Origin of the sequence: Paenibacillus xylanexedens, from assembly GCF_017874615.1 — a bacterium.
Taxonomy (GTDB): domain Bacteria; phylum Bacillota; class Bacilli; order Paenibacillales; family Paenibacillaceae; genus Paenibacillus; species Paenibacillus xylanexedens.
Map to the genome: position 1 here is coordinate 1 of NZ_JAGIKV010000013.1, position 115,343 is coordinate 115,343.

A 115,343-nucleotide genomic window follows, 5' to 3' on the forward strand; every position below is an offset into this window, starting at 1 on the left:
ACTTCCATTTTACCAAGGAAAGGCTTCTTTTTGTTTTACAATTTGGAAAACAGGTCTGTCCCTAGCCATTTTTATGACTTATGGGACAGCCCCTTTGTCATATACTCGTTTCCCGCATCCGCAGGATAGAGTTCTTACTTTGCAATCACAGTAACTGGTTACAGTACAATGTTGCTTGTTAAGTTGTTTAGCTACAATGCTAATTTATAATGTTAACGTAGAAACGTACATAAGAAAACTTCATGTTTGGCGGTTTATTTACGCAAATTACGATCGCTTGTCAGCCTGTTTTGCTGATTCATTACACGGCCTTCGTCCTGAACAGTTGAATCAGGGGGTGATAGCCCTCCTGCTCCATTCTCTAAGAATGCCCTTAAGTGATCTTCCCTTGTATTATCCTGTTCCAGTCTCCTGAGCGTATCTTTCACATGGTTGTCCATTGATTGATCATCCTCCTTGGTGACGGGATACTTATCATTACCCGCGTCCTGGAAGAATAAACACTTTTTCTGAAGAATTTAATTTCAGTTTTTATTTTCCGCCAAAATAAACGCCAGGTCGACGGTCTTCAAATACGGGAATCCTTCCGCGAACCTCATCTACCAGAGATGGACGAATAATTCCGGTCACGATCTCTTCCCCTTCGCCACCTTCAGCCACAATCTCACCCCAAGGATCAATGATGAGGGAATGTCCGAAAAATTCAGTCTCTCCCCCTTTACCCACACGGTTACAGGCGATCACATACATCTGATTCTCAATCGCTCGTGCGGTAAGCAACGTACGCCAGTGGTGCAAACGAGGGTTCGGCCATTCGGCGGGTACAATCAATGCCTTGGCACCATTCAAAGCAAGGGTGCGGGCAAGTTCCGGAAACCGGATGTCATAACAGATCGAAGCACCCGCTGTAAGACCGTTCTGCAATTCAAAAATTTCAGGTTCTGCACCTGGCTGTAAATATTTCTCCTCATCCATTAGACGAAACAAATGTAATTTATCGTATCGTGTTACCTGTTTTCCTTCACGATCATAAGCGTACATTGTATTGTATATTTGACCATCCCGTTTCTCGGCAATTGAACCGCCAACGATGGAAATTTGATGTTTTTGAGCAAAAGCAGACAGCCATTCCCGAGATTTCTGGCCATCCAGGTCAGCGAGTTCATGAATTTGAGTCAAAGCGTATCCGGTATTCCACATCTCAGGTAACACAGCCAGCCCCAGATCCGGATATTGTTCTACCGCCCGCTCAAGCAACGTCTGCATATGTTTATGATTGGCCTCAGGGTCTCCGAGTTGAATATCGCCCTGAATCAGGGCTACACGCATTTCTCCCTGTTGTTTTTCTGTCATGACAAGCACTCCTCTGAACCGTAATACCTGCTATCATAGCTTGATCCTCTTGAGGACTGCAAGCCTGTTTTTATTATGAACTTTCACACAACAACTCAGGGAGCAGGGTCAACAATCGATCACTCGTGAGCGCATCACCCACATTCCAGATTGACTCCTCCACAGGGTATACCCGACCACTCTGCACAGCCGGAAGGGCCCGCCAACTGGGACTTTTCATCAGCATCTCTGTAGCCTGTCTTGCCACAACTTCATCAGGCAGCATAACAAACACATGATCTCCCGCGTACTGACGTACCGCTTCAGCCGAAATTTCCTTATAGGCTCTGCCTGCCGCAAGTGCTTCCTTCACTTTGGTAACTGGACTGAATCCCATTGGATGATATAACATAGGCGCCAGACCGATATTGCCCATAACAAATAATCGTGCACCCCGATGGTATGTAAATACGGATGCCGTTTCCCCCTCTTCAATCATAGTATGGATCTTCGCCCACATCTGCTCAGCACGCTCCGCATAGGAGGTTAGCCATTGTTCAGCCTGCGGTTGTCTGCCAAACCAGCTGCCCAATCTGCGCATTCGTTCTTCCAACGTGGCATGTGAATTGTAAGCAAGCGTCGGTGCAATCCGGTGAAGTTGTTCATACTGCTGTTCATTGCTGCTATCAAAAATAATCAAATCCGGCTTCATGATAACAGCGGCTTCCACATTAACCGGAGCGACCGCGTCATATGTCCGATCTTCCAGCAACTGAATACCCAGCATTAGCAGATCCCCAGCGGAATCTCCGTAATACATAATTCGCTCCGGATTTACTGGAATATTCACATCATGACCCAACCAATCTTGTACTAACGTCTGCTGCTGAATCGATCTGTCATATTGACGAGGAGATAATCCCGTCATTTGGCGAAAACGCCTGCTGAAATAATACTCATCCTTAAACCCCACGCGACTCGCTATATCCCGAAGTGGTTCATCTGATTTGCGAAGCCAGTCCTTGGCATGTTTGATGCGTACATGATTCACATAATCGAGCGGCTTGTGACCCGTGAGTTGTCTGAAAAGGGTCGTATATTGTACAGGTCTGATCTCCGCAAGTCGTGCCAGTTTCTGGACAGTGATTTCTTCAGCATAATGATCGTCCACATATTGAATCGTACTGTGTAGCCTTGCTTCCATACTCTGTTCCGTCTTTGGAGAAGTGTACCGGGTAATGATCATCTCCATCCATTTTTGGAACTGTGCATTCAGATGACTGTATTCGGCATCTGTTTTATAATTCCGAATGACATACATCTGCTCCAGCAACCCACTTAACGGAGCATAGGGATAACCATTCAATTGGTTTCTGTGCTCAAATACAGGGCGGGTAAAGAGCTCGGGATCACCCGTCAACACATGAATAACATCAAAAGCCATTATGATATATTTCAATTCCGAGTTATTACGATGTTCAATCTGGTACCCCTCTCCCGGAGAAAGCGGATAAACACATCCCGTAGTAAACGGAAACTGCTCATGCCCTATATATAAACGCCCATCCCCTTCTTCGCAGATCAGGAAGGCATGTTTCTCGCAAGCAACTTCCAGCATCACCTGTTCAGGTGGTTCAATTCGACGTACCAGATGATCCAGCCGAAACATGAATGCTGAAAAGAACAACGCTCCCCCATCGGCATCCAAAGCCTGCATGTCGGTTCACCTCGTTTTACTAAAATGAGAATAATTATCAATCATTCTGTATGGTCTGATTATAAGCGAGCGATTGTTAATAATCCAGATATGAGTTTATTCAGCAAAAAAGAGCGTTCAACGAAATGTTGAAGGCCCCTTTCACTTTTTTATAACTGCATTACTCAAAGGTGTTACTGGTGCCTTATTGGCTCATCACCATTATTGAATCATCTGTTTTGGCAGCTCCTGTAACAGCCACTCCCTGGAAAGGGCATCACTAGAAGCTTTTACGATATTAAAACGATATACTTTTCCTTCTTTCACCGCAGGCAGGTTCTTCCAGATTGTACTATCCAGCAATTCCTTAGTGGATTGTTTCGCATCGTCGGTCACGGGATCCAAAATAAATATCCGATCACCGGCAAATTCAGATAATTTTTCAGTCGAAATCTCTACAAATCCCATGTCTTCATCCAATACTTTCTGGATTTCCGCGGTTGGCTTCAGCCCATCTTTTCCGTATAACAATTGTGGCAATCCTGCACCCGCCATGACAAACAAACGATTCCCGGGATACATGGTGAATACCGAAGCCGTCTCCCCTTCTTTTAATCCGTTCTCATGAAGTTGCGTCCACATCTCTTCCGTCGCTTTTTGATGAGCCGTAATCCAGTCCTCCGCTTCTTGCTTCTTATTCAACAAATCGCCAAGGATACGCATGCGATCTTCTATTAAACCAAACGAATCAAATGTAACTGTGGGTGCAACCTTTGCGATCTGATCATATTGAGCTTCATCACTGTTCGAGAAAATGATTAGATCGGGATTCAGGTCTAACGCCTTTTCCACACTGATCGGAAATCCTACATCTTCTGACTGAGCAACCTGATCATCAAATACGGTTCCCTCTTGACGAAGTATGCCGACAGGAACAACACCAAGCGCGAGCAGATCCCCTGTAACTTCTCCATGATAGATAACTCGCTTCGGATTTACAGGAATCTCAACTTCATGGCCAGTCCAGTCTTTGAATATCCGGGTCTCGCCCTCATTCGTTTCTTCCTTTGTAGTTTGGGTCTCTGTCGTTTCTGTGGCTGCTTTGGAATCTTCTGCGCCAGCAGCAGGTGTTATAGCCTGATTTCCACAAGCCAACAGCAAAATGGATAACCATGTGATCGTTAATAATACTCCCGTATTTCGTATGCCCTTTTTCATTTCTATTTCTCCCCCTGTATCATGTGCGTTGTGTAAGAAATTAATGATATTGATTATCATTATCGGATATTATCATAAAACATGGCTTCTCTCAGCTCAATGGACAAAACTAAATGAGTACTTTCAATTTTGTACAATACTCCGCTCTTTGCTCCTATGTACTGTATATTCAAGTGGATTTCCCTCTATACAGCTCGGGATTGACGTGATAAATTAATGAGAACTATTTGCCATTATTAATAACCGGAGTGATGAATATAATGACCCAATCAGACCATACATCTGCTCGTTCAGCTTTTAAGATACCGACTTCTGATGTGATGACACAGCTGCCAACGCAATTTTTTGCTACCCTTGTTCAAAATGTAAATCGTGAAATCGCAAGTGGACATGACGTGATTAATCTGGGTCAGGGGAACCCGGATACACCTACACCACCTCATATTGTGAAAACACTGCAAGAGTCGGCTGAGAATCCCCTCTACCACAAATACTCCCCTTTTAGAGGGCACTCTTTCCTGAAGGAAGCTGTCGCCAAACGTTATAAGGAAGATTACAATGTTGATCTGGACCCCGAGACTGAAGTAGCCATTCTGTTCGGAGGCAAAACCGGATTGGTTCAGTTACCTCAGATCCTGCTTAACCCCGGCGACACCGTTCTCGTTCCAGATCCGGGCTACCCGGATTACTGGTCTGGTGTTGCACTCGCCAAAGCAAACATGTCATTTATGCCTTTGCTCGAGTCCAATGCATTCCTGCCGGATTATGAAGCTATTACAGCCGAAGATCGGGAGAAAGCCAAGCTGATGTTCCTGAACTATCCCAACAACCCAACGTCAGCAACGGCACCCCTTTCGTTCTACGAAGATACGGTTGAATTTGCCATTCAAAATCAAATCGTAGTAGCCAGCGACTTTGCTTACGGTGCTATTGGATTTGACGGACATCGTCCCGTAAGTTTCCTGCAAGCCCCTGGTGCCAAAGAAGTGGGCATTGAGTTCTATACGTTATCCAAAACGTACAATATGGCTGGATGGCGTGTTGGATTCGCGCTTGGCAATGCGGAGATTGTCTCTAAAATCAATCTGCTTCAGGATCATATCTATGTCAGTCTCTTCGGTGGGATTCAGGCTGCCGCAACGGAAGCACTTACTGGCTCTCAGGAATGTGTTACTTCGCTGGTTTCACGTTACGAATCGCGTCGCAATGCATTTTATGACTCTCTTTCCTCGATTGGTTGGCAAGCTTCGAAACCAGCGGGTTCATTCTTCAGCTGGTTACCTGTACCTGCCGGTTATACCTCCGCTTCATTTGCAGACTTGTTACTGCGAGAAGCCAAGGTAGCCGTAGCCCCAGGTATTGGATTTGGTTCGCATGGCGAAGGCTATGTGCGCGCGGGACTGTTAAGTGATGAAAACCGATTACGCGAAGCTGTCGAGCGGATTGGCAAGCTGAATTTATTCAAGTAATTTACAGGACCATAACCCCTTTGCATATGCCAAGTTTCCATGGTATGTTATAAGAAATATTGAACGAAACGTGATGACGGGACCAGTAAGAGAATATCAGTCGCGCCCAGAGAGTAAATTCCACCCTGCTGAAAGAATTTACCGCGGCTCTTCTCTGAAACCTACCCCTGAGCGGCCTGTTACGTGCAGGACAGTGCCTTCTGTTACAGGGCATGAAGCCGGATGATCTAATCATCAATAAAGGTGGTACCGCGGAAGTAACGAACTTTCGTCCTTTTTAACTAAAGGGCGGGAGTTTTTTTTGTACCCGCAAAAGCCTGCTCCAGAAGCACTTATTAATCATGTTTAAGGAAGTGAAACTATGACTTCACGTATTGTAGTTAAGATTGGAAGCAGCTCGCTTACAACGGAAGAAGGCGGTCTGGATCGCAGTTCGATCACTTTTTTTGCCGGAGAAATTGCAGCATTGGCTGATCAGGGCCATGAAGTACTTCTGGTCACCTCAGGAGCGGTAGCGGCCGGATTCCGGGAGATCGGTTACCCTCAGCGCCCCAAACTGCTACATGAGAAACAAGCCGCAGCGGCCGTTGGGCAGGCATTATTGATGCAGGCATATCAACAGGCTTTTGCAGCGCACCGCGTTACTACGGCGCAAATTTTGTTAACTCGTACAGACTTTCACAGTCGTAAACGCATGGGTAATGCAGGCATGACTGTGGAGGAACTGCTCAAACAGCGAGTGATTCCGATTTTTAATGAGAATGATACGGTGTCGGTGGACGAATTGAAGTTTGGTGATAACGATCTGTTGTCCGCATTGGTTGCAAACCTGGTGAAGGCACAGCATCTGATCATTCTTACCGATACCAACGGCCTGTACACCGCAGATCCGCGCAAAGATCCTTCTGCCGTGCGTTACGACCGTATCCCCGAAATCACGGCGGAGATCTATGCTTTTGCCGGTGGTTCAGGTTCAACGGTTGGCACAGGCGGAATGCGATCCAAAGTTGATGCAGCCAAGGTTGCTACACGTGGAGGCGTACCGGTATTTGTGGGAAGTGTGAAAGAACCCGGAGATATGCAGAAGGCAGTTGATGGCACGGGTAAAGGAACTTACTTTGAGACACGACTCGCTTCGCTATCCCGTAAAAAGCAGTGGCTTGGCTTCATGTCTACTCCGCTGGGAACCGTCGTTGTGGATGATGGCGCTGAAGAGGCCCTCGTCCATGGGGGCCACAGTCTTCTACCTGTAGGGGTCAAGCGGGTACTGGGGACGTTCCACGCCGGAGACGTCGTAGAGGTCATTGGCATGGACGAAACCTTGCTCGGTCGCGGTATTGTCAATTATGATGATGACCAGCTTCGACTCATTGCCGGACTTCCCAGTGGCGAAGTGATGAAACAACTCGCTAGCCTCCACAGACTTGAGGTTATTCATAGAGACGAATGGATTACGTTAAAATAAACAAGAAGCTATATAGTGGTTGGAATACTCAACTTTATATATAAGAGGAGGAATTACGATGAGTGAAGTCAGAGAAAAAGCCAGCAAAGCTCAAACCACGGTTCCACAGCTGAACCGATTGAATACAGAACAGAAAAATACGGCCCTGCGTGTCATGGCAGATGCTTTGATTAAGGAAACGGATTCCATCATTACGGCAAACGCCGAAGATCTGGAACGCGGCAGAGAACAAGGTACGCCGGAATCCATGCTGGATCGACTCGCACTTAATAAGGAGCGGATTGCTGGCATTGCTGAAGGGTTACGTCAGATTGCAGATCTGCCTGATCCAGTCGGCGAAGTGTTAGAGACATTCACCCGTCCAAACGGATTACATGTTGAAAAATTAAGAGTGCCGATTGGCCTGATTGGCATCATCTACGAAGCTCGTCCTAATGTAACTGTAGACGCAGCCGGATTATGTCTCAAAACAGGTAATGCAGTGCTTCTGCGCGGCGGCTCCTCTGCCCTGTCCTCCAATCGTAAAATTGTGGAGGTGCTGCATCAGGCACTCACAACGACAGACATGCCTGCTGATGCTTTGCAACTGGTTGAAGATGCAGATCGTGCTTCCGTAGACGAGATGCTCAAGTTGAACGGACTGCTAGACGTCATCATTCCACGCGGCGGGGCTTCCCTCATTCGTAATGTGGTTGCCAACGCAACGGTACCTGTCATCGAAACTGGGGCGGGCATCTGCCATACCTATGTGGATGAATCAGCTGATCCAGTTATGGCAGCCGAAATTGCCATCAATGCCAAGGCACAACGTCCATCCGTATGTAACTCCATGGAAACGTTGCTGCTGCATGCCGCATATGCGGAAGAGCATCTGCCTGCACTTGCCGAGCAATTCCGTGAGGCCAGTGTGGTCTTGAAAGGCTGCGACACGGTACGCCGCCTTGTTCCTTCTGCCCTTGAGGCAACCGAGGAAGACTATGCGACCGAGTACAACGACTATATTTTAAATATCCGGGTGGTCGAGAACCTGGACGAAGCGATGCAGCACATCGCACATTACGGAACCAAACATTCCGAGTGTATCGTAACCCGGGATACAGCCCATGCTGAGCGCTTCATGCATGATGTGGATGCAGCAGCCGTCTATCACAATGCGTCCACACGTTTCACCGACGGATTTGAATTTGGCTATGGAGCCGAAATCGGAATCAGTACCCAGAAACTGCATGCACGTGGACCGATGGGACTGCCAGCACTCACGTCAACCAAATATCGGATTACAGGCAATGGACAGATTCGTCAATAATATCCCAGCACCAGTTATATAGGAGGAACGATAAATATGAGTCAAGAGCAACAGACGTTACTACAACAGAAGATTACTTTCCACGGGGCAGGCGCGATGGCTGAAGCCATCGTGCGCGGACTGATCTCCCGCCTAGTCGTTCGTCCTCAGGATATTACGATGCTGAACCGCAGCAACCAGAAGCGTCAGGAGGAGCTCAGCACCCGTTATGCAGTACATACCGGAACGGCTTCACAATCTCTGGATCATCTTGCCTCCACTCCGGTCATTGTACTCTGTATGAAACCCAAAGATGCTGCCGCAGCGCTGCGCGAACTTGGGCCGCTGTTATCACCTGATCAACTGATCGTGTCTGTCATCGCCGGATTATCAATCCGCACGATGCAGTCCTTGCTTGGTCGTAAACAACCGATCGCCAGAACCATGCCGAACACATCCAGTACTATTGGACTCGGTGCAACCGGGCTTGCCTTCTCTGTGGAGATTACGGATGAGCAGCGCAGTACGGTGATGACCATGTTTGAAGCGGTTGGTATCGTGACCATCGTGCCTGAAGATAAACTTGAAGTGCTCACAGGGATTTCCGGAAGCGGCCCTGCTTATGTATACTATTTAATGGAGGCCATGATTGCCGCAGGTATTCGTGGTGGTTTATCCAGCCAGCAATCTCGTGATCTCACTGTTCAGACGGTGCTTGGTGCATCACGAATGGTACAACAAACCGGTTTGGAACCGATGAAGCTTCGTAGTGATGTGACATCCCCGGGAGGGGCAACTCAGGCAGCACTGAAAACGCTGGACGAAGGAGATTTCTTTGAAAATGTAATCGCAGCAGTCAACCGCTGTGCAGAGCGCTCACGGGAGATGGGAGCTGCTTTGGAAGGGGATTTAAAATGAATAACATGTGCACAGCCACATATCGTCTGCATGATGATCATGCAGACTTTCGCAAGAAGGCTCAGTCTATCGCGATCGGCATGACCGTTGGTAGCTGGACGGAGTTGCCGCAAGCCCAGCGTGAAGCCATGCAGAAACATCTGGGTGAAGTCATCAGCGTAGAAGTACATGAAGCTGAAGGCATGGCTGCGGGTGAGCGTTACGCCGATATTACCATCGGATATCCTGATATTAACTTCAGCCGTGATATCCCCGCCCTGCTTGTGACGGTCTTTGGCAAAATCTCAATGGATGGCCGGATCAAATTAACAAAGCTTGGTTTCTCGGATGGCTTCCTCAGTGCATTCCCGGGACCCAAGTTTGGACTGAATGGTGTTCGTGATCTGCTTGGTGTACATGATCGTCCACTGTTAATGAGTATCTTTAAGTCAGTTATCGGACTGGATGCAGATGAACTGCGTGAACAATTTATTCGTCAAGCCCTTGGGGGCGTTGATCTGATCAAGGACGATGAGATTCTGTTTGAGAACAAATTGACACCTATCGAAAAAAGAGTCGAGGTCTGCATGAAAGCTGCCGAACAGGCACGCCAAGAGACAGGCAAGAAACTTCTATATGCAACTAATCTTACAGGACCTACATCTCGTCTGAAGCAACAAGCTGAACGTGCTATTGGTGCAGGAGCCAATGCCCTGCTATTCAACGTATTGTCTTACGGATATGATGTGCTGCATGAACTCAGCAGTGATCCTGACATCAATGTGCCAATTATGGCTCACCCTGCTCTTGCAGGTGCACTGTATCCTTCACCACATTACGGCATGTCGGCTTCGGTTGTACTTGGCCAGTTGATGCGTCTTGCGGGTGCCGATCTGGTGCTCTTCCCTTCTCCTTATGGTTCGGTTACGATGCCGAAAGAAGAAAATATGGCGATCACGGAGCAATTACTGACAGCTGATCTGCCAGTACGAACCAGTATGCCAGTGCCTTCAGCCGGTATCCATCCAGGCCTTGTACCGCTCATTTTGCGCGACTTTGGCACAGATGTCATCGTTAATGCTGGTGGCGGTATTCATGGACATCTGATGGGCACTGAAGCAGGCGGACGTGCATTCCTGCAAGCCATTGAGGCAGCCCAGCGTTCCATTCCATTGGCAGAATATGCAATCGAACATCCAGAGCTGAAAAGCGCATTGGACCTGTGGGGTGGCGAACGATGAGAAGTGATAAGAAAACAGTTATTTTCTGTGACTTTGACGGTACAATTACGCTCTCGGACAACATCGTAGCGATCATGAAACATTTCAAGCCTGAGGGCATTGAAGCGATTATGAAAGATACGATTGAGCAGAAAATCTCGCTGCGTGAAGGTGTTGGAGCCATGTTCGCTCTATTGCCTGCATCGCAGAAAGATGAAATTGTGGAATTTGTGCTTGGACAAGCGGGGATCCGTGAAGGATTCAGCGAGTTTCTTGACTACGTTCGCAGCGAAGGGATCGAATTCAATGTGACCAGTGGCGGTATGGACTTTTTTATCGAACCATTACTCGAACCATTCCATATCCCTCAAGATCATGTCTATTGCAACGGTGCTGACTTCTCGGGCGAAACCATTCGGATTGAATGGCAGCATCCCTGCCAGCCTCCTTGTAAGAGCGGCTGCGGCATGTGTAAAACAACCGTGATTCGTACCTTCCCGGAAGATCAATACAATCGAATCCTCATTGGAGACAGTTTGACAGATTTTGAGGGTGCAAAGATTGCTGATCTCGTCTACTCTCGCTCCATTTTAACGGACAAATGTATTGAGCTGGGTGTAGACCATGTGCCATTCGTCACCTTTTACGATATCATCGAAGATATGAAACAGAAGCAAACACAAGGAGTGCTGTAAACGATGGGCTTTGAAAAAATTACATTGGAACACAAACGTCAGGTCCTTGAAGAACTGGCTGATATTAAAGCGTTGTTCGCCAGTCGTAACTGGTTCCCCGGAACAAGCGGCAATCTGTCGATGCGTGTAGGAGACTTTGACCCGGAGCAATTTTATTTTGCGGTTACCGCCTCAGGCAAAGACAAATCTCTTCGCACACCGGAAGACTTCCTTTTTGTGGACAAGCACGGCAAAGCAATTGAAACAACAGCGTTGAAACCAAGTGCCGAAACGTTGATTCACTGCGAAATCTATCGTTTGACGGGATGTGGCGCTGTATTCCACGTGCATACTGTGTTTAACAACCTGATCAGTGAATTCTTTGGAGCAGATGGACACGTACCGATTCAAGGAATCGAATTGATCAAGGCTTTCAACATTTGGGAAGAAAATGCGGAGATTCGTGTACCCGTCCTGCCAAACTTTGCGGACATTCCATCTATCGCTGAATTGGTGCCAGGTGTACTTGATGCCAACGTACCAGGGATCTTGCTTCGGAACCACGGCATATATGCGTGGGGTAAGGATGCTTTTGAAGCGAAACGTCATCTGGAAGCGTTCGAGTTCCTGTTCGAAGTGATGTACCGTCAACTTCTGCTGAAGGGCGCTACGAAATAGCAATCATTTATTCGAAATCAAAGCTGCAAAACCAAAAACACGCCAAGGCTGATATACATAGCCCTTGGCGTGTTTTTCTGTTATGGGATAACAGCGATTGAAAGGTTGCTCTGTCATCGTAGTGTCAGTGTAAATAATCTTTAGGTCACTCTACAGTCGATCATCCCGATCCTTGAATAAAAAGAGACTGTCTGCTCCCTCATCATTTCGATGAGCAGCACTTTGGATACCCGCTCCACGCTGCTTGCCGAACAGCAGCTTCAAGCCGCCAAAAATGAGCAGCAAGGATACAATGACAGTGTTTAAATAGGAACGTATCTCATACGTCATAAATGCATTAGGGAAGAGCTCATTCAGCTGTGGAATGACAAGACGGATCGTCAGGTAATATAGACCCAGCGCGGCAATCCCGAATCCAATCAGACGCTGATGGCGGGCCCAGTCCTTGAAGATTGGTTGATCAACCAATGGTTCGCGTCCATAACGACTGGAGCACTGGAGCCCGTCAAAGAAGCTGTAGAACCAGATCAACGGAATCATGAACAGAAACACCGATAAGTGAAGCAGGTCTAGAACATAGATGCTGCCCAGGAACAGGAACATCAATTGCATGCCTCTTTTTTGCAATCCGAGATAGAGATGACCCGCACCTGGAAAAGCAGATAGCAGCGTTGCAAGCACTTTGCTACGTCGTCCGGCTACTCTGCCCATCTCCAATTCCTCGAATAATGTCCGATCCTGCAACACCTCACCAGCCTGCTTACGGTGGACATGCTGCACCGCATCAAACATGCAATATACCCAAATTACGGGCAGTATGAGTAGGAACATTAAAAATACGGATTCATTGGTGATCGAAGCCACGAAGACCATCATGGCAAATGAACCAAAGAACGCCATCAGAAACGACAATCCGCGATGTAACAATCCCAGATGAAGATGTCCCAATCCCGGAACAAATGAGAGCAAAATGGTGAAGAACCGTTCACCCTCACTGCCTTTTCGGTACATGGGTTGACCATAGGGTCCCTCAGGATGGCCATATTCACCACCTGGATGTTGATGTGGCTCCTCCTGCTCCATCTGTCCGAGATGCCCTTCCTGACCAGCGTATGCTTCCTTGTAAGCGGGGCCTTGATGGAGACCACCGTAATGTGCCCCATAACCTTGGTAATGAGCATCATGCAGTGAAGGGGCACGGAGCAGAACGATAATCATATCCAGCATGCTGACACACCAGAAGAATATGGCCCCCAAAGCCCCGAAAATCATCAATTCCCTCTCACTTACCAACATGGCCAGCATGAATGAGCCAACAGCTGTTCCAAAGAATAGCAATGGATAGATTACGGCTCTTGCGGCTCGACCCCAATACATAAAACCAAGACCGGGTATCAGGTTTAATAGAAATGCGAGTAATTTGTTACGATCTGAGTGCACAGTCGTCATCCTTTCTTTTCAGGCAATGCGAAACTATTTATGGTTTAGGCTTGAAGTTATCCAGCCATGAAGTGGCTGCCTCCGTCCATTTCTCGGTAAAAGACCCTCTGTGGTCGCCATCCTGGAACTTGTGATATGGTGCTACCTTGTCAAAAAGTCCAGACGAGAGGAAGATCAATGTCAAACAGGCCGCTACCGCGTAATGGAACACTTTATGATCAAGCCAGCGCCGGTTTCGTCCAGCACGGGATTTGCGTTGTACCTTGGGTGATTGAATGCCCTCAATCCGATGCATGACTGAATCCGCAAACCCTGTTGGGTCATGTAGCGGAGGCAGTTCTCCATGGATACCAAGCGCTTCCAGATAGATGTCCATCGCATCCGGATCTTCCATCAGAAGCTGTTCCATTTGGTTCGCTTGAGTTTCACTCATATGGCCTTCAATATAATTAGTCCATTGCGCAGCGGTATACTTCTCCTGTTTACTCACGCCATTCATCCTCCTTCCAATGTTTTCGAATCCACTGCCGTGCACGATACAAGCGGGATTCCACAGTCTTCACAGCCACCTGTGCATCACTGGCAATCTGCTCATAATTTTTTTCGCTTAGATAATACGCAGTGATAATGTCACGATGCTGAGCAGGCAACTGATTAATTCGTTCGCGAAGTTTATCCTGACGCTCTTCACGAACGAGACGGGTAAGAACGTCTTCATCCCGTCCGGGTATATTGATTATTTTTTCTTCTCCACCCAGATCCTCAGCAGTTCGTCTGCCCAGCTTGCGTTTGGCATCAATCGCTTTGTGAAAGGCAATTCGGGTTAACCACGTTTTGAAACCTTCAGAACGGTAGTCGGGGAGAGACTTATACATCTGTATGAACGCCTCCTGAGCTGCATCCTGTGCTTCCTGATCGTTCCTGAGTACGGAATAGGCCACATGGTATACATGCTGGCTATACTTATCAATCAGAGTACGCATCTGGGATGTATCTCCTTGACGGATTTGTTCGATTACGCGCGCTTCATCAATAACTCTCCCCTCCTCTCCAATACAATAGACGACAGCTTGTGCGTTAACCCCTGCGTGATCTATCAAATTTTTGTAAAACAAAATGAAATCATTGCCTGAAAGGTTGATGTTGCTGATCACTCATCCAATCTTTAATCCAAAAAAAACAGGCACAGAATGACTTCTGGCCTGTTTCTTGTCCCTGCCTACGCTGGAATTAACGTCCACCATTACGAAACCGCTGCGTGTACGCCTTCGCGTCTTGAACGGTCTTGACACGATTGCGACTCCACTCAAGCAGAATTCGATCGATATACCGGAAATGTACTTTGCCTGCAAAAACCGCTTCCTTCAGAGCCATTAGAATCAGTTCCTCTTGATAACGGTCCTGATCCAACCAGCTGGATATCGTCTCGCACTCCATTGGAGAGAGCGGACGTCCAAATTCTTTTTCAAAGATGGAGAACATGTTCCGTTCTTCCTCTTCTTTTTGAACACTGTTCGAATCTTGACGTGCTGTATTGCTACTCTGCTGCTCCGCACGGAATGCGGCTACTTCTTCAGCAGTGCACGCTGCAAGCTTGGCATATAATCCATGTAAATCATATCGCTCGTACTGGATGTCCCGTTCTTCGTCACGGTGCTCGTCAATAGAAATATACCCATCCCTCATCAGACGTTGCAACATTCTAGCAATGCCTTCAGGTGCAAGTCCCATGCGCGCCGCAAGCTCTTCAAGCGTGGGAAACTCATTGAACTCTGCCTGACGGAACCCTAGCAGTTGAATCAGCAGAAGCACTTCTGCATCTGATAGGCCAAGCTGGTGATAAAAACGTAACAAGGCATACGGCAGATGGGCTGTACCCGAAGTCATGCCATAAGCTGCTCCATCCAACCAAGCTTTGGATGTGGTGTCTTCCATAGACGCTCCTCGGTTAAGCATTAAGGGTACAGACGATAGAGCATACGTGGGAATGCGATTGTTTCACGTACATGATCCAATCCACAGATCCATGCTACCGTCCGCTCCAATCCCAGACCGAAACCGGAGTGAGGAACCGATCCGTATTTACGCAAATCCAGATACCATTGGTAAGCTTCATCTGATAGATTGTGCTCCTCAAAACGTTGTTGCATCAATTCCGGATCATCGATACGCTGCGAACCGCCAATAATCTCTCCGTAGCCTTCTGGTGCGATCATATCCGCACAGAGAACAACTTCAGGACGATTCGGATCTGGTTTCATATAGAATGCCTTGATTCCTGCAGGGTAATGCGTGATAAAGACGGGTGTATTGTACTTCTCAGCAATTGCTGTTTCGTGCGGTGCACCAAAATCTTCTCCCCAAGGAATATCGAAGCCTTGTCCATGCAGGAATTCAATCGCTTCATCATACGTAATACGTGGGAATGGAGCTACGATGCCTTCGAGTTTGGATACGTCACGACCGATAGATTCCAGTTCTGCACGGCAGTTTTTCACTACGGACTGAACGACATGAGCGATAAATTTCTCTTGCACGCGCAGACTTTCCTCGTGATCTACAAATGCCATTTCCGGCTCAATCATCCAGAACTCAATCAAGTGACGACGTGTTTTGGACTTTTCTGCGCGGAATGTTGGACCAAATGAATATACTTTGCCCAGCGCCATAGCTGCGGCTTCCATATACAATTGACCACTTTGTGTCAGATAAGCATCTTCATCAAAGTATTTGATGTGGAACAGGTTCGTTGTTCCTTCCGCAGACGATGGTGTCAAAATCGGAGGATCAACTTGTGTGAATCCGTTACCATCAAAGAACTGCTGAACAGCGCGAATAATCTCTGCACGAATCACCATAACAGCACGTTGCTTCATGGAACGAAGCCACAGATGACGATGGTCCATCAAGAAATCAACACCATGCTCTTTAGGCGTAATTGGATAGTTTTCAGTCAGGTGAATGATCTCAACCCCTGTAACAGTCATCTCGTAACCGGACGCACTGCGAGGTTCTTCACGAATAATACCTGTAACATACAAAGAGCTTTCTTGTGTCAGGCTCTTGGCATTGTTCCAGATCTCTTCACTAACTTCACTTTTCACAACAACCCCTTGGATATATCCGGTTCCATCACGCAACTGTAAAAACTGAATTTTACCGCTGGAACGTTTGTTGTTAATCCAGGCACCGATTGTTACGGTTTCGCCCACATGCTCGTTCACATTACGAATTACACAATTCGTATTCATGCCCATATCTCCCCTTGGTTCCTGAATTTGAAAATGCAGCGGGCAGGCTTATGCCTGTCCTCTGCACTTCCTTGTCATTCTATATTTACTTTACAGTTAGATTACTGAGAATTCAATACGATTCGGTGTGTATCACGTGCAATTACCAATTCTTCGTTAGTTGGCACAACGAGAACTTCCACTTTGGAATTCGCTGTTGTGATCCGGCGTGGTTCGCCAGAACGAATGGCATTCAACGCTTCATCCAGTTCAACACCCAGATAAGTGAGCTGCTCACATACTTTTTGACGAAGTACAACGGAATTCTCACCTACACCAGCCGTAAAGACGATCACATCTACACCGTTCATTGCAGCTGCATATGAGCCGATGTATTTACGCAGACGGTATTCGTACATTTCAAAAGCAAGCGTGGAGTTGGCATCGCCATTCTCCATACCTTCCGTAATCTCACGCATGTCACTGCTGATTCCGGAGATCGCAAGCAATCCACTGTGTTTGTTCAACATGGAGTTCACTTCGCTTACGCTCAGTTCTTCCTTGTTCATTACATAAGGTACGATGGCTGGGTCAAGGTCACCAGAACGCGTTCCCATCATCAGTCCCTCAAGCGGAGTCATACCCATCGATGTATCAACGGATACGCCACCTTGAACTGCTGTTACACTACCGCCGTTACCCACGTGACAAGTGATGATTTTCAGATCCTCCACTGGACGATCCAGATATTCAGCAGCAGCCTTGCTTACGAAATCATGGGAAGTACCATGTGCGCCGTAGCGACGTACTTTATATTTTTTGTAAAGTACACGCGGAATAGCATACAGGTAAGCTTTTTCAGGCATCGTCTGATGGAACGCTGTATCAAAGACCATAACTTGTGGCACACCAGGCATATTTAATTCAGCCGCACGAATACCCATCATTGCTGCAGGGTTATGAAGTGGAGCCAAGTCGAACAAACGACGAATTTCAGCTTTGGCAGCATCATCTACCAATGCAGATTCTTTAAATGCTTCACCACCGTGAACAACGCGGTGTCCAACAGCTTGAATTTCACTTACAGAATCCAGTACACCATTTTCTTTGTGAGTCAAAATATCAATGACTTTACGGATCGCTGTTGTATGCTCCAGAATCTCACTAACTTCTGTAACATCCTCACGGCCTGTCGGTTTGTGTGTCAGAATGGAGGAATCCATTCCGATCCGTTCTACCAAACCTTTAGCCAGTACAGATTCGTCAGTCATATTATACAGTTGATATTTGAGCGAGGAACTCCCCGCATTAATTACGAGTACTTTCACAGTCGGTCACCATCCTTGTCGTACTTGAAGAATCCTTCGCCTGTTTTGGCACCCAGGTGTCCTGCACGCACCATTTTCTTCAGGACTGTAGAAGGACGATATTTCAATTCTCCGAATTCACGGAACATTCTTTCGAGTGCAGCTTCAACAGAATCCAATCCGAAACGGTCAGCCATTTCGAGTGGTCCATGTTGGAAGTTGTATCCGATACGCATTGCATCATCGATATCTTCAGCAGATGCAACACCTTCTTGCAATACATGCAACGCTTCGTTAATCAGCAGGCAGATCAGACGGGAAGTTACGAATCCAGGGGATTCATAAATCATGACTCCTTTTTTGTCCGCTACTTCTTCAACAAAACGTCTGGTCTCTTCGAATGTTGTATCCGAAGTTTTCAGTCCACGAATAATCTCTACAAGATCAACCCGGGATACCGGGTGAATAAAGTGCATACCAATAACACGCTCTGGGTATTTGGTCGAGCTTGCAAGCTCGGTCAAACTCAGCGTGGATGTATTACTTGCCAGAATGACATTGCTTGGGCAAACTTGGTCCAGTTGGCTGAATACTGCTTTTTTCGCATCCAGATCTTCTGAAATTGTCTCAATGACCATGTCGCAAGTTCCAAGTTCAGCTAAATGAGCTACCTTGGTAATACGGGAAAGAATCAATTTCTTCTCCGCTTTTGTAATCGCCCATTTCTCCAGTTGTTTATCCAGATTGGTTTCGATCATGTCATATGCATGATCCAGCTTTTGTGTTGTATGCTCCACGAGAAGCACATCAAGTCCTTTGGCTGCGAGCATCTGGGAAATACCTTGTCCCATCGTTCCGCCGCCGACAACTCCTATTTTTTTGAAAAACATGGTTCTGCTCCATCCTTTCGGTTCTCTATTTCTCTATTGTACCCTGTTCGCCGAAAATTACAAATTTCGACCCAACATATAATAATATCTTAGCACGAGTGAAATGTAAAAAAAAATAACCAGCATAAATAAATTATGCTGGTAGAAGGGCACTGTCACGAAATTGACAACGAAATTGTTCGCCAGACAAAACTTCCTCACGAATCAAGATGTCGAGTGAATTGTCGAAAATTGTCCGTTGCTCTTCAAGCAACTGCTTTGTCTGTTCCATCAGTTCTTGCAGAATTAATTTATTCTCTCGCATCAGTTCCTCGGTTGTGACCATATCCATGTTCACAATCCCAAGTGAAGTCAACCCCGAAGCCATCATCGTCTGCACAACATTGGTTGCCTGATCGAAGTCATTGCGTGACCCTGTGGAACGTCCACCGTAGTACATTTCCTCCGCAGCTGCTCCTCCGAGTGCAATCATAATCTGCTCTTCCAGGAAGCGCTTCGTATAGAGGAACTGTTCCTGTTGCGGGTTATGACGTACATATCCCAGCGCCTGACCACGCGGACTAAGTGCCACCTGACTAACACTGCCTGGACGAACGAGTTCTGCCATAATGGCATGTCCCAATTCATGAATGGCGACCCTTTTCTTCTCTTCCACACTGGACTCACGGTCTGTCTTCTCACCCATCATGACTTTATCAATAGCCAGGGACAGATGCCGCTGTTCGATGTTTAACAGCCCGTCTCGCATGGCGTATATTGCTGCTTCGTTCATCACACTTTCGAGCTGTGCACCGGAGAAACCATACGATTCTTCAGCTGTCTTCTCCAGATTAACTTCCTTCATCAGAGGTTTATTCACCCCATGCAATTCCAGAATATGCTTTCTGCCCTTCTTGTCAGGCAAGTCCACTTGAATGTGGCGGTCAAAACGTCCCGGTCGCGTCAGGGCGCTATCCAGCATCTCTTTACGGTTTGTTGCAGCGATAACAAGGATTCTCGGCGTATCAGAAGAATAGATTCCATCCATCTCCGTCAGGAGCTGATTCAGAGTTTGATCATACTCACGCTGTTGACCACCCTCACGTTTCCCCCCGATGACATCGATTTCATCGATAAAGATAATAGCGTTTTCCTTATTTTCCTTGGTGGCACGGGTTCTCGCGTCCTTGAACAAATCCCGAATTCTGCTGGCACCCACACCAACATACATTTCCACGAACTCACTACCCGATGCTGCTACAAAAATAGAATCGGTGTAATGGGCAGCAGCCTTGGCCATCAACGTTTTCCCTGTCCCTGGAGGGCCCGTCAGCAAAATCCCTTTTAACGGGCGAATCCCGAACTTCCGGATTTCTTCATGTTTGATGAGAAAGTCAAGCGCTTCACGCAATTCCTGCTTCGCACTGTCCTGTCCGCCAATTTCTTCAAAAGTAAGCTTGGAAGGTCCTTTTTTCTTCCGTTTACGTTCCTGTGCAGCGCCTACTGTAATCCCACCACGCATTTGCATCATGAACAGCAAAGCTCCGACAAGCACCGCTGCAATCAGAATTGGAACAATATTAACACCAGTAAAAGCAAGGAAAATAATCAATACGGGAAAAAATCCGATGGCAACTTCTTTTGTCCACTTAGGCATTAGGCCACACTCCTATCTGACCGGGCACACGCGGCAGAATAATAAACTTGCTGGCATCTCCGTCTCTGAGACTGACATATACATTGTTGTCATCCATCGCTGTATTTACCTTAATTCCATTCGTCGCCATCTTTGACAACGTTGGTGTAATCTCGGTATATTGCTTGTTCTCCATCGCCTGAGCTACGGTAAACATCGCATCCCCCCACCAACTCTCCAGTGCTTCACTGGAATGATCCACAACATCCAACTTTAGTGATCGTGTTCCAATCAGGGTCTGTCCTTCTTTGTGAATATATTGTACCAGTCTGCCCAAATCAACATCAGGTTGCAGATCCAGTTTCAATTGTACGTCATTGCGGTTAATAGTTAATTGAACGTCATTGACTCCATCGTACTGGGTAACCATCTTTTCAATCGGATTCTGCACAGCCACCTGACGATATACAAACCAACCTCCAAACAACACAACGGCTGAAATGACGGCAGTTAAAGCAATAGGCAATACTTTTAGCTTCAAGTGAATTACCCCTCCCAGATTTTGGCCCAACCTACTGGCTTATTGGTATATACGAATATGTGCACATTGACTCCTGCGATAATTTCGACAGGTTTATTTGTTTTTGAATGTAACTTTGAGTACATATCTGAGTATATCACATCGTATATACAATTTCGAAGGCGAAAATATGAATAAATTATTAATTTTAACTATTTAAATCAAATATGTTTACAGACAACACAAAGAACCGGTTCAGTCGGATATCCGTCTGCCGGTTCTTTCATTTCTTTAATTCTCTAGCTATGTCGCTCTATTTGTTCTAGCTGTTCGGGAGTGTGTAGACCAGGTCCACCTGTTCTCCATTGCTAAAACGATAAAAGCGATAGTGGTTATGCGTACCGTCTTTATAATACACTTGCCACACATATATTCCATTCACAACTCCGGGCATGATTCGCTTAATCTCGCCGGCAGGAACTTCAGAACTGAAGCGATTGCGTATCTGCGCTTCGGACATGCCATTCTGCAGCAGCTCACTGTGTACAGCGTTTGCACCCGTAGCAGGTTGATTGTTTGCGTCGAACTTAACCCAGACCATAACATCCTGGTTATCCTTGTTTTTGCCGGTCAGGGTCCAGTAGATGTTGTCAGAGCCTTCTTTGTCTCCCCAGATGTACTTACGCAATTCATCATAGGATGTAATGCCCAGTTGCTCCTGTGCTGCTTGTATGGCGAGCGCTTCTTCCTTGCGCTGGTCCTGCGTGACATGGACGTAATAACGCTGAAGTCCAAACAGAATCAGAACCAGTGCAAGCAGCGAAATCCATATCCACTTCTTTTTTTTCTTCAAAAGCCGAACTTCCTTTCCCTATGATGCTGTCCTGCAATTATCGAGCAAGCAGACCATCAAATGCCAATTGAGACTCACGCAAAATGCGCTCTTCATCCAGCGTCAGACATTCGCCATGTTTCACCACTTGTTTCCCATCCACCCATACGTGCTCAACATCTTTGGCAGAAGCCGAGTAGATTGTATGTGAGATCAGGTCTGTATGTGGATAGAAATGTGCCTGTTCAATGTCCAAGGCGATAAAGTCAGCCTTCATGCCGACCTGGAGTGCTCCGGTATTGTTCAAGAAGATGGATTTGGCACCGTATGACGTTCCAAGTAATAACGCTTCGCCTGCTGGCACTGCCGTTGGGTCACCAGATACACCTTTGTGGATCAATGCAGCCAGTCTCATTTCCTCGAACATATCCAGGTTGTTGTTGCTTGCCGGTCCGTCTGTTCCGAGTGACACGGTAACTCCTGCTTTCAGCAACGCAGGTACCCGCGCAACACCGGAAGCGAGTTTCAGGTTACTTCCCGGGTTATGGGATACAGCTACATCATGACGGGCCAGAATCTCAATCTCTTCGTCATTCAGATGCACCGCATGTGCAACCAGGGATGGACGGGAGAAAAAGCCCAGTTTCTCCAGATGTGCCACAGGACGCAGTCCATAATCAGCCACGTTCTGCTCGACTTCACGAAGCGTTTCAGACATATGTGTATGGAGAGGAAGGTTCAGGTCATTCGCGACCTGTACAAGCTTCTCTATGTAGTCAGGAGGACATGTATATGGGGCGTGTGGCGAGATTACGGTTGTAATTCTGCCATCTGCCTGTCCATTCCACTCACGCGCAAACGCAGCCGACTCCTCCAGCTTCCGCAATTGTTCTTCTTCCGAGCACAGCCCGATTACACCACGTGCCAGTGCTGCTCTAACGCCGGATTGCTCCACAACTTTGGCAACTTGATCCATGTGATCGTACATGTCCAGGAACGCTGTAGTTCCGCCTTTCAACATTTCAAGCACCGATAACGAAGTTCCCCAATATACATCTTCTGAAGTCATTTTCGCTTCCATCGGCCACATTTTTTCCTGCAACCATACTTGCAATGCAAGATCGTCTCCGTGCCCTCTGAGCAACGACATCGCTGCATGACCATGCGTATTGATCAGACCCGGCAGGAAGAACAGTCCTTTTCCATCCACTTTGGTACTATTTTTGTCTCCATCCGGCAATGTCTCACCAATATGCACAATCTTGTCATCCTCAACAACCATGTATCCTTGGACAACGTTCCATGTTGTGCCGCCTTCATTAACGGCAAATTTGCCGTTGTGAATTACCCATCTATTTGTTGTCATCTTCCTCGTCGTCCTTTCCAGTCTCCAAGTAATAGGCCAAACTAAGCAGATCCGTTGTAAAGTCAGCATGGTGAATGCGGATATGCGGCGGTGTTTTTAGAATGGTTGGTGCAAAATTAAGGATCGCTTCAATTCCTGATTCAATAAGCTGATCGGCTACATTTTGGGCTTCCGTATCCGGAACCGTGATAATGCCGATGCGAATGTTTTCCATTTTAACCGCTTCCGTCAATTCATCCATTGGTTTTACCGTCAAACTGTTGATTTGACTACCAATCTTCGGTCCATATGCATCAAATACAGCAACAATCTTCATGTTGTCTTTCAGATATGCGTTGTAGTTGGACAAGGCCTGTCCGAGGTTACCCGCGCCTACCAGAGCTACATTAATTTGCTGATCAATTTTGAGAATGTGACGAATTTTCTCGATCAAATAGGATACATCATACCCGATCCCTTTACGACCAAAATCACCGAAGTAAGCCAGGTCTTTACGAATTTGTGCCGGATTCAGATCCAGCCTCTGTCCAAGCTCTTGAGAAGAAACAGTAGCCACCTCACGCTGATGCAACTCGTTCAAATAACGCAAGTAAACAGGCAGACGTCTTACCACTGCTTCCGAAATTTTATCCGATTTCATTCTTGCTCCCCCTTACCAAGGCCACGATAAAATAATAGATGAAAAGATGAGCATTCTGTATAAAACTCAAAGATAAACGTGACATTTTATACAGAATGCTCCTTGTAATTTAGGTTATAAGTTCTTACGTGCAACTGCTTTAATCGGATACGGAAATATCTAATAAAGTTTAACGCCAAACGATAGTGTCATGCAATGATATAACGAACAAAACAACCATTATTTTTGTTCATTAGCAGGTTTTTCCAACCACTCGGTAATTCGTGGAACCATTTGTTCCGTGAGCATATGCTCCATTTTGGGACCAGGTAATGAATATAAAAAGAATTTACCATAATACGCTTCAATCACCCGTGTATCATAAACAATGACAATTCCTCTGTCCTTCGCGGTACGCACCAATCGGCCAAATCCCTGCTTGAAACGAATGACCGCTTGTGGCACGGACAGTTTCATGAACGGATTTTTCTTTTGTTCCTGAAGCAACTCACTCTTGGCTTCCACCAACGGATGATTCGGTGGCTGGAAAGGCAGTCGCACAATAGCGAGACAGGTTAGCGCCTCTCCCGGGATATCTACACCCTCCCAGAAGCTGCTTGTGCCCAGAAGTACCGTTGCTTTGGCATCTTGGAACCTGCGAGTCAACTTGGAGCGGCTCCCACTGTCCACACCTTGCCCCAGCAACGCGATGTCGTTACCAGACAGAGCTTCTTTCAGCGGATCATAGACCTGTCGCAACATCTTGTATGAAGTAAACAGAACCATCATGCGTCCACGCGTGGCAATTGCCGTCTCTGCGAGTGATTGCACCAGCATATTAACAAAGTGCGCATCACCCACACTTCCCTTCACACTCGGGAAATCACGCGGAATCACCAGAAGTGCCTGATCGCGATAGTTGAAAGGTGATGGCAACATCGACGTTAACAGCCGATTATTCTCAGAGGCTTCCTGTAAGCCAAGCTGCTCAATCATGAACTGGAATGACTTATCTACCGAGAGCGTAGCCGATGTAAGCACAACACTTTTCTTTTTGTCAAAAAATAAATCCTTAAGTTGGGCACTGACATCTACAGGTACGGCATACAGCTGGAGAGATTTGCTGCGGAACTGGCCGCTGGCTTCCATCCAGTACACCGTTTTGGCATCATCCATTCGCATGAAGAAACGTAGATTCTCCTTCAATGTGGTCAGATCTTTCAGCAATCCTGTAATGTCCGTGATCAGACTATCCGATTGATAATCATCCTGATCTTCTTTCACCTCAAGCAGCAATTTGTCCCCTTTGCGAACCAAATCGCCCAGAGTCACATAGATCTGGTTCTCCAGATCCTGCAGCTCCTGCCATTTTGCAGGTTTCTGAGATGCTTTTAGACGCAGTGAAAATTGCCCCGTCTCTCCCGGTGAAGCATCACTTCGTTCAGGCAACAGACCGAACAAGGCATCGCTCATACGATCCCACAGCTCCTTAACTTCAAGAGCGAGCGGGAACATCTGATCCACCATGGAGCCCCATTGCACCGAATTTTCATGCCCGGATAACTGCGAACGAAGCATAGGCAGCTGACCATTACGACTGTCTTTAAACAGGCGGGTCAGTGTGTGAACCAAGGTGAAATATTTCATATGCATTCCAAGATGTTTACCAGCGACATCCTCCAGATGATGGGCCTCATCGATCACAAGACTCTCATAAGCTGGCAGCAGCTGATGCGCGGCTTTTACATCCGTAAATAATTTGGAGTGATTGGTGATTACGATATCAGACAACCCGGCCTCATGTTTGGCACGATGGTAGAAACATTTACGGAACCATGGACAGGATCTTCCCAGACATGACTCGGATTCGCTCTGTACCGTCTCCCAGAAGTCCCCTCCGCGTCCGCTAAGGTTAAGTTCCTCATCATCTCCGGTTTCGGTCTGCGTGAGCCAGACGATCATCTGAGCCGCTGTGAAATAATCCTCTTTGGGTGTGGCGAATTCACGTTTATTGATTTTGTGTTCAAATTTGCGCAGGCACAGGTAATGTCCACGTCCTTTGAATACAGCAGCCTTAAACGGGAATGGAACCACTTGAGTCAGCATCGGAATGTCCCGCTCTCTCAATTGCTCCTGCAGGTTGATCGTATGCGTGCTGACCATAACTTTCTGTTCTTGCTTCACACTTTCGTAAATAGCAGGTAACAGATAACCCAGAGATTTACCAGTGCCTGTTCCTGCTTCAATCAAGAGATGTTTCTCTTCATCCAGGGCTTGCCTTACACTGCTGAACATCTGAGTCTGCGCTTCACGCTCTTCGTAATGATCCAGCGTATCCTTCAGGTTCTCTCGAACCTGGTCCATAAACTGTTCGAAGCTTACACCATCGAGGGGGTTAGCCTCCCGCTCATCGCGTGGTGCACCTATATCGGTCCAATCACTTATATTAAGAGCAAGCTGACGATAATAGGTATGTCCGTCCAGATCCTGAATCGGCTCTGCTTCCTTCTCACCGCGCATTCCGTCCAAGAACCAGCCCAAGTCACTGTCTTCTGGTGCAAACAGGTCACTGAGGCGCTGAATCGTTATGAGCGGTAATTCCTTTAACTCATCCAGACACTTGAGCAGCACATAGGCTGTCGCCAGTGCATCACTGTCTGCCTGGTGAGGGCGATCATGTTGAAATCCAAATTCAGAAGACACATAACCGAGTTGATAAGAACCTAATGATGGGAATGTAATCTTCAGAAAATCAATCGTGTCCAGAATGCGGCCAGTGAACGGCAAATAACCGCAACGGTCAAGAGCATTCTGCAAAAAGTGGAAATCAAAAGCGACGTTGTGTCCGACAAGCACCACATCATTAAGCAGCGGAACCATCTCCATCATCATCTCTTCGAGTGAAGGAGCGTCCGCTACATCTTCATCGGTAATACCCGTCAACCCCGAAATAAACGGGGGAATCGGTACACCAGGGTTCACATAAGAACTATATATTTGAGTTATGCTGTAGTCATGATCTATGATGGCAAGTCCGGCCTGTATAATCTCACCGTCGGACTGCGTGCCGGTTGTTTCGAAATCCAATACGGCAAATTTCATTGCAATGTACGGTCCCTTCCATTCCAGTCTATGTTACAGCATAGCAAAAAAAAGGGGATTTGAAAATTAACTGACAAAAAAGCGGTGTCCCCGCCGCTATGCCAAAGGAGGGAACACCGTTTTTTGTCGCCGAATTCCCGCTTAATGAAGGGTCGTCAGCTGATTAGCATATTGCAATTTTCCCCTGTTCAACCTGCAAGCTTCCATGTTGTACAGTGGTTCGGTCAATGTTGGGTCATACTGAAGGGCCTGTGCAAAGAGTGAACATGCAGCTTCGGGATTCGCAAGCTTGACTTGAATACAGCCCAGGGCGTTACATACAAGCCCTTTTAAGCGAGGTGAACCCTTAAGGTACATGATCTGCTGCAAATGTGTCCCGGCTTCCGCCATTTGTTCCAGATTCAGATACGCGAGCGCCAGGTAAAAACGAGTCAATGCACTCTCCGGATGGTCGGTCACAACCCGGGAGAACTGCATGATCGCCTGCGGATACATCTGTAATTTGAAATAGCCCTGACCTCGACTGAAACATTCTAGATGGAGTTCAGGCAGAGCGGTAACAGCTTCCTGTTCCGGTTCAAGGGAAGCAGGCTTATCCATCTCCCGCTCCCTCACCTGGCTCATCTTTTCTTCAAACATCAGCCATTCATCCAGCATTCCGTCACTCATCCGCTTAAGCAAGTTCCACTTTTGCAGCAATTCTTGTTTGTTCAGGCCTTCAGCGGAAGGATAGCTCTTGATAATTCCATCTAACATGTCGTTCATTTCTGCGAAAACATGCTGGAACATCGATGCATCCCCACCCTTGAAAAAATGGATTAGTGCAGTGACCTGTACTCATTTTTTGCTTCAAGGGCCGATTTCATTCTCCTTACCAGTCGATTACATAATTGTTGCGTGGACTTCCTGTTTCATCGTTTGTACAGGTTTATTCTGTCCATCTACAAATACAACGGTTGGTTTGTGAGTATTTGCCTCTTCTTGCGACATCATGGCGTAAGAAATGATAATGACGTTATCTCCAGGCTGCACCAGACGTGCAGCTGCGCCATTAAGACATATGACCCCACTTCCGCGTGGTCCTGGAATCACATAAGTTTCCAGACGTGCACCATTGTTGTTGTTCACAATTTGCACTTTTTCGTTTTCCATCAAGTCGGATGTTTCCATCAAGTCTTCATCTATGGTAATGCTACCCACATAGTTCAAGTTGGCTTCCGTTACCGTAGCCCGGTGAATTTTGGATTTCATCAGTGTTCTAAACATGGGACAGTACCTCCGATTTTTGCAACCTTATATTGTCAATCAATCTTGTTTTTCCGAATTTTACCGCAAGTGCAATGAGCAGATCGTCACGGCCTTGAACTTCCTCCTGATCTGCGAGCGGCTCCAGACTTGGAAAAGCCTGAATCTCGGCGTAGTCGATAACGGCAAGCGGTGAGGTTGCAATCTGCTCGCGCAGAATACGACGGATATCTGCGGCTGTAGTAGCTGCACCTGTATCTGCGGCTTCCTGAGCTGCACGTAGTGCCTTCGACAGAACCAACGCCTGTGTACGCTGTTCTGGGTTAAGGTAGACGTTACGTGAACTGAGGGCAAGCCCATCCTCTTCGCGAACAATCGGACAGGGTACAATTTCTACAGGCATATTCAAATCATTCACCATCTGTTGAATGACCGCAACCTGCTGAGCGTCTTTCATTCCAAAAAATGCACGCTGTGGCTGTACGATGTTAAACAGTTTGGAGACTACGGTCGTTACCCCGTCAAAATGCCCCGGACGGGAAGCGCCACATAAGCGCTCCGTCAGTTTTGAGACAGATACCGTCGTTTGCGTTGCCTGTGGATACATCTCTTCAACAGAGGGAATAAATACGATATCCACTCCTTGTGAGCGTGCTGTTTCCACATCTCTGGCTTCATCCCGCGGATAGCTGTCAAAATCTTCATTAGGGCCAAATTGAATCGGATTAACAAATATGCTTAATACCACGATATCGCTCTGTTGTCTGCCTGCCTGCATCAAACTTGCATGACCTTGATGAAGATAACCCATTGTTGGTACCAGACCTACAACAGACGCACTGGACCGAATCGCTTGACGCTTCAAGTTTAGTTCCTGTCTTAACTCTGCGATTGTCCGTAATACTTTCATGAGTTACTCCCCACCTTTTCCTTGCGTTGTCCGCCGTACAGTTGATCCAGAACACCATCCGCCGCATTGAATACATGCTCTTCGGCCGGGAACGAACGATCTTTCACTTCTTTCACGTAAGCTTCGATGCTGGTTCTGATTAATGTACCCACATCTCCATAGGTTTTGACAAATCGTTTGGGCGTATACGGAGAGGCGTATTGAACCACATCGTGGAATACCAGTACCTGACCATCACAGCCTCGTCCTGCTCCAATTCCGATGGTAGGGATGGACAGTTCCTCCGAGATCGCCCGTGCAACTTCTTCCGTAACCAGTTCAAGCACAATGCCAAACGCACCTGCAGCTTCCAAGGCTTTGGCTTCGTCCATCAGACGTTTCGCATCCGCTGCATCCTTGCCCTGAATGCGGTAACCACCAATCTGATTAACCGATTGAGGTGTCAGTCCGATATGTCCAAGAACAGGCACGCCTGCTTGCACGACTGCTCTGACGGTGTCCGCTATCTCGACTCCGCCTTCCATTTTAACCGCATGGGCATGCCCCTCTTGCATCAGTCGACGTACACCTTTAAGCGTCTCATCCACGCTGCCATGATACGTCATAAAAGGCATATCAGCCACAATAAATGTCTTCTCAGCACCGCGCACTACGGAACGTGTGTGGTATACCATGTCGTCGATGGTCACCGGAAGCGTCGAATTATAACCCAGTACTACATTGCCGAGTGAATCACCAACCAGGATCAGATCAATACCTGCTTCCTCTGCTAGGAGCGCTGTTGGATAATCGTAAGCCGTGATCATGGTAAGCGGCACACCATCCTGCTTATATTTTTTCATTTTCACAATATTCAACGCTTGTTTGTTCGCCATTTTTTTTCATGGCTCCTTTCTTCTTTTCAAATAAACGCAACAAAAAAACCTTTTAGTTTTCCACTAAAAAGTCCCGAAAAGTCAAAAAAGAGTCACTTGCGATCGTCCCTTCTGTCTCGGTCCTCTTCGGCTCAGAGCAGAATCCAACAACTCACTTAAACGTATTTCATTCTTGCACTGCGGTCTGCTTATATAAAACACATCAAAGCAGAACAAAGGTTACTGTTACGGGAGTGCAATTCGGTCTGCATTAGCCGATATCGCCTCACGAACACAGTATACCAAAGTTCTGCTCAAACTTCACGTCTTATGTTCATTTTACCAGTGAAAATTCGACAAATTGTTTATGATTTCCAGGAAATCTCACCAGAGATGATTAGTGTGTGTTCTCCATCCCGCTTCTCCACGACAAGTGCTCCAGAAGGGTCAAGACCGATGGCCTTCCCTTCAATGACGCCATGAGGATTCGTCACTGTAATCTCTCGATTCATCGATACGGACAGGGCCTCCCATAGGGCTGAGATCACGCCAAATCCTTCTTTTTGATACAAAAAATACAACTGTTCAAGCTCCGTCAAAATGGCAGCCGTTAGTTTGGTACGATCAACGGATTGACCCGTCTCCATCTTGAGCGAAGTAGCGATTGTGGTCAGATCTTCCGGATAATCCTCGGGATCAAAGTTCACGTCAACACCTATACCTGCAATACAGTATCTGACTTCATGATCTTCCACCGTGGATTCAAGTAATATGCCACATACCTTGCGTCCGTCAATCAACACATCATTTGGCCATTTGATGCCTGCATCAGCTCCTGAACAAGCTCGAACGGCACGACATACAGCCACTCCTGTTAATAAAGTTAGCTGCGGCGTATGCTGAAGTGGTAGATCAGGGCGCAACAGGACACTCATCCAGATTCCTTTACCCGGGGGAGAGAACCACTGTCGACCGAAACGTCCTCTTCCTCCTGTTTGTTCTTCCGCAATGACCACAGCACCTTCTGCCTGCCCTTGCTCAGCTAGCTTGAGAACATCCCCTTGCGTAGACAGCGTCGAAGCCAAAAAAACAGCCTTACGGCCAAATACGGTTGTATCCAGGGCCAATTGGAGGCCAGTAGCGTCAATGCTATCCGGCTTCGTTACCAGACGGTATCCTTTGCGGGATACAGCTTCAAACTCATAACCCATGTCTCGCAACTTGTTCACATGTTTCCACACAGCGGTCCGACTGATGGACAGATTACGGCTGATCTCTTCACCCGATACGAATCGTCCTTCTGCATTTAATAACATATGTAACAGATCTTCATGTTTGGTCATCTTGAACCACCCGCTTCACTTCGGCACTTAGTGCTTCATGCTGATTCTCTATCGTTCCAATGGCTGTTTCTCGTAACAAATGTTTCATCAGTTGACCCAGCCAAGGCCCGCCTTTGCGCTGCACCATTTGTAACACTTGTTCCCCTGTGATATCCAGCTCTTTCAAGTCATGCACAGGGATCGATTGACTCCATTCGGCTGCAAGCTCTTGAACCAAAACGACCTGCGTTTCTGCCTGTTCGGACTGATTCCGCCATCCTGCTGGCAGTGTAGACTGTATTCGAAGCCAATCATCCGCTGCCTGAACGCCACAAGCCAAAACAGTAACGATCCAATCGGAACGGAGACTGACCGTATCCTTCGGCTCCTGAACGGAAGTATGAATCAACTGTTCCAGCTGGAGGACCCCTGTTATACGAGAACGATGTTCATTGGAAAATGTCCACTGACGTAATAATACATCTGCTTCATCCTTGCTATAACCGCCAGCAATCAGAATGAGTGACCAACGGAGCAACACATGTTCACCTGACAATTGTTCCAGATTGGATAACAACGTCTTGTTAAAACGCACCGAGCTAACCGGCGCTTTGATATGCGCAAGGGCATCACTTCTGTATAACAGCTCCAACCCTCTTAAAGGATGCGGTCCCGACATCATTTTTACCATCTCGGTGCGTACCCGTTCCATCGCTATATGTTGAAGCAGGTCTTTCTGCCTTACAAGACCTTTCCACGTGTTATGGGCAATTTTGAAATCAAATACGGAAGCAAACCGGACACAGCGGAGCATCCGCAGTGCATCTTCACCAAATCGTTCCATCGCAGAACCCACACATCTGACTCGCTCTTCCTTGATATCTGCCTGTCCACCGAATGGGTCAACGATTGTCCCAGTGACGTCCATAGCCAGAGCGTTCATCGTGAAGTCACGCCGCTGTAAGTCTTCCTTAATATCCTGAACAAATTGAACCGCAGCAGGTCTGCGATTATCCTGATATTCGGATTCTGTTCGAAATGTGGTCACTTCAAAGTAATAACCGCCTGAACGAACGGTAACCGTACCGTGTTGTAAACCTGTAGGAATACAATCGTCAAACAGTTCCATGACTTGCTCAGGAGAAGCAGATGTCGTGATATCCATATCGTCCACAACACGTTCCAGCAATTCGTCACGAACGCAACCACCTACCCAATATGCCTTGTAGCCATGTTTGTTTAATGTTGTGAGTACATTCTCACTTTGCATTGCCATTTCACGATCTACCTGTGTCCATTGAACCACCACATATCACCTCTTCTCTTGCCTGTTGTGGTATGCACAGTATGATTTCGTCTAAGAAATGATTAACCGCAAACCGGCTTCAGATTCGGAACTTCCCTTCCCAACACCCGGTAATATATCTGTTCATATTCATGCCGAATAGCATCATTGCAAAAGTCGTGATGCGCGCGCTGAAGACATGCTTCCCTGAACTCAGCAGCCAAACGATCGTCCGTCAATAAACGGATGGTGTTCTCGGCCATGGATTGTGTATCCCCGATCGCGGATAAATACCCCGTCTTACCATGTAAGACCAGTTCCGGAATTCCTCCGGCCCGTGAACCGATTGTGGGTACACCACAAGCCATTGCTTCGAGCGCCACAAGTCCGAAACTTTCCTTCTCCGATGGAAGCATCAACACGTCCGCCATGGAAATGACCTGAGCAATGTCATCCTGTTTGCCAAGGAAATGAACTTTATCATTTAACCCGAGATCATTAATTTTCCATTGCATCTTCGGCAAATCAGGTCCTTCACCAACAAATAACAGTTTGGCAGGAACCTGCTCCTGTACCTGACGGAAGACCTCTACCACATCCTGAGTTCTCTTCACCGGTCGGAAATTGGAGATGTGCATTAATATTTTTTCGTCGGGCGCAGCAAAGTCTCTTCGCAGACTGGCAGCGTCCCGTGGATAATATATTCGTTTGTCAATAAAATTATAGGTTAGATCGATTGGACGCTGAATATCCAGCAATTCGACCGTTTCTCGAATCAAATCTTGTGATACGGCAGTAACCGCGTCACTTTCATTAATGGCTAGACGGATCAGATCCTTCAGAGATTCATCCTGAGCCAGAACCGTAATATCCGTTCCATGTAACGTGGTAACCACTTTAAGGCCGTCCCCTACCATTTGTTTGGCAAGAAAGGCACATACTGCGTGTGGCACGGCATAATGAACATGCAGCAGATCCAGTTGCTGTGACTTAGCCACCTGAGCCATCTTTGTTGCCAGGGACAGGTCATACGGAGGGTAACGGAAAACATAATAATCATTTACTTCAACTTCGTGATAAAAAATATTCTTCTGGAACGTACCCAGTCTGAACGGGATACTGTTGGCAATAAAATGAACCTGATGCCCCTGTTCGGCAAGTAATTTGCCCAGTTCCGTTGCGACAACGCCAGACCCGCCGAGGGACGGATAACAGGTGATGCCGATTTTTAGCTTTTTATCCATCCTGTGGACGCTCCTTTGATCTCCCGCTTCATGCAGGTTGATATAATTCAATGGAATAATGAAACCCTTCGTTTCATTAAACGTAAAATGTGAAATCGTTTATTGGGCACCCGAGCCAAATTGATGAACCACGTAAGGTGTAATTGTAGCAAAACCTTCTGCAAACGGGATGAGACTGCGTTGTCCGAGCAAGGAATCACGGGCTCTTACACGTTCAATATACCCTTGATTCAATGGCGTCGAGACCGCTCCGTCTCCCAGTTCGAATTGGGAACGATAAGAGAGCAATGATGTTTCTTTTTGCTCATAGTGTTCCGTAATATCAACAATCAAATCCGTAGGCCCGATGTCATTAATAAAGTAAAAATAAAGTTCCTTCACCTGCACGGCAGGCATGTCCGGCATGTAGTTGCGAAGCTTGGCGTTAAATACAGCCTCCTGCACAAGCTTACTGCAATTGACATGATCCGGATGACGATCTTCCCAATACGGAGCAAACACCATCCGAGGGGCATGACGCCGTATCTCAGCCGTCACCGCCTGTACATGTTCAGGCGTAAGATATAAGCCACGATCAGGAAGCCCCAGATTCGTTCGACACGAAAGACCGAGGACGCGGGAGGCTTGCTCCGCTTCCTCGGTTCTGCGCTCTACTGTTCCGTTGGAAGACATCTCAGCACGAGTCAGATCACACACGCCTACTTTCAAGCCGGCAGCGGTATGCTTGGCAATCGTTCCACCCATACCAATCTCCGCATCGTCTGCATGTGCTCCAAAGATGAGAATATCCAGACTCATTCGGAATCACCCGAATTCAATCCAGCCTCCGGCTTGTACTTATGTACCAGCTCTCTCCAGGCAAAATCGCCACGATCCAGAGCTTTAACCAGAATCTCAGCAGTTGCGATATTGGTGGCAAGTGGAATTCCCTGCACATCACAAAGACGCAGCAACGCATTAATATCCGGCTCGTGAGGTTGTGCCATCAGTGGATCGCGCAAGAAAATAATCAGATCCATCTCATTTTGCGCAACCAAAGCTCCAATCTGCTGATCTCCGCCCAGTGGGCCTGATTCGAATCGATGAATCTTCAGCGACGTTCCTTCCATAATACGAAGGCCTGTTGTTCCTGTAGAATATAATTGATGGTCCGTAAAAACAGGCTCATATGCCGTCACGAAGTTAACCATCTCTTCTTTTTTACGATCATGGGCGATAAATGCTATTTTCAACATGACAATCTCCTTTAGTCGATAAAGTGGTCAAATCCGTAGATCATTCCTGTATACTCCATAACCTTTTGCACACCAATCTTAACACCAGGCATATAACCTGCGCGCTCGTAGGAGTCATGCCGAATTTTGAGTGACTGTCCATAGTCTCCGAAAACAACTTCCTGCTGCGCGAATACACCAGGCAATCGTACACTGTGAATTCGGAAGCCATTGTAATACCCGCCTCGTGATCCTTCAATCGTTTCTTCCTCATTCGGATTACCTTGACGAAGTTCTTCCCGATTGGCAGCAATCAGTTCCGCTGTTTTGATCGCAGTTCCTGAAGGAGCATCCAGCTTCTGATCTCCGTGATATTCGATGATCTCCACATTTGGCATATGTTTGGCAGCCTGTGCTGCGAATCGCATCATCAGAATGGCACCAATCGAGAAGTTAGGGGCAATAAGCCCTCCAATTCCTTTATCCTGGCACTGCTTGTCCAACTGTTCGATCTGCTCCGGCGTGAAGCCGGTAACACCCATGACAGGTCTGACTCCATGACGGATCGCGATCTCGGTATGTGTAAAAGCATATTGCGGCACTGTAAAATCAACCATAACCTGAGGTTTTGTTTCGGCAAAAGCCATCTCGATATCATCAGTCACCAGCACCCCACACTCTGGCAAACCAACAAGGGTTCCTGCATCCGTGCCTGCTCCGGAGCGGTTGACAGCCGCTGCAAGCTCCAATTCCGGGTCCTGAAGTACCAATTTCACAACTTCACGGCCCATACGACCAGCCGCTCCGATCACGGCAACTCTGATTACTTCACTCATATTGACTGCATCTCCTCGCTATGTTGGATCATATCGTTGAATCCATTTCAACTCAAAAGAAATCTTTCCAAAATGAATTCTTATTGAATGGATTTCATACGTTGCTTGATTTCCTGTAACATCTGATGCAGTTGCCCATTCTGCGGGTCCAGCAAAATTGCCTCACGCAGCGCCTGAATTGCATAGTCAAATTCATTCAAATCACTGTAAGCCAGCGCAAGCATAACATGAGCTTCCACTGACAGCGGATCAAGTTTGACCGCTTCTTGCAGAAGCGTAGACGCTTCCACATAGCGCTCCTGTGTTGCAACACCCGCCTGCTCCAACAGCAACTTCGCTCTGGAGGTCAATTCTTTTGCTTCCAACGTCTGCAGATGCAAAATATACTCTTCTGTTCCTGGCGACAATTCAACTGACTTGCGCGCATATTCAAGCGCTGGAACCAGATGTTTGCTGCGGGCGTGTGTAATGGAACAGCGATAATATAACTCCGCATGTTTTGGATGAGCGTGAATGGCTGACTCGAACCAACGAATCGCCTGCTCAAAATCATTTTGCAATATACAGCGGTAAGCCTGCTGCATATATTCTTCCGGTTTCATCATTAAGCTGCCCCTCCCCGATCGGGTGATGGTACAGCATATGTAATCTACGCCTAATCGGTGTTTTTGGGAGTCCACCGATTGGCATCGCGGGTGTTAAATTTATGCATGACTTTATCGTGCGCCTCAGCCAGATCAATTCCCAGTGAGTTCGCAAAACAAATCGTGATAAATAAAATATCTCCAAGCTCAAGTTCAATGGAATTGGCTGCTTCGGAAGATTTCTTCGGCTTATCGCCGAATTCATGATTCACTTCCCTGGCGAGCTCCCCAACCTCTTCAGACATCCGGGCCAACATGGCCAGAGGACTGAAATACCCCTCCTTGAACTGGGAGATATACTGATCAACCTCACGCTGCATTTCTGCGATGCTTTTCTCCATGAGAACGGATTCTCCTTTGAAATGATGTCGTATTTGTTCCTAATAATATCAGTTATTTAGATTCACTTCCACCATCATCAGCGACAAATCATTTTTAAAGAATCAATAAACAGGTATACTAGATGGGAATGATTGCTTCTTCATTCTAATTTATCTACAGCGAGGGATCTTATGAGCACTGCCAAAACCTGGATACAAGTTAAACTGGTTCTTCCCATCGTGCTGGGTACAGCCTTATATGCCTTTGGGCTCCTCTATTTCATTATCCCCAACCAGCTTATGGAAGGTGGCCTCACCGGGGTTACGGTGCTGATCAATTACGCTTTTGGCATCTCACCTTCACTTACAACCTTGATTCTGAATGTTCCCCTCTTTCTGATTGGGCTCAAAATTTTGGGCGGCAGACAGATGATCTATACGGGTATCGGAATCGGGGCATTGACCGTTTTTCTATGGTTGTTTGAGAAGTTGATTCATCTGGGATGGATTGAACCTTTACATACCGAGAATGACCTCCTGCTCGCAGCCCTGTATGCGGGTGTTACCCTTGGAGCCGGCCTTGGCATTGTATTCCGTTGGGGTGGAACGACGGGCGGTTCAGACATCATTGCCCGTATTCTCAACCGCAAGTATGGATGGAGTATGGGGCGAGTATTACTGGGCATCGACTTCGTCATTATCGGGCTCTCTCTCATCTACATCCCTAAAGAAAAAATTCTGTATACACTCGTAGCGGTATTTATCGCCTCCAAAGTCATCGACTTTATTCAGGAAGGTGCATATTCTGCCCGGGCATTCATGATCATTAGTGACCATGCACCCGAGATTGCGGATCAGATCACACGGGATATGGATCGTGGCGTTACTCTCATTCCAGCCATTGGCGCGTACTCTAAACAGGCCAAACACATGGCCTACTGCGTGATCTCCAGGCAAGAGTTCAGGCGACTGCAGACCATTGTACGTTCCATTGACCCGAGAGCTTTTGTCATCATCAGCGATGTTCACGATGTACATGGCGAAGGTTTCAAAGAAAGCTGATATAACACAGAAACTACAAGAAAACCTCTTTTTACATGAAGAGCCGTTAGCGTGGCTATTCATGCGGAAAGAGGTTTTTTTATATACCACCTATAGACCAGGATCAAGTTCATATCCGATTAGCGCCGAAAAGGAAAAATCCCCTGCTGCTGCGCACGATATTTACGATATCCGGCGTAACTTAACGTTGCCACAATGACCGAACTAATGAGCAGCCCGGCTGCCCTGCGATCAGGACCCTGTACAAACGGTACAAAGGCACTCTCGTCCTTCTCGCGACCAAATAACTGGTTCACCAGTTCCTCACCATGGCCCACCATGCTCTTTAATTGAGCCAGATCTGGCTGCTTTGCATTGGTAAGCCCTTTGGTATGAGATAACCAAGCGTCCATCTGAGCAATTTCATACGGTTCACGGCGAATCAGTGCGGCAGGACGAATCGTCTCATAATGCTCCTCCAGAACGGTGTAGCGGTTTGCCAGTACGGCCGCAGTTTGCCCTTGATTTGTAGCAGCGGATAAAGCGTCCAGATCGTTTTTCACGATTTTATAATACTGAAGCCATAAAGGCTTGGTTGGATTCGCGAGACTATCTGCTGCAAGTCTGAGCTTGGCTGAGGACTGCTGAAGGGAAGCATCGTCATTTTTCACCTTCACAACGGCTTGTTTCACTTCGACTATGGTTTCGGACAAGGCGTGAATGCCCTCGACTGTTGTTTGTCCCTCAAAGGAGATATGCTCCAGACTTTTACTGATACGCAGAATGCTTCCGCGCACTTCTTCAATATTATTCTCGAGCGCCTGACGATACAATATAGCTGCTTCCTCATTAAGCTGTGCAATTGAATTGTTTGTGGACACTTGCTGATCTGAAATCGAATTCAATGCTTCACTTTGTGCGGATACACGATATGCTAAGTTCGTCCAAAGCAGCAGAGCCATGAACGATACCACCAATAAGCCAGTTTTGATCCCAAACGTTCTCTTCATGGACATCCCTCCCACCACCAATGTATGGCGTGGGACAGATCGTTAGAACAAGCAGAGGACGATTCCGTATCCTACTAGACTTATGACACTTCATTTAGAAAACGATACCTAAACCTGTTACATTATTTCCGCTTTTTTGAATGGAATAGTTTATACTTTGACCATCGTAAAATTCGATTCTGAGCTTAATTTGCCCATTCGGAACCGAGGCGTTAAAAGCATCTTTCAGAAGGCTGAATGTTCCTTCATTGTAGTCGGCTGTAAACTCACCGCCAAACATCATATATGGAAACCAGGAATTGCTGCCTAATCGGTTGCCAGATAAATCGAAGAGGGAGGCACGTCTTACGTAGGTCCCGTTATATTGGACCGGAATGACGATTCCCTCTGTTATCGTGCCTGCTGCCATTTCAAACACAGGCGTTGAATATTTGATGATAAGCTGATGCCAGTCTGCGCCTTTCGAGAATACAAAAACCAAATCAGCAATGGTGCCGTTTGAAGCCTGATTGAATTTCTCGTTTATAAATTCTTTAGAGATCGTAACTGTTGAGGTTGCTGTATCGAATGAATAATATTTTTTGGGGACTCCTTCAATGTGCTTAAAGCTGTTTCCATTCAGAGTAAGTGGAATTTGGATATCGTTTGCAGCTTGCTGATGAACATAGATTTCATTTAGACCTGTGGAATAGGAAGAACGCTGTTTCATATTAGCCGCTTGAATGGTGGTTCCATATTCATCATGCCAATCAAAAGGTGGAACTCGCCAGAACGCTCCTGGCCATATCATTGAGCTAACTCCGTATTGGGATGCCTTGTAGTTCAGATATTCAAGATATTTCCGTTTTTCACCTGACTGCATTTTCGCCGCGCCATCATCAGGGGATAACCAGCCATATTCACCAATGACAACTCCAATCCCCTTGGAAATTAAGGCATGATTTAATGTGTTAAACATCTGGTCTATATTGCTTCTTGGCGTATCTTGAACTCCATCGTAAAGCTTTTCATCAAAGCCCGTTCTACCCAAGTTGCCGCTGAAGACCCAGTCACTATAAAAATGCACTGTGGCGATCAGGTTCGGATCGTTCAGCCCCGCGATAAAATGATAGGCTGCGTCAGCTCTATCCATATCTGCGCTTGTAGAATACGTTGGAATAACAATCATTCTTGTTGCATTATTTCCACCAGAGCTGCGGATAACATCATATGCAGCCCGATTAATCATATCCAATTTATCCTGTTTGGTGATGGTTCCGGTATCATTTTCAAAATAAGGTTCATTCATTGTCTCAAACATGACCCGCTCAGGTTCATTCTTAAAATGATTAGCAAGCTGCGTCCAGAGATCTACATATCTTTTATATTCCTCTGACGCCCTATTTCCATCCCAATTGGAAAGCCATGTCCAGGAATCGTGATGAAGGTTAATCATTACATAAAGGTCTGCATCAACTGCCCAATCAACCACTTGCTTATATTTGGCCAACCATTCGGAATGAATTAAATAGTGTCCATCTGCACCTAGTGTATACCTTGTATAGGCAGTCATTGGAATCCGAATACTATCAAAGCCTTTTGCTTTGGCTGATAATATCAATTCTTGGGTTACTATTGGCTGCCCCCAGGAGGTTTCGTCAGACAGGGAGAGATCATCGGTTCTAAAACTGTCATAGGTATTGAATACGTTCCAGCCTTTGCCCATTTTCTGCACATATGCCTGAGATGGAGTTTGTGGAGCGGCATTGGCTTGAGAATTCCCCTCATCAACTTGATATGAAATGGATAGCGCTATCAAAAATACAGTTAATAGTTTTACTATTCTTGTTCTTTTCATCATACATGTCACCTTCCCTTTCCGAATTATCTTACAAAGCCGATCATTCATCACCTCTTTCAATATTAAGTAATTATGTTAAATAATTTCAAAATTCAGTTTCAATTTTATTATAAGGTGCAGAATGGAGATATCCTTAATTTTCAAGCCATGAAATAGCACAATATGGAAACATTTTGGACACAAAAAAAGCCACTAAAATAGCGACTTTTCATGAGACATGTTATTCTCTCTCCAAAGTATGAGGTCAGGTACGTTTTGCCTGTCTTAAGGCCAGCCACGCGCACAGAATGCTCACCAGTGTAAGTCCGAATGTGAAATTACGCACACCATCTACATGATCATAGAGGGAAGCGGGTAACCAAGGGTAAATATCATATGTATAATCCATCGTATCGTTCAACAGCGTCCAGAGACCTGCAACGACAAGGGCAGCCCAGCGGAAGCCGAAAAAGCGTACATAAATAAGAGCTTCAATGGCCATCGCACTATGCGAAGCAATCAGCATCCAGTCTTGCCAGTGCTGTGTACCACCTTGCATCCAGCCAGCGAAAATAATGGATACGGCCCACACGCCATATTTCACAGATGTGACCACGGCAAGCGCCTGAATCACATGTCCGATCCGTTTGATGATGATGGACCGTGGTGGGTACAAGACCCATAACAACGCTAAAGTAAAAAACAAACTCGCTGTTGGACTATCTGGCACAAATACGATCTGCCACATCGGCTGCTCAACCAGCGTCAATTTCATTTGCTCTCCGTACCAGATGTATCCGTATACCGTTCCTACCGCATTACACCAAAATAATAGCCACAGGAAATAACGATTGGTTAGAAATTCTCTACTCCAGAAATACGATAAAGCCACATTCCCTGCCCCTTCCTTCATCAATATTGTGCACGATACAGTGCTGTCCAAAAAACACTTCAAAAAAACCTGACCGCATAAACGATCAGGTTTCATTGGTTATTTTGATTTTACTGTTCTGCTTTCTGTTTCGCAAGCCATTCGGTCAGATGAGTAATCTCTTCATCCGTAACACCTTGAGCAATAGCATTATTATACTGAGGCTGCATTGCATTGTAGCCTTCTTTGATAATGGTCAGAATCTCTTCCTGGCTGTGCTTGTCACCCACACCCCGAAGTGAAGGTCCGCTTGCACCCTTCATATCAGCCGCATGGCAGCCAATACATCCAGCCTTTTTGTACGTTTCCATTGCAGGATCATCCTGTTCCACGATCGCAACTTCTTCTTGCTGTCCAGGTGCATTGGAAACGGGTGGGAGCCCCTGTTCACGCCTCTCCAGCGCTTCTTCTTCACGTTGAATATGTTCAGGTTTCTGTCCACTTGCTTCCAACTCATGCTCGTAGTGCGTCCATGCTACATTTGTCAGGTAGAATACAGAAATGACCGACAAAATCATCAGTGATGAAGCAATTGGGCGTTTATAGAAACGCCGCTCCTTGCCTGTATCCAGGAATGGTGCCAGCAGCAAAGCTCCAAAAGCGACTCCGCTGACCCCCAGTACCCCGAGCAGAACGTAATCGCCCGATGCGTATGGATACTTCAAGTACTGATACAGAAAAAGGAAGTACCAGTCCGGCATAGGAATTACGGATGCGCTCGGATTGGCCGGATAGCCTAAAGGTGCAGGTTCTGAGATCGTGAGAACCAGAATCCCCACCAATACAACGACACCAACCATCCATTCTTTCAGCAGGAAGTTGGGGATAAAGGCTTCTGATTTGCCGGGATACGCCGTGTAATCAGGAGGGGTAATGAAACCCGCCCCTTTACGGACCCGTGAATCACCGACAAAGATAACCTTTTCCTCATCATCCTTCTTATGTCCGTGAGCCATTGCGATTCCTCCCTTCTCAGTTTATAGTGGTCCCGAAATGCCCTGTCTGCGGATCATGATAAAGTGTCCGACCAGAAGCACCAGAAGCACAGCGGGGAGGAAGAATACGTGCAGGGCAAAGAATCGGGTTAGTGTCTGTGCACCAACAATCGTACCGCCTTGCAGGAATTCTTTAATAATCGGTCCCAGCCAAGGAACCGTATTGGCAATCTCCAGTGTTACTTTTGTTGCAAAATAGGCTTTGTTATCCCATGGCAACAAGTACCCTGTCAGCCCCAGGCCCAACATGACGAAAAAGATCAGCATGCCGACAACCCAGTTCATTTCACGCGGTGCCTTGTAAGAGCCTGTAAAGAACACACGCATCGTATGTAAGAACATCATTACGATAACCAGACTGGCTCCCCAGTGGTGCATGCCGCGAACAATTTGGCCGAAGGCTACTTTGGTCTGCAGGTACTCCACACTTGCGTAGGCATTGATAATATCAGGTACATAATACATGGTCAGGAACATGCCTGACAGAATCTGAATAACAGTAATAAAGAACGTCAATCCACCAAAGCAGTACACGAATGCGGAAAAGTGATGAGCCGGATTTACATGCTCTGGAACTTCATGATCCGCAACGTCCCGCCAGATTGGCGTGATGTCAAGACGCTCGTCAATCCAGTCATAGACATTTTTAAACATCTGCGTTCACGCCTCCTAATTCACTCGGGTGTTCGGAACAATGTCGCCCAGATATACCCAACCCTGCTCTTCCTTGACTACATACTCATCCAGCGGTTTGGGGGCTACGGCAAGATTCTTCCCTTCCTTGTCATAGTGCGCGCCATGGCAGGGGCAATGATACTCGTCAGGGTATTGCTTGTCACTATTCCAGCCTACTGTACATCCCAGATGTTTACAGATAGGTGAGAGTGCATAAATTTTACCCTGCTCGTCTTTGCGAATCCACGCCACTAACGATGCATTACTCAGATACCAACCATCCTGTTGTTTAAGTTCAAAGGTGAATTCTTGAGGCTCATTCGTAATTTTGCTGATTTCAGCTACTTTGACAGAGGTGCCTTCTCCCTTATGTTGCAAAATCGGGTCCACCGCAAAACGGACCATAGGAAGGATTGCACCGGCGGCCATGTAGGCTGTAGCTCCACCAAGCGTGTACGTCAAAAACTGCCTGCGTGACATCTCCATGCGGCTTGGCAATTTCAATGAAGCTTCGTGGTGGTCATGCTCACTGCTCATACTGTCTCCAACCCCCTTTTTCAGCCAACTCTCTCAAACGTTTTCATTTTCATAAATTCCACGACTTACTAGAACATACATAATCATATAGTAGCCCTAGAACACCGTCAAGAATTTGTCACACATTTTTAAGGTTCAATTGTAAGCGTTATTAAAAAATTGTTGTAAAATTGTCACATTTGTCGCTAAAAACTATTTTTTCCACAACTCTCGTATCTTTTCCCCTACAAATCTCGCAATCCCTTCTTCTCCGACCTCATGAGTTAAGACGGACCGACTCAAAACCAGATCAGCAGCTGGAATTTCCATGCCATCCAAATGACCATCCGATGACATAATAACCACATATTTGAATCCTGAGGATTTAAGCTGTGCGGACAAGGAATTTAATGTCATTGACAATTCCGAATTAGCATAATGAAAAGCTGGATAAGTCATGATTCTCCCTTTGAAAGGAATTTCGACCATATCCAGAAAATCTCTCAGCCGCTCCAACGCCTCGGTAGCTTCAACTGGCGACTGCTCACCGCTAAGAGCTGTGTATGGAATAAGGCATGTATCCAGATAGAGTTGCAGTTCAGCCCAGCTGTCTTGAGTCATCTCACTGAATTTCAATTCCCTATATCCCCTCTCTATCCATTTTATTCCCATATTATATATGACTATATCTTATAAATCCAGACATTCATTTTGGAATTACACATATCAAAAAAAGGAAACACGCATCTGCGCATTCCCTTTTATCTCAGAAAGGAACTATTTTGCTAATCAGTTTATGGTCCTCAGTTCATCCGTCAGACTCCGGAAAGCTACTTCGTCTCCGGTAGCTAACGCTTTATCGATTTCCAAATAGAGCTTCTCGCTGCGCTGTTTGCGAAGCGCTTCGTCCCAAACCATCTCAGCTGCCAGCCCCAACATGACTTCATACGTAACTTTCATTTTATCCAATAGGATGCACCTCCAAAACGGATTTAAGAGCTCCTATATTCTTTTCCTTTGGTAACATAACCCAGTGAAGTTCTGGACATCCGCTCCAGATCGGCATCAGTCAGCTCACGTATCACTTTGGCAGGTGTCCCCAAAGCAAGAGTATAGGGCGGAATTTTACTATTCTCAGTAACAACAGAACCGGCTCCAATCAGCGTATATTCGCCAATATCGGCTCCATTCAGCAGAATGGCTCCCATGCCGATTAATGATCCTGTTCCAATACAACAACCATGAATGATCGCTGTATGTCCTACTGAGACATCATCTCCCACAATCAAAGGTTGATCAGTATTGACATGCCCGACAACGTTATCTTGAATATTACAGCGCTTTCCAATGATAATAGGAGCCAAATCAGCCCGCAGGACTGCATTGAACCAGACGGAAGACTCTTCTCCCATTCTCAAATCACCGATCAGTTTTGCACCTTCAGCCATATATACCGAAGGGTGTAACTGAGGTTGTAGACCTTTGTATGGAATTATCATTATTATCACTCCTTAATTTGGGAGTGATTTTAGCAACTTGTCCTTCACTTGTCAAACATAATAGGCGTAATGTCTCCTGAGATGGAGCGACAGGATGCAGCAAGACGTGTGCCCCAGGCTGTCATTTGTATAGTCCTGCCTTCCTCATGTTCCCCAATACGGACCATGCCAAGATGCAACATCATTTTAATAATTCTGTTATCATAGATGGCCTCGGCTGTATCATAGTAAAACGGCTGAATGAACGGCCCGATCTTACGAAACAGCGACTCGGCGGTTGACCATTCTTGGGCACATTCGCCTGTCCAATACACAATAGAGGACAGATTGGGAATAGCACCTTTATACAATCTTAACCAAAACCTAAATAGCTGTATCATTTCGGCTGTTTTCTCAGCCCCCAGCTTATCTTCTCCAGCTGGTGATAACTTCAGCGTGCCTTGCTCCTCACGAACCAGCCGATGGTGAAATGTATAGTCGTATAGAAGTGCGAAACGATCCGGGTAATCCTTGAAGGAGCGGCCATATCCGAATCTCCATCCACCTTTGCCCACCAATTCCTCACTAATGTGCAGATGCTCCATAATTTGCTGTTGAGAGCGACGGTACATCATGCCTTCAGCGTTAAGAGCAATTTCGTGCTGCTGGACATACTGCAGGAACAACTTGAGATCATCCGCTAAGAGATGATACTCATCCCGATACATGGGTGGTTCCGTTGTTTGGGTGATCCCTGCTCGCAGATGTGTGGATAACACATCCCTGAATCTTAATTTCAGATCCTGGGGTACCTGATACAAATACCTGGTCTGCTGCGTTGTCCCATTGAACAACCATCCACTCTTATTGAAGCGAACGATGAGATCACGTGGACTGGCGCCAGCCTCACTCTCCTTTTTGTCCATCGATTGACGGGCTATGGCAATGAGTTCTTCCATACCATAATACTGGCGAGGATCAAACAACAAGTTGTTCAAAAAGCGCTGATCTGCTTGATTCAGTTGACGTACCTGCTGCTCAAAAAAGGGTCTGCTGCCCAATGTAGTGAGAATACTCTGGATGAGTTCATGTTTGGAATTGGGCTTGCATTCACATTGGTAATAGTCTGCTATTCGATTAAGCTGGCCAATATCGGCAAAAGTAAGCATATCCGCTAGATTCATGGGTCCATCGCCTCGCCCGTTAACTACTTCGACTACTGATTCGAAGCCTGAAATAGTTTGGTTTTGTAAACATCGTTGACGGAATTCCCATAATCTAAACCTCTTTTTGGAAATCTTTTATGTTTTAAACCATACTATGCCGCGAGTTGGTCAATCAGAAGAAAAATGAGAGGTTTGAAATCATATACAGTCTTTATTTCCCCATAAAACGCAAAAAAAACAACCCAAGTTGGATTACTCAGGTTGTTTCGCTGTGTCCAAAGACAGATGTCGTGTGCAATTATACAACAGCGGACTCCAGTCATCACGTTCCTTTTCCAGGATCGTCAGTGACAGGTTTCCAATCCGTTCTGTATACCGATCTTTAAACAAAGCTGTTAACAGGTTGGCTAAGAAAGCTCCGTGAGTGACAATGAGTACGTTTTGGTCCGGATAGGCAGACCATAGATCTTCCAGAAACGCCAGTGCACGAATCTGGATATCCGCTATCTGCTCCTGTCCCAAGTCCAATGTCTCCCAGGCTTGGCCCCAACGGGCAACCCGTTCTTCTGAAGTCAGACCTTCAATCTGACCAAAAGCCCTTTCTTTCAACCGTGCGTCCGGCTCAAGCAAAGGTACATTCAACAGCTTGGAGATAATCTCCCCTGTTTCCTGTGCCCGCGATAATCCACTTGTGATGATATAGTCCCATTGGTATTCTTCCGTCAGCAGACGTCTTCCCAGGCGCTGTGCCTGTTCACGACCTTCTCCATTCAGAGGAATATCCGTCTGGCCCTGTATACGGCCCGCCGCATTCCAGTCTGTAAGACCGTGACGAATAAGCCCGATTCGCACTTACATCCCTCATTTCTCCACACGGCGAACGAAAGGTTATTACCTATGCACTCGCACCTTGTTTGCGTTTATTCGTTGTTCGATGCATACGTCCTAGAGAAAATAACGCCATTCCTATTGCAAGTAAAGAGAGGGCCATCCAATACTGCGGATAAGCAGGTCCCATGCTCACAACAAAAGGTTCTATAATACTTCCTCTGTCCGCTCCAGTCATGTTGTACTGATACATTCCAGAGGACGATGGTCCGCTTCCGGCAACCCCTGTCTCCAGGATACCCGTAGTAACAACTTTGGTTTGCTCAGATTCTGATACGTCTGGCTTAAACATTGCCATATACAGAAAGCTGCATAAAAAAATAGCCAGGAACGCGGCAATCCACAAAGACATATGCTTGCGGATCACAGCAGAGAAACGATTAACCTTTACCTCTTCCGGCAGTAACCATGGAGACTCCGCGTAGATCCGGTCCATAACGTTACGGTTCACTCTCTCTGCTTGTTGTTCTGTCACTGGAACCGGAATGCTGTGCAGCAAGATCTGAGCTTCTTCCCAGACCTCAAACTGCTCGGAGCACTCTTCACAACCAGCGAGATGAGCATGAAATGCAATCCGCTGAGGATGAGTTTCCGGCAAGTCCCAGACCAGTGCAAACAGTTCCTGGGCTTCATTGCAATTCATCGGTTCTTCATCCCTTCATATGGCTCGTACACCGGTTCGAAGAAATAAGGTTCCAATTGAGTTTTTACGCTTGATCTTGCTCTGAATAATAGCGATTTCACAGAACTGACGCTCTGCCCAAGAATATTCGCAATCTCTTGGTAGTCTAGTTGATCATACTCACGGAGTATAATCGCAGAACGCTGCTTCTCCGGTAAATTGTTAATCGCATCCCTAACCAGCATCACCCGCTCGCTGCGTAGTACAGCATACTCCGGTGTATTCTCCGAAGGAGCAACGGGTACAATCCCGCTCTCTTCAAGTGGGATATTTCCGCTGCGCTGTTTGCGAAGCTCACTCAGTACCGTATTTCTCGCAATGGTGTATAACCAGGTTGAGAATGAGGCATCTACCTCACGGAAAGAGTTCAGACTGCGGAACGCCTTATAGAAAGTCTCAGAACAGAGATCTTCCGCAAGCAGCTCCATATTGGAACTTTTCAACATATGATATACGAAAGCCAGTATTTTACGCTGATAACGACTCATCAGCTCGGAATATAACTCCAGGTTACCTTCCTTGATCTCTCGAATCAACTGGGAATCCGTCATTTGAGTGCGACCCCTCCTCGCCCATCCATGTGCTTCTCCCCGTTCGACTCTATCCATGTATTACCGAACAGGCACAAAAAAGTTGCGGTTCTCACCGCATATAAAAAGCGTTCAGCGCCATAGCTGGCCTTCCCGCCAAATTCCCCTATGTAATGGCAATTTCCCCAACGTTTCTACATTAACAGTATTTATTGTACAACGGTCTGCATCATCCTGGCAAATCCATTGGTATCCACAAAACCCGACCTGTCATTCATATGCGGTCATTTTCACGTTCATGACTTCATTTTGAGCCTTTTTGGTAACCCTTGCTTATATAGACGGACGATATACCGAAAAGGTTACAAAAATGTGATATTTATTTGATCTAAGGTATCCCTAAAAAAAAGAGTTATTATCCTGAATTACCGAAAGATATAATTAATTCAAACAATTTTACTGAAAGTGTTGACAGAATGAAAACGTATACATATAATAAGGGTACAGTATGGTTTCTCTCCACTCCTATCCAATAACTGTATTGCTCCACGTGAGCAATGGCCGCTTTTGTAAGCGGTCTTTTTTTTGTCTTTAAAAAGATATTTATATGTTAATATTTATATATAACCTACATAAAACCCTCTTTGATCTGCGACTTAAAATCAAATAACAACTCCAATATAACCTCACAAAAAAGAGGGCTTTCGCCCTCTTTCTCGTCTTATATCCACACTTGATAGCCTAAGGAATCCAATAACGTCTTGGCTCGTTCCATATCTTCTTCCTGACGGAAAGACAGACGCATAATACCCGGCACATCCACCCGGTTTTCGATAATCTCCAAGTTGCTCAAGTTGATATCATTCGCCCCAAGCTCAGTTGCGATCTTACCGATCATACCCGGTGCATCCTGGACATCAGTATACAGATCAAATAACGGCGAAATCATGCCTTTGCGTCGTTCTGGTAATATACTGCGGAACTCGCGGGCCTGACGGAATGCCTCCTCTATACCTTCACCGTTCTTATGTTCCAGCATATCCGTAAAGGCCGTCATCTGGCTATTCCAGTCCTTAAGCAAGCCCAGCAGTACATCACGGTTGCTAAGCAAGATATCTCTCCACACAATCGCGTCACTAGACGCAATCCGGGTAATATCCCGGAAACCACCTGCAGCCAGCATTTTATACAGTGGATTCGACTCATTATATTCACGCACCTGATTCACCAGCGCAACAGCAATAACATGTGGGAGATGACTAATCGCCCCCACGATGTCATCGTGCAGCAGAGGCTCCACACGCACGATCTGTGCCCGCGTATACGCAAGCAGCTCAGACAACCTGCTGTAGGCTTCCTCAGGTACATGTTCTGAAGGGGTTAAGACATAGTATGCATTCTCAAATAACACGGCTGAGGCCGCATCTACGCCTGCACGCTCCGACCCCGCCATAGGGTGACCACCAATGAAGTAAGCGTCAGTTAACCGCACATGCTCGGCACAAGCGGCAATGGAAGCTTTAGTGCTTCCTACGTCCGTGATGATACATCCTTTTTTCAATGGCAGCTTGGAGAGCTTTTCGAAATAGGATTCAAGCAAACCTACGGGAACGCACAAAAAAATAAAGTCGGCATCCTCTACCGCTTCTTCCAGAGAGAGCGTAGCATCATCCACTACACCGCTCGCTATGTACTTGTCCTTCAGTTCATCCAAGTGGGCGTAGCCCATCACGGTTACATCTGGCTTGCCTTTGAAGCAGAGCGCCAGTGAACCGCCGATGAGTCCTACACCAATCATTGCAATTTTTAGTTTCATGGGTCCTCACTCTTTCATCGCCAGTATTAAGGGCGTGCTACCGCCTTCTCAGCCAGCGTGTTCTCCAGTGCCGTGACAAATGCACGGTTCTGTTCTGATGTTCCGACGGACACACGAATGTAAGTTGGGTATACGTGGAATCCTGAGCGAACGATAATGCCTTGTTTGAGCAAGGATTGGAACGCAATTGCCGAAGGCATATTCAGGTCAACCATAATGAAATTACCCTGTGAAGGGAAATACGACAATCCGAGCCGTGTAAATTCATTTTGCAGGTAATCCCGATCCGTTGCATTCCGCTTCAAACACTCTTGAACAAAATCCTGATCCAGTAGTGCAGCTTTTGCCGCAACCTGTCCAAAACGGGAGGTGTTAAACGGTTCACGTACACGGTTAATCAAATCAATAATTTCGGGACTTGCAATACCATATCCGATCCGAAGCGAAGCCAAACCGTAAATTTTGGAGAATGTCCGCAGGATGACCAAGTTCGGATACCGTTCGATCAATGGTATACTTTGCGGGTATGCTTCATCGGTTACGAATTCATAATAAGCTTCGTCCAGTATGACCATCACATGAGCAGGCACACGGTCCATAAAGGCTGTAAGTTCCTGCTCGGAGATAATCGTACCTGTCGGATTATTTGGATTACACACCCATACTGCTTTGGTTTTGTCGTTAATTTGCGCGAGCATCGCGCTCAGATCATGCGTGCCATCTTTCAGAGGCACTTCGATGGACACGGCACCCTCAATATCTGCATTGCTTTTATATACAGAAAATGTCTGATCTGCCATGATGGTCTCGTCACCCGGCAAGAAGAACGCTCTCGTGATCAAAGCAATAATCTCATCGGAACCACAACCAAATATTAAGTTGTTCCGTTCAACGCCAAGATGCTTGGCAAGAACTCCAGTTAACTCAACCGAGCTGCCGTCTGGGTATATGCTTATATTCGTCATTTCTCTCGTAATGGCTTCCAGGGCGGCAGGAGAACTGCCGTACGGGTTTTCGTTGGAGGCCAGCTTGATGACTTGTTCAAGCCCCAGTTCACGTTTCACTTCTTCAATCGGTTTGCCCGGCTGGTACACAGGCAGATTGACAATCTGGGATTTCGGTTTCAACCCGACCGCCTCCTGTTATTGAAATAATGTTAGACACGAATCAGCGTGCACCTTACGTGTCCAAAAGATGTCCTTTCAGGACATCTCTATCCCTTTAATTGTGCCACAAAGTTGCGAATTTGCAACAGTCCCGCTGCACGCGTATCCGGATTTTCAAGCAGAGGAATCGCATCTTCCACTTGACGAACAATGGCACTACCTACAACAACGCCATCGCAGATACGGGAGAAATGTGCCACCTGCTCATGACTGGAGATACCAAAACCTACCGCTACAGGGAGGTCTGTCAGACTTTTCACCGTCTCAATGAAGCTCTCTACGCCATCAAAGAAAGAAGCTCTCTCTCCGGTTACCCCAAGGGATGATACACAATAGATAAAGCCACTCGCTCCCGTTACAATCCGCTCAATTCGAGCATTAGATGTAGGTGCAACAAGCGGCACCAGATGCACACCAGCACGATTTGCGCGTTCTCGCATCTCTTCCGCTTCCTCAATCGGCAGGTCCGGAATGATCATGCCACTAATATCGTGTTTGACCAATTCATCAAAGAATACATCCAGTCCTGTCTGCAATACCGGATTATAATAGGTGAACAGTACAAACGGCAGTTTCACACCTGCCTTACGAGCTTTTGCAGCGGTTTCCATAACAGTACGAATGGTAACCTGGCTTTTCAGCGCACGTTCGGAAGCGCGCTGAATGACGGGGCCATCTGCAAGCGGATCGGAATAGGGAACACCCAGTTCCAAAATATCCGCTCCAGCCTGTTCAAGCTCCTTGATGATATCAATCGTTGTGTCCACATCCGGGTCTCCCACGGTTAAAAATGGAATAAGTGCCGTACGATTCTGTTCCTTCAATTGCTGGAAGGTCTGGTCCATCAGATTCATCCCAAGTCACCTCCCGTGTATTTCATAATCGATTCAACATCCTTGTCTCCACGTCCTGACAGACAAATGACTACAATATCATCTGCTGTAAGTTCAGGCGCCAGTTTGACAACCTGGGCTACCGCATGTGCAGACTCCAGAGCAGGAATGATTCCTTCCGTCCGACATAGGAGTTGCAGGGCATCCAGTGCTTCCTGATCCGTGATCGGTACATATTTTGCACGTTCAATATCCTTGAGATAGGAATGCTCCGGACCAACACCCGGATAATCAAGTCCGGCCGAGATGGAATGCGCTGGCTGAACCTGTCCATACTCATCCTGCAACAGGTAACTCATAGATCCCTGGAATACACCATGCGTACCTTTGGTCATCGTCGCAGCGTGATACTCGGTTTCGACCCCTTTGCCTGCAGCTTCAACACCAACAAGCTTCACATCCTGATCACCGATAAATGGATAGAACATCCCGATCGCATTACTTCCTCCACCGACAGCCGCTACAATTACATCCGGCAAACGCCCTTCGATCTCCTGAATCTGACGACGGGTCTCATCACCAATCACACGTTGGAAATTCCGCACCATCATCGGATATGGATGAGGACCAACCACTGATCCGAGCACATAGAACGTATCCTCCACATTGCTGACCCAGTAACGAAGTGCTTCATTACCAGCATCCTTCAGTGTCCGTGTTCCGGACGTCACCGGAATTACTTCTGCTCCGAGCAGCTTCATCCGAAATACGTTTAACTGCTGACGCTCTGTATCTTCTTCGCCCATAAATACTTTGCATTCCAATCCAAGCAATGCGGCTACGGTTGCCGTTGCAACGCCATGTTGACCTGCACCTGTTTCGGCAATAACTTTCTTTTTGCCCATCCGTTTGGCTAACAAACCTTGTCCAATGGCGTTATTAATTTTGTGCGCGCCTGTATGATTGAGATCTTCACGTTTCAGATAAATTTTCGGTCCGCCCAATCGGCGTGACAATTGCTCTGCATGATACAATGGCGTTTCACGTCCAGAATACTCGCTTAGCAGATAGTTCAGTTCCTTGTTGAATTCCTCATCTTTAGAGAAGTGGCTATATGCTTCCTCCAACTCTATGAGTGCGTTCATTAGTGTCTCAGGTACAAAGCGGCCTCCGAAGTGACCGAAACGCCCGTGTTGATCCGGCAATTGATGTGTCATGCCTGCTTCACCCTTTCTACGAATGCTGTAATTTTGGCAATATCCTTCACACCTTCAGTCTCCACGCCGCTGGATACATCGACGCCGAAAGGTGCATATGTCTGTATTAGTTGTTGTACATTGTCCGGCTGCAAACCTCCTGCAACGAACAGAGCAATTTCGCGACTTTTTGCCCATTCAGCATAGGCAGGGATTCGCTCCCAGGCAAACGTTTTCCCGGAGCCCCCTCCATATAGAGGATCATGGGTATCAAGCAATATCGCATCCACGAATTTATCATAAGTATCAAGAGCCCTTATGGCTGCATCATCAGCTTCCGGTCCCGTTTCATCTTTGGGAAAAGAAAAAACTTTGAACACTTTGGCATTCCACCGCTGCTTCACCTGCTGGCAAAATTCCGCAGTCTCCTGTCCATGCAGTTGAATAACATCCAGCTGAGCAATGTCCATAATGTGTTCCAGTTCTTCGAGCGTAGGATTCACAAATACACCCGCAAGCTTCGGCCGATCATAGGCAGACCATTCGAACAATACCGTTCTTAATGCAGCAGCCTGCTCGGGTTCGATTCGGCGGCGTGATTTGGCAAAAACAACACCAATGTAATCCACAGGCAAGTTTATCATCGATTTTAGCACTTCAACGTCCTGAAGTCCACATATTTTTACGGCCGCTGGCAGCGGGTTTCTCAGTTCTGACATACTGTCGCCTGTGCCATCGTGTATGGAAGTATTGATCATTTGGGTCCCATCAGATCATATACAGCCGCCTCGACATCATCCTTGCGCATGAGATGCTCACCTACGAGAATACCATGAACACCGGCCTGGATCAGAGGTACTGTTGATTCTGGTCCGTCAATACCACTTTCGCTAATCAAGGTAACGCCACTTGGAATCAATTCCATCAAATCCAGTGTCGTGTTGAGGCTGGTTTCGAATGTTTTCAAATTACGATTGTTGATGCCCACAAGTGTTGCCTGCGGAATCTCCAATACCTGCTCCAGTTCTGTTCGATCGTGGACTTCAATCAAGGCATCCAGCCCCAAACTTTTGGCAAATTCCAGATATTGACGAATCTGTTCAGGTGTCAGAATGCTGGCAATCAACAGTATCGCATCCGCACCCAGTAATCTTGCCTCGGCAATCTGTCGTTCATCTATAATAAAATCCTTGCGCAATAGCGGAATGTTCACTGCTTGATGGATAGCCTGCAAGTACTCGTTGCTGCCTTGAAAATAAGACACATCCGTTAATACGGAGATGCAGTCTGCACCCGCTCGCTCATAAGCAGCAGCAATCTCTACCGGATGAAAATCCGGACGAATTAACCCTTTGGATGGCGAAGCCTTCTTCACTTCAGCAATAAGGCCGAGTTTGCGATTGCGTCCGCTTGATAATGCTTTTTCAAACCCCCGAGTTGCGGGTAGTTGTTCGATTTGTTGGATAGCTTCATCCATGCGAAATGTCTGTGCCAGAACTTCAACTTCTTTATGTTTGGTTGCAACGATTCGATCAAGATACATGACTGTACGCCTCCGTTGTATGAATTAACTGTTCAAGCTTCCCGGCAGCTTTGCCCGAATCTACCGCTTCTGCGGCAAGTGTCACCCCTTCAGCAATGCTATCTGCAAGACCGGATACATAGATGCACGCTCCGGCGTTCAACAGAACGACATCGCGATAAGCACTCTGCTCACCCTGGAAGATCCTCTTAATAATTTCGGCATTCTGTGCCGCATCTCCTCCAAGCACCGCTTCGAGCGGATGCATAGACAAGCCCATATCACGTGGATCAATATCATAGGTGTGCACTTCACCATTGCGAAGTTCAGATACCTGAGTTGGTGCCGAGATACTGATTTCATCCAGACCATCATGGCTGGCCACAACCAACGCTCTTTTGAGACCAAGACGATTCAGTACTTCAGCAATCATCGGCGTCCGGGAACGATCATACAGGCCAAGCAATTGGCGATCTGCTCCCGCAGGATTGGTTAATGGTCCGAGCATATTGAAAATGGTACGAACACCGAGCTCTTTTCTTGGTCCTGCCGCATGTCGCATGGAAGGGTGATATACCTGGGCAAAACAGAAGCAGATTCCGATATCATCCAGACATTGTCTGGCCTGCTCACCGTTCAGATGGATATTTACACCGAGTGCCTCTAATACATCTGCACTACCCGCTTTGCCTGAAGCTGAACGGTTGCCATGTTTGGCGACCCGAACCGAGACGGCCGAAGCAATAATGGCGGATGCTGTGGAAATGTTGAATTTGTGAATACCCGATCCACCTGTTCCACAAGTGTCCAGCAAGCCGCTGCCATCCGTTAGAATTCGTCCGCCCTGACCACGCATGGCTTCAGCAAAACCGGTGATCTCATCCACCGTTTCCCCCTTCATCCGCAGCGCCATCAGCAAACCTCCGATTTGAGCCGGCGTTGCCTCACCTCTCATAATCGAGTACATCAAATCTCTTGCTTCGGCTTGCTCCAGATGGCTGCCCTCCAAAATCTTCGCCAGGCCATTCTTCATGCCTTCCTCACGAGTAATCTCAGCAATGGGGGTTACAGGGTTCTCATTCATTATTGGGTTTATGTTCATCTCCGGTCTCTCCTCTCTCAGTTCTTAGCGGCCGCTGGTGTGACAAAGTAGTCAGCATTCGCCAGTCTCAACGTGCTGTCCTTTTCTTTGGCAGGAAACATTGCTTCCGCTGTTCGAATCGCCTTGAGCAATGCTTTAGCTTTGTTAACCGTTTCCTCATATTCATTCTCAGGCACAGAATCCCATACGATTCCCGCTCCGGCCTGTACATATGCTTTTCCTTTTTTGAAAATAATCGTACGAATCGTAATACAGGAGTCCATGTTACCCGAGAAACCTAGGTATCCGATTGCTCCGGCATAAGCACCCCGTGCCTCTTTCTCCAGTTCCGCGATAATCTCCATTGCTCGCAGTTTCGGTGCACCGGATACGGTACCCGCTGGCAAGCATGAGAGGAACGCATCAAAGAAATCCTTGTCTTCTCTAAGTTCGCCCGTAACGTTGGATACCATGTGCATAACGTGAGAATACCGTTCAATCTCCATGAACATGTCACACTTCACACTGCCGAAGCTGGATACCCGGCCCAGATCGTTACGGCCCAGATCAACCAGCATCAGATGCTCCGCGCGTTCCTTCTCATCCTGGAGCAGATCAGCAGCGAGTGCACGATCTTCCGCTTCTGTTGCCCCCCTTGGACGTGTACCTGCAATCGGTCGTGTCTCCACACGATTTCCGTCCACCTTGACCAGCGCTTCAGGCGATGTACCCACGATAATCTCATCATCCATTTTGAGGTAGTACATATAAGGTGATGGATTCAGGGTCCGAAGCACACGATACACGTGAAGCGGAGAAACTTCCGTATCAATGTGGAAACGCTGGGACAATACCACTTGAAAAATATCACCTGCGCGAATGTAATCTTTGGCTTGCTCCACATTACCGATAAATTGTTCCTTCGTGAGGTTGGAGCGAATATCCCCTAGTTCCACGTCTCCCGGAATAGAACGCGGATTCAGGTTCTCCCCTGGCCCTTGCTGCTGCAAACGTTCTGCGGCCTGCTCCAGCTTCTCCGAAGTTACTGCATAAGCTTGACGTATCTCGTCATCCGTTGCACCGTCCTTGACGTGTACATTACCGACGAGCAGCATCTGTTGCTTCACATGGTCAAACACGATAATCTGGTCACAGAACATAAAGCGAATGTCATCCATATTCAGGTCATCCAGCGCGTGAGCTGGAAGTTTCTCATAATAGGACAGCAGATCATATCCGAAGAAACCAATTGCCCCACCTGTGAATGGTGGCAGTTCATCATCTTTTGGGCTGCGGTACTTACGCAGCAATGCTTTCAGTTCTTCAATCGGTTTGCCTGGCAATTCACGAGTTTTTCCTGCTTCTTCTACAACGATCCGGCCCTTCTTGGCCGAAATCATCAGGAACGGATCTGTACCGATGAACGAGTATCTCGCCCATTGGATACCCCCCTCTACACTTTCCAACAGGAATGCCCGGTCGTTGTCAGCATAACGGCGGAATATTCGAATCGGAGTCTCCATATCTGCCAGAATCCGTTTGACTACCGGAATCAGATTATACTCATTCGACATTTTCAGTACTTGATTAACGTTTGGCGTTATCATCAAATCACGTCCTTTCAGATTTAGGTAAGCTCAACTAAAGATTGTTTACACTGAGCACTTCGATGACAGAACAACCTTCCGATCGCTGTTATCCCCAGATTTTTTTGATTCCCTTTCTAAAGGGAAAATCCGGTGATAAATGTGAACGCTCCGCTTCTTCAGGTTATTTCTGTCCTCTCCGTTTTTGTGTAAAAGTTTAGTTGAACTTATAGGGGTAGAAGAGACAATTCAATATACAAAAAACCTCTACCATCAGGTAGAGGTTTGGTTATAAGCTGTATTTAACAGGGTGATGCTTCATAAATAACAAGTCCCTATACTTCGCTGTCGGATTATTCACAGGTCGCTGAATTGATGCATCTCACATCATCCAAATCGGGAAAATAAATTAGTTATAACACTTCAACTACTCATTCCAATATTTCGTAAAATATAGGAGAGTGCATTGATTGTGTTTGTACCAAAATATATCAAAACAAAGGATGTCCTATGACACATTTGTTTTCCCTGTTCCTGTTACCTATTCCGTAGCACGACGTACCGTGAATCAGTTGACCGGTTTCTGTTGCGCCGGTTACCACCCACTGGACTCTGCTATATACTCCACTAGCTCAGCTGCTCTCAGCTCAATCTCAACTCTACTCAACTGGTTCTCACTATACATCATTATGATCGGTTTGACAACCCACTACTTAAGAGCCGGAAGGTGCTGCCAAATCCGGACGTAATGCCTGTGCACCGTTCAGATACACATGATTGATTTCATTCTGAGCTTTGTTTGTATTCACATGCACCATGAAACGAATGCACTGCGCCAAGGCACCTTTAACAGGAACCTCCAGTGCACACATTAGTGGTACGAGTTCCCAACCATCCAGTTGACGAATAGCTTTTGCCGGGAAAGCAGCATCCAGATCCCCAGTTAACGTAATCCACACACTGCAGATATCTTCCGGTTGGATCTCATTGCGATCCACGATCTCCTGCAACAATACAGCCGTTTCCTTCAAAATCTGTTCTTCGTTGTTCTGCGTGACTGTTGTAGCCCCGCGAATTCCCCGTGTGACCATTGCTGTTATTCTCCCTTCCTGAGCATTTCAATGACGTCCCGAACTGCCGACACAGGTACATCCTTCACAATTCTTGCAGCCCCAATCCGATCAGGAATGATAAACACCATATGACCTTCACGGAACTTTTTGTCATGCATCATCGCTTCCATTAATGCATCCGTGTCGAGATGCGCAGGCATCGTTGTTGGAAGGCGAAGTGAACGCAACATGCGGACCGTATCTTCATAGAGCCCTGCTGGCGCACCAAGCTTCTCACCAAGCAATGCTGATCCAGCCATACCGATCGAGATCGCTTCTCCGTGCAGGAATTCTCCATAACCGGCAATCGCTTCAATGGCATGACCAATCGTATGTCCCAGGTTCAACAACGCACGTTCTCCATTTTCCCGTTCGTCTCTGGATACAATCTCTGCCTTAATTCCACACCCGCGCTCCAAGCCGTATCCCAATGCTTCCGGATTAAGCGCAAGCAACTCTTTCGCATGCTCCTCACACCAATGTGCAAAAGCCTCATCACGGATCAGCCCGTGCTTCAGCATCTCTGACAACCCTGCCGATACATCTCGTGGTGGCAAGGATTGAAGTGTGTCCACATCATAGAGCACTAGCTCGGGCTGGTGGAATGCACCGATCATATTTTTGGCCAGCGGATGATTAACAGCCACCTTGCCGCCTACACTGCTGTCATGCGCCAAAATCGTTGTAGGTACTTGAACAAACTTGATTCCACGCATATATGTAGCGGCAACAAAGCCAGCCAGATCACCTACGACACCACCACCTAGGGCCAGAATCGCAGAACTCCGATCCAGTTTGCCTTCGATCGCAACGGTCATCATATCCTGGTACACCGAAAGGGATTTCGATGTTTCACCAGAGGGCACAACCGCCGATACGACTGTATAACCAGCCGTACGCAGCGTTTGCTCCAAACCTGACAAGTATTTGGGAGCCACATTTTCATCTGTAATGATGAGTAGCGGACTTTTTTTGGTCAAGCCATATTGCTCAAAATATTGAGGGGCTTGTGCCAATAGGCCGCTACCAATCAGAATCGGATATGAGCGTTCCTCCAACTGTACCGTCAGCTGACGCATATTAGTAATTCTCCAGTTGAGCGTTATAATTAGCAACATTGGCACGGATCTCTTCCATCGAATCCCCGCCGAATTTCTCCAGGAATGCTTTGGCAATTTCCCACGCTACAACATGCTCCATAACCACACTCGCTGCTGGTACAGCACAAGCGTCGGAGCGCTCAACCTGAGCCGTAAATGCTTCTTTTGTATCAATATCAACACTTTGCAGTGGCTTATACAACGTTGGGATCGGCTTCATCACACCACGTACAACGACTGGCATACCGTTTGTCATGCCACCTTCGAATCCACCCAGACGGTTGGTTGCCCGGTGGTAGCCGCGCTCGTCCGTATGCATGATTTCATCATGCACCTGTGATCCCCGAATGACTCCGGCTTCGAATCCGATACCAATCTCTACACCTTTGAATGCATTAATGGACATTACGCCTTGAGCGATTCGTGCATCCAGCTTGCGATCGTATTGAACATAACTACCCAGACCAATAGGTACACCTTCAACGATACATTCCACTATTCCTCCAATGGAATCGCCTTCTTGTTTAATCTGGTCGATGTAGGCTTCCATCTTCTTCTCTGTCTCAGCATCCGTAACACGTACAGAGGAAGCTTCTGTCACTGCGATCAGTTCATCAATCGGAAGGTCCTGATACGGAGCTTCGATCTCTCCAATACGAAGTACACGTCCAGCTACCTTGATTCCGAATTCAGCCAGGAATTGACGTGCAATGGCACCACATGCCACACGTACCGTTGTCTCACGTGCACTGGAGCGCTCCAGTACGTTACGCAAGTCTTTAAGATTATACTTGAGTCCACCGTTCAGATCAGCGTGTCCGGGACGTGGACGATGAACGCGACGTTTCTCTTCGTCACTGCCTTCAATCGGCTCAATATTCATAATATTCTGCCAATGTTTCCAGTCGTTATTTTGAACAACCAGCGCTACCGGAGCACCTGTTGTATATCCGTGACGGATACCACCAACAAAATTCGCCTGATCCTTCTCGATCTGCATCCGGCGTCCACGGCCATATCCCTTTTGGCGGCGGTGAAGCTGGAAATTCAGTTCTTCAAAGTCAATCGTCAAATTACTTGGCAATCCTTCAATAATAGCGGTCAATTGGGGTCCGTGCGTCTCCCCTGCGGTTAAATAGCGTAAACTCATAATACGTTCCCCCTTTAAACTGTTAAACTTCACATTGCTAAAATCCCATAATTTCTTTGCTTATTATAGTATAGCTGACCGGCTTTGACAAGAAAGTCGGCGCTTTCTTGTTCTTGGTATACAAATAACCGCCTGAACACATGTACATGTGCTTCAGACGGCTGAACAACCATTATCATTATTTTTTCCGATAGAAGAATGTCTCTGCTGTCTCCAGACCATATTGTCCCGGGGAGAAGATCTGCTCCGTACTGCCCACAAACAAAATACCGCCTGGACGCAAACTTGCTGCAAATTTGTGATACAACAGGTTTTTGGCTTCCTCGGTAAAATAGATCATGACATTTCGGCACACAATCAGATCGTACCCATCGTCAAAACGGTCCACGAGCAAATTTTGTTTCATGAACTTGATCGAATTTTTGAGTTGCTCATCAATACGGTATACCAAGCCATCCTGCTTGAAGTAACGGTTCGCCGTTTCCTTTGGCACATCCTTAAGTGAGCGTTCCATATAACGCCCTTCCTTGGCTTTGGCCAATGCACCTTCATCCAGATCACTTGCCGTAATGGAGCTGTCCTTCAAAATGCCCATCGTGTCCAGAATCATAGCAAGTGTATAAGGTTCTTCACCTGTTGAACAGGCTGCACTCCAAACTTTAGCACGACGCTTGGACCCCAGCAGCTCAGGCAGGATCTCGTCCCGCAGCACTTCCCAACGATTGGGATTACGCCAGAATTCCGACACGTTAATCGTCATACGATCAAGGAACTCGTAGAACAATGATTTATCTTTCTGCATAGCTTCAAAAAAGTTAGAAAATGTATGAAACCCGTTTTTGTTGCGAAGTGTGGTCAGCCTTCTTTTCATCTGGCCTTCCTTGTATTGAGCAAGATCAATGCCTGTGCTCTCTTTGATTTTACGAATGAATCCGGTGTAATCCGGGTCTAGTAGTTGTTCTTGCTCCAGCATCGTGTATCACCCTTTTGGCTAATAATTACAACCAGGCTGCGATGCTCTTGTCGTATACCACCAGTTCATCTGAAGCAAAGAAATTTGCTGCTTCACGGGAAGCACTTTCCGGTGAATCTGCCCCATGAATCAGATTATGTGGTGTGTGGCTGGCGAAGTCTCCGCGAATGGTACCCGGAGCTGCTTCCTTCACATTGGTTTTTCCGATGACAATGCGCGCAAGCGCCACAATATCGTCGCCTTCCCACACCATGGCAAATACAGGCCCAGATGTGATAAAACGAACCAGATCATCGAAAAATGGTTTGCCCTCATGTTCAGCATAATGGCGTTTTGCCTGATCCTCAGACATCTGCACCAATTTGCCTGCCACCAACTTAAATCCTTTGTCTTCCAGACGGCTAATAATTCGACCGATCAATCCACGCTGCACACCATCCGGCTTCACCATCAAAAATGTACGATCCATCAGCTCACTCCTCACTCACGGTTCAAAGTTAATCACTATGTAAACGCAATCCCTCTGATTGTAACATACATGTCCAAATCCTCCCAATGAGGAATCTCACAGTTCTGTTCAACTTTGGGTATGAGTAATCTGAGAGTCGAAGGTCATACATTGTTTAATGCGTACGTTTAACCACAAAATGAGCGATATCACGCAGGTTTTTGGTCGTCTTGATGTTAGGTAGCTGATCGAGAGCATCGAGCGCTTTCTTCATATATCGGTCAGCAAGGGCTTCAGCTTTAGCAATTCCTTGACTTTGTCGAATCATTCCAATTGCATCCGATGCACTTGCCCGTCCTTCTTCATGCTGGACACGGGAAATCTCCTTAAGCAAAGGTTCCCGCAGATCGGATTCTTCCAAGGCATAAAGTACAGGAAGAGTGATATTTCCTTGCTTCATGTCACTGCCAGGTGGCTTTCCAAGTTGTTTCTCAGTACCTACCAGATCAAGTACATCATCTTGAATCTGGAAAGCCATCCCCACATTGTATCCGTACGTATACAGCAGGGAAGATACATGCTCAGGCGCACGTGTAGCCAATGCCCCTAACTGACAACTAACTGCAATCAGAAGTGCTGTTTTGCGGCGAATCCGCAGCAGATAGTTACGAACACTTTGTCCCGTATTGAAAAAGTCGCGAATTTGCTCCATCTCACCAATAGACATCTGTACCATAGCTTTGGCAAGGATACGATGAATCGCTGGATCGGATAATCCGGCAGTCATTTCAAGTGCCTTACCGTAGATATAGTCTCCTGTGTACATGGCAATCCGATTATCCCATTTTGACTTCACTGTGGGTTTGCCTCGGCGTGTCTCCGCATTATCAATGACATCATCGTGAACGAGGGATGCCGAATGAATGAGTTCCAGCGGAACCGCAACCAGCTTCAGACGTTCAATGTCGTATGTACCAAATTTCCCACCAAGTAACACAAAAACGGGCCGCAACCGTTTTCCTCCTGCTTTGAGCAAATGAAGTGACGTTTCACTCAGCAGCTTCTGCTCTCCTCGAACACTGCGATACAACTCTTTCTCAATGTAATCCATGTCCTTTTTTAACAACCCGAAAATATCCAATAGTTTCATTCGTTCACCCGTATCAGCGTATTGTCAGTCCATAAATTCATGCTTACCTTCCCCTCCAGCAAGTCGGGCCTGCAGGCATTACGAAAAACCCGGCTTACCGTTCTTGCTTGTGTTGTTCTATAAGGTAATCTAACGTGTTTTTCTTCTCCGAATGTCATAGCCGACACCCGAAAATTAAACTCTGCGACTTGTTCTGAAACAAAATACAGAAGTTGCCGGAGCATGGGTCAAGACTGTGGTTCATGAAGACTCACCATCAGTGCTCACCAATACCCCGGGATTCGGGGGACAAATAAACCGAGCAACACTTTGGCAAAAAACAGCCTTGTATCGAACTCAGTCGTTATCCCCGTTCATCCGGTTCTCCCCATCTTGTAAACAGTTGATGTGGGATGCGCAAGCTATCCAACACTTTCCCCACCAAAAACAGAATCAACTCATCCATAGTCTGAGGTTTGTAATAAAAAGCAGGCATAGCCGGTATCATTCGTACACCAAGACGAGAAAGCTTCAGCATGTTCTCCAGATGGATTGCATGAAGAGGCGTCTCACGTGGTACGAGGATCAATGTTCTTCCCTCTTTCATCATAACATCGGCTGCGCGAGACATCAGATTATCCGACGATCCCTGCGCGATGGACGAAAGAGTTCCCATCGAACATGGCATGATAATCATGCCGTCGGCCAGATAAGAACCACTTGCAATGGAGGCTCCTATATCACTCACAGGATGATAGATCAGAGAACCGGCACGGTTGCCGAATTTTTCTTCCAGCACCGCGTCCCGATTCGTCACATCCCAGTCCAATTCTTCTTTCAGTACACGCCACCCTGCATTGGATATGACCAGATGAACGTTATATTCCAAATCAAGCAGCGTTTCAATTAATCGAATGCCATATATGCTGCCACTCGCTCCGGTAATTCCGACAACCAGTCGTTTATTGTCCGGCTGCTGCACCATTTATTTCACCGCCAGATCAATCAGAGTGAAGGTAAATACAATTAAACTAAGCAAACTGTTCATGGTAAAAAACGCCGTTTGAACACGGCTCATATCATTAGGCGATACAATATAATGTTGATAGAACAGAATTCCATACGTCACCAACATGCCTGCGCCATACCACCAGCTCAGATCTGTCATCAACAATAACGCAAGAAAACCAATTGCAGTAATCACATGGAAGAACTTAGCGATCTGCAAGGATTTAACCAGGCCAAAACGGGAAGGTATGGAGTGAAGACCCTCTCCCTGATCGAATTCCAGATCCTGACATGCATAGATAATATCAAAGCCCGCTGTCCAGAACACAATCGTAACGTACAGCACAATCGCTGTCCAATCCATCGTTCCTGTTACAGCTACCCAGCCACCAAGTGGTGCCAAACCAATCGTCATTCCGAGAACAATGTGGCATAACCATGTGAATCGTTTGGTGTACGAATACAGTACCAACATAAACACAGCAATAGGCAACAGCTGCATCGATAATACATTAAGATTGGATGAGGCCCAGAATAACAATATAAATGAGATAATGACAAATATAACAACTTCCCCATTTTTCAACAGTCCTGCCGGGATGGCTCTCATCGCGGTACGCGGGTTTTTGCTATCAATCGCTTGGTCAATAATTCGGTTCAAACCAAAAGCCGCACTACGTGCACCGATCATCGCAAGCAATACCCACATGATCTGCATCCAGCTTGGGAAGGTATCATTCACTACCATGGAGCCGAGGATCGCCCCCATAAATGCAAAAGGTAAAGCAAAAAGCGTGTGTTCAATCTTGATCATTTCTAAAAAGATGCGAATTTTCCTAAACATGCTGATTCTCCTTGGTTCCAATATGCAGTGCCGCGATACCTCCGGTCAGAGGGTAGGCCTGCACTTGTTGTAATCCAGTTTCTGCAAAAATGTCTGCCAGTTCCTGCCTTCCCGGGAAAATGGCCAGTGAGTCCGGCAGCCATTTGTACTGCTCAAAACTTTTAGCAAACACTTTGGCAAGATTCGGTAAAACCTTCTCAAAATAAAAATAATAAATGCCTTTGAACGGCTGCCATGTTGGCTTGGACAATTCCAGACACACAACCATACCACCGGGTTTGACTACACGTTTCATTTCAGACAACACTTGTCTGAGATCAGGTACATTACGCAACCCAAACCCGATCGTCACATAATCAAACGAATTGTCTTCAAAAGGAAGTGACATGGCATTTCCCTGTGTCAGGGTAATCTGCTTTTGACGTTTCACCGCATTGATCTTTGTCTGGCCGACCTCCAGCATGTTGCTACTGAAATCAAGTCCATGCATGTGCCCCGTTTCACTTGCCTCTGCCATAGCAAGCGTCCAGTCACATGTGCCGCAACACAAATCAAGACCGGTATCGCCTTTGGACATATTCATCTTTTTCATGGTGAATTTACGCCAAGCCTTATGCCTGCGGAAACTTAGAATATCATTCATGACATCATATTTTCCGGCTATACTCTGAAAAACCGAATGGACATATTCTTCTTTCGGTTTGGTCTCTCCGCTCCCCATTCGTCTGTCTCCCCCTCAATCTTCCCTTACTGCCGCATGTGAAGGCTGCAAATATGCCAAGTAAGGCTCTAGAATTGCATGTATCTCCTGCAAGCCCATCCGCCCTTCCTCGTCTTGCAACAACAGTTGAATGCGGTGTGTACACTCGCGAAGCTTGTCCAGCAAAACCTCGCCAACCCTATGCTTCAGCACCATAGCGTTCCATGCACGTGCATCCGGTTCAGACTGACGCAACACATTGCGCTCATCGTCATTACCATGCTCGTATATGTGCCAGTATGCATAGCTGTGAAGATATTGTTGTTGGTCATTCATCCGCTTCAGTTCTTCCACGATCGTTTCGCAGGAGCTGAATTCGGTCAACAGGCTGTTCCATAACGACTCTTCGTTATGCTGAAACATGCCTGTAAATGAAAGAAACAGCTGCATCCTCAGCTGTACCGTTTCACGCAAGTATTCATCAGCCGAAACGAGAAGCTTCTTCATCCGTTCATACAGCGTCATCTTGCGTGCGTTCACTTCGGATACAGCAGCACTGAGTTTGCCAATCATTTCAATTTTGCCCGCATGGGCAAGCAATTGATAAAAACGGCTACTTAAATAATCCCCGGCGAGTACATTCAACTGGCGTGAACGCATCTCCTGCTCTCTCCGCTCACCGGAAATGGTATCGATTCGATCATGCGTATCCATGGCCAACTGAACGAGCGAAGTTGCAAGAGCATATAACTCTTGATGCACCTTTTCGTCTGTGCGGCCCACAAATACCTGCAACAGACGTGCCCGGCTATCCGGAAATGATGGGATTTCCGTATGTTGTCGAATCATGTCGTAATCCGTATATTTCTTTGCTAGTTGGGGTACGCGATATGAATTCATTCTCAGCCTCCGAGCCTTAACATTGTTAAACCATTTCTGCACTACAATCTTATATATTATAGCATATGTTGAACGGGCACGCACTGAATCCTGCTATTCTATTACCCCTGACTTGTCATTTCGAATTGCTTCTTCCAGAGTTCGGTCTCCATCAAATGAAACCAGTCCTTCAATTCATCTGAAAAGGCCGCACTTTTCCAGTTCCGTAATGTTTCAATCGCATACAGAGGCCACTCTCCACGCCGAATATCAGCAGCAAGCAACAGATGACGTTTATGCATCCATTCATCTTCTGCCATTACACGTAGCAGCACCTGATCCACGTTATCCAGACTCCGAAAGCCCAGATCTGCCACAGCTGCCATGTTCTCATAGATTTCAGTGTAACTTGTACCCGTTCTTTTAACTTTGAGGTCCAGTGTCAAAATGGACTGTTTCCATTCCACTCTTGCAATGGGAGTTGATAGTTGCATGGAGCTTAGCACATCAACCAGATTGTCATTCGTTAGCTGAACTGGATGATGTGATGCAGAGGCAGGCTGTACGTTGTCCCCGCCCCATGTACGCATATGTAAGGTTTGTATCGCAACAAGCAGAAAGACCGCCGCAACCGTTGCCAGCATTGAAGCAGTAACAATCATCCGCGGTTTCATATACGCCTCCCTGCCTTTACCTGTTAGTGTAGTCTGTCCAGTAAAGGCTCATACCTCATTGTACAATGAAAAAAAGCAGGCTATGCCTGCAATCTTCATTTGAATGTATTCAATCTGTCCATTACTCCGATTCAATCTGTCCATGCTTGGTAATCAGCGTGGCTTTGCCCCGGATTTTAATAGCTGAAGTATGGGTGGTAAATTGGGCAAACATCACTTCACCCTTGTCCAATTTCTCGGTGTGGTGAAAACGTGTATCCTGACCTCGGGTTAATCCGATCACCTGGACACCATTTTCCTCTGCCTTAATTACAATATAATCATTGCCGGTTGGATGATCCATCACGCATGTCCCCTTCTTTAGTTCGATAGCGTTAATGATGATTAAGATTGTTTCATTTGTCAACCTGCGCCTTATACGAATGAACCGCAAGAATCATCGTTAAAGGGCAAAAGAAAAGGCCGTGAACAAGTCACGGTCTTTTTGTCGACATATGGAATATGTAGAAATCTTATTTAATTCCGTCTTTGAGCGCTTTACCTGGTTTGAATGCAGGAATTTTGCTCGCAGGAATTTCGATTTCTTCACCTGTTTGCGGGTTGCGTCCTTTACGTGCAGAGCGCTCGCGAACTTCGAAGTTCCCAAAACCAACCAATTGTACTTTATCTCCGCTTTGAAGAGCCTCAGAGATTGCTTCGAATACGGCATCAACCGCTTTCGTTACATCTTTCTTGGACAATTCAGTCGCTTCAGATACGTGTGTAATCAAGTCTGATTTGTTCATTTGTTTTTCACCTCCTGTATCAATGTCCTGAATGTTATACTGTGTTTCCGTTTTATAGCGAAATATACGTTCATACGCAAAAAATCTACGTACATCTTGAGCGCTGAACACAAATCTCCGCCTGCGGTCAACAGTCATTTTCGGCAGAATGTCGTCTGAAACCACGGGCATTTCAGACGCCGAACAAATTTCATACTAATACAGACAGCCCACAATTTCAAGTCCGGTTGCGGTTTAAGACGTAAAATGTAACCGCCAGGGCAAGCACGAGAACCCCACCTTTTACAATATCATGTGTGAAATACTGTACGTTCATCATCGTTAAACCGTTCACAAGTACACCAATCAGAACCGAACCAATGAAGGTTCCGATGACATTGGGTTTACCCGCACCAAACACAGAGAAACCGACAAATACTGCAGCTACGGATTCCATTAACAACGGTGATCCCGCATCAATTTGCCCAGATCCTACTTTGGAGGCATAGATGATACCCCCGATGGCTGCAAACACTCCAGCGGCTACATAGGCGAGTGTACGCACCTTTTTCACCTTGATTCCAGACAACCGTGCAGCTTCCTCATTACCACCTGTAATGTACATCTGGCGCCCATATTTCGTATACGTCAAAAAGATATGCACACCTATTACCGCAATAAGTAACATGATAACCGATATCGGCATACCAAGCCATTTACCCTGTCCTATAAGCAGAAATGTCGGGTCCATCTCTCCCGCAGCTTTGCTCCCATCAGGGAACTGCATGTGATTGTAAATGGTATATCCCTGTGCATACGTTTTGTGAATACCTCCGATGATGTACATCGTGGCAAGGGTTGCGAGCAAATCCGGAATACGCAATTTTACGATCAGCAAAGCGTTCAATAAACCAATAACAGCCCCGATAATCAATGGCACGATAATAACGATCGCCAGTGGTTGTTGATACCAAATCATTAACGAGGCAGTAACGACGGTAGTTAATGAGACAGTCGCCCCAACCGAAAGATCAAATCCATCAACAATGAGAGATAACGTAACACCGATCGCTACAAACGTAACGATAGAGATCGAGCCCAAAATATCGGTCAAGTTACTGTACGTAAAGAAATAAGGCAATTTAATGCCGAAAAATGCGATAACACCTATGATGACTATAATCGCCCCGTAACGGAACGCAAAATCCAGTGATTTATCCTTCATGATTGCACCTCTTGTCCACCGCTTGCATAGTATAGCAGCTGTTCTTGGTTAGTCTCGCCTCGTTTGAACTCTTTTACAATAACACCTTCACACATGACAGCGATTCGGTCACCAATTCCCATGCCTTCATCCAGTTCACAAGTGAAATAGATTACACCCTTGCCCGCCAAAGCCAGTTCATTGATAATGCGGAAAATGTCACTTTTCGCCCCAATATCTACGCCTTTGGTTGGCTCATCAAATATAAATACATCCGCATCCGCATTAAGCCATTTACCAATGGCTACCTTCTGCTGATTACCACCGCTTAGATATTTCACTTCCTGTTTCACGGACGATGTTTTAATTCCAAGCTGTTTCACCAATGACTCTGCATTCAGACGTTCCCGCTTGCGGCTTACGAAACCTAATGTACTAAGACGGCTTAACAAAGGCAGACTTAAATTCCGTTCCACGTTCTCCTGAATCAGGATTCCTTGTTTACGTCGCTCCTCCGGTACAGAAACAATCCCCAGAGCCGCCGCATCCGCGGGCTGAGACAGGCGGAGGTTACGGTCGTTAAGCCGGATCTCTCCTCCCTCCAGCCGATCTGCACCAATCAGCAAACGAGAGCTTTCCGTTTTACCCGCACCTACCAGACCCACCACAGCGAGGACTTCACCTCGGCTTACAGAGAGGTTAACACCTTTAACCTTCACTCCACGACGAAGCCCACGCGCCTCCAACAGCAGTTCTCCCACGGGCGCTTCCGTCTTTGGAAATTCTTCTTCAAATGGTTTGCCTAACATCTGAGTAACCAAATCATTGATCGTCAGACCCTTTGCTTCACCGGTAAATACATGTTGTCCATCTCTCATAACCGTAACGCGATCACAGTGACCCGTCACTTCCGCAAGACGATGGGTAATGAAAATGCAGGCTACGCCCCGCTCCTTCAGCAGATGTACAATACGGAAAAATGCATCCGTTTCTTCCTGACTCAGCGGTGCAGTAGGCTCGTCAAAAATGATGACCTTGGCATCCTGAATCAAAATCCGTGCCAGCAAAATCATCTGTTTTTCCGCAAGTGTCAGATCGGCCACTTTTTGGTGAACGGATATGTCCGCCCCTAATTGCTTCAATGCCTCAACCGCGCGCTGTTGCAGCTTCCGTGGACTTTTCCACCAACCTCCAGCAGATGAAGCCAACTGATCCAACATAATGTTCTCCGCAGCCGTCAGCTGTGGCACCAGTGCCGCGTCAACTTCCTGATAGACACAGTGAATCCCACTTGCCTTCGCGTCTCCCGGAGAACTCAAATGAAGCGCTTGTCCACTTAACTGAATCGTTCCCTGATCCAATGGATAGGCACCGGACAAAATTTTCATTAACGTGCTTTTACCGGCACCATTGGCACCCAGCAGCGCATGAATCTCCCCACCTTTTACAGAGAAATCCACATCCTTCAGTGCAGGAATACCTGAAAACTGCTTGTGGATATGTTCCATTTGAAGCAGTATCGGTGCAGTGCTCATGATGTTAACCTCCAATCGTTCCCATACGGGAGTATCCCATTTCTCATCCAGACTCGCACATCTTCATTATGGTGGAAAAAGCGCGCCTTGCGGCGCGCTTCCCATACGCTGCTTATTTAGCAGTAATTCCGTATTCGCTCATCCAGTCCTTGATTCCTTGTGTGCTACCACCCCAACCTTCAACGAACTCTGACAACTCCGAAGTGGAGATTTGTTTATCTGGCAGAGCTTCACGTTGAACATAGACCGGGTTAAGAACAACTGCATCTTCCGTCTCGTCCCCGTTCAGTTTCTGATAAGCATAACGCACTTGGACACGACCAATATCCGTTGGATCAACAGCAGCAGAAGCAACCCAAGGATTTTTCGGGTCCTGAATCATTTGCAGGTCCTCGTCACTCATATCGATACCATACACTTTGATCTCATCACGTCCAGCTTGTTGAATCGCACGTGCTGCACCTTTGGCGAACTCATCCCATGCAGTCCATACAGCTGTAATCTCACCTTTTGGATACTGCTTGAGAATAGCTTCCATTTTGGCTTGTGTATCCAGCGCCGGATTCTGTGCAGAACCGAATGTAGCTATTTCCTTGATGTCCGGATTTGCTTTCATGAATTCACCGTATGCAATCTGACGGCGTTCCATCGGTGCAAAACCAGCTACCCATACTTTGACAATATTGCCTTGTCCATTGATATCTTTTTTCATTTGCTCCAGTGTCAGTTCAGCCATCTTCTGGTCATCCTGCGACAGGACTGTAGCTCCTGGAACACTGATAGCTGCGTCAAACACGACCACTGGAATATTTTGTTCTACTGCCTTCTTCACGCCTGGCTCTAATAGGGAATCCCCGTGATCCGTGAGAATGGCATCGAACTTCTGGTTAATAGCGCTATCAAGCAAGGATACCATCTTTGCTTTGTCATTATCGGCAACAAACGTTGTCAGTTCTCCACCGAATTTTTCGATTTCTTCTTTTACACCTTGTACATATTGCTGCGAGAAAGTACCTGTATTAAACTCCATAATAAGTGCAATCCGTTTGCCGCTTAGAGGGCCTGTAACTGCTTCCGTTTTTGGTGTATCATCTGATGCACCCGAAGCCGGAGTGGCTGCCGGTTCTTTTTTGATCCCGCAAGCGGACAGCGCCAATGTAAATACTAATAACACACTCAACCATACCCATTTTGTCTCTTTTCTTTTCATCTCTGTATCCCCCTATCCACTCTCTGTGATCTCGATCACAATAGTTGAATATTAATATAACGGCTAATCCCTAGTATGTAAATGGGTTTTAGCAATTTAAAGCTAAAACTCGCTAAGTTTTTTCGAAAGTACTATTCTTCCTATCCATTTCATCCAAAATAAAGAAATCACGTAAAAAAGACCGCGAGGGGATGCCCCCTTACGGTCTTTTGATGTCTTACAGAATGATGGCGATCAAGCCGCCCGAACCTTCGTTAATGATTCTTCCCAGCGTCTCTTGCAATTTGTATCTTGCATTATCCGGCATCATGGCAATCTTGCCCTGGATACCTTCTCGTACGATGGAGTGCAGTGAACGACCAAACATGTCTGAATCCCATACCTTGATCGGGTCGTTCTCGAAGTCCTGCATCAGGTATCTCACCAGTTCCTCACTTTGTTTCTCCGTACCGATGATTGGAGCGAACTCCGATTCCACATCAACCCGGATCATGTGAATGGACGGTGCTGTTGCTTTCAGACGTACGCCAAATTTGGTGCCCTGACGAATGAGCTCAGGTTCATCCAGAGCCATCTCGGCAAGAGATGGAGCAGCAATGCCGTATCCGGTCGTTTTGACCATCTCCAGCGCTTCTGCGAAGCGGTCATATTCTCTCTTCGCATGCGAGAATTCCTGCATCAATTGCAGCAGATGATCCTTACCGCGAATCTCGATGCCAACCACTTCCACGAGAATCTGATCATACAGTTCATCCGGCGCGTACAGGTCAATTTCGGCTACACCCTGCCCCATATTCATGCCACTCAGGCCTGCGCGATCAATGAATTCATATTCCATGAACTGAGCCACAACCCGATCCACATCGCGAAGTCTGCGAATATCCTTAACGGTATCCCGTACAGAATTCTCGTAGTTGCTGCGCAGCCAGTGAGTCTCGTTGAGTACCATAACCCAGCTCGGCAAGTTCACATTCACTTCATGTACCGGGAACTCATACAGCACTTCACGAAGCACACCCGTCACATCATCTTCCGTCATCGTAGCTGCACTGAGTGTCATCACCGGAATGTCATATTTGGCTGCAAGTTCACTCCGCAATTGCAGAGCTTCTTCACTGCGAGGGCGAGTGGAGTTAATGACCAGGACGAATGGTTTTCCCACTTCTTTCAGTTCCGCAATAACCCGTTCTTCGGATTCCACATAGGAACTGCGGGCAATCTCTGCAATTGTACCGTCAGTTGTGACCACAACACCCAGTGTGGAGTGCTCCTGAATGACTTTACGAGTACCAATCTCGGCAGCTTCCTGGAACGGAATCGGCTCCTCGAACCAAGGCGTGGAGATCATGCGTGGACCATTCTCATCCTCGTATCCCTTGGCTCCTTCCACCGCGTAACCTACACAATCCACAAGGCGCACATTGACATCGAGTCCTTCTGCCACCTTAATCTGGACTGCGTTATTCGGTACAAATTTTGGCTCGGTTGTCATGATAGTTTTGCCTGCTGCACTTTGTGGAAGTTCATCCACTGCACGGGCACGATCAGCCTCGCTTGCGATGTTAGGCAATACGATCGTTTCCATGAATCGTTTAATAAATGTTGATTTTCCCGTCCGGACTGCGCCGACAACCCCGAGATAAATATCCCCTCCGGTCCGCTCAGCTATGTCCTTAAAAATGTCCACTTTCTCCAATGAAATCCCCTCCCTAAATTACTCCGAAGGAAAAATGCTAAAGAGCATCCGCTTCGTTTTTTCAATCAGAAGACTGAAATCCCTGCAACGGTAGAGCCGCCTTTGTGAGTGCCCGGAAGTCGTCCGCCGCCGAACGTTGCATTCTGATGAAACCGGCGAGAGCGGCGTTAACTCGTACATGCAATTGGACTAGTATCATCTTATGTATCCGTATGCGGCAATATGACGCGTATTTTTGTTTTTTTATCTTAAGGTGATGACATTAGGAGAATCCCCCGATCTCGGACTGCGCGTCTTTATTTCAATCTACTTTATGTGATCCGCGAAGCTTTTATGACGGTTATTGCTCATACTGACAAAAGAAAAAAGAGATATCCCTTATTTGGAATATCTCTTTTTGAACCATTAGAGCCATGGTGGTCATACAGCTAAATCATTTGAATGGCAACCATGCTTATTTTATGGGCTGGGCAACCGGCGCATTATTTTTCCAAGCGTAGAAAACGGATTTTACAGGTACGAAGTAGGAGTGTTCCACCAGCAAATCCCGAACATCTTCAGTCTCTGCTGGAGACACGTCAGACTTTTCCACTGCCTGCATGATGTCAAAAGCATAATCTACATAGACCTTGCCTTCGTCATCCATCATAAACGGTAAGACCTGACCTGAATATACACTATTCAGCGTAATGGAAGGAGTACCTGCCTGAGCAGCCTGCTCCATATCCACAGCATATAACCCCGGATACAGTTCTTCCCCGCTTGGTAGCTTATTGTTATGTACGGACTTATATTGATTAACCATTCGCTGTACATCATTTACTTTCTGTACGGTCAGAAGATCCATCACTTTAATGGTCGGATTCACTTCTTCGTCCTGAATAAGGAAGTAAGCGCTCCCACCACTTTCAAAAGCAGTCCCCGGTATTTCATCCAGATACCCCAGTTGTTTCAACTTGGGCAGATCCACTCTGAACTTTTCATATTTTGGCGTATCCATATTTGCATTGATGATTGGCAAAATCCCCTCATCTTGCTGGAATGCCTCGACCGCACTCTGGATACGGCTCACGCTTTCCCGATAGGCTATCTTAGGGTCCGAATTGCTCTGGGATGGATACATACAACCACTTGCTGTAAAAGCAAACAACAGGAATAACAGCAGACCGCCCGTTTGATGTTTCAGACGCTGCCGTCTGCTTCCTTCCACACATTTTGGCTTGTTCCTAATCATTCGTGTCCTCCTTGAATAACTCATTAGAGAATCAATGTCATAACGCTCAGAACCAGTCGTCTTCCTGTTGTTGACGTTCCAGTTGTTTCCGAATGGCTGCCTTCAGCGGGTCCTCTGGAACATGAACCGATAGAGATCCACACACCTTGGCCTGACAGGACAGTCGTGTACCTGCTTCCAACAGTGAACCCAGCTTGCGCTTTTCTGCATCTGTTGGTGGATACAGTTCCGCCCGATGTTCTTCATCCACATTCACTTTGCACATCAGGCAAGCCGCTTTGCCATCACATCGGGTCGTAATCTTGACTCCAGCACGTCGTGCTGCATGCAAAAGTGTTGCTCCTGGTTTGAGCGCTATTGATTTGTTCATAGGTAAAAAAGTAACTTTATAGTCCATCATTTTCCTCCCTCAACCTACTGGGGCCATGTAAAGCCAACAAGCTCTTCCACTTCGGCTCTGAAGCGGCTTGTCCATACATTCTGTTGACTTAAAAGCATCATTATAGGTTGATGTGCATCTGGCTGCTCGCGCATCTGTTTAGCAATGGGGACATAACGATCTTCACGACCTCGCAGCAGATTAAACAACAGCTCATGCGCAAGCGGCATCAGTCGCAGGCTATATGAACCCACTTGTGCTACTGGTGCATACGGAGCAAGTACATGTTCAATCTCGATACGGTACCAACTTTTGCGAGCCCATATTTCGAAACCACCCACCAGTTCCAGCGCACAATCACCCACCTGATAGTGGCTCAGCAGAGAAGCATACGGTCCTGTCTTGTCCACTGTAGGCTCGTCAAGCATTTCCCCCGGAGCGCTACGGTGAAGTTCTTTGGCAGCAGCAACATCCGCATAGATATCAATATCTCTCGGAGCCTGTTGCAACTCCACCCCTTGAAGCAGCAACCCACAACTTCCTCCAAGTAACCATGTCTGTGGCTGTGTGTTCCAGGCTTTGGCCGTTTCCAGCAAAGCCGCGTGTAATTCCGGATAACGCTCTGTCCGACCCTCCGTATCATGCGGCCCCATAGGCTCACACTCCCCTCATCCGTGTTCATTGTGTCAGTTCTTATGATGTGCTTATGCGGATGTTATCCTTCAGGCATGGGAAATCAGGTCAGAGAAGCGATTCCACCGAAAAAGCCAATCAGCATAATCAAAAATGCAATCAGAGAAAGAATCCCCCGTACAATACCTTTTGTTTTGGCACGAGCAAACGTAATTAGGAATACAGATAGTCCCATAATGAGGATGGCCACCAATGACAGCCACATCTTGTCCATTGCGCTCATAATCCAGCAGTCTCCCCTTCAGTCCGATATTCATCACTGACACTGTGACAATTGCAACCATTATAACACGAAATTCAGCTCAACTTTCCAAAAAAAAGACAAAAAAGCAAGCCGGCAGAAGCCGACTCGTCTTTTTGTCTTACTGGATCACCTGCACAAGCAGGTGTGATCTATTATTTTTTCATCATCATTTTCATTAACGATTCCATACTGCTCGGATTCAATCCGCTTTTCTTGACCGCACTCACAATATCCTTAACCGTATCCTCAGATACCGGAACTTTCGCCATGGCGGATACTTGTTTGATCAATTGGCGCAACTGAGCTTCATTCTGAATCGTCGTTGGTTTCACCGTGCTTGCCAATTTCTTAACGGCACCTTCTGTTATCGTTTTACCCGTTTTCTTGTTGATTGCATTCAGTGCATCTTTGGAAATGTTGTTACCCATTCGTCTCCCCTCCTCCGGCAATACTCATGTGTATAGTATGAGTCTGCTACAGAAAAGGTGAATAAGCTTCTTATTTCACAAGGTACGTTTAGGCTGATTACAATCAGGAATGCCACTGCTCCCAGGTTTCAAGCTTCATGACTTCCATTTCAGTCTTCGGGTCACGTCCCATCAAGGCTTCAACCGCATCACGCGGCTGTCTCTCCTGGAATAAAACGTGATATAACTGATCCGCAATTGGCATTTGTACACCGTATTTTTGGGAGATGAAATAGGCAGCTTGCGTAGTTCGAATGCCCTCTACCACCATGCCCATGGACTTCAGAACATCATCCAGCTTCTGTCCCTGGCCCAACATGGAACCTGCTCTCCAGTTCCGACTGTGCTGACTTGTAGCCGTTACAACCAGATCCCCGATTCCAGCAAGTCCCGAAAACGTTAGCGGATTTGCTCCCATCTCAACACCAATACGTGTGATCTCTGCCAAACCGCGTGTTAGCAAAGCGGCTTTGGCATTATCACCAAATTGAAGACCATCCGACATACCTGCACCAAGAGCAATGATATTTTTGAATGCACCTGCAAGCTCAACACCGATCATATCCCGATTCGTGTAAACCCGGAAATAAGCATTCATAAACAGAGCTTGGGCAGACTCGGCAGATGCCTTATCCAGTGAAGCTACAACCACTGTCGTTGGACAACGCTTCACCACTTCTTCCGCATGGCTTGGGCCAGAAAGAACAACCACGCGTCCTTCTTCACATTCAAGCTCTTCTGAAATGACTGTGGACATCCGTTTGAGGCTTTCTGTCTCAAAACCTTTGGTTGCATGAATGACTAACATCTCAGGCTTGTAATAAGCCTTAAGCTGGTTCGTAACTGCACGCATGGCTGATGAAGGCGCAACAATTAACACAGCTATAGCGCCTTCCACCGCAGCTTCCATATCAGTTGTTGCTTGAATCCGTGTTGATAGCTCCGCATCCGGAAGATAGCGAGTATTGGTGTGCTTGTTATTGATTTCGTTTGCTTGGTCTTCACCACGTGTCCACATCATCACGTCCAACTGATTGGCGGCAAGTACACTAGCCAGAGCTGTCCCCCAGCTTCCAGCGACCAGAACAGCAACTTTTTTAGACAACTCGTTTACCCCCTCCAGGGTTTTTCGATCCCAATTTATTTTCCTGTCCTTTGGCGAGCTTCGCAATATTGGTACGATGTCTCCAGAACGCAAACAGACAAATAATCAGACTCCCCCAGAAGATATTCATTGAATATCCGGGTAATACCATGATAAAGATGGGTGTAAATGCTACAAAAATCAGAGACCCCAATGAAACATAGCGTGTCAATACAATAGACAGAATGGCGATCACCCCAGCACATAACGCAGGTAGGAAAGCAAGACTCACCAGAACACCAATGGCTGTGGCAATACCTTTTCCTCCACGAAAATGGAAGTAAAGCGGCCAGTTATGTCCTGCAATGGCTGCTATTCCACTGAGTGCAGGAATCCAGGAAGAACCGTCACTCAGCCAGATTCCAATCCATACAGCTGCAACACCCTTAAGTACATCAAGTAACAGAACAGCAATTGCCGGTCCTTTACCCAAAATACGCAATGTATTGGTAGCTCCCGCGTTTCCGCTTCCGTGCTGACGAATATCGATCCCCCGTATCGCTTTGGCAAGGAGGACACTAAAGCTGACCGAACCGAGCAGATAACTCAGTACAATCGCTGCGATTTGTAAAATCACACACTTCTCCCCTAACTTTCGTCGGACTTCTTCCGAGTAAATATGCGAATTGGTGTTCCTTCGAAATCAAACGCTGCACGGATTTTATTCTCCAGGTAGCGCTCATATGAGAAGTGCATCAATTCCGGATCGTTCACAAAAACAACCATGGTCGGCGGCTTAACGGCAACCTGAGTCACATAGTTAATTCTCATTCTCCGTCCTTTATCCGTTGGCGGAGGGTTAATAGCTACTGCATCCGATACCACATCGTTAAGTAGATGTGTTTGTACACGTAACGAGTGTTGATCTGCTACCCTTTTCACAACCGGCAACAATTTTTGTAAGCGTTGTTTTGTGAGGGCTGACAAGAATACGACCGGAGCATAAATCATAAACAGGAAGTGATCCCGAATTTTTCTCTCAAACTCTTTCATCGTCTTGTCATGCTTCTCTACCACGTCCCATTTGTTCACAACAAACAATGACGCTTTACCAGCTTCGAATGCATATCCTGCAATATGCTTGTCCTGTTCAATAATGCCTTCTTCACCATTAATGACAATCAGAACAACATCTGCACGCTCAATCGCACGCATCGCACGCATTACACTGTATTTCTCAGTTGTTTCATATACTTTACCACGCTTACGCATACCTGCTGTATCAATCAGCACGTAACGTTGGCCGTCTTTTTCAAAAGGTGTATCAATCGCATCCCGGGTCGTTCCAGCCACGTCACTTACAATGACACGCTCTTCACCCAGAATAGCGTTCACCAGTGAAGATTTACCTACATTAGGACGTCCGATCAGAGCTACACGAATGACATCTTCATCGTAAGTCTCTTCCTCAAGTTCTGGCAACTTCTCCACAATTGCATCAAGCAAGTCACCTACACCTGTACCGTGACTTCCGGATACGCCGATGGGATCACCGAAACCAAATCCATAAAACTCATAAATGAGCTCACTTCGTCCGATATTATCCACTTTGTTAACGGCTACAACAATAGGCTTGCCTGAGCGGTAGAGCATCTCTGCTACCTCTTCATCCGATTGCGTAATACCTGCTTTTGCATCACACATGAATACAATAACATCCGCTTCTTCAATAGCGAGCTCTGCTTGCATCCGAATCGATTTTAAGATTACATCTTCACCATCAATTTCGATACCACCTGTATCAATGATACTAAATGGTTTACCGTTCCATTCACCGATTCCATATATGCGGTCACGGGTAATGCCCGGCTTGTCTTCCACAATGGCCAGTCTGTCGCCGATGATCCGATTGAAAATGGTGGATTTACCCACGTTCGGTCGTCCGACAATTGCCACAACGGGTCTTGCCATACATTCCACTCCTCCTGTCCATACTTACGATACTCATCATAGCAAAAAAGATATGTCTTGGCTAACGTTTCATGCCAAATTACTCGCAATAAAAACAATCGGCGAACCCGCCTTGGGCTCGCCGATCTTGCTTTTGTTATTCAGCAAAATATGCAGTATATAACTTAGAACCATGCATTGTTAACTTATTTGAATTTGCTGAGTTTGTCTCCAAACAGTTCGCCAAGCGTAGTGCTCATACCTTGATTGTTCAAGGAAACGTTTGGATTGTTGATTTCTTCACGCGGAGCGTTGTTTCTTGAAGGTCTTTCTGATTTTTGTGGTTGAGCTGGAGCTTCTTCTGTTTCTTTGATGCTCAAGCTTACACGTTGCTCAGAAGGGTTCATGTCCAAGATTTTAACTTGAACTTCTTGTCCTTCTTTCAGCACTTCATGAGGAGTGCCGATGTGTTTGTGGGAGATTTGCGAGATATGCACAAGTCCCTCAACACCAGGAGCGATTTCAACAAATGCACCGAAGTCTACCAGACGTTTTACAACACCTGTTACGATATCGCTGGAATTGAATTTTTCGCTTGCTGTTTCCCAAGGACCTGGTTGAACAGCTTTCATGCTCAGGCTGATTTTGCCTTTTTCAGGGTCAACTTTCAGCACTTTCACACTAACTTTATCACCTTCAGACAGTACGTCGGATGGTTTTTCAACGTGTGTCCAAGCCAGCTCGGATACGTGAACCAAACCGTCAACTCCGCCCACATCAACGAATGCACCGAATTGAGTCAAACGTTGTACTGTACCTTCGATCACTTGACCTTCTTGCAAACCAGCCATTACTGTAGCTTTGTTTGCTTCGAATTCTTGCTCCAGTACGTCTTTTTGGGAAAGGATCACTTTGTTGTTCTCACGGTCGATCTCTTTCACTTTAACACGCAGTGTGCGTCCTTTGTAGTCGCTGAAATCTTCAACGAAATGGCGTTCAACCATGGAAGCCGGGATAAATCCACGTACGCCCACGTCTGCTACCAGACCGCCTTTAACAACATCACCTACAACAACTTCGAATACGTCTTGGTCTTCAAAATGCTTTTGCAATTGATCCCATGCGTTTTCGCTGTCGATTGCACGTTTGGACAGAACGAGTTTTTCTTTCTCGTCGTCGATGCTAAGAACTTTAGCTTCAACTTCTTGTCCAACTTCTACTGCGTCAGACGCGCTGTCAACATGTAATGAAGACAGTTCACGAATTGGAATGACACCGTCATATTTATATCCAATGCTCACATAGGCTTGGTTATCTTCCAATTTGACGATGGTTCCTTTTACGGTATCTCCTTTTTTCAAGGAAACGAATTGATCCAACTCATCTTGGGTTGCTTCTTGATTTTTCATTTCTTCCGACATGTCAAATACCCTCCTCAATTCAAAAACCCCATTATATTCAAACCTGCCTGTAGCAGAGTTCAAAACACTTTCATCACTGAGTGCTCAAGCTTTAGTCTCCCTCAAAAATATGGAAACATGCACTCAGCTACCGACGATGCCATTACTTGCTTGGCACGCCCGTTTGCACCATTTCGTTAATCTTGGACATAATCTTTTCAGTCGCCTTCTCCAGAGCTTCTCCAGATGGGTCTTCCTTGAACTCGTCCAAACTTACTGGTGCTCCATATACAACTTTCATCTTACGAAAAACTTTGTAGTTACCGATAATAGCAGTAGGAATAACTGTAGCGCCACTGCGGAGAGCAAAACTCGCTGCCCCTTTTTTGCCGATACCTCCATCATTGTGACGGCTTCCCGAGGGGAAAATTCCAAGCACTTGACCATCACGCAAAATATTGAGTGAGGTTTTGATGGATTCCTTGCTGACACCTCCACGTTTAACGGGGAAAGCGCCCACGGCTTTAATAATTCGGCCGAGTACCGGAATTTCAAACAATTCGCTTTTGGCCATGAAACGCACCTGACGGTGAATTTTGATACCAACGGTTGGAGGATCGAAGTTACTAATATGATTGGAACATAAAAGTACGCCGCCTTCTTTCGGAATATTCTCCCGTCCAACGGCCTCCAAGCGGAAAAGAATGGTATAAATGATCCGCAGTAATGTGCTGCAAAATGTGTAAATCATAGACCGATCTCTCCTCTGACCATTGTGCAATAAGATACGATTTTGTCAACCACTTCATGAATGTTCATCTCCGTTGTATCAAGGACGATAGCATCCTCAGCACAACGCAATGGGGAAATTTCCCGACTCTCATCCAATCTGTCACGGGTGGCAATGTCTCGCTCCAGCTGTTGCAACGTCAGTCCTTCAGAGGGGTCCAGTTCTTTGAAGCGGCGAAGCGCACGCTCTTCCACACTGGCAGTCATGAAGATTTTCACTTCCGCATCGGGCAGTACTGTCGTTCCGATATCGCGTCCATCCATGACGACGCCCTTGCGCAAAGCCATTTGCCGCTGAGTATCCACTAATTGCGTACGCAGCCCCTCGATTTGCGCATATCGGGACACGATTCCCGTCACTTCACGGGAGCGGATTTCCGAGGTTACTTCTTCCCCATTACAGAACACTTTCTGTCCGTCGGGATCCGGTTGTAAATCAATGACCAGCTTTTGGGCTTCCTGAAGTACCTGTGTCACATCTTCCGGTGTAATACCTTTCCGAAGCATATACAAGGTTACCGCACGGTACATTGCGCCTGTGTCGACGTATACATACGCGAGCGCCTCTGCAACCAATCGGGCCACCGTGCTTTTCCCGGCACCGGCAGGTCCGTCAATTGCAACGTTCATTTTCCCGTTCTCTGATGTGTTCTGGCTTGCCAACGGGGCATTCCTCCTCAAACGATAAACCTCAATAAAAAAACAGGCATTGCCTGCATCGTGAGAATTATACCACACTCTACACATGGATGCAAAAACAGACAAATCAACAACATTTGTAATCATTCATCGTTTGCCCTTCAATTGGCGTTCCTTCCAGGCGGTCAATGGTGGTCAAATTCTTTTTGAAGCCTGGTACCAACAGCAGCAATTGATATACTACAAGCAGGATTAGAAGGACTGTAATCAGAATCGCAACCTTTCGTTCCATTCGCTTGGAGAAAACATAATAAAGTCGTTCATATCTGCGGGTTGCATGACGACGATTCAAGGCAACACCTCCGTTTTTTCATTACGGTACCCGCAGCTGCCTCTCTTTATGCCATAACATTCCTACTTCGTGCGATAGTCAAGTTGCCGTTCAAAACAAAACTTGATAATTTTTTGGCGCTCCGAATCTGAAATCTGCACAAATTTCAGCATGCATAGCTGTCTGCCGGTTTCCAGGGTTTTGATCCGCACAACTTCAGCTTCAAAATTCACATGTTCAATGGTTGAATTCCGATAGGGAACCAGCAACCAGCATTTCAGTTTTTGACCTTCAGCTATTGAAAAACCTGTTTCGCCGTAGATGGACAATCCACCGCCACCAATATCTTCAGTCAATCCGACGGCACGGGTCAGGTCTTCACTCTGGATGGCCAATTCGAGGTTTGCATGAACACGAAGAAAGCTGCGCCGTTGTATTTTGGATATATCGCTCGGAAGCGGTTTGCGGATACGGACAAGACGGACCACATCTTCCTCAAATCCCGTGACATAGGTATTAAAATAATGCCGGACCCCATCCTCCGTAATATATGAAATGGACAATTCCTCTCCGAAAAAGAGCCTTTTCAGACGGCTGCTTCCTTGTTGCATCGGGACCTCAATCAGAAAACTGCTGTCATCCATATCTGCAATGCGTGATTTGTACTCTTTGTGTTCCTCTTTTTCATCTGCAGAAGCAATCTGGATGTATAAAATTTCATTTATTTTCGGAAACAAGCTGTTCACCGCCACTTTATGTATTTATCTTCGTATGTACAAGGACTATTATACCATGACCTTTCTCACATTGAACAAGAAAAAAACAGACCACATCGTGGTCTGCCGCAGTTATTCGCTCAACTTCAAATTCAAATTATCCATCTTTTTATGAGGTTGCATTGACCGGTTTGATCTCTTCAACCGCTTCTTCTATTCCTGTATTCGCATTAATGTATATCCGGTAACGAGAACCGTTAATTTTCCCTCCGAATTCATAACACAATACTTCTTTGCTGTAATCATTCTCAATCAGGGATTTGCGAACATAATTTTCTTCAAACTCCGAATTAAGCTTTTTCCTCGCCTGTTGCTCCGTAAGAGTTGCTTTCGGAATTTTACGCTTGTCATTATGTTCGTAGACAAAGTCACTCGCCTGGAAGCCGGTTACTTCGCCTGTATCCAAACCTACACGGACTGACATTTTCTCAGGATAGATCAAGGCGTCCCCTTGCTTACGCACATAAGTAAGGTTACCCAGATTACCATATTCATCGTAGTTTACAGCCTTCATATCCTTATAACCTTTGTTCATTAGAAATTGATCTGCTTTAGCCATGGCATTCTGACGAGACACTTTTTTGGTTCCGATTGGACGCGTATCACTGTAAGAGATCAGCATTCCGCCATTACGGGTGAAATCCATCATCAGTTTGCCATTGTTGGCATGATCAATCGTGGCAGTGTAGGACTCCCAGTCTGTTCCTTTGCCGTTCTCTTGCACTTGGATTTTGCTACGATCCGCATCAGAGAATTTTGCAGCCTTGCTCTGAATCTGTTCTTTGGTCACCGGCAAGCCGTCCAGTTTCTTGACTGATCGTTTTGCATAGATATTGGATACGGAAGGACCCCAATCAAGCTCCGGGTATTCCTGTACCTTTTTGTTCACTGTACGAAAACCATCAACAATCGTGTTGTCCATGGTTTGCTCTTGTGTTGCCATGGCAGTCTCTGCATCCATCCAGCGCAATCGGTCCGTCAGCACTTTCTGCTGCACATCCTGCAGATTCTTGGTAATCTCGGATGAATTCTGATACAGCTTTTTCAGGTTGCCCATTTCCTTCTCACTTAGCGGTTCGTTCGTCAAGTCACGCATCGACGCCCGATAGGCAAAGTTGGAGATACGTGAGAGAAACTCCTCTGTCTCGTTAAATGGCAGCATGGTGAGTGGCAGTTGGTTGATCTCATTCTGCGCTTCACTGGTGAGTCGCCATACATTCATCAGACCTTTGCGATGCATCCCCTGTGATGTAGAGTGAACCGCCAAGGTGTTACCAATCTCCGAATGCAATTTGTCCATATGAAAAGATAAATCGTGAAAGGCACGCTGATATTGGTTCTCTGCCTTGATCAGAATTGCATTCTTCTCCTGATTCTCCTGATAGCCCCACACGAGCGCGCCGACCAGCAGAACCGCAAATATCGGAAACATAACTGAACTTAATCGTTTATACATCGGTAGAGTCTCCTTTCTTCTAAACCACTACCTCTATTGTGGATCGAAGAAAGATCTCTTATGCATGCGATTTCCAGTCCTTACACAAGCAGGCTGCTAAAGTACTGTTTGGGTCCTCCTTTTAATTCAGCTGGACCCCAGTTGCCATGCCCTCTTCTTCAATTTCGAACTGGTCTCTGTTATCACAGAGGCACTGCTTGAATCCCGTCTCAATCCGGCCCCGTTCTTTCTTGCCTCGTAATGTAAATCGTTCACCGCATTGTTTGCATCTGATTTTAATTTTAATTCTCATCACAACGATCTCCGTTTCTGTTGGTCATTCCCCGGGAATTTATCTGTAAAAATAAAAACACACCGGAGCCATAGGCGCAATATGCGCTTTATGTCCACCAGTGTGTCCGTATTTTTATAATTTAACCTCTTCCTCCCGCTTCACAAAACGAAAAGGAGAACGGTTATTAGCTCGTGTGATTTTACCCATTGCCCCATACCACAGGCCCGCCATTAGCGGCGCTATAAACCACAACCAATGATTCACCATGGTGTTCATGATGACATCGTACAATGCATGCCAGAAAAAAGGTAACACCAGAGAAAGAACGATATACCACCGCTTTTTCTTACCACCGATAAACTTGGCTTTGCCCATATAATAACCCATGATTACCGCAAACATAGCGTGCCCTGAAACAGGGAGCAGTGCCCGAAGGAACATGGCTGAGACGGATGCATTCCCCGCAAAGGCATACAACACATTCTCAACAGTGGCAAATCCAAGTGAAACAGCGACTGCATATAAGATCCCGTCATACGGCTCATCAAATTCGGTGTGATTATAGATGATATGATAAAGTACGAACCATTTAACGAATTCCTCCACACCACCTGAGATCATAATGGCCTCAAGATAAGGATTATCCCCGAGCCACATCATCATGCCACGCTGAATAATCATCACAGGCAGTACCATCAGAATCCCCATGAGGAAAACCCGCAATACCATATGAAGTGGCTCATAATCATAACGGTCTTTCAGGTAAAAGTATGTTAACAAGGCGAGACCCGGAGCAACTGCTGCCGCTAAGACCGAAAACAAAAGCACCGAAATTCCCTCCTCTGACTAAAGACGCGATTACAACTAGAGATTAATCCTGGCGTTTGAAGTGGGTGCAGATAACATCAATCGCTTGTGCAGGAATAACAACCTTACCATACTCTTCCATGACTGCTGGAGTAACTGAGGAGCCTTCGCCAAATTCAGCAAGCAAGGCAATCAATGCCGCATGTTTGGTGGAATCTACCTCATCTGGCTCCAAATGCAAGAACCACTTGTCTTTATAAGAATAAAGTCTCCCAGCATCCGTAACATGCTGACGCAACATATGTGCAGCTTCAATGAGCACTTCAAAGTCCTTGAATGCATAAACAATGGAATCGCTTTGCTCGAGTGTAACTTCCATTTCATATACTTCTTCAGGAAGATCATCTTCATGACCTAAACCATATTGTTGCGGATCATATTTTCCACGTGTGACAATGACAACCATCCCTTGAGCGGGAAGTGCGAATACTTCGACAGCGAGTGGACCTGTGGCATCAAATCCAAGTTCGGAATAGGCCTGATCCATCATTTCAGTGAACAGTTCATGAACCTTAGGTATTTCCTGCCACATATCTTCTTTTTGTATTCCGCGCTCGCTCAGATCGTCAAAGGTCAGGAAAATCCGTATCTTATCGTGACTTAGTCGTTCTATTTTCATACAGGATCTCCCCTTTATAAGCAAGTCTTATAACAGATTATGAAGCACAAAACAATATGTGCTGAAAATAAATCTATGTAGTTATGTTATCATTTTATACCTCTAAATGCACGAAGTAAAATCGACAAAAAAAGAATCATTCCACAGCAAATCAAGACTGTGGATGATTCTAATTGGAGGTTTTGGTTTATAAACCCGGTACTGTTGTGTTTGTTTGGCTTAAAATTTGCTCAACTTCTTGCTTCACATCCGGATTGGTGCGAATAAAATCTTTGAGCATGCTCATATTCGCTTCTTTTTCCTGCGGTGTGATTGCTCTTGCGCTCTTTGCTGCCGGATTTTTGTGGGATTCATCATGTTGATTTTGCTTACTTGTGAACCCGTCCATACCCGGGAAAGTCATTTCCATCATCTTATGTTTTGCCTGATCCATCATATTTCTTGATGAACCCGATGACATCATGGGCAATTTGCCTTTGGACAGCCATGAACTGGCTGCAACACCAATGAAAATGCCCAAAAAAAAGGATGAAGCCTTCATTACACCAACCTCCTTCAAGTGTTAAAATCATATTTAGTGTTTGCGGTAGTGAGCGATCTCATTCCGTATAAATACAGGAAAGCGAGTTGAAATCATGTTTAGACATACCGCCGCATTGATCATTGCTGCAAGTTTGCTGTTGTCAGCTTGTGGGACAGCGGAAGAAAAAACATCTGATAATTCCACACCAGCGGGCGAATCAACTACCAAGGTTCAAGAAGAGCAAGGTAACTCTAACCCAACTGAAACAGGAGAACCCGGAACTGGTGTGCCCGAGCCTTCAACGGAAGATTCAACTGTGACAGAAGAAGAACCTGAATCTTCGGAGAAGGTTTCTACAGAAGAGAAAGTGGAAAAGACGTATCATATGAATGAAAATTATTATATTAAACCAAACGATGAAGCGAGCCCAAGCAAAGTGGTCTTGTTAACTTTTGATGATGGACCCAAAGAAGAAAAAATGATTACTTCACTGATCGACACTTTAGATAAACATAACGCTAAAGCGATATTTTTCGTCAATGGATATCGGGTGAAAAGCCATCCGGAATTGCTCAAACTCATACATGAACGGGGTCAGATTGTAGGCAATCATGCCTGGGATCATGAGGATCTCAAAAAAATGTCCAACGCTGAGGCGGCAAAACAGGTTACAGATGTCCAAAAAATAGTGAAGGATACCATTGGTGAGGAACCGCAATTCTTCCGTCCACCTTTTGGTTCGGGAAATGATGCACTGAAGTCTGCTGTGAAGAAAAATGGCATGTTATATATGACTTGGTCTAATGGTTCGCTCGATTGGGATAAAAGCACCAAAGACAAACCGGAAAAAGTCATTCAAAATGTACTGGACCAGTTAAATCCCGGAAGCAATATTTTGATGCACGAGTTGCCATGGACGGTTGAAGCATTGGATGAGTTGCTGACCAAGCTCGAAAAGAAAGGTTATTCCTTTGTTGATCCGCGTGCAATTGAATTGGAAGCTCGTTAAATTGTAATTTTGCGCATTAAAATAAAACAGCCTTGATCGATTGGATCAAGGCTGTTTCTCTGTGAGTGCTTTTTCCGCGGGCACTCTTAACGTGATGATATGCATCTCCGCTGGACAACCTAGTCGGAGAGGAAAATGATTCGTACCGTATCCTCTGCTAACAAGCATTTTGCCTTCTTGGTGAACGTCCTCCGGACTTCGCTTCAGGGAGTACCACCCGTTCGATACGGGACGATACGCTTTGCTCAGGAACACAGGTCCGAAAAATGGTAAAACCAATTGTCCGCCATGTGTATGACCGCTCAAAATAAGATCTGCATTTTCTTCCAATCGAAGGGCCTGCAAAGGATCATGAACGATAGCAATTTTGCAAAAACGGTTACCGATCTGCTGTAGTAATACATCGCCCTGTTTGGAACGATAGTCTATGCCGATCAGGCTCAATCTGTCGTTGCCCCTTTGCAGATATTCCACATTATCCTGCAGGAGCTTAACGTCCGATTCCCGAAGGATTCGCGCAAGTTGAGCGGTACCAGCCCTCTTGTCATGGTTGCCATACACCGTAAATGAAGGAGCAATGTTCGATAAAATTTTCATGTTATGTCTAACTAGAGACCATGAGATTCCTTTTTCCGCAACATCCCCGCCGATGAGAACCCAGTCCACCTTGGATTTAACGTTTGCCAGATCCTTCTGCTTCAGCTTGCGCTTGTGCGTGTCGGATACATACAAAATCATAGCCCCGTCAAAGGATGTTGGCAGATGAGGCACTTCAACCTCTTCTTCAATCATTTGATGAACGTGGGCTTCACGCCACATATGAAAAACTAGTAATACTCCCATCAAAATGATTAAACCTGCGAGTAAAAGCATTACCACGGCAAGGGAAGGAACGTATTCAGAGCAGGTGCCCCTTCAACCCCCCACCAAACCAGACTAATCGTTAACATGACAAAAATAAAAATGAGTGAATTCACAAACCTCTTGCTCAATTTTAACCGACGTGAAGGATGTAATTCTGTCCGTGTAGGAAGCGAACCCGCTTCGGGGATCGATTCTTCCGTTGAATTTGGCGTTTTTTTGGAGCGTGATGGTGCCCTTTGAGGAAGTACTGGACTTTCCAGTTTTTCTGTATAGGGCTTGCGCTGTGATCTAGGTAAAGAAACGGAAGTAATTGGTGTGATTCCGCCAACCTCAGCAGCTGCTGCCGTTTCAGCAACGATGCTTACTTGAGAAGCCACCTGACGCTCGGATTTCTCTTTTTTATCCGATTGACGATGGCGCTGACTGCCATATGTCTTCATTCTACTTAATGGCTGATTCATGATCCCCTCCGAAAACGTATCGCTAATCCGGACACCAAATCAATAATAAAGTGACATAATATAGGCGCCCATAATGTGCCGGACTGCAAGTAAATCCAACCCAATCCATAACTTGAGATAAACACCCAGCCTGTTGGAATCCAGTGGCGCAAATAACGAATATGGATAACTGCAAATAAAATACTTGTCCAGTAAGGACCGATGGCATGTTGGATGGCTCCACGGAATAATAATTCCTCACACACAGCAACAATGGCTGCTATACATACAATGTGCCAGATCGGACGCCCACGGAACAGCATCTCGTTAATTCCACCGTCGTCCATGCTTTCCTGAGGTATAACATACGACAGTACCAAGTCCATAACAAGCATTATTCCTGCAAGACCAAGACCCCACCATATAAATTGGTAATTGTCAGGCCATGCGAGTACATCTAACAAGTTTCGTTTCTGCAATAAGATCCACACAACTCCGATAATCAGTGTCAGACCTTGTGTAAAGTATAGATTGATTAAAAGCAAACGCTCGGTAAGCTGCTGTGGCTCAGCCTTCTGAATCTTGAACTTGGGAAACTTGAATTTTTTCATCGGATGCGTCTGTCCTCTTGAGTTAAATTTGATGGATAACAATTACGTTGTCCAATCGGATAGTATACTAAATGATAGCCAAAAAACCAATTAGGTTCAAGGCCTGCCCCAAGTCCTGGTTATATGTCCGTGCCATTACTTCATTAAAGCAGTAAAATTCAGTTCACCAAACAGCTTACTTTCCATCTTCTTGTGGCAGGTATATTAACTATTGTATTACTTATGGTGACTCTGTTTATGTGTGAATCTAAAGACATCTGCAAAACAATTTAAAACATTTAAGCCTATTGACATGCTCATGTCAGCCATGATACATTATGAAAAAATTAGTCACGTTAAACACGATGATGGAAAAAAGACGTTGCTTCGTCTTACAGAGAGCCGATGGTAGGTGTGAATCGGTGGCAGGCAAATGGTCTTGAGCGCTCCTGAGTTATTGCATTGAAATTGGAGTAGGTGCAATCGGTTTAGACCCGTTATCCTCTTCGGTCTTCATTGACCGCTAAGACTGTCGTTGCGAAACGGCGGTGAATTAGGGTGGTACCACGACAACTCTCGTCCCTTATTGCGCAAGCAGTATGTGGATTGAGAGTTTTTTGATTTATTTTAAAGGATATCTGTGGGATCACTCTATTTCTTTCACCTTCCCCCTCTGTTGCGACACCGCGTTGTTGGGCGGAAGAATCAACCTGGTTTTAAGGATTACCTCTTCGCTGAGGTCAGACCTTGACGATATAGATACACATACCTAAGGAGGAAGAAACCATGTACAAAGTGTTAGTGTCGGACCCAATCAGTGATCTGGGGATCCAGCAACTGGTGGATGCAAATGATGTTGTTGTTGAGAAGAAAACCGGTCTTAGTGAAGATGAACTTGTTGCCATTATTGGTGATTATGATGCCCTCTTGGTTCGCAGCCAGACTCGTGTTACTGATCGTATTATGACGGCTGGTACCAACCTTAAGGTGATCGGACGTGCAGGTGTTGGTGTAGATAACATTGATCTGGAAGCTGCTACACAGCGCGGTATCATTGTTATTAATGCACCTGATGGCAATACCATCACAACCTGTGAGCACACGTTTGCCATGATGATGGCATTGGCACGACACATTCCTCAGGCATACGCCAAAACAATTCAGGGTACGTGGGATCGTAAAACCTTCCTGGGTGTGGAATTAAGAAATAAAACGCTCGGTGTACTGGGTATGGGACGGATCGGTAGTGAAGTTGCCAAGCGCGCCAAAGCATTCGGAATGGACATTCTTGCTTACGACCCGTTCCTCACGGAAGAGCGTGCCGAGAAGCTGCAAGTGAAACTTGCTAGTGTAGATGATATCATTCGCAATGCGGACTTCATGACCGTTCATACGCCATTAACACCGGAAACACGGCATATGATTTCACGTCCACAATTCGAAGTGATGAAAAAAGGCATGCGTATCATCAACTGTGCCCGTGGTGGTGTAGTTGACGAGATGGCACTTGTGGAAGCCATTGATCAAGGTATTGTTGCTGGTGCAGCATTTGACGTATTCGAAAGCGAGCCGCCAGCCGCTGATCACCCGTTCCTGAATCACCCAAGCATTATCGTTACACCTCACCTTGGTGCGTCCACAGTAGAAGCACAAGAGAACGTGGCTATCGATGTGTCGGAACAGGTGCTTCACATTTTGCGTAATGAACCGTTTAAAAACGCAGTTAACATGCCGGCTGTTGCACCAACTGTGATGAACAAATTGCAGCCGTATTTCAAACTGGGTGAAACGTTGGGTAGTTTTGCAGCACAGATTACACAAAATGCAGTGCAGGAGATTCGGATCGACTATGCTGGTGAACTTTCTGAAGTAGATACTTCTCCTCTCACACGTTACATTGTGAAGGGTATTCTCGCCAGACATTTGGGTGGGGAAGCCAACATTGTCAACTCCATGCATCTGGCCAAAATCCGTGATCTGAATGTGGTTGTAAGCCAAACCTCAACAACTAAAGGATTTACTAACCTGATTACCGTAACATTGGTTACGACTCAGGATGCTGAGGAACGCCGTGTAGCAGGTACATTGCTTGCAGGTTATGGAGAACGTATTGTTCGTCTGGACAAATTCCCGGTAGATATCGCTCCAGAAAGTCATCAAATTTTGATCTCCCACAACGATAAACCAGGTATTATCGGACGTGTAGGAACCCTACTTGGACAAAATGATGTCAACATCGCATCCATGCAGGTTGGACGTAAAATTATTGGTGGTGCAGCGATCATGATTCTGACCGTAGATAAAGCTGTTCCAAAAGATGTGCTTGTGCAGCTTGCTGCGCTGCCTGAAATCAATACTGCTGTTGAAATCGTTCTGGAATAATCAAACATATTTTCAAATGTATAAGGAGAGACGGGGCCCTAGTGGTCCCGTCTTTTTTTCGTGTACTCGCTGAAATATCGGTGATGAAGTTTGCAAACAAAATATTTTTGGAATTGGAAAAGGGGTGCCCATCACCCCCCATATGAACTCCGCTTCTTTTGGTCAATGGAAATAGTCTTAATACGTAATCGAACTATTAACTTAACTGAATAATGTTTAGTGTAGACCCCGGAGGAGACAGAACGGCTGCGCCAACGAGCCCGAATAATTGTAACTGTATTGTAGAACCAGCGGTAACGGTAACCATAAAGTCAGACTGCAGCTGACTGAGAGAAAGTACTGGAGATACTACACTCGCTGGAATAGCTGTACCGTTAAGTAAAACCCGAGATTGGATAGCAAGTGCAGCTGTCAGATTTATTTTGTATGAGATATAGTAACGACCTGCATTAGTCAGCGTGAAGGTGTCATTTGTCCCATTGACGGTTATACCTGTGCCAATATTTTGGTTATTCGGTAATGGAACGAGTGTACCACCCAATATTACAACAATCGTACCATTAGTGTTCTCAGCAAAAGCCGAATTAGATGTTACAGATGTTCCGGTTGCACCTGTTGCTCCGGTAACTCCTGTACTTCCGGTTACGCCGACTCCCGTGGCTCCGGTTGTACCTGTGGCTCCTGTTCCCCCAGTCGCACCAGTTGCTCCGGTACTTCCTGTTATGCCAACTCCCGTGGCTCCGGTTGTACCTGTGGCTCCTGTTCCCCCAGTCGCACCAGTTGCTCCAGTACTTCCCGTTACGCCAACTCCCGTGGCTCCCGTTATACCTGTAACTCCTGTTCCCCCAGTCGCACCAGTAACTCCGGTACTTCCCGTTACGCCGACTCCCGTGGCTCCGGTTGTACCTGTGGCTCCTGTTCCCCCAGTCGCACCAGTTGCTCCGGTACTTCCTGTTATGCCAACTCCCGTGGCTCCTGTTATACCTGTGATTCCTGTTTCCCCTGTGACACCAGTAACTCCGGTACTTCCTGTTATGCCAACTCCCGTGGCTCCTGTTATACCTGTGATTCCTGTTTCCCCTGTGACACCAGTAACTCCGGTACTTCCTGTTATGCCAACTCCCGTGGCTCCGGTTGTGCCTGTGGCTCCGGTTCCCCCAGTCGCACCAGTTGCTCCGGTACTTCCTGTTATGCCAACTCCCGTGGCTCCGGTTGTGCCTGTGGCTCCTGTACCCCCAATCGCGCCAGTAACTCCGGTACTTCCCGTTACGCCGACTCCCGTGGCTCCGGTTATACCTGTAACTCCTGTTTCCCCTGTAGCACCAGTTGCTCCGGTACTTCCCGTTACGCCGACTCCCGTGGCTCCGGTTATACCTGTCGCTCCGGTTCCCCCAGTGACACCAGTTACTCCAGTACTTCCTGTTATACCAACTCCCGTGGCTCCGGTTGTGCCTGTGGCTCCTGTACCCCCAGTCGCGCCAGTAACTCCGGTACTTCCCGTTACACCGACTCCCGTGGCTCCAGTTATACCTGTGGCTCCGGTTCCTCCAGTGATACCAGTTGCTCCGGTGCTTCCCGTTATGCCTACTCCCGTGGCTCCCGTTATACCTGTGATTCCTGTTTCCCCTGTGACACCAGTAACTCCTGTAATTCCAGTCGCCCCAGTCAACCCTGCAACACCAGTCGCTCCTGTTTCACCAGTTGCTCCGGTACCTCCCGTTACACCGACTCCCGTGGCTCCTGTTTCACCAGTGATACCAGTTGCTCCGGTGCTTCCCGTTATACCAGTGGTTCCTGTTCCTCCAGTCGCACCAGTTGCCCCGGTGCTCCCCGTTATGCCCACTCCCGTGGCTCCGGTTATACCTGTGGCTCCGGTTCCCCCTGTGACACCAGTAACTCCTGTAATTCCAGTCGCCCCAGTCAACCCTACAACACCGGTCGCTCCTGTTTCACCAGTCGTACCAGTTGCTCCGGTACTTCCTGTTATGCCGACTCCCGTGGCTCCGGTTATACCTGTCGCTCCGGTTCCTCCAGTCGCACCAGTTGCTCCGGTTTCCCCTGTGACACCAGTTGCCCCGGTACTTCCCGTTACGCCCACTCCCGTGGCTCCGGTTTCACCAGTGATACCAGTTGCTCCGGTGCCTCCCGTTACCCCGACTCCTGTTTCACCCGTGACACCAGTTGCCCCGGTGCTTCCCGTTGCACCGGTTATACCTGTGACTCCGGTCTCCCCCGTGACACCAGTTGCTCCGGTACTTCCCGTTATGCCGACTCCCGTTGCGCCAGTCAATCCCGTTACGCCTGTTGCTCCTGTTTCCCCTGTAGCTCCAGTACTACCTGTTACACTTACTCCTGTGGCTCCTGTGATCCCCGTCGCCCCAGTCAACCCTGCAACACCAGTCGCTCCTGTTTCACCAGTTGCCCCTGTTCCTCCGGTTACTCCTGTTGATCCCGTTACGCTTAGTCCCGTGGCTCCTGTAATTCCAGTCGTCCCGGTTAACCCTGTAACACCAGTCGCTCCTGTTTCACCAGTTGCCCCTGTTCCTCCAGTTACTCCTGTTGATCCCGTTACGCTTAGTCCCGTGGCTCCTGTAATTCCCGTCGCCCCGGTTAACCCTGTAAGACCAGTCGCTCCTGTTACGCCGGATGCTCCGGTACTTCCTGTCACTCCAACGCCAGTTGCACCGGTCACACCTGTCGCTCCTGCTCCAGCGATCAACGTGTAATCTGGTGAAGTCCCCGGCGTTCCCGTTGGTGATGCTACATTCGCAATATACGTACTGCCGTTGAACGTTACAACCTGACCCGCTGGATACGTTGGGGCTACGGCTGGATCGAATAGTACAATGCCACTTAAACCTACACCTGTCGCTCCCGTTACCCCCGATGCTCCGGTACTTCCTGTTACTCCAACGCCAGTTGCACCCGTCACACCCGTTGCTCCCGCCCCAGCGATCAACGTGTAATCTGGTGAAGTCCCCGGCGTTCCCGTTGGCGATGCCACATTTGCAATATACGTACTGCCGTTGAACGTTACAACTTGACCTGCTGGATACGTTGGGGCTACAGCTGGATCGAATGGTACGATACCACTTAAACCTACGCCTGTCGCTCCCGTTACACCTGATGCCCCTGTGACTCCGGTACTTCCGGTTACTCCAACGCCAGTTGCACCTGTAACACCCGTTGCTCCTGCGCCCGCAAGCAACGTGTAATCTGGTGAGGTGCCCGGCGTTCCCGTTGGTGATGCGACATTAGTTATATACGTACTACCGTTAAACGTTACTACCTGACCCGATGGATACGTTGGGGCTACAGCTGGATCAAATGGCACTATGCCTGTCAATCCCGCCCCGGTTGCTCCCGTTACACCTGATGCACCTGTGGCTCCTGTAGGTCCTGCACCTGCAAGCAATGTATAGTCTGGCGAAGTACCTGGCGTACCCGTTGGCGAAGCGACATTTGTAATATAAGTACTGCCACCAAACGTGACGATCTGTCCAGCTGGATATGATGGGGCTAATGCGGGATCGAATGGCACGATGCCACTTAATCCTACACCTGTGGCTCCAGTTGCACCTGTGACCCCCGCAGCAGCAATTAATGTATAATCCGATGAAGTTCCCGGTGTTCCTAACGGACCAGCTACACTTGTAATGTAAGTGCTACCGTTATATGTGATTATCTGACCCGCAGTATAACCCGGCGCGAGTGCTGGATCAAATGGCAAGGCCCCAGTCAAACCAGCTCCGGTTGCCCCCGTTGCTCCAGTCGTTCCACCCGACAACAAAAGGGTGTAGTCTGGAGAACTTCCGGGTATACCCACAGGACCGTTTACATTGACAACATAGAGACTTCCGTTGAAACTAACGACTTGACCTTGAGCATATGTGGGCCCAAGCGCAGGGTCAAACGCCGTAATATTGTTCAAGCCAACACCAGGTGCTCCTGCCGGACCCTGCGCTCCCTGTGGGCCAACTGGCCCTACTGGACCTACTAGTCCAACTCCTCCTGCCGGTCCAGTAGCCCCTTTCACCCCAGGGACTCCTGGAACACCGGGTACCCCCGGAACTCCTGGCACTCCCTGTGGGCCAGCTGGTCCGGTAATCCCTCCAGTTCCAAGAGTTGTCGTCGCCCGACTTAGCGATATGGAGATCGATCGAATTAATCCCACAAGTTTATCTTTTTCTGCAGGAGGTACTTCCAGAAGCAGCGTCACACTTAACAAGTCATCCAGTAAGTTTTGCAAGTTACCTGCGAGATTAATAAGAGGAACAGGGACAACCTCTGAACCTGCAATCGTTAATTCCAATACGGCTTGTAATTCTGCCTTTACTCCGGCACGAAATCCGGATTGATTTACAAAAGTAAGTAACTGGCGTAATCCGTTCTGCAATGACAGTATATTGGCTAAAGTTGGCTGACTGATTGCAGCAGGAATAGCCACAGCCAAAGAACGAAGTATGGATTCAAACTGCTCCAGTTCTCTTGTGGTTATTGGAACAAACGGAGAGCCCGCTCTAAAAGATCTGCCTTCCAGAAAAGCTTTAATATTGACCCTTTTTCGATCATCGGACATGCTTAACTCAATCCTCCTCTATCTTGCTTGCTTTTCAAGCTTATGTCACATAGGAAGGAAAATTATCTTGGACACTCTTTTTAGTCAAAAAAAGACCATTCATGTTCCACGTTGAACAAGATTAAACGGTAGTCTTCAACAAAAAAACACCCTCCATAAGAGGGTGTTTTCGCACTTTTTGTATGAAATTCAGGCTATTTCGATGAATCCAAGGGAAATTGCAAAATAAACTCTGTTCCTTCGCCAAGCACACTATTGACGGTAATCATGCCTTGATGCGCATCAACAATATTTTTCACAATCGCTAAACCAAGCCCCGTACCTACACTTTCTCCTCGGACACGTGCCTTGTCTGCTTTGTAGAATCGTTCGAAAATAAATGGCAAGTCGGATGAAGGGATACCTACACCCTGATCCTTCACAGAAACTCTGACAAATGGAGCACGAAGATAAGTGACCCGCTCGGCTGAGATCATTACATTTTTGCCAGTAGGTGTATGTCTGAACGCATTATCCAGCAAATTCGTAAATACTTGCTCAAGTCGATCCTCATCTGCCTGTTGAAGTTCAATAGTTGGTTGTTCGAACTTAAATTGCAGTTGAATTCCCTGTTCTTTTGAACGCACCGAGAACTTTCGATATACACGTTCAAGTAGTTCTCCGAGGTCAACTTCCTTCATCACCATGTCCGTGTGTCCAGCTTCCATCCGGGCAAGATCAAGCAAGTCTTTAACCAGTCTGCCCATCCGAAGGGACTCATCATGAATGACCTGGATCAGTTCTTCGCTCTCTTCCGGTGAGGTTGCCATGCCGTCCAAAAGGGCTTCACTGTAGCCTTGCATCATAGATAGCGGAGTTCGTATCTCATGAGATACGTTAGCCACGAAATCACGTCGCATTTTCTCCAGACGCACTTCTTCTGTTACATCTCTTAAAACAGCCACAGCCCCTCTGACAACACTGTCAGCATACAACGGTGCCATCTGAACAGACCAGACACCTTGCTGTACGTGAACATTGGAGTTCTGGTCCCCACCTTGCTCCATCACCATTCTGAACAAAGGAAGAAGGGGCTCAGGTACATCACGCGAAGTCTTGTCAGACTGTTCGGATTCTTGTCCTTCGTCCATTTTTGCCCAATCGAGATCATACCATGCCTGCATGATCTTCTCTCCTGGCGGATTCGTCAGAATAACTTTGCCTTCACCATCAAATGTAACCACCGCATCGGTCATGCTGCGAAGCACACTCGCCAAATGTTCCTTCTCATGGTTAAGGTTTCGAATATTATCTTCCAGTTGGGCAGCCATATGATTAAATGTGTTGGCAAGTTCACCAATCTCATCACTCGTTACCAGGGAAAGACGTGTTCCGTAGTTCCCTTTGCGAATCGCATTGGCTGCCTGAATCAATTGCTGCATAGGCTGCGTTATTTTGGTGAATAGAAACAATGCAAAAAACGTGGTTAAACTGAATCCGATAATACAGATATAGGTGAACAACCGCTTAATATCTCTGGATTCGGATTCTGCAAAGTTCGTATCAATGTAGGGCAGCAAAAAAAGACCCAGCGCTATAAGTACACAACCCACAAGGCAGATAATAGTGATCCATAACTTCCCGACCAGTGATCTCCAGAAACTAAAACTACTTCGGTACTTCCAGTTTATAACCCACACCCCACACCGTCGTAATCATGGCCGCCGATTCAGGCGATACCTTGTTAAGTTTCTCGCGAAGACGCTTCACATGCGTATCCACGGTACGAAGATCGCCAAAGAATTCGTAATTCCATACATCTTTGAGCAATTCTTCTCTGGAGAAAACTTTGTCGGGAGATGTTGCCAGGTAGTGCAGCAATTCATATTCTTTTGGTGTAAGACTAATCTCTTCGCCACCAGCGGTTACCCGGTGGGCATCATGCTCAATAACCAGATGCGGGAACACGATGTTGTTACTCGAATTGCTCTCCTTGGAGAGATAAGCTGTCGCGGAAGCTCGACGCAAAATCGCTTTGACACGATAAATCACTTCACGCGGGCTGAATGGTTTTACAACATAATCATCAGCGCCAACTTCGAAGCCTTGAACCCGGTTAATCTCTTCACCTTTTGCAGTGAGCATCAAAACCGGCGTTGATTTCACCTGACGAAGACGGGTACACACTTCAACTCCATCCATACCCGGCAACATCACATCAAGCAAAATCAGCCCGTAGTCCCCTGCTGTTGCTTTACGCAGTGCGGTTTCCCCATCCTCAGCTTCATCGATTTCATAACCTTCTTTTTCAAGATACATTTTCAAAAGCCTGCGGATTCTCTCTTCGTCATCCACGACCAGTATTCGATTCTCATGTTCAGCCATGCCTCTCCAGCCCCTTTGCAATAACTCCTCATCACTTCTATTATGTTCGATCTGGCGAACAATATTTGAATACCCTTCAATAAAAAGGTACGTTTGTGTTTCCCGCTTCTAAACTCACCTTTGCAATACGAGTCTGTCCTAGTCAGCTCCAGCATAAGAATGTAATCCGGCAATGATCAGATTCACTCCAACCAGCGTAAACATAACCACCAGGAAGCCAAGAACTGCAAGCCATGCAGACTTCTGACCTTGCCAACCTCTGGATAAACGCAAATGCAGATACACACTATAATATAGCCATGTAATCAATGCCCACACCTCTTTGGGGTCCCAACCCCAAAAGCGACTCCAGGCAATCTGAGCCCAGATCATGGCAAAAATTAATGCTCCCAGCGTAAATATCGGAAAACCGATGGCAATCGCGCGATAACTTATCTCATCCAGATCATCAGCATCGATTCCATCCATCATTGGTTGTAACGCTTGTCCAAGTGGTCTGCGCACAAGAAGTCGTACAATTCCATACAGGATCAGACCTACAATAAGTGACCAAACCACCGTATTCAGCTTGCGTCCGGCATTTACCCCGTTCATCCAGGAAGGCGTCTCAAGTAAAGGTTTTTTCATGCCAAGAAACGGTGTCATGCTCTCCACTTCGCTATTATATGGTGCAAAAATCGGAGGCATGCGATAAATCACTTTCTCTATTGTACTATTTTCCTGTACCTCTGTGTCAATGCTGACCGTTTTCTGTACAAAAACCGCCTCGTAACCAGCTGTACGAAAGGCAAATACCGTTCCGATGAATCCGATGACTACAACGATCGTAACCAGGGTGAATTCAACCCATCCTCGTTGACGTCTTGAAGACTTGTCTTTACCACTGAAATCAACAGTACGGAGCAAATACATGAACCCTGCGGCAAAACCCACGGCGAAGAATGCTTCACCAAGCGCAGCCAACGTCACGTGAATTTTCAGCCAGATGGACTGAAGCGCCGGGATTAATGGCTGTACCTCCTGAGGAAATACAGCGGCATACGCCATAATAATAATGGTAAGTGGTAAGGCAAACAAACCCAGTAATGACTTGCGGTATATGGCATATACAACAATAAATGCAACCATAATCATCATGGACAGAAAAGACATGAACTCATACATGTTACTAACCGGGATATGACCTGCCCCAGCCCATCGGGTTACAAAAAATAGGATATGTGCCGCCAAGGCGACAGTCGAAGCGATGAAAGCTCTTTTACCCCAGCGATTCATATGGTCCAGAGGATCACGATTACTCCATTTTTTGCCCATGACCGCGACAGCATATAACAAGAATGCAGCACAATAGAGAAAAAAAGATACGATAAATGCGTCGCTGCTGAAATCCAATAAACTCATGCCTGATTCCCCCCGTTATCCAACGACTTCTCTTCCACTTCCAGATTCATCTGTTTCAAGACGGCCGCAATTTCACGCCTGAAGCCAAACCAGTTTTTGTTGGTATGTCCACCCAATGTGAGCTGTTTATCATCAAAACGAATCCAGATGCGGCGATGATGCCAATAAAAACCCATGACCAGACCCAACATAACAATACCGGCTCCTACCCACACAAAAGGCATTGCCTTATCCACTCTTATATTGAGATAACTTACGGACTGAATAATATCGACCTTGTCCATACTGTCTACTTCCAGCTGTAAAGGAATCTCAGCTCCAGTCAACTGTTGGTTAATCGCATCTTGTTGAAACCGTTGTTTATCAATCTGCTTCGCAAAGTACAGATATTGTATCCCCTCTTCGGGCAGATCCGGTCCCTTGATGAGAAAGAGAAAAGCAGGTGCATTAGGTGAAGGCGATTTTGATTTGGGCTGACCATTCTCATCCAATCCAAAGTCCATAAACTTTTCTTTTACCGCGAGCTTATAAGGACCTGCTTCAAATGTTCTTTGGGTATCTACCATATCGATCTTAATTGCCCCGTATACTTCACCCGTCTTTGTATTGACCAGATCAGGCGTTACGGACCGAATGGTGGGTGTTAGATCATAATCAAACTGATAGGCTTTCAGACCGTTATAATTCAATGGATGATTCACGCGTACATCATGTCTGGCTACCTCAGCTAACTGAGGTTTCTTCGAAAGATCCGAACAATCTGCTGTACATTCATACAAAACAACTTTTGTTTCGAACAGTTTTGGAACGGTCTTATTCAGGTTACGGAATTGCTCTGGTACTTCTTCCTCACTGTAGAATTCAACATTAAATTGTTCATTTTGCAGATACATCGACGTATTCGGGATCTTTTTGATCTCACCTTCAGGAAAAGCGACATGCTCGTCCAGATTCAGACCTGGAAGACCTCGTGCGAGCACCGCCAGCAAAAATATAATGAGTCCAATATGGATGACATATGGGCCCCATCGACTGAATCGCTGTTTCTCGGCGAGTAATGCATCCCCTTGGGTGTGCACACGGTATCCTTTCTTTTTCAACGGCGTAACCGCTTTCTTAATCCAGTCTTCTGGTGCCTCTTCGATGGTACCTTGGTACACCAGACGCTGTCTTGTCAAAAATTGCGTATGCTTACGTATTCTCTGTTTATTCAGTGCTTTGTAGAGCGGCAGGACGCGATCCAGACTGCATATCACCAATGATGCCCCAATCAGCACCAGCAGTAGAATAAACCACCAGGATTCGTATGTATGGGATAAACCCAACAGATAATAGATATGACCCAACTGACCGTATGTTTCTTTGTAATACACGGAAGGATCAATATTCAAGAATGTACTTTCTTGCGGATAGATTGTACCAAGCATAGAACCTACAAGCGTGAAAACAATCATATAGACGGAAATTTTAACGGAAGAAAAAAAGTTCCATATGCGGTCAATGATGTTGGGATTACTACGCTGTGAACGGCGCGCCATGCCATCATAACGCATTTCCAGCACTTCATCCGATTTAGCTTCAGACTCCAGCAGCGGTTTCCCACATGCTTCACATAGTACAGTGCCTACCGGATTCTGGTGTCCGCACTCACATTTGGTATTTTGGAACACGAATAGACCTCCTGTCAGGGCTGCTTCGCCAGTTGCGAAATTTGAGCGTCAAGTGTGTCCAAATCAAGTTGCCCGATATGAATGGTAGAGATTTTGCCCGTGTCAGATACAAAAAATGTCGTTGGCATCGGAGAGATTCCGAAATCACGAACCGAGTTTTTCTCCCGGTCAAGCATGATTGGAAACGTAACCCCAACCTGCCGCACAAAATTATCAACGGTCATCTGGTCTTCTCCAACATTAATCCCGACAAATTGTACTCCCTGGTCCTTCCATTTGTCAGCTTGTGCCTGAAGTGCAGGCATTTCTTTAACACAAGGTTCACACCATGTGCCCCAGAAATTGATCACCATCGCTTTTCCTTTGTACTCATCAGACGTATGAACTTGACCATCCAGGCCCAGCAGTTCAAAAGAAGGAGACTTGTCCCCTTCCTTTGGCTTGCCATTCGAGCCGGATACCGATGTGGTTATCGCATATCCGCCCAACACCAGGATCAATAACAAAATGACGATTTGCACCGTTCTTCTTGATTTCCCCATGTGCTGCTCCCCTTTTAAGTGACTGTAGCATTCGCATATTATTGGTCTAAGACAACTGTGAACATCCTATGAACAATTATAGCGAATTTCGTCACAAAACTGCGGCGGTTTTATGAAAATTTTGTGTCCTCACATTACCTTTTTTTCATTTTTTTGGCTGGTTCTGATTGTGCGAGGGTAATTAGGTTGTTGACTTCCTCTTTGGTCAGATTGCGTGTCAGACCACGTTTCAGGTTTTGTAGCAAAATACCACCAAATGAAATCCGTTTCAATCGGGTTACCGGATGGTTGATTGCCTCGAACATACGTCTAACCTGACGGTTACGACCTTCATAGATCGTAATGGAAATGATCGACTCATTGGCCGCTGTATCCACATCTTTGTACTCTACCTCTGCAGGAGCAGTCATACCGTCATCCAGCATAATGCCTGTCTTTAATTTCTCCAGAGCTGTACCATGCGGCACACCTTTAACCGTTGCATGATACGTTTTGGGTACGTGATGCTTCGGATGCGTCAGCAAATGTGCAAACTCACCATCATTGGTAAGGATCAATAAGCCCTCTGTGTCATAATCCAGACGACCTACAGGATATACGCGTTCCTTGACACCTTTCAGATAGTCGGACACAATTTTCCGACCTTCCGGGTCAGATGCACTTGTGATTACGCCTTTTGGCTTGTTCAACATCAAGTACACTTTTTTCTCACTGCGGATCGGTTTTCCATTAACCGTAATCATATCCTCTTCGGGGTTCGCTTTTGTACCCAGTTCGGTTACGACCTCCCCGTTAACTTCTACTTTGCCGGACAGGATTAGTTCCTCGCTCTTGCGGCGGGATGCAATGCCTGCCTGTGCGATAATTTTTTGTAATCTTTCCATGTTTGTCATGTCACCTCACACTAATGATACCCATCACGCAGTGAAATCACAAGGATTATCCAAGGATTTTGTAAACTCGGGACACGAATATCCACTTTAGGCTACCTTCCTCCTCGAGATTGACGCAAAAAAGCCTACCTTTACACAACCTGTTGAACACAGTTGGCGTAAAGATAAGCCTTTTTTTAAAAATCATTTAATTGGAAACTTTGCCGGCAACTGCAACCTGTTTTTTGGCAGGTTTAGCGCTCTCTTTAATGAAAGTCTGCAATGTTTTGGAAGTAATATAATAGGTACGTCCACCGTACACAAATGTCATCATACCAATGACCCGATTGCTCTGATCCAGAACAGGGCCACCTGAATTACCTTGTGCCATGGATTTCACAATACTGCCGATTCCCTTTTTACCTGGAACATCCGAGGCTTGGGAACTGAACACTCTGCTTTTGGCTATCGTATTGAAGGTTGAAGGAAAATCTTCATCCAGGATGACAAGATCACCAGCAGGATTTTTGGGGAATCCAATCGTATAGACAACCTGGTTATCCCTTGCATTTGCAAATGCGACCGGTTGGGCATCTATTTCCTTGTCCAGCTTCAGCAGTGCCATATCTGTCACCGGGTCTGTCTTAATAATTTTTGCCTTTACAGGCTTACCCAAGGAACCCGGACTCGCAACAGTCAGTGTACCTTCATCACCATCAGACAGTTCAGCAAAACTCTGAACGACATGATAATTCGTGAGCACTTCATCCTTCGAGATTAGTATCGAGGTACCAACATCATAATATACCATATCGGGTTCATCCTGCTTGACCAAACGTACATTCACGACTGGAAAAGAATCCGCTGTGACTGCCATTTGTGCACGCAGCTGTTTGTCGAAGTAACCTGTAAAATGTATCGTCTGAACGGCTTGAGCTGCCGCCAGCCCCGTTGACCCTGCGAGCATTGCAATAGCAAGCACGCCTGACATTCCGACACGGAGCATTCGTTTCCAACTCTTCTGCATGTCTCACTCTCCTCCGCTATTATTCTAGCATATCTAATATATCGGAAGGAAAGGAGATATCTTTTAACCAAAAACGAGCAAACAAATGGCGAGGGCAGCAATAAAACCAACAACATCGGAAAACAACCCTACTTTGAGTGCATATCGACCGTTCCGTATGCCTACAGCCCCAAAATAAACAGTCAGCACATATAACGTGGTGTCTGTACTCCCCTGAATCGTAGATGCCATACGTCCAATCATGGAGTCGGGGCCATGGGTTTTGATCAGATCGGTTGTAAACGCCAGAGAGCCTGTCCCCGTTAAAGGACGCAGTATTCCGAGTGGCAACACTTCGCCTGGAACACCCATCCAGGACACCAGCGGAGCGAACAGGCTAATTACAAAATCCAGTGCACCCGAGGCACGAAATACGCTGATTGCGACCATCATGCCCACGAGATGCGGAATAATACTGATTGCAGTGGAGAAACCATCCTTGGCCCCATCAACAAAGGATTCGTAAACCGGGACCTTTTTGGTAAACGCATATAATGGAACAAACGCGATAATAACCGGGATGGCCCAGACGGAAATCCAGTTGATGAAGGTTAACAAAGGTGCTCATCCTTTCATGCCGGGATTGCCACTTTTCTGTATGCGCGGCGGTTTGTGTAAAGCTCTGTTTCGATACCAGCGATCGGCGATGATAGCAGCAAGTGTAGCGATAATGGTAGCCATCAATGTTGTTCCCACAATCTCTGTTGCATTGGCGGAATGATAGTTTAAGCGGATGGCGATCAACGTTGTCGGAATAATGGTAATGCTAGCCGTATTCAGAGCCAGTAAGGTGCACATAGCAGGAGAAGCGGTTTGTTTGTCCGGATTAAGCTCCTGCAACTGTTGCATGGCTTTGATTCCCATCGGTGTAGCCGCATTTCCTAGTCCCAGCAAATTGGCACTCATATTGGAGAGAATATAACCCATCGCCGGATGATTTTTGGGCACATCGGGGAACAGGAAGCCCACAACCGGACCGAGCAGCTTGGCAATCCGAGCCAGGAGACCCGCATCTTCAGCCATTTTCATCATGCCCATCCAGAACACAAGCACACTAATCAATCCAAAACAGACCGTGACTCCCGTTGCCGCCCCATCAAAAGCAGCTTGCGTGACCACTTCGATATTACCGTTGACGGCTGCAAAAGCAAATCCGATTAAAATCATGAGCAGCCAAATTAGATTAATCATGGATTATATCCTCCCTTCAATATCGATTTAGCTAAGGAGACAACAGGTGGCTTAACACGGCACGCCATGCAGCTGTCCAGGAAGAGACATCACCGATTCTACCCAGCGTTGCATCTTCTGTTTTCGGTTCAGGAGGAATATAACTGCCTTTGCGATACACGGGAATTGAGCCAACAAGTTTGCCGTCAAGTTGCATATCAATGCGACCTGCTAATCCAAACGAAGGATCTGTCGATTGTTCCTTGCCATCCGTTTCTGATTGGGTGCGACTTTCGTGCAGAATCAACTTTTTGGTCAATGAGCCTTGTTCACTTTTAGCTAGTGGGTACCGGAATCCCCGGCCCGTAACGACATCTGTATTTTGCACAGGCTGTTCTTGCTTGGCGACCTCTACTAACGGGAAGTACTCAAACCCGAAATCTAGCATCCGAGCATGATCGTTCCAATCGTTTCCGTCGTTCAGCGTTACTGCGGCGAGCTGCTGTCCGTTACGTGTAGCGGAGCTGACCAAACATCTGAAAGCTTTTTTTGTGTAGCCGGTTTTCACTCCATCCGCACCTTCATACATCCGCAGCATTTTATTTTTATTGTGCCAAGAGTATTCCCAGCTTTCATTGGGGTTCGGTGCGGATTTGTCCTCTGTGGCTACGATTCGTTTGAACACCGGATTGTGCAATGCATATGCCGTTAATCGGGCCAAATCATTGGCTGTAGAATAGTGACCTTCTGCATCCAGTCCATGAGGGTTCATAAAGTGGGAATGCGTCAGGCCGATTTGCTCCGCCTTTTTGTTCATTAACAGGACAAAGCCTTCTTCCGATCCACCGACATGTTCTGCAATCGCTGAGGCCGCGTCATTGCCTGAACGGAGCATTAGCCCGTACAACATGTTTTCAAGCGTCATCTCTTCGCCTAACTTGAGATAGATAGATGATCCTTCTTTGGCAAAAGCCGAGGGAGACACTTTCACTTTCTCATCCAGCTTGCTGTGTTCGATCGCTACGATCGCTGTCATGATTTTGGTCAAGCTGGCAATTCGCAGTTCTTTATCCCCATCCTTGCTGTATAAGATCCGGCCTGATGTGACATCAATGAGAGCAGCGCTTTGCGCATGTGTAGACGGACCTTGAATCGTTGCCTGGGTTTGAGTAGCCCCTAATGAAGACAGCAAGAAGACAGGGATAAGCATGCATGCAATGACTTTCGTTATTTTTCGCATCAATTCATTCCTCCGGGTCACTTGGAATCTTGTACTATCTTATGTCCGGACAACTTGGAGTATGTCCCATCGGGCAAAAACAGCAAAAATCCCTCACGCTTGGATGCGGGAGGGATCATGACGAAATGATTCAGCTATAGGTTGATGGATCTGGTGTAACCGGTACACCTGTAGTATTCGTTGATGTTGTATTCCGTTGGAACATGCCTTGAATTCGGTCCAAAACATAAGGGGTGGAGTCAATGAGTTTCTCAAACAGATGTGTGGAGTTATCGAGTGGTACAATGTGTACCCCCTGTTTACCTACCACCAGGAACGCAATAGGACGTATGGATACACCCCCGCCACTACCGCCACCAAACGGAGAAGCCACTTTAGCTGAACTCGCATGTTCAGCAGAGGTGCCCGTAGCACCACTTTTGCCACTACTTTCTCCATTGACGTGAAAATCACTTCCACCGGCAGCAAATCCAAATCCCACCTTACTGATCGGCAGAATCACGGTACCATCTGGTGTTTCGACTGCATCGCCAACAATTGTATTGACATCCACCATGGCCTTGATATTTTCCATTGCGGTTTCCATTAAGCCTTGAATTGGATGATCTGACATTTAAATTCCCTCCAGTTTCAATGTAAGCTAGGTTTGATCTAACCATATCATCCCCAAACTTGAAGGGACTTATGTACATAAGCATTTTAAGTACACTCACCGAACCCCAACCTCATATTTCCAAAACAGACCTGATCTGATGGGAATTTATTGTGCTGTCCCACTAAGCTTTTGCTTCTCCTTACGCTTGCGGCGTTGTTCTTGAAGAAGCTTGAACCACATCCGCCATCCGCCTTCGACTTGAAGCACACGGGTGAGTAGTGTAACTCCAGCGATCAGAACGGCTGTAATCCGAATTTTCGCTCTGAAATCAAGCTCCGTTCTAAATTCCATTTCATCGGACCATACCGGCATAACCTGAAGCACAGGTGTTTCATCAAAGCGGATCTGATAGGTGAGAAAACCAATAATAATGGACTTGATACTCCACACCCAGCCCGTCAGCACCGCTGTATATGCTGCATCACCAACGCCGATGTGGGTAGCCCAGGACAGTTGGGTCATATGTACGCGTGTAAGTGTTTGCTTCAGCCACAGCTTGAGCGCGTCCGTTGCCCTAAGCATAATTTTCACATCTTTAGCCCACTTCTTGACTTTGCGTTTGTTGACCCGTTCACTTCCCTGGGCCTCGCCTCTCGAATGATTCATGGATTGTTCGGTCTTGACCAGAAAACCTTCTTTCATATTTCGAAAAACAATACTCGGGATCTCATAGTTAATCCGCACAATTCCATAGAGAAGACGAACATTAATATTGGCGTAATCATCACTTTTATGTTTACTGAATGTAAAATGTACATGAACATTTGAGATGAGGACTGCGGCAATCAGCAATGCGAACAACAAACCGATTCCTCCAAGCCAAATCCACACAGGCCTTACCTCCAAGCCCTCAATTCTTTTCTCGTCTAGTATGGCACTCTGAATAGGAAAAAATTCACGTCTGACCTAAAAATCCCATTTCATATTTGTTTGGAACCGGTCCGTAACCTTTTATATACACAAATTGGACTAAAGATTAGTTACACTGGTCACTCCGATGACAGAATAACCTTCCGATCGCTGTTATCCCCAGATTTTTTTGATTCCCTTCTCTAAAGGGTAAATCCGGGGATAAGCGTATGCTTCCGATGCAGCTTTCTTTCAGAAAGCTTTTAGGCGAACACTCCGTTTCTTCAGATTATTTCTGTCCTCTCGTAAAATCTTCAGTTCAATTTATCTAAAAATAATGCACAAAAAAACCGACTCCACTGATGGGTGTCGGTTAGTATGAGCTTGCAAATTAGAGTGAAGAGTCCGTATTATCGTCTTCGTTGTCAAATTGACTTAGATCATCTGCCGGATCAACAATTTCCGGTTCCAGTTGTTGCAAATCCAGTTTGTTGAATAACAGTTGTGTCTCTTCCTCCAGGTTTTCGGAATCTTCGAACAAACCTGGTTCCGGAAGGTCTTTAATTGAAGCCAATCCGAAATAATCCAGGAATGACTTGGTCGTTCCGTACAGAATTGGTCGTCCGATCGCCTCGGCTCGTCCCACTTCAATAATTAGATCCTTATTCACTAGCGTATGGATGGCCCGCTCCGATTTTACACCGCGGATTTCCTCAATCTCTACCCGTGTAATGGGCTGTCGGTACGCTACAATAGCCAGCGTCTCCAGAGCCGCTTGGGATAAGGACGTACGTGCGGGAGAGTATGCCAGTTTCTCGAAATATACAGCGTGGTCAGGCAAGGTGCCCAACTGAACTACACCAGCGATCTTGAGAATCTGTACACCTCGTCCCTGCTGTGAAAATTCACCAATCATCTCCTCAATCGCGTCCGTTACAAGCTCAACTCGCTGATCGACGATTTCGGCAATTTGTTTGATACTCAGACCCTCTTCTCCGGACAAAAACAGGAGGCCTTCAATAATCGATTTCAATTTCGGAAAATCCATGATTCTTTGTTTCCCCTCTCCACTCCATAACGATATCATCAAACATCCGTTCCTGATAACAGACAATCTGCTTCATCTTCATCAGTTCCAGCACCGCCAGAAAAGTGACAACAATCTCATGGCGATAGATATGCTCATCCATCAACTTGGAGAATAACAGTCTGCCTCCCGGCCCCATACTTTCCAAAGCGCCGATGACATCCCGTATCCGGTCTTTAACCGAAATCTCATCCCGTTTGATTCGGGTTACGGTTGTACGCTTCTCAGCCTTGCGTAGCGCCTTCTGAAATGCTGCAATTAGATCAGAGGTGTGCAAACCCTCAACCGGGTTCGAAGGGGCTTCTACGGGCATATAGGGGCGCAGATCCTCGGGCTCTTTGGAAAATATAAGGCTGCGTTCCCACTCCCGTTCATGAAGATGACGCGCAATTCCCTTGTACTTGCGATATTCTATCAGACGCGCAATCAGCTCTGCACGTGGATCATAATCTTCTTCTTCCATATAATCATAATCCTCGAAATCCTCAATGACCGGTGGTTTGGGCAATAAAAGTTTGCTCTTGATCGACAGCAATGTTGCTGCCATGACCAGAAATTCACTCGTAATATCCAGTTCCAGTTCCTGCATTGAATGCAGGTACGCCATGTATTGATCGGTAATATCGCTGATGGGAATATCCTGGATATGAATTTCAGCCTTATCAATCAGATGAAGCAGCAGATCCAAAGGCCCTTCAAAAGTCTCCAGTTTGTATGTAACTACCGTCACTAGACGAATCCTCCCGCCAGAAAAATACAAAACCCTGCTAAGCCGTCCGAATCCGGTTTCCCGTGTTCGTCTGCGCAAAGCAGGGCACTACTATTAAATAAGCACTATTTTAGCTGTTTCGTCAAGTTTGCCATCTCAATTGCCGCCGTAGCTGCATCCCAACCTTTGTTCCCCGCCTTGGTTCCGGCACGTTCAATCGCTTGTTCAATATTTTCTGTCGTAACCAATCCGAAGATTGTAGGCACGCCAGTTTTCAGGTTAATTGCTGCTACCCCTTTAGCCATCTCGTTGCACACATAATCGTAATGCGTAGTTGATCCACGAATGACAGTTCCCAGGGTAATCACCGCATCATATTTGCCGCTCTCCGCCATTTTCTGCGCAATCAGAGGGATTTCAAATGCTCCTGGAACCCAGGCTACATCCACTTCATCATCCTGCACGCCGTGACGTTTGAATGCATCGAGCGCTGCGCTAAGCAATTTACTGGTGATGAATTCGTTGAAACGTCCAACGACAACTCCATATCTGGATCCTTCTGATACTAAATGTCCTTCAAAAAATTGTGGCATTCAAGTCATCTCCCTAACGGTATAATGTAATGTAAGTAACGGAAATCCCTAAGTAATCTCTTACATAAATTTCATGGTGAACGTTATTCATCTAAAATATATTTACTGTTCGTTCTGCTCGATATCATCAAACTTGAGCATATGCCCCAGCTTGGCTTGCTTGGTATGAAGATAAACCGTATTGTCCTCGTTCTCCTCCATCTGGATCGCGACACGCTCTACGACTTCAAGTCCATATCCTTCAAGACCTTTAATTTTACGAGGGTTGTTAGTTAGCAGTCTGATCTGACGAACCCCAAGGTCTTTCAGAATTTGGGCGCCAATCCCGTAATCACGCAAGTCGGCAGCAAAGCCCAGCTTCAGGTTTGCATCAACAGTATCCATACCTTCCTCTTGCAGCTTATAGGCTTTGAGCTTGTTGATCAGGCCAATACCCCGACCTTCCTGTCTCATATAGAGCAGTACGCCATTGCCTTCCTCGTGAATCTGTTTGAGTGCCGCATCAAACTGCGGACCACAGTCACAACGATGCGAATGGAATACATCACCTGTCAAACATTCAGAGTGCACACGTACAAGTACGGGTTTCGAACCATCAATTTCTCCTTTGACCAAAGCCACATGTTCCTTATTGTCCACAGCGTTTGTATAAGCCACCGCTTGAAACTCACCAAAGTCCGTTGGCATACGCACAGCCACTTCACGTTGAACCAGCTGCTCTTTTTCGTTACGGTAACGAATCATGTCCTGAATACTGATCAGCTTCAGATCATGTTTGCGGGCAATCTCCTGCAGATCCGGAAGTCTTGCCATCGTGCCATCTTCCTTAATTACTTCACAGATAACGCCAGCAGGGTAGGAACCACACATGATAGCAAGATCTACAGCCGCTTCTGTGTGCCCGGCACGACGAAGTACACCGCCGTCTTTTGCAATCAGCGGGAACATGTGCCCAGGCTTACGGAAGTCCCCGGCTTTCGCCTCAGGATCGATCAGACCTTTCACGGTAATAGAGCGTTCATGTGCCGAGATACCTGTTGTTGTATCTTTGTGGTCCACAGAGACAGTGAAGGCTGTTCCATGGAAATCCGTATTTTGTTGAACCATCGGTTTCAGGTTCAGTTCGTCCGCACGTTGTTGTGTAATCGGAACACAGACCAGACCTCTACCTTCAGTAATCATGAAATTAATGACTTCAGGTGTCGCCTTTTCGGCCAAAGCGATAAAATCGCCTTCATTCTCCCGATCTTCATCATCCACAACAATGACGGGTTTACCACGCATGAGATCATATATGGCTTCTTCTATTGTGTCCAGAATGGATTGTTCTGACATTGGTCCACCTCCAGTTAATTTCTGTTCTCTATTTATGCAAATCCGTGATTGGAGAGAAAATCTTCACTGATACTGCGCGGCTTGCCGGCATCCGTCTCCCGATGTCCTCTCCCATACTGGAGCAGATGATCCACATATTTGCCCAAAATATCGCATTCGATATTAATGGTATCCCCTGTCTTTTTCACATTTAGTACAGTTTCACCAATGGTATGCGGGATAATGGAAACCGTGAATGCGGTATCCGATGTATGGACAACGGTCAAGCTAATGCCATCCAGTGTAACCGATCCTTTGGGGATCAGATATTTGAATAACTGGTGATCATCAGGCTTGATCTCAAACACAATTGCATTCTGATCACGTGTTATACTGCCAATCACTCCAGTACCATCAACATGGCCCTGTACGATATGGCCGCCAAAACGACCGCCTGATTGCATGGCCCGCTCCAGATTAACTTTACTGCCAGATTGCAGCTGACTGAGATTGGTATGGCGATAGGTTTCAGGCATTACATCAGCGGTAAAACCTCCACCTTCCAGCGTTGTCGCAGTTAAGCACACGCCGTTCACTGCTACACTATCACCAATCTTCAGATCGTCCATGATGGCGGAAGCTCCGATATTCAGGACCATCGCTTCGCCTTTCCGACCAATACGCCGGATCTGACCGACTTCTTCCACCAAACCGGTAAACATGCTGCCGCCTCCCTTTTTCAAGTTATAAAGAACTTAACTTTTTACTTTAAAATCCATTTATTTATTCAGGCCACACCGGAATACCGCCAATGCTGATATTATCTCCAACTTGTTCGATCTCCAACTGATTCAATTGAATAGCCTGATTCATACGTTCCACACCCTCGAAGCGGAAGCTTCCAGGTGTATCATAACCGCCTACAATCTTCGGAGCGATAAACATGAGCAGTCGATCAACCAACCGTGCCTCCAACATGGCTCCATTCAAGGTACCTCCACCTTCAAGCAAAATCGAACCTATATCACGTTCACCCAACTTGCTAAGTCCGCTTAACAGATCCACACGTGGTCCAGGACCACAGCGTATAATCTCGACGCCGTAGGCTTCCAAACGTTCAGCAGCTTCAGGACTGGCTTCGTCTGTTGTCAGCACCCATGTTGGAGCAAGACCATCCTTAACCATTTTGGCACCTACGGGAAGACGTAACTTGGAATCCACTACAATGCGCACTGGACTAATGCCTTCGACTTGCAAACGGGTAGTAAGTTCCGGATTATCGGCGATTACCGTGTCGACGCCAACCATGATTCCCTGGTGACGATGACGAAGGGCATGCACAATCTCACGAGCGGGCTCGTTAGAGATCCACTTGCTGTCTCCGCTGCGAGTAGCAATTTTCCCATCCAAAGTAGTAGCCGTTTTCAGTGTCACAAAAGGTAGACCCGTTGTAATAAACTTAATGAATTTTTCATTCATGCGTCTTCCACGCTCACGCAGTACGCCAACTTCAACTTCAATGCCTTGTTGACGAAGCATGCTTATACCCCTGCCGGATACTTGCGGATTTGGATCTTCACAACATACCACAACACGTTTCACCTTTTCATGAATCAGGCGTTCACTACAAGGTGGCGTCTTGCCATAATGACTACAAGGCTCAAGTGTAACGTATACCGTACTTCCCTCTGCATCACTGCCTGCCATGTTAAGTGCATGCACCTCTGCATGACCGGTTCCACGTTTCAGATGGCTCCCCAGGCCTACAATACGGCCTTCTTTCACAACTACACATCCAACAACCGGATTAATCCCCGTCTGTCCCTGTGCTCGTTCCGCCATATCCAATGCCAGTGCCATATAAAATTCATCATTGATCATTTCCAAATCCGTTCACCCCGCGGTTTAAAGTCTTGTTTATTAAAAAATCCCCGTCGAACAATCAGTTCGATGGGGATGATGAGAGACAAATGTCACCAGCAGGAGTGAAATGGATACAGCACGCCAACACTTTGCCCAAAACTTCATTTCGGGCAAGTGAAAATAGACACATACCTTAATGAACATCAATTACAGGTAAAGAGCTTTTATAGTGCGGCATATGTATGGAACTTTCCGGCGTAACCGGATCTTCCC

At 46.6% G+C, this 115,343-nt stretch carries 117 protein-coding genes and 1 other annotated feature; of the genes, 10 read left to right on the forward strand and 107 right to left on the reverse strand.

Annotated features, from left to right (window positions below; genetic code table 11):
- Positions 1–254: 254 nt before the first annotated feature.
- From J2Z28_RS17255 to J2Z28_RS17270, 4 genes are all read right to left on the reverse strand, one after another.
- The gene (locus tag J2Z28_RS17255) at positions 255–440 is read right to left on the reverse strand and encodes a hypothetical protein (protein WP_017687767.1); all 186 of its coding nucleotides are present in this window, start codon (positions 438–440) and stop codon (positions 255–257) included.
- Between the two features lie 91 nt (positions 441–531).
- Positions 532–1,353, reverse strand: a complete 822-nt coding sequence (locus J2Z28_RS17260) for a carbon-nitrogen family hydrolase (protein ID WP_036607584.1) — start codon at positions 1,351–1,353, stop codon at positions 532–534.
- A 73-nt stretch (positions 1,354–1,426) separates the two neighbouring features.
- On the reverse strand, positions 1,427–3,049 hold the full coding sequence (locus J2Z28_RS17265; protein WP_211083444.1) for an AraC family transcriptional regulator: 1,623 nt from the start codon (positions 3,047–3,049) through the stop codon (positions 1,427–1,429).
- Positions 3,050–3,250: 201 nt separating this feature from the next.
- Entirely contained in the window at positions 3,251–4,246 is a 996-nt protein-coding gene (locus J2Z28_RS17270) for an ABC transporter substrate-binding protein (protein WP_211083445.1), read from the reverse strand.
- Positions 4,247–4,506: 260 nt separating this feature from the next.
- On the opposite strand from J2Z28_RS17270, the gene J2Z28_RS17275 reads away from it, so the two are divergent.
- The 7 genes from J2Z28_RS17275 to J2Z28_RS17305 all read left to right on the forward strand — a co-directional run bounded on the left by J2Z28_RS17275 (position 4,507) and on the right by J2Z28_RS17305 (position 11,934).
- On the forward strand, positions 4,507–5,715 hold the full coding sequence (locus tag J2Z28_RS17275) for a pyridoxal phosphate-dependent aminotransferase (RefSeq protein WP_211083446.1): 1,209 nt from the start codon (positions 4,507–4,509) through the stop codon (positions 5,713–5,715).
- A gap of 361 nt (positions 5,716–6,076) precedes the next feature.
- Positions 6,077–7,180 carry a glutamate 5-kinase gene (gene proB / locus J2Z28_RS17280; RefSeq protein ID WP_211083447.1) on the forward strand — a complete coding sequence of 368 codons (1,104 nt, stop codon included), beginning with the start codon at positions 6,077–6,079 and terminating at the stop codon, positions 7,178–7,180.
- A gap of 58 nt (positions 7,181–7,238) precedes the next feature.
- A complete protein-coding gene (locus tag J2Z28_RS17285; RefSeq protein ID WP_211083448.1) occupies positions 7,239–8,486 on the forward strand; it encodes a glutamate-5-semialdehyde dehydrogenase in 1,248 nt (415 codons plus the stop codon).
- Positions 8,487–8,522: 36 nt separating this feature from the next.
- The gene (gene proC / locus J2Z28_RS17290; RefSeq protein ID WP_211083449.1) at positions 8,523–9,383 is read left to right on the forward strand and encodes a pyrroline-5-carboxylate reductase; all 861 of its coding nucleotides are present in this window, start codon (positions 8,523–8,525) and stop codon (positions 9,381–9,383) included.
- Positions 9,380–10,603 (forward strand): 2,3-diketo-5-methylthiopentyl-1-phosphate enolase, encoded by a 1,224-nt coding sequence (locus J2Z28_RS17295; RefSeq protein WP_211083450.1) that lies wholly within the window; start codon positions 9,380–9,382, stop codon positions 10,601–10,603. The genes proC and J2Z28_RS17295 overlap by 4 nt, the downstream gene beginning before the upstream one ends.
- The gene (locus tag J2Z28_RS17300; protein WP_211083451.1) at positions 10,600–11,277 is read left to right on the forward strand and encodes a 2-hydroxy-3-keto-5-methylthiopentenyl-1-phosphate phosphatase; all 678 of its coding nucleotides are present in this window, start codon (positions 10,600–10,602) and stop codon (positions 11,275–11,277) included. The genes J2Z28_RS17295 and J2Z28_RS17300 overlap by 4 nt, the downstream gene beginning before the upstream one ends.
- Before the next feature lie 3 nt (positions 11,278–11,280).
- Positions 11,281–11,934: a methylthioribulose 1-phosphate dehydratase gene (locus J2Z28_RS17305; RefSeq protein ID WP_211083452.1), complete on the forward strand. Its 654-nt coding sequence runs from the start codon at positions 11,281–11,283 to the stop codon at positions 11,932–11,934.
- Between the two features lie 150 nt (positions 11,935–12,084).
- Here the strand turns inward: J2Z28_RS17305 and J2Z28_RS17310 are convergent, their stop codons facing one another.
- The 25 genes from J2Z28_RS17310 to J2Z28_RS17430 all read right to left on the reverse strand — a co-directional run bounded on the left by J2Z28_RS17310 (position 12,085) and on the right by J2Z28_RS17430 (position 36,750).
- Positions 12,085–13,383 carry a multi-tm2 domain protein gene (locus tag J2Z28_RS17310; protein ID WP_211083453.1) on the reverse strand — a complete coding sequence of 433 codons (1,299 nt, stop codon included), beginning with the start codon at positions 13,381–13,383 and terminating at the stop codon, positions 12,085–12,087.
- Positions 13,384–13,411: 28 nt separating this feature from the next.
- Positions 13,412–13,864: a hypothetical protein gene (locus J2Z28_RS17315; RefSeq protein WP_211083454.1), complete on the reverse strand. Its 453-nt coding sequence runs from the start codon at positions 13,862–13,864 to the stop codon at positions 13,412–13,414.
- Positions 13,857–14,357: an RNA polymerase sigma factor gene (locus tag J2Z28_RS17320; protein ID WP_235200725.1), complete on the reverse strand. Its 501-nt coding sequence runs from the start codon at positions 14,355–14,357 to the stop codon at positions 13,857–13,859. Before J2Z28_RS17320 ends, J2Z28_RS17315 begins: the two co-directional genes overlap by 8 nt.
- Before the next feature lie 247 nt (positions 14,358–14,604).
- A complete protein-coding gene (locus J2Z28_RS17325) occupies positions 14,605–15,309 on the reverse strand; it encodes a DnaD domain-containing protein (RefSeq protein WP_211083456.1) in 705 nt (234 codons plus the stop codon).
- A 20-nt stretch (positions 15,310–15,329) separates the two neighbouring features.
- Positions 15,330–16,625, reverse strand: a complete 1,296-nt coding sequence (gene asnS, locus J2Z28_RS17330; protein WP_211083457.1) for an asparagine--tRNA ligase — start codon at positions 16,623–16,625, stop codon at positions 15,330–15,332.
- A gap of 101 nt (positions 16,626–16,726) precedes the next feature.
- On the reverse strand, positions 16,727–17,932 hold the full coding sequence (locus J2Z28_RS17335; protein WP_076328411.1) for an acetate/propionate family kinase: 1,206 nt from the start codon (positions 17,930–17,932) through the stop codon (positions 16,727–16,729).
- Positions 17,929–18,801, reverse strand: coding sequence for a 3-hydroxyacyl-CoA dehydrogenase family protein (locus J2Z28_RS17340; RefSeq protein ID WP_017687750.1), 873 nt, complete (start codon positions 18,799–18,801; stop codon positions 17,929–17,931). The genes J2Z28_RS17335 and J2Z28_RS17340 overlap by 4 nt, the downstream gene beginning before the upstream one ends.
- Positions 18,802–18,934: 133 nt before the next feature.
- The gene (locus J2Z28_RS17345) at positions 18,935–20,437 is read right to left on the reverse strand and encodes an AAA family ATPase (protein ID WP_211083458.1); all 1,503 of its coding nucleotides are present in this window, start codon (positions 20,435–20,437) and stop codon (positions 18,935–18,937) included.
- Positions 20,430–20,957, reverse strand: coding sequence for a hypothetical protein (locus J2Z28_RS17350; RefSeq protein ID WP_017687748.1), 528 nt, complete (start codon positions 20,955–20,957; stop codon positions 20,430–20,432). The genes J2Z28_RS17345 and J2Z28_RS17350 overlap by 8 nt, the downstream gene beginning before the upstream one ends.
- Positions 20,958–21,258: 301 nt before the next feature.
- Positions 21,259–21,789 (reverse strand): cell wall elongation regulator TseB-like domain-containing protein, encoded by a 531-nt coding sequence (locus J2Z28_RS17355; protein WP_211083459.1) that lies wholly within the window; start codon positions 21,787–21,789, stop codon positions 21,259–21,261.
- A 37-nt stretch (positions 21,790–21,826) separates the two neighbouring features.
- Complete coding sequence (locus J2Z28_RS17360) at positions 21,827–23,134, reverse strand: amidohydrolase (protein ID WP_211083460.1); 1,308 nt, start codon at positions 23,132–23,134, stop codon at positions 21,827–21,829.
- Positions 23,121–23,774, reverse strand: a complete 654-nt coding sequence (locus J2Z28_RS17365; RefSeq protein ID WP_076317448.1) for a redox-sensing transcriptional repressor Rex — start codon at positions 23,772–23,774, stop codon at positions 23,121–23,123. Before J2Z28_RS17365 ends, J2Z28_RS17360 begins: the two co-directional genes overlap by 14 nt.
- Positions 23,775–23,993: 219 nt before the next feature.
- A complete protein-coding gene (dinG, locus tag J2Z28_RS17370) occupies positions 23,994–26,855 on the reverse strand; it encodes an ATP-dependent DNA helicase DinG (RefSeq protein WP_211083461.1) in 2,862 nt (953 codons plus the stop codon).
- Positions 26,856–26,996: 141 nt separating this feature from the next.
- Positions 26,997–27,644 (reverse strand): tetratricopeptide repeat protein, encoded by a 648-nt coding sequence (locus J2Z28_RS17375; RefSeq protein ID WP_211083462.1) that lies wholly within the window; start codon positions 27,642–27,644, stop codon positions 26,997–26,999.
- Between the two features lie 93 nt (positions 27,645–27,737).
- Positions 27,738–28,121 (reverse strand): aspartate 1-decarboxylase, encoded by a 384-nt coding sequence (gene panD, locus J2Z28_RS17380; RefSeq protein ID WP_017687742.1) that lies wholly within the window; start codon positions 28,119–28,121, stop codon positions 27,738–27,740.
- On the reverse strand, positions 28,114–29,010 hold the full coding sequence (panC, locus tag J2Z28_RS17385; protein WP_211083463.1) for a pantoate--beta-alanine ligase: 897 nt from the start codon (positions 29,008–29,010) through the stop codon (positions 28,114–28,116). The genes panD and panC overlap by 8 nt, the downstream gene beginning before the upstream one ends.
- Positions 29,007–29,885, reverse strand: a complete 879-nt coding sequence (gene panB / locus J2Z28_RS17390; protein WP_036672039.1) for a 3-methyl-2-oxobutanoate hydroxymethyltransferase — start codon at positions 29,883–29,885, stop codon at positions 29,007–29,009. Before panB ends, panC begins: the two co-directional genes overlap by 4 nt.
- Positions 29,886–30,229: 344 nt before the next feature.
- Entirely contained in the window at positions 30,230–31,207 is a 978-nt protein-coding gene (locus J2Z28_RS17395) for a biotin--[acetyl-CoA-carboxylase] ligase (protein WP_211083464.1), read from the reverse strand.
- Positions 31,194–32,492 carry a CCA tRNA nucleotidyltransferase gene (locus J2Z28_RS17400; RefSeq protein ID WP_342357514.1) on the reverse strand — a complete coding sequence of 433 codons (1,299 nt, stop codon included), beginning with the start codon at positions 32,490–32,492 and terminating at the stop codon, positions 31,194–31,196. Before J2Z28_RS17400 ends, J2Z28_RS17395 begins: the two co-directional genes overlap by 14 nt.
- Positions 32,493–32,554: 62 nt before the next feature.
- Entirely contained in the window at positions 32,555–33,715 is a 1,161-nt protein-coding gene (gene bshA / locus J2Z28_RS17405) for an N-acetyl-alpha-D-glucosaminyl L-malate synthase BshA (RefSeq protein ID WP_211083465.1), read from the reverse strand.
- 99 nt (positions 33,716–33,814) lie between these two features.
- Positions 33,815–34,513, reverse strand: coding sequence for a bacillithiol biosynthesis deacetylase BshB1 (gene bshB1, locus J2Z28_RS17410; RefSeq protein ID WP_211083466.1), 699 nt, complete (start codon positions 34,511–34,513; stop codon positions 33,815–33,817).
- On the reverse strand, positions 34,510–34,950 hold the full coding sequence (gene mgsA, locus J2Z28_RS17415; RefSeq protein ID WP_017687735.1) for a methylglyoxal synthase: 441 nt from the start codon (positions 34,948–34,950) through the stop codon (positions 34,510–34,512). Before mgsA ends, bshB1 begins: the two co-directional genes overlap by 4 nt.
- Before the next feature lie 11 nt (positions 34,951–34,961).
- On the reverse strand, positions 34,962–35,765 hold the full coding sequence (dapB, locus tag J2Z28_RS17420; RefSeq protein WP_017687734.1) for a 4-hydroxy-tetrahydrodipicolinate reductase: 804 nt from the start codon (positions 35,763–35,765) through the stop codon (positions 34,962–34,964).
- A gap of 80 nt (positions 35,766–35,845) precedes the next feature.
- The gene (locus J2Z28_RS17425) at positions 35,846–36,370 is read right to left on the reverse strand and encodes a tetratricopeptide repeat protein (RefSeq protein WP_244988364.1); all 525 of its coding nucleotides are present in this window, start codon (positions 36,368–36,370) and stop codon (positions 35,846–35,848) included.
- Positions 36,371–36,420: 50 nt separating this feature from the next.
- Complete coding sequence (locus tag J2Z28_RS17430; protein ID WP_211083467.1) at positions 36,421–36,750, reverse strand: nucleotide pyrophosphohydrolase; 330 nt, start codon at positions 36,748–36,750, stop codon at positions 36,421–36,423.
- 171 nt (positions 36,751–36,921) lie between these two features.
- On the opposite strand from J2Z28_RS17430, the gene J2Z28_RS17435 reads away from it, so the two are divergent.
- Positions 36,922–37,791, forward strand: a complete 870-nt coding sequence (locus J2Z28_RS17435) for a YitT family protein (protein ID WP_036607636.1) — start codon at positions 36,922–36,924, stop codon at positions 37,789–37,791.
- A gap of 119 nt (positions 37,792–37,910) precedes the next feature.
- Here J2Z28_RS17435 and J2Z28_RS17440 read toward each other — a convergent pair whose 3' ends face one another.
- The 56 genes from J2Z28_RS17440 to J2Z28_RS17715 all read right to left on the reverse strand — a co-directional run bounded on the left by J2Z28_RS17440 (position 37,911) and on the right by J2Z28_RS17715 (position 87,829).
- A complete protein-coding gene (locus tag J2Z28_RS17440) occupies positions 37,911–38,780 on the reverse strand; it encodes a sporulation protein YpjB (RefSeq protein WP_211083468.1) in 870 nt (289 codons plus the stop codon).
- Positions 38,781–38,874: 94 nt separating this feature from the next.
- Complete coding sequence (locus tag J2Z28_RS17445; RefSeq protein ID WP_211083469.1) at positions 38,875–40,620, reverse strand: cellulase family glycosylhydrolase; 1,746 nt, start codon at positions 40,618–40,620, stop codon at positions 38,875–38,877.
- Positions 40,621–40,864: 244 nt separating this feature from the next.
- Positions 40,865–41,491, reverse strand: a complete 627-nt coding sequence (locus tag J2Z28_RS17450; RefSeq protein ID WP_211083470.1) for a DUF1405 domain-containing protein — start codon at positions 41,489–41,491, stop codon at positions 40,865–40,867.
- 110 nt (positions 41,492–41,601) lie between these two features.
- Positions 41,602–42,486, reverse strand: a complete 885-nt coding sequence (locus J2Z28_RS17455; protein ID WP_076209928.1) for a menaquinol-cytochrome c reductase cytochrome b/c subunit — start codon at positions 42,484–42,486, stop codon at positions 41,602–41,604.
- A gap of 21 nt (positions 42,487–42,507) precedes the next feature.
- A complete protein-coding gene (gene qcrB / locus J2Z28_RS17460) occupies positions 42,508–43,179 on the reverse strand; it encodes a menaquinol-cytochrome c reductase cytochrome b subunit (protein WP_017687726.1) in 672 nt (223 codons plus the stop codon).
- A gap of 15 nt (positions 43,180–43,194) precedes the next feature.
- Positions 43,195–43,737: a QcrA and Rieske domain-containing protein gene (locus tag J2Z28_RS17465; RefSeq protein ID WP_017687725.1), complete on the reverse strand. Its 543-nt coding sequence runs from the start codon at positions 43,735–43,737 to the stop codon at positions 43,195–43,197.
- A 192-nt stretch (positions 43,738–43,929) separates the two neighbouring features.
- Positions 43,930–44,352, reverse strand: a complete 423-nt coding sequence (locus tag J2Z28_RS17470; protein WP_211083471.1) for a DUF2487 family protein — start codon at positions 44,350–44,352, stop codon at positions 43,930–43,932.
- A gap of 153 nt (positions 44,353–44,505) precedes the next feature.
- On the reverse strand, positions 44,506–44,685 hold the full coding sequence (locus tag J2Z28_RS17475; protein ID WP_017687723.1) for an IDEAL domain-containing protein: 180 nt from the start codon (positions 44,683–44,685) through the stop codon (positions 44,506–44,508).
- Between the two features lie 23 nt (positions 44,686–44,708).
- Positions 44,709–45,215 (reverse strand): gamma carbonic anhydrase family protein, encoded by a 507-nt coding sequence (locus tag J2Z28_RS17480; protein ID WP_036607653.1) that lies wholly within the window; start codon positions 45,213–45,215, stop codon positions 44,709–44,711.
- 44 nt (positions 45,216–45,259) lie between these two features.
- Positions 45,260–46,378 (reverse strand): hypothetical protein, encoded by a 1,119-nt coding sequence (locus J2Z28_RS17485; protein ID WP_211083472.1) that lies wholly within the window; start codon positions 46,376–46,378, stop codon positions 45,260–45,262.
- A gap of 234 nt (positions 46,379–46,612) precedes the next feature.
- On the reverse strand, positions 46,613–47,212 hold the full coding sequence (locus J2Z28_RS17490; RefSeq protein ID WP_211083473.1) for a histidine phosphatase family protein: 600 nt from the start codon (positions 47,210–47,212) through the stop codon (positions 46,613–46,615).
- Between the two features lie 43 nt (positions 47,213–47,255).
- Entirely contained in the window at positions 47,256–47,891 is a 636-nt protein-coding gene (locus J2Z28_RS17495; RefSeq protein WP_211083474.1) for an anti-sigma factor family protein, read from the reverse strand.
- A complete protein-coding gene (locus tag J2Z28_RS17500) occupies positions 47,888–48,481 on the reverse strand; it encodes an RNA polymerase sigma factor (RefSeq protein WP_211083475.1) in 594 nt (197 codons plus the stop codon). The genes J2Z28_RS17495 and J2Z28_RS17500 overlap by 4 nt, the downstream gene beginning before the upstream one ends.
- Positions 48,482–49,181: 700 nt before the next feature.
- Complete coding sequence (locus tag J2Z28_RS17505; protein WP_017687717.1) at positions 49,182–50,276, reverse strand: prephenate dehydrogenase; 1,095 nt, start codon at positions 50,274–50,276, stop codon at positions 49,182–49,184.
- 26 nt (positions 50,277–50,302) lie between these two features.
- Positions 50,303–51,403 carry a histidinol-phosphate transaminase gene (gene hisC / locus J2Z28_RS17510; RefSeq protein ID WP_211083476.1) on the reverse strand — a complete coding sequence of 367 codons (1,101 nt, stop codon included), beginning with the start codon at positions 51,401–51,403 and terminating at the stop codon, positions 50,303–50,305.
- Positions 51,404–51,489: 86 nt separating this feature from the next.
- The gene (gene trpA, locus J2Z28_RS17515) at positions 51,490–52,296 is read right to left on the reverse strand and encodes a tryptophan synthase subunit alpha (RefSeq protein WP_211083477.1); all 807 of its coding nucleotides are present in this window, start codon (positions 52,294–52,296) and stop codon (positions 51,490–51,492) included.
- The gene (gene trpB, locus J2Z28_RS17520) at positions 52,293–53,492 is read right to left on the reverse strand and encodes a tryptophan synthase subunit beta (RefSeq protein WP_074095639.1); all 1,200 of its coding nucleotides are present in this window, start codon (positions 53,490–53,492) and stop codon (positions 52,293–52,295) included. The genes trpA and trpB overlap by 4 nt, the downstream gene beginning before the upstream one ends.
- Positions 53,489–54,190 (reverse strand): phosphoribosylanthranilate isomerase, encoded by a 702-nt coding sequence (locus tag J2Z28_RS17525; protein WP_211083478.1) that lies wholly within the window; start codon positions 54,188–54,190, stop codon positions 53,489–53,491. The genes trpB and J2Z28_RS17525 overlap by 4 nt, the downstream gene beginning before the upstream one ends.
- 35 nt (positions 54,191–54,225) lie before the next feature.
- A complete protein-coding gene (gene trpC, locus J2Z28_RS17530; RefSeq protein ID WP_211083479.1) occupies positions 54,226–55,014 on the reverse strand; it encodes an indole-3-glycerol phosphate synthase TrpC in 789 nt (262 codons plus the stop codon).
- Positions 55,004–56,044 (reverse strand): anthranilate phosphoribosyltransferase, encoded by a 1,041-nt coding sequence (trpD, locus tag J2Z28_RS17535; RefSeq protein WP_091018280.1) that lies wholly within the window; start codon positions 56,042–56,044, stop codon positions 55,004–55,006. Before trpD ends, trpC begins: the two co-directional genes overlap by 11 nt.
- Positions 56,045–56,112: 68 nt before the next feature.
- The gene (gene trpE, locus J2Z28_RS17540) at positions 56,113–57,681 is read right to left on the reverse strand and encodes an anthranilate synthase component I (protein WP_036607674.1); all 1,569 of its coding nucleotides are present in this window, start codon (positions 57,679–57,681) and stop codon (positions 56,113–56,115) included.
- 692 nt (positions 57,682–58,373) lie between these two features.
- Positions 58,374–58,751 carry a chorismate mutase gene (aroH, locus tag J2Z28_RS17545; protein WP_047843558.1) on the reverse strand — a complete coding sequence of 126 codons (378 nt, stop codon included), beginning with the start codon at positions 58,749–58,751 and terminating at the stop codon, positions 58,374–58,376.
- Positions 58,752–58,756: 5 nt separating this feature from the next.
- Positions 58,757–59,851, reverse strand: coding sequence for a 3-dehydroquinate synthase (gene aroB, locus J2Z28_RS17550; protein WP_211083480.1), 1,095 nt, complete (start codon positions 59,849–59,851; stop codon positions 58,757–58,759).
- A gap of 1 nt (position 59,852) precedes the next feature.
- A complete protein-coding gene (gene aroC / locus J2Z28_RS17555) occupies positions 59,853–61,022 on the reverse strand; it encodes a chorismate synthase (RefSeq protein WP_105599406.1) in 1,170 nt (389 codons plus the stop codon).
- Between the two features lie 178 nt (positions 61,023–61,200).
- A complete protein-coding gene (locus J2Z28_RS17560; RefSeq protein WP_047843560.1) occupies positions 61,201–61,995 on the reverse strand; it encodes a CheR family methyltransferase in 795 nt (264 codons plus the stop codon).
- 25 nt (positions 61,996–62,020) lie between these two features.
- The gene (gene ndk / locus J2Z28_RS17565; protein WP_017687704.1) at positions 62,021–62,464 is read right to left on the reverse strand and encodes a nucleoside-diphosphate kinase; all 444 of its coding nucleotides are present in this window, start codon (positions 62,462–62,464) and stop codon (positions 62,021–62,023) included.
- Positions 62,465–62,618: 154 nt separating this feature from the next.
- A complete protein-coding gene (locus tag J2Z28_RS17570; RefSeq protein WP_017687703.1) occupies positions 62,619–63,593 on the reverse strand; it encodes a polyprenyl synthetase family protein in 975 nt (324 codons plus the stop codon).
- Positions 63,594–63,936: 343 nt separating this feature from the next.
- Positions 63,937–64,557, reverse strand: a complete 621-nt coding sequence (locus J2Z28_RS17575; RefSeq protein WP_017687702.1) for a UbiX family flavin prenyltransferase — start codon at positions 64,555–64,557, stop codon at positions 63,937–63,939.
- Positions 64,558–65,424 carry a UbiA-like polyprenyltransferase gene (locus J2Z28_RS17580; protein ID WP_036607688.1) on the reverse strand — a complete coding sequence of 289 codons (867 nt, stop codon included), beginning with the start codon at positions 65,422–65,424 and terminating at the stop codon, positions 64,558–64,560. It abuts the gene before it with no gap.
- Positions 65,417–66,145 carry a demethylmenaquinone methyltransferase gene (locus tag J2Z28_RS17585; protein WP_211083481.1) on the reverse strand — a complete coding sequence of 243 codons (729 nt, stop codon included), beginning with the start codon at positions 66,143–66,145 and terminating at the stop codon, positions 65,417–65,419. Before J2Z28_RS17585 ends, J2Z28_RS17580 begins: the two co-directional genes overlap by 8 nt.
- A gap of 15 nt (positions 66,146–66,160) precedes the next feature.
- Positions 66,161–67,024 (reverse strand): heptaprenyl diphosphate synthase component 1, encoded by an 864-nt coding sequence (locus tag J2Z28_RS17590; RefSeq protein ID WP_211083482.1) that lies wholly within the window; start codon positions 67,022–67,024, stop codon positions 66,161–66,163.
- A gap of 101 nt (positions 67,025–67,125) precedes the next feature.
- A complete protein-coding gene (locus J2Z28_RS17595) occupies positions 67,126–67,677 on the reverse strand; it encodes a hypothetical protein (RefSeq protein WP_211083483.1) in 552 nt (183 codons plus the stop codon).
- 121 nt (positions 67,678–67,798) lie between these two features.
- Positions 67,799–68,020 carry a trp RNA-binding attenuation protein MtrB gene (mtrB, locus tag J2Z28_RS17600; protein ID WP_017687697.1) on the reverse strand — a complete coding sequence of 74 codons (222 nt, stop codon included), beginning with the start codon at positions 68,018–68,020 and terminating at the stop codon, positions 67,799–67,801.
- Positions 68,021–68,189: 169 nt separating this feature from the next.
- Positions 68,190–68,462 carry an HU family DNA-binding protein gene (locus J2Z28_RS17605; protein ID WP_024630670.1) on the reverse strand — a complete coding sequence of 91 codons (273 nt, stop codon included), beginning with the start codon at positions 68,460–68,462 and terminating at the stop codon, positions 68,190–68,192.
- 217 nt (positions 68,463–68,679) lie between these two features.
- Positions 68,680–69,666 (reverse strand): ABC transporter permease, encoded by a 987-nt coding sequence (locus J2Z28_RS17610; protein WP_017687695.1) that lies wholly within the window; start codon positions 69,664–69,666, stop codon positions 68,680–68,682.
- Positions 69,663–71,180: a sugar ABC transporter ATP-binding protein gene (locus J2Z28_RS17615; RefSeq protein ID WP_211083484.1), complete on the reverse strand. Its 1,518-nt coding sequence runs from the start codon at positions 71,178–71,180 to the stop codon at positions 69,663–69,665. The genes J2Z28_RS17610 and J2Z28_RS17615 overlap by 4 nt, the downstream gene beginning before the upstream one ends.
- Before the next feature lie 112 nt (positions 71,181–71,292).
- The gene (locus J2Z28_RS17620; RefSeq protein ID WP_036672016.1) at positions 71,293–72,390 is read right to left on the reverse strand and encodes a sugar ABC transporter substrate-binding protein; all 1,098 of its coding nucleotides are present in this window, start codon (positions 72,388–72,390) and stop codon (positions 71,293–71,295) included.
- 217 nt (positions 72,391–72,607) lie between these two features.
- Positions 72,608–74,086 carry a stage IV sporulation protein A gene (gene spoIVA / locus J2Z28_RS17625; RefSeq protein WP_017687692.1) on the reverse strand — a complete coding sequence of 493 codons (1,479 nt, stop codon included), beginning with the start codon at positions 74,084–74,086 and terminating at the stop codon, positions 72,608–72,610.
- 454 nt (positions 74,087–74,540) lie between these two features.
- A complete protein-coding gene (locus J2Z28_RS17630; protein WP_211083485.1) occupies positions 74,541–75,320 on the reverse strand; it encodes a hypothetical protein in 780 nt (259 codons plus the stop codon).
- A 46-nt stretch (positions 75,321–75,366) separates the two neighbouring features.
- The gene (locus J2Z28_RS17635) at positions 75,367–75,717 is read right to left on the reverse strand and encodes a 2Fe-2S iron-sulfur cluster-binding protein (RefSeq protein WP_074095650.1); all 351 of its coding nucleotides are present in this window, start codon (positions 75,715–75,717) and stop codon (positions 75,367–75,369) included.
- Between the two features lie 17 nt (positions 75,718–75,734).
- Positions 75,735–76,352, reverse strand: a complete 618-nt coding sequence (locus tag J2Z28_RS17640; protein WP_211083486.1) for a hypothetical protein — start codon at positions 76,350–76,352, stop codon at positions 75,735–75,737.
- Between the two features lie 83 nt (positions 76,353–76,435).
- Positions 76,436–76,615, reverse strand: a complete 180-nt coding sequence (locus J2Z28_RS17645) for a DUF2768 family protein (RefSeq protein WP_017687688.1) — start codon at positions 76,613–76,615, stop codon at positions 76,436–76,438.
- A gap of 173 nt (positions 76,616–76,788) precedes the next feature.
- Positions 76,789–77,064 carry a stage VI sporulation protein F gene (locus J2Z28_RS17650; protein WP_017687687.1) on the reverse strand — a complete coding sequence of 92 codons (276 nt, stop codon included), beginning with the start codon at positions 77,062–77,064 and terminating at the stop codon, positions 76,789–76,791.
- Between the two features lie 103 nt (positions 77,065–77,167).
- A complete protein-coding gene (locus tag J2Z28_RS17655) occupies positions 77,168–78,208 on the reverse strand; it encodes an NAD(P)H-dependent glycerol-3-phosphate dehydrogenase (protein WP_211083487.1) in 1,041 nt (346 codons plus the stop codon).
- Positions 78,201–78,824, reverse strand: a complete 624-nt coding sequence (plsY, locus tag J2Z28_RS17660; RefSeq protein ID WP_211083488.1) for a glycerol-3-phosphate 1-O-acyltransferase PlsY — start codon at positions 78,822–78,824, stop codon at positions 78,201–78,203. Before plsY ends, J2Z28_RS17655 begins: the two co-directional genes overlap by 8 nt.
- 11 nt (positions 78,825–78,835) lie before the next feature.
- Positions 78,836–80,158 (reverse strand): ribosome biogenesis GTPase Der, encoded by a 1,323-nt coding sequence (gene der / locus J2Z28_RS17665; RefSeq protein ID WP_211083489.1) that lies wholly within the window; start codon positions 80,156–80,158, stop codon positions 78,836–78,838.
- Between the two features lie 185 nt (positions 80,159–80,343).
- Positions 80,344–81,558, reverse strand: a complete 1,215-nt coding sequence (gene rpsA, locus J2Z28_RS17670) for a 30S ribosomal protein S1 (RefSeq protein WP_036607712.1) — start codon at positions 81,556–81,558, stop codon at positions 80,344–80,346.
- Positions 81,559–81,700: 142 nt separating this feature from the next.
- Positions 81,701–82,288: a lysophospholipid acyltransferase family protein gene (locus J2Z28_RS17675; protein WP_211083490.1), complete on the reverse strand. Its 588-nt coding sequence runs from the start codon at positions 82,286–82,288 to the stop codon at positions 81,701–81,703.
- Positions 82,285–82,989 (reverse strand): (d)CMP kinase, encoded by a 705-nt coding sequence (gene cmk, locus J2Z28_RS17680; RefSeq protein WP_211083491.1) that lies wholly within the window; start codon positions 82,987–82,989, stop codon positions 82,285–82,287. The genes J2Z28_RS17675 and cmk overlap by 4 nt, the downstream gene beginning before the upstream one ends.
- A 103-nt stretch (positions 82,990–83,092) precedes the next feature.
- The gene (locus J2Z28_RS17685; protein ID WP_211083492.1) at positions 83,093–83,317 is read right to left on the reverse strand and encodes a hypothetical protein; all 225 of its coding nucleotides are present in this window, start codon (positions 83,315–83,317) and stop codon (positions 83,093–83,095) included.
- Between the two features lie 62 nt (positions 83,318–83,379).
- The gene (locus J2Z28_RS17690) at positions 83,380–84,033 is read right to left on the reverse strand and encodes a flagellar brake protein (RefSeq protein WP_017687679.1); all 654 of its coding nucleotides are present in this window, start codon (positions 84,031–84,033) and stop codon (positions 83,380–83,382) included.
- 148 nt (positions 84,034–84,181) lie between these two features.
- Positions 84,182–85,528, reverse strand: a complete 1,347-nt coding sequence (ypeB, locus tag J2Z28_RS17695; RefSeq protein WP_211083493.1) for a germination protein YpeB — start codon at positions 85,526–85,528, stop codon at positions 84,182–84,184.
- A 121-nt stretch (positions 85,529–85,649) separates the two neighbouring features.
- A complete protein-coding gene (locus J2Z28_RS17700; RefSeq protein WP_167350887.1) occupies positions 85,650–85,820 on the reverse strand; it encodes a hypothetical protein in 171 nt (56 codons plus the stop codon).
- 114 nt (positions 85,821–85,934) lie between these two features.
- Positions 85,935–86,630, reverse strand: coding sequence for a glutamic-type intramembrane protease PrsW (gene prsW, locus J2Z28_RS17705; protein WP_211083494.1), 696 nt, complete (start codon positions 86,628–86,630; stop codon positions 85,935–85,937).
- A gap of 43 nt (positions 86,631–86,673) precedes the next feature.
- On the reverse strand, positions 86,674–87,288 hold the full coding sequence (locus J2Z28_RS17710; RefSeq protein WP_017687675.1) for a genetic competence negative regulator: 615 nt from the start codon (positions 87,286–87,288) through the stop codon (positions 86,674–86,676).
- 187 nt (positions 87,289–87,475) lie between these two features.
- Entirely contained in the window at positions 87,476–87,829 is a 354-nt protein-coding gene (locus J2Z28_RS17715; protein ID WP_211083495.1) for a hypothetical protein, read from the reverse strand.
- A gap of 94 nt (positions 87,830–87,923) precedes the next feature.
- Here J2Z28_RS17715 and J2Z28_RS17720 point away from each other — a divergent pair, with 94 nt between their 5' ends.
- Positions 87,924–88,820 carry a polysaccharide deacetylase family protein gene (locus J2Z28_RS17720; protein WP_211083496.1) on the forward strand — a complete coding sequence of 299 codons (897 nt, stop codon included), beginning with the start codon at positions 87,924–87,926 and terminating at the stop codon, positions 88,818–88,820.
- Positions 88,821–88,865: 45 nt separating this feature from the next.
- Here J2Z28_RS17720 and J2Z28_RS17725 read toward each other — a convergent pair whose 3' ends face one another.
- Genes J2Z28_RS17725 through J2Z28_RS17735 form a run of 3 tightly spaced genes read right to left on the reverse strand, consistent with a single transcriptional unit; the run spans position 88,866 to position 90,735 of the window.
- Positions 88,866–89,663 carry a metallophosphoesterase gene (locus tag J2Z28_RS17725; protein WP_211083497.1) on the reverse strand — a complete coding sequence of 266 codons (798 nt, stop codon included), beginning with the start codon at positions 89,661–89,663 and terminating at the stop codon, positions 88,866–88,868.
- A gap of 29 nt (positions 89,664–89,692) precedes the next feature.
- Positions 89,693–90,145 carry a hypothetical protein gene (locus J2Z28_RS17730; RefSeq protein WP_017687671.1) on the reverse strand — a complete coding sequence of 151 codons (453 nt, stop codon included), beginning with the start codon at positions 90,143–90,145 and terminating at the stop codon, positions 89,693–89,695.
- On the reverse strand, positions 90,142–90,735 hold the full coding sequence (locus J2Z28_RS17735; RefSeq protein ID WP_017687670.1) for a CPBP family intramembrane glutamic endopeptidase: 594 nt from the start codon (positions 90,733–90,735) through the stop codon (positions 90,142–90,144). Before J2Z28_RS17735 ends, J2Z28_RS17730 begins: the two co-directional genes overlap by 4 nt.
- A 335-nt stretch (positions 90,736–91,070) precedes the next feature.
- Positions 91,071–91,301, forward strand: a binding site (T-box leader).
- A gap of 199 nt (positions 91,302–91,500) precedes the next feature.
- On the opposite strand from J2Z28_RS17735, the gene serA reads away from it, so the two are divergent.
- Positions 91,501–93,096 carry a phosphoglycerate dehydrogenase gene (gene serA, locus J2Z28_RS17740; RefSeq protein WP_047843574.1) on the forward strand — a complete coding sequence of 532 codons (1,596 nt, stop codon included), beginning with the start codon at positions 91,501–91,503 and terminating at the stop codon, positions 93,094–93,096.
- Between the two features lie 196 nt (positions 93,097–93,292).
- On the opposite strand, the gene J2Z28_RS31500 is transcribed toward serA, so the two are convergent.
- The 19 genes from J2Z28_RS31500 to ribD form a co-directional block, all read right to left on the reverse strand.
- Positions 93,293–97,675 carry a BclA C-terminal domain-containing protein gene (locus tag J2Z28_RS31500; protein ID WP_211083498.1) on the reverse strand — a complete coding sequence of 1,461 codons (4,383 nt, stop codon included), beginning with the start codon at positions 97,673–97,675 and terminating at the stop codon, positions 93,293–93,295.
- A gap of 194 nt (positions 97,676–97,869) precedes the next feature.
- Positions 97,870–99,267 carry an ATP-binding protein gene (locus tag J2Z28_RS17750; RefSeq protein ID WP_253501426.1) on the reverse strand — a complete coding sequence of 466 codons (1,398 nt, stop codon included), beginning with the start codon at positions 99,265–99,267 and terminating at the stop codon, positions 97,870–97,872.
- Positions 99,268–99,322: 55 nt separating this feature from the next.
- Positions 99,323–100,039, reverse strand: coding sequence for a response regulator transcription factor (locus tag J2Z28_RS17755; protein ID WP_036607918.1), 717 nt, complete (start codon positions 100,037–100,039; stop codon positions 99,323–99,325).
- Between the two features lie 138 nt (positions 100,040–100,177).
- On the reverse strand, positions 100,178–101,440 hold the full coding sequence (ccsA, locus tag J2Z28_RS17760) for a cytochrome c biogenesis protein CcsA (RefSeq protein ID WP_211083499.1): 1,263 nt from the start codon (positions 101,438–101,440) through the stop codon (positions 100,178–100,180).
- Entirely contained in the window at positions 101,437–103,110 is a 1,674-nt protein-coding gene (gene resB / locus J2Z28_RS17765; RefSeq protein WP_211083500.1) for a cytochrome c biogenesis protein ResB, read from the reverse strand. The genes ccsA and resB overlap by 4 nt, the downstream gene beginning before the upstream one ends.
- Before the next feature lie 14 nt (positions 103,111–103,124).
- Positions 103,125–103,652, reverse strand: coding sequence for a redoxin family protein (locus J2Z28_RS17770; protein WP_017687661.1), 528 nt, complete (start codon positions 103,650–103,652; stop codon positions 103,125–103,127).
- A 134-nt stretch (positions 103,653–103,786) separates the two neighbouring features.
- Positions 103,787–104,536: a pseudouridine synthase gene (locus J2Z28_RS17775; protein WP_017687660.1), complete on the reverse strand. Its 750-nt coding sequence runs from the start codon at positions 104,534–104,536 to the stop codon at positions 103,787–103,789.
- Positions 104,537–104,732: 196 nt separating this feature from the next.
- Entirely contained in the window at positions 104,733–105,551 is an 819-nt protein-coding gene (locus J2Z28_RS17780; RefSeq protein ID WP_211083501.1) for a S1 family peptidase, read from the reverse strand.
- A 63-nt stretch (positions 105,552–105,614) separates the two neighbouring features.
- Positions 105,615–106,148 (reverse strand): spore maturation protein, encoded by a 534-nt coding sequence (locus J2Z28_RS17785; protein ID WP_017687658.1) that lies wholly within the window; start codon positions 106,146–106,148, stop codon positions 105,615–105,617.
- Between the two features lie 6 nt (positions 106,149–106,154).
- Positions 106,155–106,781, reverse strand: a complete 627-nt coding sequence (locus tag J2Z28_RS17790) for a nucleoside recognition domain-containing protein (protein WP_036672256.1) — start codon at positions 106,779–106,781, stop codon at positions 106,155–106,157.
- Positions 106,782–106,812: 31 nt separating this feature from the next.
- Positions 106,813–108,000 carry a D-alanyl-D-alanine carboxypeptidase family protein gene (locus tag J2Z28_RS17795; RefSeq protein WP_211083502.1) on the reverse strand — a complete coding sequence of 396 codons (1,188 nt, stop codon included), beginning with the start codon at positions 107,998–108,000 and terminating at the stop codon, positions 106,813–106,815.
- 130 nt (positions 108,001–108,130) lie between these two features.
- The gene (gene ytfJ, locus J2Z28_RS17800) at positions 108,131–108,613 is read right to left on the reverse strand and encodes a GerW family sporulation protein (protein ID WP_211083503.1); all 483 of its coding nucleotides are present in this window, start codon (positions 108,611–108,613) and stop codon (positions 108,131–108,133) included.
- Between the two features lie 147 nt (positions 108,614–108,760).
- Complete coding sequence (locus J2Z28_RS31695) at positions 108,761–109,486, reverse strand: DUF2953 domain-containing protein (protein WP_211083504.1); 726 nt, start codon at positions 109,484–109,486, stop codon at positions 108,761–108,763.
- Between the two features lie 409 nt (positions 109,487–109,895).
- On the reverse strand, positions 109,896–110,552 hold the full coding sequence (gene scpB / locus J2Z28_RS17810) for an SMC-Scp complex subunit ScpB (protein ID WP_211083505.1): 657 nt from the start codon (positions 110,550–110,552) through the stop codon (positions 109,896–109,898).
- Complete coding sequence (locus J2Z28_RS17815) at positions 110,521–111,321, reverse strand: segregation and condensation protein A (protein WP_211083506.1); 801 nt, start codon at positions 111,319–111,321, stop codon at positions 110,521–110,523. The genes scpB and J2Z28_RS17815 overlap by 32 nt, the downstream gene beginning before the upstream one ends.
- A 104-nt stretch (positions 111,322–111,425) precedes the next feature.
- Positions 111,426–111,893 carry a 6,7-dimethyl-8-ribityllumazine synthase gene (gene ribH / locus J2Z28_RS17820; RefSeq protein ID WP_017687651.1) on the reverse strand — a complete coding sequence of 156 codons (468 nt, stop codon included), beginning with the start codon at positions 111,891–111,893 and terminating at the stop codon, positions 111,426–111,428.
- Positions 111,894–111,995: 102 nt separating this feature from the next.
- The gene (locus J2Z28_RS17825; RefSeq protein WP_244988366.1) at positions 111,996–113,228 is read right to left on the reverse strand and encodes a bifunctional 3,4-dihydroxy-2-butanone-4-phosphate synthase/GTP cyclohydrolase II; all 1,233 of its coding nucleotides are present in this window, start codon (positions 113,226–113,228) and stop codon (positions 111,996–111,998) included.
- Positions 113,229–113,260: 32 nt separating this feature from the next.
- Positions 113,261–113,929: a riboflavin synthase gene (gene ribE / locus J2Z28_RS17830; RefSeq protein ID WP_074095672.1), complete on the reverse strand. Its 669-nt coding sequence runs from the start codon at positions 113,927–113,929 to the stop codon at positions 113,261–113,263.
- A 61-nt stretch (positions 113,930–113,990) separates the two neighbouring features.
- Positions 113,991–115,094 carry a bifunctional diaminohydroxyphosphoribosylaminopyrimidine deaminase/5-amino-6-(5-phosphoribosylamino)uracil reductase RibD gene (ribD, locus tag J2Z28_RS17835; protein ID WP_047843583.1) on the reverse strand — a complete coding sequence of 368 codons (1,104 nt, stop codon included), beginning with the start codon at positions 115,092–115,094 and terminating at the stop codon, positions 113,991–113,993.
- Positions 115,095–115,343 lie beyond the last annotated feature (249 nt).

Excerpts from the sequence above, each read along its gene's own strand:
- J2Z28_RS17255 (WP_017687767.1), bottom strand. The coding sequence starts at position 440 with ATGGACAACCATGTGAAAGATACGCTCAGGAGACTGGAACAGGATAAT.
- J2Z28_RS17260 (WP_036607584.1), bottom strand. The coding sequence starts at position 1,353 with ATGACAGAAAAACAACAGGGAGAAATGCGTGTAGCCCTGATTCAGGGC.
- J2Z28_RS17265 (WP_211083444.1), bottom strand. The coding sequence starts at position 3,049 with ATGCAGGCTTTGGATGCCGATGGGGGAGCGTTGTTCTTTTCAGCATTC.
- J2Z28_RS17270 (WP_211083445.1), bottom strand. The coding sequence starts at position 4,246 with ATGAAAAAGGGCATACGAAATACGGGAGTATTATTAACGATCACATGG.
- J2Z28_RS17275 (WP_211083446.1), top strand. The coding sequence starts at position 4,507 with ATGACCCAATCAGACCATACATCTGCTCGTTCAGCTTTTAAGATACCG.
- proB (WP_211083447.1), top strand. The coding sequence starts at position 6,077 with ATGACTTCACGTATTGTAGTTAAGATTGGAAGCAGCTCGCTTACAACG.
- J2Z28_RS17285 (WP_211083448.1), top strand. The coding sequence starts at position 7,239 with ATGAGTGAAGTCAGAGAAAAAGCCAGCAAAGCTCAAACCACGGTTCCA.
- proC (WP_211083449.1), top strand. The coding sequence starts at position 8,523 with ATGAGTCAAGAGCAACAGACGTTACTACAACAGAAGATTACTTTCCAC.
- J2Z28_RS17295 (WP_211083450.1), top strand. The coding sequence starts at position 9,380 with ATGAATAACATGTGCACAGCCACATATCGTCTGCATGATGATCATGCA.
- J2Z28_RS17300 (WP_211083451.1), top strand. The coding sequence starts at position 10,600 with ATGAGAAGTGATAAGAAAACAGTTATTTTCTGTGACTTTGACGGTACA.
- J2Z28_RS17305 (WP_211083452.1), top strand. The coding sequence starts at position 11,281 with ATGGGCTTTGAAAAAATTACATTGGAACACAAACGTCAGGTCCTTGAA.
- J2Z28_RS17310 (WP_211083453.1), bottom strand. The coding sequence starts at position 13,383 with ATGACGACTGTGCACTCAGATCGTAACAAATTACTCGCATTTCTATTA.
- J2Z28_RS17320 (WP_235200725.1), bottom strand. The coding sequence starts at position 14,357 with ATGCGTACTCTGATTGATAAGTATAGCCAGCATGTATACCATGTGGCC.
- J2Z28_RS17325 (WP_211083456.1), bottom strand. The coding sequence starts at position 15,309 with ATGGAAGACACCACATCCAAAGCTTGGTTGGATGGAGCAGCTTATGGC.
- asnS (WP_211083457.1), bottom strand. The coding sequence starts at position 16,625 with ATGAATACGAATTGTGTAATTCGTAATGTGAACGAGCATGTGGGCGAA.
- J2Z28_RS17340 (WP_017687750.1), bottom strand. The coding sequence starts at position 18,801 with ATGTTTTTCAAAAAAATAGGAGTTGTCGGCGGCGGAACGATGGGACAA.
- J2Z28_RS17345 (WP_211083458.1), bottom strand. The coding sequence starts at position 20,437 with ATGCCTAAGTGGACAAAAGAAGTTGCCATCGGATTTTTTCCCGTATTG.
- J2Z28_RS17360 (WP_211083460.1), bottom strand. The coding sequence starts at position 23,134 with ATGACAACAAATAGATGGGTAATTCACAACGGCAAATTTGCCGTTAAT.
- J2Z28_RS17365 (WP_076317448.1), bottom strand. The coding sequence starts at position 23,774 with ATGAAATCGGATAAAATTTCGGAAGCAGTGGTAAGACGTCTGCCTGTT.
- dinG (WP_211083461.1), bottom strand. The coding sequence starts at position 26,855 with ATGAAATTTGCCGTATTGGATTTCGAAACAACCGGCACGCAGTCCGAC.
- J2Z28_RS17375 (WP_211083462.1), bottom strand. The coding sequence starts at position 27,644 with ATGTTCCAGCATGTTTTCGCAGAAATGAACGACATGTTAGATGGAATT.
- panD (WP_017687742.1), bottom strand. The coding sequence starts at position 28,121 with ATGTTTAGAACACTGATGAAATCCAAAATTCACCGGGCTACGGTAACG.
- panC (WP_211083463.1), bottom strand. The coding sequence starts at position 29,010 with ATGAAAGTATTACGGACAATCGCAGAGTTAAGACAGGAACTAAACTTG.
- panB (WP_036672039.1), bottom strand. The coding sequence starts at position 29,885 with ATGGCGAACAAACAAGCGTTGAATATTGTGAAAATGAAAAAATATAAG.
- J2Z28_RS17395 (WP_211083464.1), bottom strand. The coding sequence starts at position 31,207 with ATGACCAAACATGAAGATCTGTTACATATGTTATTAAATGCAGAAGGA.
- bshA (WP_211083465.1), bottom strand. The coding sequence starts at position 33,715 with ATGGATAAAAAGCTAAAAATCGGCATCACCTGTTATCCGTCCCTCGGC.
- bshB1 (WP_211083466.1), bottom strand. The coding sequence starts at position 34,513 with ATGAGTCTGGATATTCTCATCTTTGGAGCACATGCAGACGATGCGGAG.
- mgsA (WP_017687735.1), bottom strand. The coding sequence starts at position 34,950 with ATGTTGAAAATAGCATTTATCGCCCATGATCGTAAAAAAGAAGAGATG.
- dapB (WP_017687734.1), bottom strand. The coding sequence starts at position 35,765 with ATGAGTGAAGTAATCAGAGTTGCCGTGATCGGAGCGGCTGGTCGTATG.
- J2Z28_RS17425 (WP_244988364.1), bottom strand. The coding sequence starts at position 36,370 with ATGATGAAACCGGAAGAATATATGCAGCAGGCTTACCGCTGTATATTG.
- J2Z28_RS17430 (WP_211083467.1), bottom strand. The coding sequence starts at position 36,750 with ATGGAGAAAAGCATCGCAGAAATGCAGCGTGAGGTTGATCAGTATATC.
- J2Z28_RS17435 (WP_036607636.1), top strand. The coding sequence starts at position 36,922 with ATGAGCACTGCCAAAACCTGGATACAAGTTAAACTGGTTCTTCCCATC.
- J2Z28_RS17440 (WP_211083468.1), bottom strand. The coding sequence starts at position 38,780 with ATGAAGAGAACGTTTGGGATCAAAACTGGCTTATTGGTGGTATCGTTC.
- J2Z28_RS17445 (WP_211083469.1), bottom strand. The coding sequence starts at position 40,620 with ATGATGAAAAGAACAAGAATAGTAAAACTATTAACTGTATTTTTGATA.
- J2Z28_RS17455 (WP_076209928.1), bottom strand. The coding sequence starts at position 42,486 with ATGGCTCACGGACATAAGAAGGATGATGAGGAAAAGGTTATCTTTGTC.
- qcrB (WP_017687726.1), bottom strand. The coding sequence starts at position 43,179 with ATGTTTAAAAATGTCTATGACTGGATTGACGAGCGTCTTGACATCACG.
- J2Z28_RS17465 (WP_017687725.1), bottom strand. The coding sequence starts at position 43,737 with ATGAGCAGTGAGCATGACCACCACGAAGCTTCATTGAAATTGCCAAGC.
- J2Z28_RS17480 (WP_036607653.1), bottom strand. The coding sequence starts at position 45,215 with ATGATAATTCCATACAAAGGTCTACAACCTCAGTTACACCCTTCGGTA.
- J2Z28_RS17485 (WP_211083472.1), bottom strand. The coding sequence starts at position 46,378 with ATGAATCTAGCGGATATGCTTACTTTTGCCGATATTGGCCAGCTTAAT.
- J2Z28_RS17495 (WP_211083474.1), bottom strand. The coding sequence starts at position 47,891 with ATGAATTGCAATGAAGCCCAGGAACTGTTTGCACTGGTCTGGGACTTG.
- J2Z28_RS17500 (WP_211083475.1), bottom strand. The coding sequence starts at position 48,481 with ATGACGGATTCCCAGTTGATTCGAGAGATCAAGGAAGGTAACCTGGAG.
- J2Z28_RS17505 (WP_017687717.1), bottom strand. The coding sequence starts at position 50,276 with ATGAAACTAAAAATTGCAATGATTGGTGTAGGACTCATCGGCGGTTCA.
- trpA (WP_211083477.1), bottom strand. The coding sequence starts at position 52,296 with ATGAATCTGATGGACCAGACCTTCCAGCAATTGAAGGAACAGAATCGT.
- trpB (WP_074095639.1), bottom strand. The coding sequence starts at position 53,492 with ATGACACATCAATTGCCGGATCAACACGGGCGTTTCGGTCACTTCGGA.
- J2Z28_RS17525 (WP_211083478.1), bottom strand. The coding sequence starts at position 54,190 with ATGTCAGAACTGAGAAACCCGCTGCCAGCGGCCGTAAAAATATGTGGA.
- trpC (WP_211083479.1), bottom strand. The coding sequence starts at position 55,014 with ATGTATCTTGATCGAATCGTTGCAACCAAACATAAAGAAGTTGAAGTT.
- trpE (WP_036607674.1), bottom strand. The coding sequence starts at position 57,681 with ATGATAACGCCAAACGTTAATCAAGTACTGAAAATGTCGAATGAGTAT.
- aroH (WP_047843558.1), bottom strand. The coding sequence starts at position 58,751 with ATGGTCACACGGGGAATTCGCGGGGCTACAACAGTCACGCAGAACAAC.
- aroB (WP_211083480.1), bottom strand. The coding sequence starts at position 59,851 with ATGCGTCAGCTGACGGTACAGTTGGAGGAACGCTCATATCCGATTCTG.
- aroC (WP_105599406.1), bottom strand. The coding sequence starts at position 61,022 with ATGAGTTTACGCTATTTAACCGCAGGGGAGACGCACGGACCCCAATTG.
- J2Z28_RS17560 (WP_047843560.1), bottom strand. The coding sequence starts at position 61,995 with ATGCTGGAGCAAGAACAACTACTAGACCCGGATTACACCGGATTCATT.
- ndk (WP_017687704.1), bottom strand. The coding sequence starts at position 62,464 with ATGGATCGTACATTTTTGATGGTGAAGCCGGATGGTGTGCAGCGTGGA.
- J2Z28_RS17570 (WP_017687703.1), bottom strand. The coding sequence starts at position 63,593 with ATGAAACTATTGGATATTTTCGGGTTGTTAAAAAAGGACATGGATTAC.
- J2Z28_RS17575 (WP_017687702.1), bottom strand. The coding sequence starts at position 64,557 with ATGGTGCAGCAGCCGGACAATAAACGACTGGTTGTCGGAATTACCGGA.
- J2Z28_RS17580 (WP_036607688.1), bottom strand. The coding sequence starts at position 65,424 with ATGTTTAGGAAAATTCGCATCTTTTTAGAAATGATCAAGATTGAACAC.
- J2Z28_RS17585 (WP_211083481.1), bottom strand. The coding sequence starts at position 66,145 with ATGGGGAGCGGAGAGACCAAACCGAAAGAAGAATATGTCCATTCGGTT.
- J2Z28_RS17590 (WP_211083482.1), bottom strand. The coding sequence starts at position 67,024 with ATGAATTCATATCGCGTACCCCAACTAGCAAAGAAATATACGGATTAC.
- J2Z28_RS17595 (WP_211083483.1), bottom strand. The coding sequence starts at position 67,677 with ATGAAACCGCGGATGATTGTTACTGCTTCAATGCTGGCAACGGTTGCG.
- mtrB (WP_017687697.1), bottom strand. The coding sequence starts at position 68,020 with ATGGATCATCCAACCGGCAATGATTATATTGTAATTAAGGCAGAGGAA.
- J2Z28_RS17605 (WP_024630670.1), bottom strand. The coding sequence starts at position 68,462 with ATGAACAAATCAGACTTGATTACACACGTATCTGAAGCGACTGAATTG.
- J2Z28_RS17610 (WP_017687695.1), bottom strand. The coding sequence starts at position 69,666 with ATGAAGGATAAATCACTGGATTTTGCGTTCCGTTACGGGGCGATTATA.
- J2Z28_RS17615 (WP_211083484.1), bottom strand. The coding sequence starts at position 71,180 with ATGAGCACTGCACCGATACTGCTTCAAATGGAACATATCCACAAGCAG.
- J2Z28_RS17620 (WP_036672016.1), bottom strand. The coding sequence starts at position 72,390 with ATGAAAAGAAAAGAGACAAAATGGGTATGGTTGAGTGTGTTATTAGTA.
- J2Z28_RS17630 (WP_211083485.1), bottom strand. The coding sequence starts at position 75,320 with ATGATTAGGAACAAGCCAAAATGTGTGGAAGGAAGCAGACGGCAGCGT.
- J2Z28_RS17635 (WP_074095650.1), bottom strand. The coding sequence starts at position 75,717 with ATGGACTATAAAGTTACTTTTTTACCTATGAACAAATCAATAGCGCTC.
- J2Z28_RS17640 (WP_211083486.1), bottom strand. The coding sequence starts at position 76,352 with ATGGGGCCGCATGATACGGAGGGTCGGACAGAGCGTTATCCGGAATTA.
- J2Z28_RS17645 (WP_017687688.1), bottom strand. The coding sequence starts at position 76,615 with ATGAGCGCAATGGACAAGATGTGGCTGTCATTGGTGGCCATCCTCATT.
- J2Z28_RS17650 (WP_017687687.1), bottom strand. The coding sequence starts at position 77,064 with ATGGGTAACAACATTTCCAAAGATGCACTGAATGCAATCAACAAGAAA.
- der (WP_211083489.1), bottom strand. The coding sequence starts at position 80,158 with ATGGCAAGACCCGTTGTGGCAATTGTCGGACGACCGAACGTGGGTAAA.
- rpsA (WP_036607712.1), bottom strand. The coding sequence starts at position 81,558 with ATGTCGGAAGAAATGAAAAATCAAGAAGCAACCCAAGATGAGTTGGAT.
- J2Z28_RS17675 (WP_211083490.1), bottom strand. The coding sequence starts at position 82,288 with ATGATTTACACATTTTGCAGCACATTACTGCGGATCATTTATACCATT.
- ypeB (WP_211083493.1), bottom strand. The coding sequence starts at position 85,528 with ATGTATAAACGATTAAGTTCAGTTATGTTTCCGATATTTGCGGTTCTG.
- J2Z28_RS17700 (WP_167350887.1), bottom strand. The coding sequence starts at position 85,820 with ATGAGAATTAAAATTAAAATCAGATGCAAACAATGCGGTGAACGATTT.
- J2Z28_RS17710 (WP_017687675.1), bottom strand. The coding sequence starts at position 87,288 with ATGAAAATAGAACGACTAAGTCACGATAAGATACGGATTTTCCTGACC.
- J2Z28_RS17715 (WP_211083495.1), bottom strand. The coding sequence starts at position 87,829 with ATGAAGGCTTCATCCTTTTTTTTGGGCATTTTCATTGGTGTTGCAGCC.
- J2Z28_RS17720 (WP_211083496.1), top strand. The coding sequence starts at position 87,924 with ATGTTTAGACATACCGCCGCATTGATCATTGCTGCAAGTTTGCTGTTG.
- J2Z28_RS17725 (WP_211083497.1), bottom strand. The coding sequence starts at position 89,663 with ATGGGAGTATTACTAGTTTTTCATATGTGGCGTGAAGCCCACGTTCAT.
- J2Z28_RS17730 (WP_017687671.1), bottom strand. The coding sequence starts at position 90,145 with ATGAATCAGCCATTAAGTAGAATGAAGACATATGGCAGTCAGCGCCAT.
- J2Z28_RS17735 (WP_017687670.1), bottom strand. The coding sequence starts at position 90,735 with ATGAAAAAATTCAAGTTTCCCAAGTTCAAGATTCAGAAGGCTGAGCCA.
- serA (WP_047843574.1), top strand. The coding sequence starts at position 91,501 with ATGTACAAAGTGTTAGTGTCGGACCCAATCAGTGATCTGGGGATCCAG.
- J2Z28_RS31500 (WP_211083498.1), bottom strand. The coding sequence starts at position 97,675 with ATGTCCGATGATCGAAAAAGGGTCAATATTAAAGCTTTTCTGGAAGGC.
- J2Z28_RS17755 (WP_036607918.1), bottom strand. The coding sequence starts at position 100,039 with ATGGCTGAACATGAGAATCGAATACTGGTCGTGGATGACGAAGAGAGA.
- ccsA (WP_211083499.1), bottom strand. The coding sequence starts at position 101,440 with ATGAGTTTATTGGATTTCAGCAGCGACGCATTTATCGTATCTTTTTTT.
- J2Z28_RS17770 (WP_017687661.1), bottom strand. The coding sequence starts at position 103,652 with ATGGGGAAATCAAGAAGAACGGTGCAAATCGTCATTTTGTTATTGATC.
- J2Z28_RS17775 (WP_017687660.1), bottom strand. The coding sequence starts at position 104,536 with ATGGAAAGATTACAAAAAATTATCGCACAGGCAGGCATTGCATCCCGC.
- J2Z28_RS17780 (WP_211083501.1), bottom strand. The coding sequence starts at position 105,551 with ATGCAGAAGAGTTGGAAACGAATGCTCCGTGTCGGAATGTCAGGCGTG.
- J2Z28_RS17790 (WP_036672256.1), bottom strand. The coding sequence starts at position 106,781 with ATGATTAATCTAATTTGGCTGCTCATGATTTTAATCGGATTTGCTTTT.
- J2Z28_RS17795 (WP_211083502.1), bottom strand. The coding sequence starts at position 108,000 with ATGCGAAAAATAACGAAAGTCATTGCATGCATGCTTATCCCTGTCTTC.
- ytfJ (WP_211083503.1), bottom strand. The coding sequence starts at position 108,613 with ATGTCAGATCATCCAATTCAAGGCTTAATGGAAACCGCAATGGAAAAT.
- scpB (WP_211083505.1), bottom strand. The coding sequence starts at position 110,552 with ATGGATTTTCCGAAATTGAAATCGATTATTGAAGGCCTCCTGTTTTTG.
- ribH (WP_017687651.1), bottom strand. The coding sequence starts at position 111,893 with ATGCCACAATTTTTTGAAGGACATTTAGTATCAGAAGGATCCAGATAT.
- J2Z28_RS17825 (WP_244988366.1), bottom strand. The coding sequence starts at position 113,228 with ATGTCAGAACAATCCATTCTGGACACAATAGAAGAAGCCATATATGAT.
- ribE (WP_074095672.1), bottom strand. The coding sequence starts at position 113,929 with ATGTTTACCGGTTTGGTGGAAGAAGTCGGTCAGATCCGGCGTATTGGT.